We start from the raw sequence: 115,343 nt of genomic DNA, 5'->3' as shown, positions 1-115,343 counted from the left end.
CCTCAGCTTCGGCTTGGGCTTTAGCTGCCATACGCTCATCCACGGCGTCCAGCACCAGGTCGATGATCGCGTCCGCTTCCTTCTGCGGATCTATAAACACGGCCATCGCAAGCTCGGTCCGCGTCTTCCAACCGTTTGCTTCCAGCAGTTCTGGCCAGTAACGGTCGCGGCGCCGCAGAGACCGTTCCGCGACGTACGTGTCGTCATCGGTCAATATCGCAACAAGTAGCTCGTCAGGGAATTCCGGGTGTCCAATCGCCAGCGGAACGCGTAGCGCCCCTTCAACCCCAAGGTTAGGAATGACCGTTAACCCAATCGAGTACAACCGATCCGCGAGGTCAATCAGAAGCTGATCCGGTTTCGCTTCGAATGTTGGCCACTGGGCGCCATTTTGGGTCTGAATCGCGGAAGACGACGAGGCCGTTTGTTCGTCAAGAAAGACCCCAGCTGCCTCACCACCAGCGCCAGACTCCTGGTTTGCCGCCCCCGCGTCCACGGTTTGCCCCATCTGGGTAACGGGTAGAGGATCCGAACCGGCACTGCCAGATTCGGCCGCAGTGTCGTCAGCTTCAGCAGGAATGCCACTGGCAACCTCGGCGCTAGTCATAAGATCCAACAGCAGTTTGGGCCCGTCGTTAGAGAACCGGTCTTTATCAAACTGCGCGGGGTGTACGGCTGTCACAATGTTCATCTCATCGCCGGCACAGCCCAGCACGCGGGCCAGAAGTTCCAAGCCGCCGGCCTGGGAGATCTCCCCAAAATCGTGCAGTACTCGACCATGCGGCGTTTTCGCATACCCGATAGACAAGATCGCGCGATCGCGCATGATGTCCGTGTTCGAGTTCGGTGTGACAATCACGAACGGGTCAGGTCGTTCCTGCTCGAAGAAGGATTCCAGAGCCGGCGAGGTGGAGACCATCGCATCCAGGTTTTCTCGTATCCGCTCGGCATGCACCTCGTTGAGGGTGAGCACGGCGAGCGACTTCTCCGGATACAACAACGCATGCTCGATGATTATTTCAGTGACCGCTTCAACTTCGGCGGCCGAGGATTCAACGGCCGCTTTGTCGGGCGCGGGCATGCCGCGGCCATCTACGTAAGAAATGGTGAGCTTCGATCCGGCCCTCGGAACCGGTACGGGAACGCCGGTATGTGCAACGCGGTATCGGTTGAACAGACGCCCGACGTACTCATTTACTCGCACAGGTTCGGGGTGGATCTGCGCGGTTACGGTCAGCTGTTGCAGCGCGTCCACGGTTGGCGTCGGATCTGTCAGATCGGCACTGATTACCACCTGGCGTGCGCGTGCAAGCAAAGGCACCAGCTCCGCCAGCGGGAGATGGTTGACATCCTCAAGAACCAAGAGGTCGATGGTCTGCTCCAGCGGTAACAGTTGCGGAACCATAACGGGCACGGTCAGCAAAATCGGGAACATTGCGCGCACGAGCGGCGACGACGCGTATAGAGTTGCCGCAGTGTCGGGCGAAAGTGTTCCGTTGCCGAGGGAGGTGCGTAGTTGCGCTTCTTCTTCAAAGTAGCGCGCCATCTGGTCAACCCGTCGGCGACGAATCTTGTCAGAGGCAACCGCAGCAAGCGACTGCACTTGCTGACGGTCAAGCTGTTGCAACTCACCGATCAGGCTTTGCAGGTTCGCAGGGTCGAAACCACCCAGGCTGGGCACCCGGGTCAGCATGACGCCCAGCGCGGACGCCCACCACGCGAGGTCTAGCTCCTTGTCAACCAGCGAGTCCGGCACGTTGCGCTCACGCAAGTCTTTTACGAGGGCATCAAGGCCGAACTTGTGGAGCGTCTTCATAATTTCAAGGCGTTCCGGAAGTTCGCGCGCCCCGTTAGGGTCGGCATGGAGACGGTCGATGAGCAGGGACAGCTCACCGATGTCGAGACGCTGGAGAGGTCCGTGCGCAGTGGCGAGGTGCGTGTCGAGAAGCTTCAGGTCTTCGCGCACGCTTACGGCCTGTTGTTTTAACTCGTCTAGGTTGGCGGGAACTTTTGGCCACCCGTCAACGGCTTGGTGTTTGCGCCACACGTCGCGTTGGCGCTGCACTTTGCGCAGTTCTTCGTTGAGGTCTTCCACGTAGCGGCCAGGCCGTAGCATGTCTTTTGCGGATTTGACCAAATATTTGCGCTGCCTGCGCTTCATTGGGTAGCCGTGGTCGCGCCTCCATTGTTTAGAGGCGGAGGCGATCACCATATCGGCGATGGGACGTTCAAAAATAGCGGGTTGGAACACGTCCAGCGCTTCACGCACGCCCTCTAGCGTAAGGAGCTGATCTTCCCATTCTTTAAACGTGCTGGCGGGGTGCAACCCGGTTTGCCCGGCCGTCGTTGACATTGCTACGCGCAGTTTTGGCAGTGAGTCGGTGGAGAGCCTCGCAACGATTTCGAGGACGGGGCTGACCTGCTCCGGCGAGGAGATGACGGCGCCAAACCACGCGTCGTGCGCATCGCTCTTGGTGAACATGCCCTGGGCAGAGGCTGTGCGCAGAGCATTTTTTGCTTGGTCGTCCGTGTCTTGCGCGAGGGCGGTTAGCGTATCGGCGGGTAGGCGCACTTTGGTGCGCGGGCCGGGCCTCGTGGAGGTGAGGTCGGTGAGCACCTGGAGGGCGTCGTAGGCAGATACGCCCCATTCGGCTACGGGCCGGTGCAGTTCTTCGGTGTGTTCCGCTAATGATTCGCGTACACGCCGCAACTGCGTGCGCATGAGCTCTATGGATTCGCGGTCTATAAAGGGAGATTCGTCGCGGAATATCCTCTCGAGTTCCGTTACAAGGTTGGATTTCTCATCGCCACTGCTGTCGATGCGCGCCACGGCGTGCGAAAGGCCGGATTCGTCCATGTACCGCCAGAAGGTTTCCCCGCTGTGCTTGTTTGCCCCCACAACGAGGACTTTGCGCCCATTTGCGGCGGCATCCGCAGCAATCGAGGCGAGCATCGGCGTGGGGTTGGCCCCACCTCGCGTATCGAACATGACGTTCGAGCCTGATACGACGGATTCAACGAGGTCTAGCGTTTCCGGTAACTGGTCTCCGATGCCGTGTTCTTTCCACGGGTCGCGGTCGTACGGGTTGGGCTCGCTAAGTTCTTTCTTGATCGCGCTGGCGGCCCGTTTGTTGCCTGCAAGCGCGAGGACGAAGTTGGACCGCAAGAGCGCGTCTGCATTTTGAAGTTCTGTTTGCAGGTCTGATGCGGGGTGTAGGAATAGTGATAATTCCATGCGCTCGTCAGACCTGAATCCGGGCAGGAGGCCAGATAGGGCGCTGCGTAGCCGCGTGATTGCGGGTGCGGCGGTGAAACCATGGGTTTGCCGGGCGGCATTCTCGATCGAGGCGGTGTCTAGTTCGAGGCCGCGAAGGGCAGCGGCTTCGATGAGGCCTGGCGCAACGGTTAGACTGTTGGAGATCCGCACAGTGGGTTCGCCGGCGCCATCGAGTTTAACTTCGGCGGGGCACAGCAGCATGGGGCTGGTGCGGGGGCCGGTTTCGGACTGCCAGACGGCGTGGCCGAATGCCATGTGGATGGGCGCTACGCCGTGTGCGGCGGCAACGTCGCGGGATTGGTTCATAAGGGAGCGAACGGTTGCCCGGGCTCGTTCAGCTTCACTGGGTTCGCGGATGAGGAGCGATAGTGGTGTGGTGCGGAGTGCGAAGAGTTGCGCCATGCCACCGGGGTGCGCATATGTGAGGTCGAGGGTTGACCGCTCCGGGTTTTCGAGGAACTCGCGGGTAACTTCGTTGAGTTCGCGCGCCCACTTGGCTACCGCGTGCCGCATGTCTACTTCGCGAGCGCTGGGAGCGACCGCTTCAACGTCCGCTTTGCGCGTTTTGGCGTCGCTTGCCGCGTCTTGCGCGGGGTGTTCCCTGTTTTTGAAGCCATCGTTGGGCTTCTCATTTAGGGCCATTTCGTCAGCCCGGACCTTCTTAGACCGGTCGGGATCTTGCGATTTTGGGCGAGAGAAAAAACTAGATACCACGATTTCAACACTATCTAAGAGGGCGGACGTGAAGATGTAGGCGCGGCGGGGCCGTTTCATTTCTGCATCTGTCGGGTTTTCAAACGTGACTACCACCACCAACATTTCTTGACATCAAGAGACTTAAGAGTGAGATACTTGTTCTAAATACGCAAAATACCGTGGTTTTGTTCGTTATTCTCGTGATGAACCCAATGGAGAGGAAATCCTGATGGCTACCATCATTTACACTCACACTGATGAAGCCCCCATGCTTGCAACGCACTCGCTTCTTCCTATTATTGAGGCGTTTGCGCGGGCTGCTGGAGTCGATGTTGAGACTCGCGATATTTCTCTTGCGGGCCGCATCCTCGCCGCCTTCTCGGACCGTTTGCCGCCGGAGCAGCAGGTTCGGGACGCGCTTGCAGAGCTTGGCGCTTTGGCGAAGAAGCCAGAGGCTAACATCATCAAGCTTCCTAACATTTCCGCATCCATCCCCCAGTTGAAGGCGGCGGTGAAGGAGCTTCAAGGTCTTGGCTTCGCCCTGCCCGATTATCCTGACTCACCCGCAAATGCGGATGAGGAGGAGGTGAAGGCTCGCTACGATTCCGTGAAGGGTTCGGCAGTGAACCCGGTGCTACGTGAGGGGAACTCGGATCGGCGCGCTCCGATCGCTGTGAAGAATTACGCGCGCAAGAATCCTCACCGCATGGGCCAGTGGAGCATAAGTTCGGCCACCGAGGTGACCACGATGGGCGCAAATGACTTCAAATCCAACGAAAAGTCAATCGTGCTTGATAAGGCTGACACGCTCCAGATTCGTCTGCGCAGCCGCGATGGAGAAACGATTGTACTGAAGGAATCCTTGCCAGTTTTGGAGGGCGAGGTTGTTGACGGCACGTTCATGTCGGTTGCGGCACTTGAGGAGTTCATCGCGAACGAGATCGCGCGCGCGAAAGAGAAGGATGTCCTCTTCTCGGTGCATTTGAAAGCGACGATGATGAAGGTGTCGGATCCGATCATTTTCGGCCACGTGGTGCGTGTTTTCTTCCAGGACGTGTTCGACAAGTTTGGCTCGCAGTTGCAGGCAGCTGGCCTGTCCCCCAATGATGGCCTGGGAACGATTTTCAACGCGCTTGACGAGGGGGAGGTAGAGGACGGCGCGCAGATCCGCAAGGCGTTCGACGACGCGATTGCGGCCGGCCCGCGCCTGTCAATGGTTGATTCGGACCGTGGCATCACAAATCTGCACGTGCCTTCCGATGTCATTATTGACGCGTCGATGCCCGCGATGATCCGCAATGGTGGCAAGCTGTGGGGCCCGAGCGGCGAGGAAGATGACACGATTGCCGTTATCCCAGATTCGTCTTACGCGGGCGTCTACCAAGCGGTGATTGAGGATTGCCAGGCAAACGGCGCGCTTGATCCACGCACGATGGGCACGGTTCCGAACGTGGGCCTGATGGCGCAGAAGGCAGAAGAGTACGGATCGCACGACAAGACGTTCGAGATCCCCGCCGATGGCACCGTAGAGGTTGTGAACGAGGCTGGCGAGGTGCTGATGTCGCACGAGGTGCAGGCCGGCGATATTTGGCGCGCGTGCCAGACGAAGGACGAGCCGATCCGCGATTGGGTGAAGCTCGCGGTGACGCGCGCTCGCCTGTCCTCCACCCCGGCCGTGTTCTGGCTTGATCCTGAGCGCGCCCACGACGCCGCTCTCATTGAGAAGGTGGAGAAGTACCTGCCCCAGCACGACACGGAGGGCCTGTCGATTTCGATCCTCGATCCGGTTGAAGCGGCGAAGCTGTCAGTTGCACGCATGCGTGATGGTTTAGACACGATTAGCGTGACGGGCAACGTGCTACGCGACTACAACACGGACCTGTTCCCTATCCTTGAGCTGGGCACGTCCGCGAAGATGCTTTCAGTGGTGCCGCTAATGAATGGTGGCGGCCTGTTCGAAACGGGTGCGGGCGGATCCGCCCCCAAGCACGTGCAGCAGTTGCTGAAGGAGAACTATCTGCGCTGGGATTCGCTCGGCGAGTTCCTTGCCCTGGCTGAGTCACTGCGCCACCTCTCTCGTTTTGACAACAACCCGCGCGCACAGATCCTCGCTTCTGCACTCGATGAGGCTACGGAGATGGTGCTCAGCGAGGGCAAGTCTCCGGCGCGTAAGCTCGGCCAGATCGATAACCGCAGTTCGCACATGTGGCTGGCGGTGTATTGGGCACAGGCTATGGCTAACCAGACTGAGGACGCGGACCTCGCCCGCGCTTTTGCTCCCGTTGCGATTGCGTTGCGCGAGAACGCGGACAAGATTAACGACGAGCTCATCGCCGTGCAAGGACATCCGGCAGACATCGGCGGCTACTACCGTCCGAACCCGGAGAAAACCTCTGCGGTGATGCGTCCGTCATCGACGTTGAACCAGATTATCGATCAGCTACGCAAGTAGCCGACTTTGGCCTCGCAGTACCAGCTAGTCTCACGAGGCTGTAGCTAGCTGACCAGGCGGCGGGGAACTCTAAACTGGGTTCTCCGCCCTTGGCCGCATGCAGGTTTGCCTTTATGCGAGTCGGGTTCACCAGCTTGCCCGCGCCCCGCTCCACGCAAGGTAATCCCCTCGGGATTTGCTGGAGGATGCACCTACGGGGCTGGTACTTCCACCACGGGGCACTTGGAGAGCACGTCGATCATGGCTTGCCGTTCCTTTTCTTTCACGCTCAGCCCCCATACGTGTTTCACGTGGACTTGGCGGGCCACATACGCGCAGTGGTAGTCAGAGTTTTCAGGGAGCCATTTGTCTGCCGTCAGATTCGCTTTTTCTTCGTTGGCTTGCCCATCTACGGCTAACAGGTTTTGCGGGTCGTTAGCGAACTGTTCCCGCTTGGCTAAATCCCACTGCCAGGCGCCCGCGAACCAGGCGTTGGACAGCGGTACAACGTGGTCGATTTGAACCAGCGGTGACGTTGTATCTCCGCGTTCAAAATACAGCGTGTTGCCCGTGTACGGATCGTTCAAGATCCCGGCAGCCACTACACAGGTTGAGTTACGGCGAAAAACCACGCGATCCATGTCGCGCGCCAATATGTCATTTCGCGTATCGCACCCGTTCATGTCCACGTCAGCCCATGGCTCGCCAAACTCCGCGCGATCGTAGGGCGGCGCATCCACCCACCCGCTAACTTCAAGCGCCAAAAGTTCGTCGCGTACTTTCGACACGGGTACGTCTTCAGCCGCCGACCTGTCAAGATGCATCACTCCAGCCCAGATAGCTGCGGTTACGCCGATTGCGAGCAAAACAAATAGTACGAGGGCGTCGCCGGGCTTCATCTTTTTCACATAGATCACCATGCCTGGCTTTGCCTTGAAAAGCTACTTGGAACTGACGAGGTGTGTATGGCCCAGCCTACGAGGATGGTGTGGATAGACGCCTAAAGGGCCTTATCTTCGAATAGCGGGAGCTCTGCGACTGTGGGTTGCGCGTCGGACTGAAGCCGCCCATACGTGTCAACGTCGATCCGCTGCCCATCGATGAGGAACTTCTGACGCTCCGTCCCCTCCTTAACGAAGCCCGCATTTTTAGCTACGGCACCCGAGGCGGGGTTATTCACCCGATGGCCAAGTTCGAGACGCTCCAGGCCGCGCGTTGTCAGCGCCCAGTTGGCAACCGTCGCGGCGGCCCGACTCATCCATCCGCGACCACGGGCGGCGTCTGTCATCCAATACCAAAACCAGCCGCTCAGGTTCTCCTCGTCAGCAGACACGCATACGAGGCCAACCAGGATGTCTGCTTGGACGATGGCCCACGCCTCATGAGGCGAGTCCGGTTTGATCAGCGCATCGGTATAGGCCTGCGCTTGCGCCAGCGTCAAGACATCTCCTTGCCGCGTCATATCGGCATTGGACGTGAAAGCCCGATAAACCTCGGGCGCATCGGATGCGCGGAGTCGGCGCAAACCCACGGCAGGAACTTCGCAGTTTTCTTCCATTAAAGCCTCACCAGGTTTCACCATTTCATTGAAATGAAGCCGTTTAAGTGCCCCCGAGACGATTCGAACGTCCGACACCCGCTTTAGGAGAGCGGTGCTCTATCCCCTGAGCTACGAGGGCTCAACCTGAAAAAGCCTACCACGAGTGAGCGCCGGCACGTGAATGCGCCGGCACCAAGTGATTAACGGCAGGCGTTAGCGCCGCTCCCACGCAGTGGCCGAGTTTGCAGAGTCGTTACCGCGTGCGGACGGCACGGTCATAACCGGGCAGGTGGAGTGAGTTAGTACGATTTGCGAGGTTGATCCGAGCAACAGGCCAGCAAACCCGCCTCGTCCCCTCGTCCCTACAACCACGAGGTCAACAGCGGTTGAAAACTCGGTCAGAAGCTCCGCAGGCGACCCGTCAATGATGTGTCGCTTAACCGTCACATCGCGGTTGCCAACCACCTTGTCGCATGCCGCGGCAAGCTCTTCTTCCATTTCTTCGTAGAGGCGCTCCCTGTCGATGGTTGTAGGCACCCAAGAGAGCATGCCAGCACCCGTGGCGATGGGAACAGCGGCGATGGCATCAACCTGGGCGCCCCACAGCGCGGCCTCATCAACCGCCTTTTCGAGGGCGCTGTGAGCGGTACGTGACCCGTCAACGCCAGCAACGATGCGCTTAATAGGCCAGAAAGGAGAACCAGACGTGTGGCGCGGAACCACAACGACGGGGCATTTCGAATGGGCGGGAAGCGCTGACGATACGGTGCCAAGAAGCCTATCCGCAATACCGCCGCCCCCGCGCGACCCGACGACAATCAGATCTACTTCTTCCGATAGTTGCACGAGGACGCTCGTGGCGTCTCCAGGCTCAGTAGTGCCGGTAACTTCGGTGAGGCCGTGGCCGCGAAGCCGCTCCAACCCGTGATCAACTGCTTTTTGTGCACCCTGTTGGAGGGCGTCATCGTCAAGGGCGGCGTATCCCCCATCTAGGGCGGCTGCCGAATACGAGGCGAGGGCGTAGGTACACACAACGTGAACGAGCGAGCCGTCTTCTTTCGCGCGAGCCGCCGCCCAGTCGAGTGCCATGTTGGCCTCTGCAGACCCGTCTACCCCCACGAGGATTACTTTCTGCCCAGCCATTGTTGCCTCCCTTGTAGCTTTCTCCTCTATTTTGCACACAGTTTGCTAAAAATGTGAGCCGTACTGAACGGGTTTACTTTTTGGGTACAAAAAAATCCCAGCCTATCGCTGGGACTTTTTCGTCAAACCTTAGAGGCGCACGTAGCTCGGAGCTCCGTAAACCGCAGCGTATTCAACGCTTCGGCCAGGTGCGGGCGAGTGAATCATCATGCCGTTACCCGCGTAGATACCGACGTGGCCGCCGTAGTAAACGATGTCACCAGGAGCCGCTTCGGACGCCGGAATGTGCGTGCCAGAAGCACCGATTCCGTAGGAGGAGTGCGGGAGGCTGTAGCCGAGCTGTCCGTATACGTAAGAGACAAGACCGGAGCAGTCGAAACCACTCGGAGAAGCGCCTGCCCAAACGTAAGGAACACCAATGTACTGCGCGGCTACACCAACAGCTGCGGAAGTGCTAGCCGACGGAATAGAAGCCGGAGCGGCCTGAGCCTGCTGGAAAGATTCCCGCTCATATCCACGGTCAGCAGCCTGATCGCGACCGTTAAGAGGGTTTTCTTCAACTACCTCTTCGACAATCTCAACGCTTACCGATAGGTCGTCACCGGATGCCCATGCGAGGTCTGCCGGAGCGGTGAGGACGGGATTTGCTTGCGCAATGCGACCTTCCTGAATGGTGGGAGGCGCTTTGGGAGCGAGGTCTAGAGCCGAGTCAGGAGCTGCAGTTGCGATACCACCACTAAGGACGGTGAGTGCAAGTCCGGTTGCGGAAACCGATGCAACGCCGCGTACGGGGCTGAGCGATTCAGTAATGTCCGTTAGGGGCGTTACGGGACGGCATGCTCGGCGGTGCCGTGCCTCGATCTTCTTAGCCAAAATATTCTCCCTTAGAAGGTGCCTTATTTAGGTTTTTGAATAACAAGTTCACTTTAACCAACTTGCACCCAAAATGTCACGTAACGATAACGAAGTTGTGAACAGTTCCACTTATTGCTTGCTCACCTGAACGAATATGTGCGGCTCAGCCCATTGCGGAACAGCCACGGATCCCTTTCCTTTCGCGGATTTGCCGTGTTGAGACAGCATCAGCTCCCCGTCCTTGAGGGTGATCGAGATCTCATCGCCTGGTCTCATTTTGATATCGTCTAGGGCGCTCAGCGCACCCACTTCCGATTGCACAGGCTCGCCCAGGCGGGCAAGTTCGGCGGTCTTCGATTCGCCTTCTGCGAGGGTGGTGTGAACGTCAGCAAGGCTGATTAGGCCTTCGGGCAACTCCCATTCGCCGGGCACCGGGTTGCCATATGGGTCTTTCTTGGTGCAGTCCAAGATTTCTTTGAGCCGCTGTTCAACCCGGTCTGACATCACGTGCTCCCACCGGCATGCCTCTTCGTGCGCGAGCGACCAGTCAAAGCCGATGACATCCACCAGCAGGCGTTCAGCCAGACGGTGCTTGCGCATGACTTCGACTGCCATGTCCTCGCCCTCATCGGTCAAAGTGAGGGTGCGATCCTCTTCAACTATCACGAGGCCGTCGCGTTCCATCCGCGCGATGGTTTGAGACACGGTGGGGCCAGAATGTCCGAGGCGCTCAACGATGCGTGCCCGCATGGGGGTGATTCCATCTTCTCCAAGCTCGTAGATGGTTTTCAAATACATCTCGGTCGTGTCGATCAAGTCACGCATTCTTTTCCCCGTCTTGTTGTCTGTGCACTGGAACGCGCGCACGCGCCGCGCCCTATTTGGTCCATTTATTGACCTGTTGCCATAAATGAACCATATTCGACTAGATTCTTCAGTATGGCGACCAAAATACAGATTCCATTTGATCTTTTACCTAAAGATGGGCGTTTCGGCTCAGGGCCTTCGCTTGTACGTAGGGAACAAATTGACCGTTTGGCGGACGGGAATACGCCAAGGTCCCCTTACCTAATTATGGGTACGAGTCATCGAAAGCCACCGGTGCGCAACGTTGTTGGGGAGGTGCGCGAGATGATTGCGCGCCTATTCAACATCCCCGACGGGTACGAAGTTGTGTTGGGTAATGGTGGTTCCACAGCGTTTTGGGCGGTAGCTACGACTTCGCTGATTAGAAAGCGCTCCGCGCACGCGACGTTTGGCGAGTTCGGTGCAAAGTTTTACGAGGAGGCCGCCCGCGCCCCGTTCTTGGACGAGCCGGCGCGTTTTGACGCTCCTGCCGGGCAGCTTGCAACAGTTGAACCGGTTGCGGATGCGGACGTGTACGCGTGGCCGCACCACGAGACGTCCACGGGCGTTATTTCTCCCGTGGAGCGCACACCGGGAGGCCTGTGCTTGGTGGATGCAACTTCGGTTGCCGGCGGGGCCAGCGTGGATATTGCGCAAACGGACGCCTACTACTTTGCGCCGCAAAAGTGTTTTGGCTCTGACGGCGGTATTTGGTTTGCGATCCTCTCCCCCGCAGCGATTGAACGCGCCCAGCAGTTGCACACTGATGCGGACAGGTGGATGCCGCAGTTTTTGGATCTTTCTATCGCGATTGATAACTCGCGCAAAGATCAGACGCTGAACACTCCCGCCCTCGCTACGTTGCTAATGATGCACGCGCAACTTGAGTGGATGCTGGCCCTGGGCGGTTTGGACGCTACGGCAAGGCGGTCGAAGGCGTCAACGGATTTGATTTACATGTGGGCTGAGCACAGCAAGTTTGCCTCTCCCTTTGTTATCGATCCTGCGTTGCGTTCTCCGGTTGTGGCCACCATTGATTTCGAGGGCGTGGATGCGTCCGTAGTTTCGCGGGTGTTGCGTGACAACGGGGTGGTTGATGTAGATCCGTACCGCAAGCTGGGTCGCAATCAGCTACGCATTGGCGCGTTCCCGTCGGTGAATCCGCAAGATGTTTCGGCCCTGCTACGCTGTATCGACTTTGTGGTTGAGCGCCTGTAGCAGCCCGCCCGGCGTTTAGCTTTTGATTTATGAGGCTTATTCGCCCCTATCGAGTAATTTGAGTAAGAGGCCCCACCAGCTGACGTTGTCGGGGCCTCTTGACTGCTCTTAAAGGCTTGCTAATCCGCGGGCTGGTCTCCACCAGCTTCGAGGTCGCGGGCTCGCTCGCGCGGACCGTAGGTGGTGATGGGACGGCGAGACCAGCTGGCCTTTATGCGCACGTCCCAGGATTTGATTGCCCAGATGGCGGCGGCAACGGATACAACAACTGCGGCAATGCCACCCACGGCCAGTGACCAGGGCCCGCCCCAGGTGTCGGCAACCCAGCCGATGATGGGCGCGCCGATGGGCGTGGACCCCATGTAGACCATGAGGTAGAGCGACATGACGCGCCCGCGCATTGCGGGGTCGGTGGAGATTTGGATGGTCGCGTTGGCAGACGTGATCATAGTGAGCATTGCCAAGCCCGTGGGGATGGCCATGATCGCAAATATTTCATAGGTTGGCGCAAGCGCGAGGGCGATGTCGCATATCCCAAAGAGGAATGCGGAGATCACCACGAGGCGGACGCGCGGGAACTTTCGCCGTGCGGCAAGGAGCGCGCCCGTTAGCGAACCGATAGCCATGAATGATCCGAGGATCCCGTACTCACCGGCGCCTTTGCCGTATACTTCGGTGGCCATGACAGCGGAGGTGAGCTGGAAGTTCATTGCGAATGCGGACACGGTTCCAGCCACTATCATGATGACCACGATGTCGGTGCGGCCCATCACGTAGCGAATACCCTCTCGTATCTGCCCGCTTTCACGTTTCACGCGACTGGCGGGGGTAAGCAGGTTCTTATTCATCAATGCAACCGCAGTTACGGGCGCAGCAAATAGAAGCAGGTTGACGATGAATACCCAGCCTGGCCCTACCCATTCGATGACGAGGCCAGCAAGGGCAGGCCCGATTAGCCGAGCCACGTTGAATGCTGCTGAGTTGAGGCCAACCGCATTGGGCAGGGAGCTGAGCGGCACGAGTTCAGAAACGAAGGTTTGGCGGGCGGGCGCGTCGATGGTCGAGAGTATGCCAGCAAGGAATGCGAGTACGTACACGTGCCACAATTGCGCCGTGTTGGTAAGAATGAGGATGCCCAGGATTAGCGACATGAGGCCGATCATGCCCTGCGTGAATTGGATGAGGTTCCTGCGATTAACGCGGTCTACGATCACGCCAGCCCACGGGCTGAACAAAAGGATGGGTAAGAATTGCAGGGCCGTGGTGACCCCGATCGCGGTGGCAGAACCTTGGGAGAGGACGGTGAGTACCACCCAGTCTTGCGCGATGCGCTGCATCCACATGCCGGTGGAGGAAATGATGTTGGCGCCGAACCATAGTCTGTAGTTGAAGTACTTCAATGATTCGAACGTTTTGGACACCTCGTATACCTCCTTTTTCAATAATGCCAGCATCGTTTACACGCCGCTACGTCAGAGAGGGAGCCGGGTTACCCGTCTTGTTCTGTGAACGTTTAGGCCTCTCACCCCGTGCAAGAGGCGCCCGGTTCCTCCTTCTTCCGCTTTGCGTTCGCATAATGGAGCGCAAATTCTAATGCGGCTCGCGAAGAGGTTAGCTTCGCGAGCCACGCCGAGTATTGGGCTGTAGCTATGGGCGTTGTCCAGGATCAGTCTGATCCGTTGCCCGTAGCGGGAGTTTACGCTCCGAGCACAGCTTGGATGGGGCCAAGCACGAAGTAAATCGCAAACAGTATGGAAACGATCCACATGAGCGGCTTAACTTCCTTTGCCTTGCCAACTGCCACTGCGGCAACCACGTAGGTGATGAAGCCGGTGCCGATACCCACCGAAATGGAGTATGCGAAAGGCATGAACGCGATCGTGAGGAACGCCGGAATTGCAATCTCTGGCTTCTTCCATTCGATGTCTAGCACCTGCGTCATCATGAGGAATCCCACGAACACGAGGGCGGTTGACGCAGCCTCGGTTGGCACTAGCTCCACGACGGGTGCGAGGAAGATGGACAGCAGGAAGAGGATGCCCGTTACCACGGAGGCGAGGCCAGTGCGCGCGCCTTCCCCAACGCCTGCCGAGGATTCGACGTAGGACGTGTTGGAGGAGGTGCCTGCCAGACCGCCGGCGATAGCGGCGAGCGAGTCGATGACGAGGATCTGACGCGAACGCGGCGGGGTGCCGTTCTCGTCAAGTAGGTCACCTTCAGCGCCAATCGCAACCATGGTGCCCATGGTGTCGAAGAAGTCAGCGAGCATGAGGGAGAAGATCAGAAGTACGACCGCGAGCGGGCCGAGCTTACCAAACGCGCCGAATAGGTCGAATGCGCCGAGCGACGAGAAGTCGGGAAGCGAAACCGGGGAGCCAGAAAGCTCGGGAACGGTGACGCCCCAGCCGGTCGGATTATCTTCCGTCTTTGGTCCGATTGAGGCGATGGCCTGAATGATGACGGCGAGTACGGTGGACGAAATGATACCGATGAGGATCGCGCCGCGAACCTCACGCACATAAAGCACGATGGTTAGCATTAGGCCAACTACGAACACGAGGGCCGGCCAGCCGGCGAGCGAACCGTCAATGCCCAGCTGAACGGGAGTGCCGCCAGGCCGGATAATGCCCGCGTTAATAAGGCCAACGAAGGCGATGAACAGGCCGATACCAACCGAAATTGCAACCTTGAGCTGGTTCGGTACGGCGTTAAAGACGGCCTCGCGGAATCCGGTTAGAACCAGGATGGTGATGAGGATGCCTTCCCAAACGATCAGGCCCATTGCCTCTTGGAAGGTGAGGCCCGAACCGAGAACGAGGGTGAACGCAACCATGGCGTTCAAGCCCATGCCGGCCGCGAGCGCCATCGGGTAGTTAGCAACAAGGCCCATGAGAATTGTCATGACGCCTGCTACGAGTGCCGTGGCCGCCGCGATGGTGGGGATCGTTAGAGATCCGTCTTCAGGGAATGCGGAGGATAGGATGATGGGATTAAGAACGAGGATGTAGGCCATTGCGAAGAAGGTGACAAAGCCACCGCGTACTTCACGACCAATTGTGGAACCGCGTTCAGTGATGTGAAAGAAACTATCTAGCTTTGAGCGCTGTGCAGTATTGGTACTCACAGGTTAATGGTCTCACTGTGCTCGCTTTTTTGATTGGACTCCCACCATGTGGACACCGGGTAGCGGGGGTCACATTTTCCGCGTGTTTTCGGGTTTTAGAGATCAGTGATGACCTCTAGGTCCATTTCGTTCACGCGCGGTGGTACTACGTTCCAATGGCTACCGTTTTCCTGCACGTCGGTTTCGGAGTGGGCGCCGCACGCGTACGTGAGGGGCACGAGGCGGCCGTCATGGCCGGACCACTCGTTAGAGCAGACACCAAAGCTCTCTCCCAGCTCGGAGCGCAGGGCTACGAGGAATCCGCAGGATGCGCACGTGGATTTCGAATCGGTCTTGTTCACCCTGGCGCGGGTGCGCCTGCGCCACCGGGTGCGCGCGGCGTCGATTCCTTCCGGGGAGAGGGTGCGTACGCGCGAGAGCGGTGGTTCGTCTGACCCGTACTTGGAGTCGCGGATCAAGGTGAGGCGCGGATCCTCCTGGCGGTACGGCAGTACGTCTGATGGGGAGACATCGGACGGACGCAAGCGTTCCTCCCACGGCACCCATTCGGGTGCGAGGAGGGCCCCTTGGCCGGGCAAGAGGTCAATTTCGGATACGGTGACGCGCCGCGCTCGCGGAACCCTGGATACGGTTACCGCCCAGTGCCAACCCTGGTAGCCCTCTTTGTTTGCAGCAAAGAAGTGCGTGAGCAGGCGCTCACCTTCGGCGCGGTAACCGAGATGTTCGCCAATTTCGCTTGGTTCAACGACTTCGAGGACGATATCAAGGGTCTCGCTTACCGCGTCTTTTAGGATCTTGTCGGCCGCTACCGCAGGCTCGTTCTTTTCGTTTTCAGGCATCAAAATCATCCGCTACAGCGCGGAGCAGGTCCGCGATCTTGTCAGAGTTATTCGGGTATTTCCCGTGGCGGAGCGAGCCGGATGCGGCGTCGAGTACCTTAATTAGGTCTTCAACTAGCCCAACCATTTGCTGCGGCTTGCGCCGGCTGAGTTTACTTATGGAGGGCGAGGACTGCAGGATCTCTACGAACATTGCCTGCGCCCCTTTGCGGCCGTCAACTACGGAGTATTCAACGCGAGTGCCCCCCTTCGGCGCGCGGACGCCTTCGGGCAGTGCGGATGCATGGAGGAACACGGATTCACCGTCGTCTCCTTCGATAAATCCGAATCCCCGATCCGCGTCGAAGAATTTCACCTTGCCGGTGGGCACTGGGGCCTCCTAAGTCTGCTTTTCTCGCTTCTGTTGTTACGTCTTGCCCCTATGATAGTGCGAGAGACATTATCATCGCCAAGGGGTAGCGCATTTGCGCTGAAAGTTGGTTGGTGTGGCGCATCGCAGTATTGATGAGGGAGGCCACGTGAACACGGTGGTTTGGTTGTTTGGCGCGGGCGCGGCGCTCATGGTCGTTGCGGTTGTCGTTGTAGTTTCTGCGCGACATTCTCGCAATCAGCAGCGCGGCGAGGCCCCCGCCGCAAGCTTTGAAGAGGCACCTACATCTGCACTGTCCCCCTCCAGCAACGCTACGGCCTCGCCCACAGAACCAGCGCGAACCGTTGCCAGCAAATCAGCCGAAGTTCACCCGGCCGCCACCGATTCGGATAAAGAGGGGGAATCCACTTCCTCTGAAATCGAAATCGAAGCCGAGGGCCAAAGCGAAGAAGATGCAAACGAAGTATTAACGCCTGCGGCGGATCCGCTAAGCGCATTTGACCTGGACGGCGCAATCCGACAAATGCGCCGCGAGTACTGGGCTTCGCGGTGGATGTTTGGCGAGGACGCGTGTGCAGATTTGCGGTTCGCGCTGGGCCGGGCTCGCGCGCTTGCGGCGCCTTGTTTGGCCGACGTGACCGTGGTGGAGGGCAAGGCCGAGCTTCCCACAGGTTGCACGCGGATGAATGCTGCGGTGTTAGCTCTTAAAGAGCCGGCCACGCCGCTACGCACCCTGCGGGCAAACAAGTACGCGCACGCCCTTGCGGCCTACCGGACAGACGAGCCCGCTACGGTTAACCCGCATCGCGCCTCGGTTCGTGCGGGCCGCTACGTGAGCCCGGATCCAACGTATGGCCTGGCCCGTCTTGCCAGCGAGATTAAGGAGGGGCTTGCCGTAGCCCGCCTGGAGGTTGCGAAGGTCTCCCCCACTGCGGGTTCTGAGGTTTCTGCGCGCATGCGCGCCGGCTTGGCTCACGCACAAAAGCTCGTGTCTGAATCCGTGCAGGCGCTGTCCGCCCTGCAGAACCCATCTGCTACAGATCTGTTGCAGATTGAGGCTGAACTGCTACAGGCGGTGTGGATCCGCCGCGCGATTGATTTAACGGGCAAGTATTTGCCAGCCAAGGAATGGGCGCGCGTGGCGGGCAATGACGAGGAATGGACCCGCCTGGCGATCCTCTCAACGCGCCTGGCTGAAGTCCTGATTGATTTGCGTGGAAATGTAGAGGTTGAAAACTTGAAGAAGCTCGCGGGATGCCTCGTCTTGCTCGAGGCCGGCCCGCAAAATGAACGCCCCATCTTACCGGCGCGCACGTGCGAGCAGATCACTAAAACGTGTGAACAGATCGCGCTTATAGTGAGCGAAGTTTGAGTTTTGAACTGACAGGGGCGTGCTTTTACGCAAAACTAAGGGTATGAAGAAGCGCTCTGTACTGATAGCTGTCGCAACTGCCCTGCTCATGTTTTTGCCGTCAACGGCAAGCGCTGCGGTGCGCATCGATGATTCTCACGTGATTGATGAGGTTGGGGTTCTGGACGCCGAAACTAAGGCCCAGCTTGAAACCGTGACCACAACTTCGGTGGATTTCCCGTTCTACATGGTCATTACGAAAGACTGGGACGGCTCATCACCCACCTCGTGGTGTTCGCGGTTGGGGGACGACAACCCGTCACTGCCTGCGTCAGCGGTGGTTTACGCGATTGCAACAGAACTTGGCGAGTACAACATTTGTTTGGGACCCGCCGCTCCTGTTGATTCGTCGCGGGCAAACTCTGCGGCGGCCGCGGGATCTTCAAACCTACGTGGGGGTATAACGCCCGAAAACCTGACAGCCGCGTTGTCCGACACCTCCAGACTCCTGTCCACCAGCGAGAACGGCTCAAGTGGTACCTCGGATGATGGTTACGATAGCGATTTTGCGGACAGGGTCTTACTCATCATAGTTTTCATAGGCTTTATCGGCTTCGTTCTCATCGTTGTAGCAGCTCAACGAAACGCGAAGAAGCACCTGCGTCAGACCAGTAAGCACCGCGCAGAGCGCCTGGAAGATCGCATTAAGAAGCTGAATGTTTCAATGATGCAGACCGACGACGCGGTTCGAGCAGCAAGAGAAGACCTGGCATTTGCTCAGGCTCAGTTTGGCGAGCTGGAAACCACGGAGTTTGCGCAGGCATTGGATGAGGCTAGCTCTATAATGACTAAGGCCTTCAAGAAGCAGCCCGAGATGGAGTCGGAAACCAACCCCGACGAGCAGACCAAGCTGGTTGACTCACTAGAACAAGATCTAGCTCGGGTGAACACAATTTTGGACGCGCAGGCTAAGCGTTTTGGCGAGCTACGGGATGTCGAATCTAATATCGATTCGAATATTTCGAGTATTGACCAGCGCATTAGTGAGGCGCACGAACGGGTTGGTCATGCTCAGCTGGAGATCAAGTCGCTTCGCCTCACGTATTCCGATCAGGTTTTGCAATCCATTTTGGACAATCCAGACGAGGCAAACCGTCTGCTCGATGCGGCGAGCCAAGCGCTAGCCGAGGCAAAGGCTAGTAAGGATTCGGATCGTAAGACGAGCGTATTCCACGTGAATCTTGCGCTACGCGCCCTCACGCAGGCACTTTCTCAGATCAATGAGGTCATGAGCGCAGAAGCGAACCTGAACGATGCTAAGAACAAGCTTGCCCAAGCGATTGGCTCAATCTCGTCGGACCTGGAAGACGTTCAGCGTCTTGCCCACAACCAAGCCTCGTTTGGCCCGCTGGTTGAAGATGCTCACCGCGCTATCGAACATGGGAATGCCGCCCGTCGGGGCGGGGCGGATCCATTGAGCGCGCTCACTGAACTTCACGAAGCCGAGGATGCCCTCGACAACGCATTGCTACCACTACGCAACGCAGAAGAAAAGCAAAATCGCACCAATGCTCGCTTGGATCGTAGATTCGCGGAGGTAGACGCCGCGATTGTCCGTGCGGACTCGCACGTTTCCGCCCACCCGTTCAGCGCTAGTTCACAGGCGCGAACTCTCATCGCGCGAGCTAAGGCCAAGCGCGCAGAGGCCGCGAAGGTCGCGCCTTCCTCCCCTATGGAAGCCCTGGATTTGCTCGCTGACTCGCTCGTGCTTGCAAACCGGGCACTCGATTCATCTTCCGGCCCCACGCCTCCGTCCGGTTCGGGTGGTTCCAATGGAGGGATCGACCTCACGTCGCTGATTTTAGGCGGGCTTTTGTTTGGGAACGGATCAAACAACAATTACGGTTCCAGCTCGCGCGGCGGATTCGGGTCGGGCGGATCGAGCAGTTTTGGAGGCGGGTTCAGCTCCGGTGGTTTCGGCGGTTTCAGCGGAGGTTTTAGCTCGGGCGGCTCCGGCAAGTTCTAATTTGACGCGCGGAGAATCGTGCGCCACATATATACTGAAGACGTACGTTTGTGCGCGTATTGGGCGCCAAGCCCCAGCGTTTTCCATGAAAGGACATCAACATGGCAGAGAAGCAGTCGATACTAGGCCGCATTACACAACTTGCTAAGGCGAATATCAACGCCCTTTTGGATCGCGCTGAGGATCCAAAGAAGATGCTTGATCAGCTTGTTCGCGACTACACGAACTCGATCGCAGAGGCCGAGGAGGCCGTCGCGCAGACCATCGGTAACCTCCGTCTTGCGCAGGCCGACTACGACTCCGACGTGGCGGCAGCGAAGGAGTGGGGCGAGAAAGCTGCGGCCGCTTCTGCCCGCGCCGACGCCGCTACCGATCCGGCTGAGGTTGATAAGTGGAACAACCTAGCCAAGGTAGCTCTTGGCAAGCAGCTTAACTACGAGAAGTCGGCGCAGAACGCGGAACCGATGATTGCAAGCCAGACTGAGGTAGTAGACAAGCTAAAGCTTGGCCTGGCCCAATCGAAGGAAAAGCTGGAGGAATTGAAGCGCCGCCGCGACGAGCTGGTGGCCCGCCAAAAGACGGCTGCCGCGCAAACCAAGTTGCAGGATACGGTCAGCTCTATTAACGTGCTTGACCCCACCTCGGAGCTTTCGCGCTTTGAGGATCAGATTCGTCGCGAAGAGGCGCTGGCTCAGGGCCGCGCTGAGGTTGCCGCTGATTCTTTCGCATCCCAGTTCGACGAGCTGGACAACTTGGGTGAGCAGTCCGAAATTGAGGCTCGCTTGGCCGCTCTAAAGAAGAAGCCTTAAACCTTTAGGCACAAGACTTCAACTACATATTTCAACTACATGGGTGGGGCTTTTGCCCCACCCATTGAAAGCATCAAAATGGATCCGCTTACTTATCTAATAATTGACGGTGAAAACATTGACACCACGCTTGGTGTCTCGGTGCTAGATCGCAAACCCGCTTCGGAGGAGCGCCCTCGGTGGGATCGCGTTCTAACTTCGGCTGAGGAGCTGTGGAACCAACCGGTAAAGGGCCTGTTTTTTCTAAATGCTTCTTCGGGTTATATGCCGATGAACTTCGTGCAGGCGCTACTCGCAATGCGTTACCGTCCGATCCCTCTGGCGGGCATACCGGATGATCAAGTGGTTGATCAGGGCATTAAAAGGACGCTGAACGCGATCGGTGAACGCGGCTACGGGGACGTGATTTTAGCCAGTCATGACGGCGATTACGAGCCGGAAATCAAGCACCTGCTTGAAGTTGGCCGCCGCGTAGGGATCCTCGGTTTTCCCGAGTTCATCTCGTCAGGTTTGCACGATCTGACCGACGAGGGCTTGGAGATCATCGATATCGAGCACGGTATCGACGCATTCCAGGTGCGCCTGCCTCGCTTGCGAATTATCGATCTGGAGGACTTCGACCCGTACGAGTTCATCTAGCAGTGCGCACGGAAAAAATCGGTTAGTGAGGGCGGTTTGCAACAGGGGTTGGAGGCCGCCTTTGCTTTACGCATTGCGGCTCGCGCCGGCCCCACTGCGCCGGTGTCCTAAAGATGCAAGATCATGCGAGTGTTGCCTAGGGTGTTGGGTTTAACGGAGGCGAGTTCGAGGAATTCGCGCACACCGTCATCGTGGGTGCGTAACATTTTTTGGTAAACATCTACCCCCACAGCCATGCCTTCAAACGCTTCAAAACCGTGCCGAGCAAAGAAATCCACGGCGAATGTCAGGCAGAAAACACGTTTTAGTTGCAGGTCGCGCGCCCGCGCGATGAGGGCGTTTAATATCAGCGAGCCCACCCCACTTCCACGCACGGTTGGGGCAGTGGCAAGGGTGCGCACTTCCGCAATGTCATCCCAAAGGACGTGGAGGGCGCCGCACGCTATTACTTCGCCGTCTCTTTCGGCGACGATGAACTCTTGGATGTCCTCAAAATAGGCAATGAGCGGCTTGTCTACGAGGATTTTTTGTTGCACATACGGCTTGGTGAGGTTCCAGATCGCGCGGGCGTCAGCCGGGCGGGCAAAGCGCAATTGCACTTTGCCCGCAACGGTCTGGATCGTTTGGTTAAGCATCCCCTCCAGTATGGCTAACGCAGGCCGGTAGTGCGCGCGCGTTCCAGCACTCGGCGGGCGGTGCGGTCATCAACCACCAGGTCGGTGACAACGCCGGCTCGCAGCGCGCCAATGAGGGGAATAGCCTTAGCTTCACCCGCAACCACGCAAAGGCGCGTGGGAATGGTTTTTAGCAGACTCGGGGTGGGGCCGGACGCGCGCCGGTTTATGGCCATATCTTCGTAGGAGCCGTCCTCGCGGATGAGCACGGTACAAATGTCTCCCACAACGCCCTCGTTGCGCGCTTCGGCAATCTCGGACGGGTCGAGGAATCCCGCAGAGTACACGTGGGAGGGCACGTCACCACCGAAGGCACCCACGCCAAACACCGCCACATCAACTTTGGAGATGAGATCCACAACGGTCTTGACGGAGCGTTCGCGCCACATGGCCTCTTTGGTTTCTTCATAGTCAAAGAAGGCAGGCACCGGGAAGTGCACCATGGAGGCGCCCAGGGCGTCCGCTGCCCGCGAGATGGTGGTATCGATGTAGTTAACGCCCGTGCCCGATGCGCTGGCGGCACCGTTCATTTGCACCACCGTGGTGTTATCGATGTTCACCGGAGTGAGGTTGCGGGCAACCTCAGCGGTGGTATTGCCCCACGCAATACCGATCTTGCTACCGGGATGGATAAAATCAAGTAGGCGTTCGGCCGCAACTTTAGCCACGGAGTCGAGGCGGTTCACTCCAGTGTCGTGGTCGCGCACGCGCACAACGGTTGAGCGGACGCCGAAAATCTGGTTGAGTTCGCCAGCTAGCGTGCCGCGTTCGCCGGGGGCTGGCGCCACAGTAATGCGGACGAGGCCGGATTCGCGGGCGTATGCGAGTAGTCGCGACACGGATGACCTGGAAACTCCGAGGTGACGGGCGATCATTTCCATGGTTTCGCCCTGCAGGTAGTACATTGATGCAGCTTCGTGCGCATCGTTATCACGTATGCTCATTCTTCATAGTTTGCCATGCACGGCTGTTCAATTCAGGCGGTTAGGAGTTCATATGTGCAATCTATGCCACATTTTTGGGATACAACTAGCTATTGATGCTGCTTTACTGATGGCCAGATAGTATTTTCCGAAGCCTAACTGCAAACCGGTGACCTGATCGATTTGCGGTGCAAATCTCAAAGATGAACGATAGACTTCGTGATGCATGGCACAAAAGTGCAGCGACACAGGTCAACGCTTGTTGATTCGCCCATTCATTCAACTGTTTACACAAGGAAGTGAAGGTAAACATGAGCGAAAAGAAGTACGTACTTGCCATTGATCAGGGCACTACGTCATCTCGCGCGATTGTATTCGACCACGATGGTGAGATCATTTCGGTAGGACAGCTCGAGCACGAGCAGATCTTCCCGAAGGCCGGCTGGGTAGAGCACAACCCAATCGAGATTCGCGACAACGTCGACCAGGCAATTGGCTCGGCACTTGCAGGTGCCGCTGTCAACCGTCACAGCCTGGCCGCTGTTGGTATCACCAACCAGCGTGAAACCACGATCGTGTGGGACAAGAACACTGGTCAGCCGGTTTACAACGCAATCGTTTGGCAGGATACGCGCACGGCCGACATCGTGCGCGAGCTCGCTGGCGAAGAGGGCAACGACCGCTTCCGCGAGCGCTGTGGCCTCCCGCTTTCCACCTACTTCTCGGGCCCGAAGATCAAGTGGATCCTTGACAACGTAGAGGGCGCTCGTGAGCGCGCCGAGGCTGGCGACCTCCTGTTCGGCAACACGGACACCTGGACGCTGTGGAACCTCACCGGCGGCCCGAATGGCGGTGTTCACGTCACTGACGTAACGAATGCTTCGCGTACGATGCTCATGGACATCAAGACGCTGAAGTGGCGCGAGGATACCTGCGCTGACATGGGTATCCCGATGTCGATGCTCCCCGAGATCCGTTCTTCTGCGGAGATCTACGGCTACGGCTCCAAGAACTCCCTGATCATCGATACCCCGATTGCAGGCATCCTGGGTGACCAGCAGGCCGCAACGTTCGGCCAGGCTTGCTTCGAAAAGGGCATGGCTAAGAACACGTACGGCACCGGCTGCTTCATGCTCATGAACACCGGCGAGGATCCCGTCCAGTCCCAGAACGGCCTTCTGACCACCGTTTGCTACAAGATTGGCGATCAGCCAACCAAGTACGCACTCGAGGGTTCGATTGCTGTTACCGGCTCGCTCGTACAGTGGATCCGCGACAACCTGCACATGATCCACACTGCTCCGGAAATCGAGCCGCTGGCCAAGTCCGTGAAGGACAACGGTGGCGTGTACTTCGTTCCGGCGTTCTCCGGCCTCTTCGCTCCGTACTGGAAGGATGACGCTCGCGGCGCCATCGTTGGCCTCACGCGTTACAACACCGCTGGCCACATCGCCCGCGCTGTCCTTGAGGCTACCGCGTTCCAGACCCGCGAGGTCCTTGACGCTATGAACGCTGACTCGGGTGTTGACCTGACCGAGCTTCGCGTCGACGGCGGCATGGTCGCTAACGAACTGCTCATGCAGTTCCAGGCTGACGTGCTTGGCGTAGACGTTGTGGCTCCGAAGGTCACGGAAACCACTGCTCTTGGTGCTGCATACGCGGCCGGCATTGCAGTTGGCTTCTGGCAGGGCGAGCAGGACGTCATCGACAACTGGTCTGAGGGCAAGCGCTGGGCGCCGAAGATGGCGGCGGAAGAGCGCGAGCGCACCTACCGTCTGTGGAAGAAGGCTGTAACCCGCACCTTCGACTGGGTTGACGAAGATGTTAGCAACGCTTAACTCCTAGTTTCCAAGTAGTTGTGGCCCCGATTTTTCGGGGCCACAACTACTTGCACATTCGTTCGAGCTGGTTTTATTTTGCTCTGTCAAGAGATGGTCATCACCATTTACCTAAGTAGCCTGTTTCTTAAATGCGCATCTTCAAGTGTTCACAAACGTGCAAACGGGAACACCAAAGTAACACTCGCTTGTACTGAACCTTATTCACCCAAGTTAAAAATCCGCGTAAACACAAGGAAAACACTAAAACACATCTGCACATATTTTCAGCGGGCATGCCCAGAATTGGGAATCCGAAAATCTGCAATTCGGGAAAGTTTTTCGTCCTAGCCTGGAGGTGTGATGAGTGGCTGCGGGTGCGGCCACTCCCTGATGACCAGGAGTGATCAATGAAGAAACTCGACACAGAAGTCGTTGTTATCGGTGGTGGAGCAACCGGTGTCGGCGTGCTGAGGGACCTCGTTATGCGTGGTTTCAAAGCGGTTTTAGTAGAACGCGCCGATATTGGTCAGGGCACCACGGGCCGTTACCACGGACTCCTCCACTCCGGTGGCCGATACGTCGTATCAGACCCCATTTCGGCAGCCGAGTGTGCGGAAGAAAACGAGATTATTGCGAACCTGCACCCAGACGCGGTTGAGGACACGGGCGGCCTCTTTATCGTGACGCCCGAGGATGATCCCGAGTTTGGTGACAAGTTCCTTGCCGGCGCTAAAGCTACCGGCGTGTGGGCAGAAGAAATCGAGCCATCCGAAGCACTTGCACAAGAGCCCCGTCTAAACCCGGATATGCTCCGCGCATTCAAGGTGAAGGACAAGACGGTTGATGGATGGGCGATGCTGTGGGGCGCAATCCGTTCCGCAAAGAAATACGGCGGTGAGGTTCTCACCTACCACCGCGTAGAGAAGATTGAGACCGCATACAACCAGGTGATCGCAGTTCACGCACACGGCACCAAGACCGGCGAGGATGTTCGTATCAACTGTAAGTTCGTGATCAACGCTGGTGGCCCCTGGTCTGGTCAGATCGCAGCGATGGCCGGCGCACACGGCGTGGACGTTGTTCCGGGCCGCGGCATCATGATCGCTATGAACCACCGCCTGGTTAACCAGGTTGTGAACCGCTGTATCTACCCCTCCGATGGTGACATTATCGTTCCGGTGCACACGGTTTCGATTATCGGTACGACGGATGTGAAGGTGGAAGATCCGGACCATCTCGAGATTCCTCGCAACGAGGTTCAGCAGATGCTGGATGCTGGCGAAGCTCTTATTCCCGGCTTCCGCGAGGCTCGCGCGGTTCACGCGTGGGCGGGTGCTCGTCCGCTCATTAGGGATAGCCGCGTGGATGCTTCGGATACGCGCCACATGTCGCGCACCATGTCGATCATCGACCACTCCACGCGTGACGGTATTGGCGGCCTGCTCACTATTGCTGGCGGCAAGCTCACCACTTACCGTTTGATGGCGAAGAACGTTGTTGACGTGATGTGCCGCCAGATGGACGATTGGCGCCCCTGCCGCACGGCAGAAGAGATCATGCCGGGAACGGAACGCGGTCACAACTACGAGGTCACTCACCGTCTCGAAGAGCGTGAAGATGACCGCTTTGATGAGCAGATCGTTTGTGAGTGTGAGCTCATGAACCGCAAGATGTTTGAAGCCCTCCTCGAGGCGCAACCGGATGCAACGTTTGACGATTTGCGTCGTCAGCTTCGCCTGGGCATGGGCCCGTGCCAGGGCGGCTTCTGCTCGATGCGCGCTGCGGGCATTACCCAGCAGATGGGGCGTGGTGATGCAGCTCAAGCTACGGAACTCATGCGCTTGTTCCTGAAGAACAGGTGGATTGGTTTGTGGCCGATCCTGTACGGGCGTCAGACTCGTCAAACGGCGCTTGATGACTGGATCTTCCAGGGCATTTACGACATTGAGCACCTTCCCTCGGCGGACGATTCCAACAACAGTAAGGCAGTGCGATGACGACAGTAGTTATTGGTGCGGGTATCGCGGGACTTACCGCAGCGATCCGGCTTCGCGAGGCCGGCGAACCCGTTATTTTGGCCACGAAAGGCATCGGCGGCCTGCAACTTTCCCAGGGCACGATCGACGTTCTTGGCTACGCCCCGGATCGCCTCGAAAAGCCACTAGAAACGATCGCGGAAAACAAGTTCGAAAAGGGCACCCCGGAAGGAGATCACCCGTACTCCATCATTGGCGGGGATGCTGTTCGTGAGGGCGTTAAGTTCATGATGGACCAGGTGGGCGAAGGCCTGCTGGTTGGTGACGTCGAGAAGAACGTCCTGCTCCCCTCAGCTATTGGCGCTATGCGCCCCACCTGCATTGTTCAGCCATCGATGATGGAGGGCGCGATCGAGCCGGGTAAACGCTACCTGGTGGTTGGCTTCAAACAAATGAAGGACTTCTTCCCAGAGTTTGTGGTGGGCAACTTGGAGCGCCAAGAGATTGACGGCCAACCGATCAAGGCACGCACGCTGATACTGGACTTCGAGGTTCGCGAAGGCGAAGTCGATTCGAATGCGCTAGCGTTTGCACGCGCACTTGAAGATCCGGTTTTGCTCCGCAAGCTTGCTGACGCCATCCGCCCACATGTGGAAGATGGTGAGGTCGTAGCCCTTCCCGCCGTCCTCGGCGTAAACGGTGAGGGCGTGTGGAAGCAGTTCCGTGAACTCCTTGGACACCCGGTGTTTGAGATCGCTTTGCAGCCTCCGTCGGTTCCCGGCATGAGGCTGAATCAGAAGCTCACGCAGCGGGTTAAGGATCTGCGCGTTCGCCTGATGCTCGGCGCTGAAGTTACCGGTGTGAAAACGGATGGTAAGCGCGTCACCCACGTGATCACCGACAGTGCTGGCGGCGGCCGCGAGATTGCTTGCGACAACGTCGTCCTCGCGGGCGGCGGTTTCGAGTCCGGTGCCCTCACGCTGGATTCTTACGGCAAGATTTTTGAACGCGCACTTGGGTTGCCTGTGACGGGCGGGGAACTGCCCGACCTCATTCACGGTAATTACTGGGGCGAGGAACAGAACCTGTTCAAGGTGGGTGTTGCGGTTGATGGCGAGATGAAGCCGCTGGACCGCGACGGCAAGGTTGTTTACGACAACGTACGCGTTATTGGTGGAACGATTGCTGGCGCTAAGCGTTGGCGAGAGAAGTCGGGCGAAGGCATCGCTCTTGGTTCGATGATTCGGGCAACCGATTCGATTCTCGGAGGTAAGTAATGAGTGACCCATTGAAGCAGGCACAGAAAAACTTTGCGCGTGCAACCCTTGACAACTGCGTTAAGTGCACGATCTGTGAGACGCAGTGTCCGGTGGCCCGCGTAACTCCTCTGTTCCCTGGACCTAAGTTTGTGGGCCCGCAGGCGGAGCGTTTCCGCCACGGCCACTCCGTAGACCACTCCCTGGACTACTGCTCGGGTTGTGGCATTTGCACGATGGTTTGCCCGCAGGGCGTGAAGATCGCAGAGATCAACGCACAGGCCCGCGCGGTCATGAAGGCACAAAATGGCATGCCGGTTCGCGACCGCTTGATCACGCAGACCGATCTCATGGGCAAGGTAATGACCCCGTTCGCCCCGGTTGCGAACGCCGCGCTCGGCATCAAGCCACTGCGTAAGGTCGTTTCCGCTGTGGTTGGCGTTTCTGAGGGAGCTCCTATGCCAACCGCGCACAACCAGTCCCTCCGTGGATGGTTGAAGAGGCGTAAGGCTCCGGCTGGCCCTGCACCGCGCGGCCCGATCGTGTTCTTCCACGGTTGTGCAGGTGGCTACTTCGAGGTTCAAACCTCAAAGCACACCATTGAGCTACTTGAGCATCTCGGCTATGAGGTCCTAGTGCCGAAGCAGGGATGCTGCGGCCTAGCTGAGCAGTCGAACGGTATTTTCGGCGGTGCAACCAAGAAGGTGCTACGCCTTTGTGACGCCCTTCTTTCTGAAGGCAAAGACCTCACCATCGTGTCCTCCTCCGGTTCCTGCGCAGGCATGTTGAAGCATGAAGCGAAGGAAATCATGGGGGTGGATGATCCGCGCCTAGAAGACGTTTCAGTGCGCACCGTGGAGACGTCGGAGTTCCTGCTTGACCTCTACTACAAGGGTGAGCTTCCGGTGGAGAACCTGCGCCACCTCGATATGACGATTCCTTACCACCAGCCCTGCCAGGTGAAGAGCCAGGCTATGGGCATGCCGGCCGTGGAGCTCATGGAGCTCGTCCCGGGCGTCAAGGTAGTGGAATCGAACCAGCCTTGCTGTGGCATCGCGGGCACGTATGGTATGAAGTCAGAGAAGCGTGAGATTGCTGAAGCTGTTGGCAAGCCCGTGTTCGACTTCATTCGCCGCAACAACCCCGACCTCGCCGCTTGTGACACGGAAACGTGCCGCTGGCAGCTGGCAAAGGGATCCGGTGCAAAGATGATTCACCCGGTTTCGCTTCTGCACTGGGCATACGGCCTATCTGACGATCTGCTGGAAGGCGCGATTGACGCCTCTGCCGCAGCACAGAAGTAGCCAGATCCCACACTAAATTAAATACGCGGCCCCGAGAAATCGGGGCCGCGTCCCATTTCAACTGGACACTAATTGGCAGCGTTTAAGCTTAGTCAGCTAGTCCTTGTCGCGCGCGGGCTGCTTGCCGTAATCCGCCATGCCGACTCCGGCATCGTGCATCTGTTCATCAGAGAGTAGCGCCACGGGCAGGCCCGTTGAGAGTGCTCGCAGTTGAATCTCGCAGATGTATTCCAGTAGTGGCAAACCGTTGACCGCCTTCTTCAAGGTGGGGCCAATGGTGATAGCACCGTGGTTCTTCATAAGCGCCGCAGTGCGCCCCTCCAGCGCCTTAGTTACATTGATTGCCAGATCGTTAGAGCCGAAGCCCGCGTAGGGTGCCACGCGGATAGCGCCGCCAAACATCGCGCTGTAATAGTGCGATGTGGGGATCTCGTCAACCACCAACCCCAGTGCGGTGGAGGCCGGAGCATGGTTGTGGGTAACGGCCAGCGCGTCCGTGGACTTGTAAATGTTTAGGTGCAGGGGCAGTTCCGAAGACGGCTTGAGTTTACCGTCTACGATGTTGCCCTCCATGTCGGTGACTACGACGTCTGCGGCGGTCATTTCTTCATACGGCACACCGGAGGGCGAGATGGCAACGAGGTTACCCACTCGCACGGAAACGTTTCCGGCGGTGCCCACAATTAGTTTCTCGGCCTGCATGAACAGGCAGGTTTCTACGATTTCTTGGCGTACTTCTGCTAGAAGCATGGTTTCCTACTTTCTGAGAACATCCGGGTTAGCAACATGGGCGGGGGTTTCGCCGCGCGCAAATGCGGCGATGTCTGCGGCACCGATCTTGGCGGCAAGGATTGAGGCATTCTTGGACGCGCCCGCAAGGTGCGGGGTGAACGTGATACCGGGCGTCTTAAGCAACCTGTGATCGGCAGGCAGGGGCTCTTCTGGCAAGCAGTCGAGCGCCGCTGCGAACAGGTGGCCAGAATCTAACGCATCCGCAAGGTCGTCGTAATCAACAAGCGTTCCACGGGCAGCGTTGATAAAAATCGAGCTTTCCGGCATGAGCGCAAACTTTTCCGCGTTCATCATGCGCGTGTTTTCCTTTGATTCGCGCACGTGAAGCGTAACGATATTCGCGGCCTTGAGCAGATCCTCAAGATCGTCCACGAACTCGATATTGTCCGCGCCGCTGCGATCCTTAGTCCACGGATCATAAACCAGCACCCTGCCCCCAAATGCGGCAATAATGTTGGCCACTCGCCTACCGACGTTGCCGTAGCCAATCACGCCAACGGTAGAAGATCCGATCTCGGGCCCAACGTTGTCGAAAATGTAGTAGTCCGACCTCCACTGGCCGCCCACAACCTCCATGTGGCGCTGCGCGATCTGACGAGCAGCAGCGAGAATCAGCGCAACCGTGTGCTCCGCGGTTGCTACCGCGTTGCGGCCCGGTGCGTAGCTGACGAGCACCCCGTGTTTAGTTGCGGCGTCAATGTTTACGTTTACCGGCCCGCCTCTACAAATCGTGATCATCTTGAGGTCAGGGCAAGACGAGATCACTTTTTCGGTAAACGGAAACGTGTGTGAAAACGCTACGTCAACGCCCTGCAGAGCTTCGATTAGTTCGTCCTCGTCACCGAGGGCTTCACGAACCTCACCCACGTCATGGAATGGGGGCACGGGCCAGGTGGAGGCAATCGAAGAAACTTCCGCGTCAGGAAGCTCTCTTAGCAACGTCTCCTTCAAAATGTCGTCCCTTAGAAACTGGTCTGATGCGAGTAGAACTTTCACGCCTCGCTCCTTTCCCCACCGCTGCGACGCAGCTCGCGCATTTCCGGCCACACCGGCTGCAAAGCCTGACGCGTCTTAACGAACACTTCATGTGATTTCTTGTACATCTCGTACTTCACCGGGTCCGGCTCGAAGGTCTCTAGCGAGGTGCGTAGAGCCTCCGATGCTTCCTCTACGGTGTCAAAACGACCGGCGGATACCAGCGCCAACACTGCGGCTCCGCGAGCGCCAGCCTCGGGCGCATCCTGACGCACAACGGTCTGCCCGGTGGCATCGGCCAGAATCTCGCAAATGAGGTCGGAGCGGAAGCCGCCGCCAGAGACCACCAGGTCAGAGTGGATCTGGAGCGTGTTAATGCACTCGACGAGAGAGAACGCCACGCCCTCGTACACCGAACGCAAAATGTCTTCGGTACTGGACGTGAGCGACATTCCCGCCCACGAGGCCGACGCGTTCGTGTCAAGGAAGGGGGCACGCTCGCCGCCGGGCGAGGCGTAGGGCAGGTACACCACGCCGGAAGCGCCGGGCTTTGACATGCGGGCACGCTTTTCCAGTTCGGACCAACTATTTTCTTCCAAGCCCAGCACCTTGCGGATCCAGTCGAGGTTGGGCGTGCCCGTCATGGGAGCCATGAACTCCAGCACCTGCTTGTCATTGCCCGTGGCAAGCACCATCGACAGGTCGGATCGACGCTCGCTAACCGACGGCAGTAGCGTTCCCACAAAAGCGGTGGTGCCCAGAATTAGCCACGAGTCACCATTTTCGAGGGCGCCCAGGCCCATGCCGGTTACCGCAACATCGATCATGCCAACACCAACCGGGGTACCCGCAGGAATACCGGTTTCACGCGCTGCCTCTTCACTGAGGGGCATTGCCTTGCCGTCCGCGCGGCGGATCTGCGGTAGCAGCCTTGCGTATTCCTCGAGCCCCAGATCCTTAGCCAGTTGTTCACTGAACCCATCGGTTGTACGCACGTCCAAGAACGAGCGCGAAGCCTCCGTGTAGTCGGTTAAGCGCTCGCCCGTGAGCTTAAACCGGATCCAGTCTTTGCAGTTCAAATGCGTGGCCGCGCGGGCCACAACCTCGGGCTGCGTGGCCGCCAGCTCCTCGATCAATACCGGGAACAGGCCACCAAACGTAGTTGTACCCGTAACCTCCAGTACCTTTGCAGCGCGACCATCCTCGTCCCACTGCTTCACGCGCTTTGCGGCGCGCCCATCCAACCAGTTCGCCGCCGGACGTACCGGCTCGCCGGCCTCATCAATCAGCCATGCACCATCGCCCTGGCCGGTAAGACCGATACCAACGATCTTAGAGTCCTTGACCTCGCCTGCAACCTCGCGCAAACAGGTAGCCACGGCCTCCCAAATCTGATTCATGTCCTGCTCAGCTTCACCGTTGTCCCCGTACTGCACCGGAACTGCTTCGTGATGCGTTGCCAAAATTTTTCCGTGCAGATCAAATGCCACAGCCTTTACTGCTGTAGTGCCGCCATCCACGCCGATAACAACTTCTTGCACAGCTATCCTCCCTAAACCGAGCAACCCCAATGTCGCTCACCACAGCCAGGCTAGAATGAAAGCACCTTTTTATCAATAGACTTGCAGTTTTTCTCAATATATTGAGAATTTAATGCGAAGAAAGCCGTCAGTTTCAGCTATTCTGAAGTTATCTCACATTAATTTCGCAAGGATTCTAATCATGGTCACCAAACCTGAGCCAGCGCCGGTCCCCACCCAAAGCGATTGGTCAGATCCGCCCAGCCGACGCGAATGGATTACCGACACGCTTTTTGAGCTGGGCGAGCTCCACATTGAGCAGATCGCAAACGCCCTCCACGTGTCTACCGCCACCGCCTACCGGGACGCACAAGCGTTAGAAAATCAGGGCATCATCATCCGCTCTAAAGGTTTTTTGCGCGCGGTTGCCCCCTCCACGGCCGAACTTCCCGCCGCCGTGCGAGCTAAACGCCAGCTGGATGAAAAACGCGCCCTCGCTCACGCGGCAGCAAAACTCGTATCTCCCGGCGACGTGATCATCCTGGATGATTCCACAACTAACGTGCCGTTGATACCACTTTTGAAACACGTAAAGTCGCTCACCATCATCACTAACTCGCTTCACGTGGCCCGCGAATTTAGCGAAGTACACTCACACCAGCTAATCCTGCTGGGAGGGCACTACATAAACTGGGCGGACTCCTTCTACGGAACGCACGCTAACGAAATGGTCAAAGACTTCCGCGCCGATATCTCCTTCATGTCAGATGCGGCCGTCTGGTCAGGTGCGATCTACAACCCGAAAGACTTCGTGGTGAACATGAAGCGAGCGATACTGCAGGCATCGCAACGCAAGGTGTTGATGCTAGATCACAACAAGTTCTCGCGCGCCGCCTGGCAGCGCACCGCGTCACTCGATGAGTTCACTACTATCTACACAACCAGCCATACCCGCCCCGGGGACGTTGCGAACCTGCGCAAGTACTGTAGTGACGTGCACGTGATTTAGCCGCTACAGGACGGGCGTTACTCCCCCATCTAGGCGGACAGCAGTGCCCGTGATGTAGGCCGCCTGTTGCGAGGCCAAGAACGCAACTGTGGCGCCCAGCTCAGCCGGATCACCCAGGCGCTTCGCCGGAATGTTTTGCTCAAACCGCTGGCGAATATCTACAGCCTGCACTCCCTCGCGCGCAGCGGCATCCTCATCAAGCTGGTCGATACGCGGCGTCAAAATGCGTCCCGGGTGCACCATATTCACGGTTACGCCGTCACCTCCCACCTCTTGAGACAAGGCTTTCAAATAGCCTGCCAAACCCTGGCGCCCAATCGTGGAGAGCACCAGTTGTTGCGAGGGTGTAACCACCGCAGTAGAGCCAATCGCAATGATCCTGCCCCAGCCGCGCTCCCGCATTCCGGGTAGCACCCGATTCACCATGCGCACGTGCGGTTCAATGAGGCGCGCTACGGCACCAGCAACATCCTCACTCGTGATTGTTGTGGGCGAAGCAGGTTTGGGGCCCGGCCCGTTCAACACCAGGATGTCCACCGGGCCGAGCTCACTCTCGCACATGTCAATGGCTTTCTCAACACAGGCGGCATCCTCAACATCGAGCGGCACCGACAGTGCAACTCCTGCGGCCTCGCGAATCTGACTCACAACTTCCTCACGTGCCTGCTCGTTGCGCCCCGTGATGCAAACGCGGGCGCCTTCCGCTGCAAGCGCGAGGGCGCTTGCCCTACCAAGACCGGAGGTTGAGGCCGCGACAAATGCAACTTTCCCGCCGATTTGAAGATCCATGACAACTCCTAACGGTTTTAATCCCAGCCTAATAGGGCCGGGAACTCACGGCGCGACATGTTCGGTTTGGTTACCCTTATTAGCTGGCGCCTGCCGGCTTTCGTAAGGTGGAAGCCGAGTAAGGAAGGCAGCGCATGGCAGAAGAAAAACCCAACGAAAAGGCAAACGTAAACAGATTTATTGGCGCGAACGCCCTACAAAATATCGGTGACCAGATCATTGCTGCCAAAACTGTGTTGCCGTGGGTACTACAGGCCGGTGGAGCGCCCGGCTTCACAATCGCGATGCTCGTGCCGATTCGCGAGTCCCTCTCCATGCTCCCCCAAGCCGCGTTCACCCCGTGGGTTATTGGCCACAAGCGCCGCAAAGGGATCTGGGTGATTGGAGCGATCGGCCAGGGCGTAGCCGCCCTACTCATGGCAATTTCGGCGATCTTCCTCGAAGGCTTGGCGTTTGGCCTGAATTTCCTCGTGCTACTCGCCGTCTTCGCTATCTTTCGCTCCCTCAGCTCGATCGCCTCAAAAGATGTGCAAGGGCGCATTGTGGATAAGGGGAAACGCGGCCTTATCACCGGACGGTCAGCCGCTATCGGCGGTCTCGTCTCCTTGGTGATCGGCCTGGCGATCTCCCTCACACCAGCATTGCAAGAGCCACGCGCCCTCGTGACGCTCATTGCACTCTCCGGCCTCACCTGGTTCCTAGCTGCCCTAGTGTTCAACAAGATTGATGAGCCCATTGATCCAGATGCTGACGGAGGCGGCCTAGACAAAGCCTGGTGGAAAGACACGTGGGAGTTGTTTCGCGATCAAAGTGACTTCCGCAATTTCGTGATTGTGCGCTCGCTGATGCTCGTTTCTGCGCTGTCAACAGCTTTTGTCGTATTGCTCTCGCAAGAGGTCGGTAGCGACATCACGGGGCTAGGGCTCTTCCTCGTGGCGTCCGGACTGTCGGCTTTGATCGGCGGGCGAATCTCGGGAAGATTTTCCGATAAGTCCTCAAAAAACACCATGTCGATTGGGGCGGGCGTGGCCTCCGTAATCATTCTGCTGACCCTCGCTGCGGTTCACTTTGGGCCCCAAAGCGCCCTAACGTGGATCCTGCCAACCTCGTTCTTCGCACTCAACCTCGCCCACATTGTGGTGCGTGTAGCTCGCAAAACCTACATCGTTGACATGGCTGAATCAGACGTTCGCACGCGATACGTGGGCGCCGCGAACACGCTTATGGGAATCATCTTGCTACTGGTTGGCCTGGTCTCCGGCGTTATCGCTGTGTGGGGTGCTTCGCCCGCACTGATCTTCTTGGCACTGGTTGGCTTTGTAGGAGTATTCGCTGCCTCGCGTCTACCGGAAGTTTCAAAACCCGCGCGGGCCTAAGCAAATGCAATCTCTAGGTTGTTGGACGGCCCCGCAGCCAACACGGTTTGTCCCGCAAGTAGCCTGGTACCCGGCAAGACCTGCTCCCACGTCCCATCCTCTTTCTTGATTCCGATGAGAGTGACCCCATGCGCGGATCGGAAACGCGTTTCGTTAACCAGCTTTCCACTCACCTTTTCCGGTACGGTAGCCGTGGCTAGCGCAAACCCATTTCCCAGGTCAAAAAAGTCTGAAAGCCGGCGCGTAATGAGGTGCGCGGCCCGCTGCCCCATGTTCTTTTCCGGCTCGAACACGTGCTTGATTCCCAACTGCCGGAAAATCTCGGCCTGCTGGGCTGTTGCTGCTTTAGCCCAGATTTCCGGCCCATTGAGTTGTAGCAGGGCGGAGGCAACGAGGATGGAAGATGCCAAATTCTCCCCGATTGCAACCACGGCAGTTTGAAACTCGTCAACGCCTAGTTGTTGTAGCACCTCAACGTTAGATGCGTCAGCTTTCACCACCTGCGTGAAGCGTCCCCTCATTACCTGGACTACGTCCGTGTCCTTGTCTATGCCAAGCACTTGCACTCCGGATGCCACGAGTTCCTCACCCATCGCGCTACCAAAGCGTCCAAGACCGATAATGGCAACATCGCCAGCTTCCCCTGCACGCACTCGCGGAAGAAATGAAAAACTAACCAATGATTGGCCTTTCCTTGGGAAGCTCGTAGAGCTTCGTGTCTGGTCTGATAGTTAAGACTGTTGCAACTGCCACGGGCCCCACGCGTCCAAAGAACATGAGCATACAAATAATCAGTTGCGCTGCAATGGGCAGCTGCGGGGTGATGCCCGTTGTGAGGCCAACCGTACTGAGCGCGGATATGACTTCATACAGTATGGGATCCATGCCCCAGGGAGTCAGTAGCATGATTATGGCGGTGGCACTGACAACAAGGCTGAAGGAAATCATCAGCACCGTGATGGCGGCACGCTGGGTGGACCTGCCAATGCGGGAGCCAAACAGTTGCACGGCTTGGCCCGCCCTAATTTCGGTGAGAACCAAGAAGACAAGCACGAGCACGGTTGTCACTTTCACTCCGCCCGCAGTTCCGGCCGGGCCGGCCCCAATGAACATGAGAATGTCAGTGACCAGCCAGGTGACGTCGCTTTGCGATGCTATATCCATCGAGTTGAAACCCGCTGTGCGCGGCGAGATCGCCGAAAATAGCGTTATGAGGAGTTTATCCGCCCCCGTGTAATGTCCCGCCTGCGAGAGGTTGCCCCACTCGAGCAGCGCGATGAGTAGCCATCCGGTGAGAATGAGGCCGATGGTTCCATGGATTACGAGACGCGCGTTGAGGGACCAGGACCAGGGCCGCTTCTTCCTCGTTTTGAATGCGTGCACAATTTCAGCCAGTACCGGAAATCCAAGGCCACCAATCACGATCAGCATTGAGATTGGCAAGATGATGAACGGATCCGTAGCAAACGGGATCAGGCTGTCCGTTTCTAAAGAGAAACCGGCGTTGTTGAACGCGGAAACTGAGAAGAATACGCCCCATTGTAGGGCCTCACCTAGCGATTTGGAGCGCAAATAGAAGTCGATTACTAGCGGGATCGCGAAGAACGCCTGCACAATGATAGCCATGCGGACGATCCGTCTTACGAAGCCGCGCATATCTGACATTGTGAGGGCGCCCGTAATCTGAGCTACCACGAGGCGCTGACTCAGACTCAGGCGGTGGGCTACGTAAACGGCGAGGAGAGCGGCGAAGGTCATCGCTCCCACCCCACCAATCTCAATCAGTATTGCGATTACAGCGTGGCCGAATGTGCTCCAATACGTGGCTGTATCCACCACGATTAGGCCGGTCACGCAGGTGGCCGAAGTAGCGGTGAATAGTGCTACAGACAGCGGTGCTCCTCCGTAAATGGAGGGGCCGACAACTGCCACCGGCACGTTACCTGGCCACATGGGAGCGCCAGACCTTGCGATGGGGAGCATCAGCAATACGGTTCCCACCGAAATTGCTATGCCGAGCCCAAGCAAGGCCATTCGCGCCGGATAAAATCCTGGACTGCGAACTTCCGCACGTCTTTGCTCGCGAGCGTTCTGCTCGCCTATCATCTTGGCTTTGATACCAAGCATTGTAGTGCTCTGCTGGAAGAAAACGTTACACCGGTTCGCTATGAACTAACTTACAGTTAATTCTCCACTCGTTTTACCAGCGGGAACGTGATGGTTTCACGAATTCCGTAGCCGGTTAGAGCCATCAGCAGGCGATCAAGACCCATTCCCATACCTCCCGTAGGTGGCATGCCCTGTTCCATGGCCTGCAGGAATTCCTCGTCAAGAACCATCGCTTCCGGGTCTCCATTTGCTGCGGCAAGCGCCTGCGCTTCAAAACGCTCACGCTGGATCACTGGGTCAACGAGTTCGGAGTAGGCGGTGGCTAGCTCAAAACCGCGAACGTACAGGTCCCACTTCTCAACGCGGCCCGGCAGGCTACGGTGCTGGCGAACCAGCGGGGATGTATCCACCGGGTAGTCGCGCACAAATGTCGGCGCCCACAGGTGATCGCCAACCTCGTGCTCAAAAATCTCTTCTACAACCTTGCCAGCCACAGCGTGGTCAGGAACAGCAATTCCGCGTTCCTCCGCTAGTTGCACAAGGCGAGAAAGCTCGGTTTCCGGAGTGATTTCTTCCTTGACAGCCTCCGAGACTACCTCGTAAAGCGAAATCTCATCCCACTGTCCAGACAGGTCGTACTCGGAGCCGTCAGCAAGCGTTACCTTCTCGGTACCAAATACGTCACGCGCGGCCTTTTGAATGAAGTCGCGGGTGCGGGTTGCCATGGTGTTGTAGGTGCCGTAAGCCTCGTACGCTTCAAGCATGGTGAACTCTGGCGAGTGCGACGAATCTGCACCCTCATTGCGGAAGTTACGGTTGATTTCAAAAACTTTCTCCACGCCGCCAACCACCGCGCGCTTCAAGAACAGTTCCGGCGCGATACGCAAGTAAAGTTCTGTGTCGTACGCGTTCATGTGGGTTTGGAACGGGCGAGCGGCCGCACCACCGTGAATGTTTTGAAGCATCGGCGTTTCGATCTCCAAGAATCCCTCGCGGTGGAAGTAGTCGCGGAGCGACCACACGACGTCCGCGCGGGTGCGCACCATCTCGCGGGCAGCCGGACGTAAAATCATGTCGAGGTGACGCTGGCGAATGCGAGCTTCTTCCGAAAGGCTCATCTCTTCCCCAGTCTCCGTCGTGAATGTCTTCGGCAAAGGACGCAGCGCCTTCGAGGTGATACGCCAAGGCGGCACGTCCTCACCCGGCTGGGCGAAGATGGACAGCTCGCCGCGGCGCGAACGCATTGCCGGGCCGTGCACGAAAAGGTGATCGCCAAGGTCTACGTTGGCCTTGAACTCCTTTAGCGAGTCGCTACCCACCTCTTTAGCGGAGAGCATCACCTGAATGCGGTTGCCTTCACCATCCTGGATCACAACAAACTGGAGCTTCCCGGAACCACGAATAAACATGACGCGGCCAGCAACGCCCACGGGGGCAGGTGACTGTTCGTCAATTTCGAGGCGGTCAAACTCTTCTCGCACCTTTTTAATGGTGGTGATGATGGGCAGTTCTACCGGGTAAGGATCGGTTCCTTCTGCGAGCATGCGCGCGCGTTTTTCGGCGCGGACACGAAACTGCTCGGGGGCTTCTTGAATTTCAGACGACTCGTTGTTCTTTTCCACGCCCCCATCGTACTAAAGGGGCACTACATGCGGGAAATAGTGGGCTAATATCACGTTTCGAGAGCGCGGGGCCACCCCTTCACGCACCGTTAAACAGATCCTCGAGCGCTACGTATGCGGATGGTCAGCCGTGATTCGGGGAGGTAAGGGGGCCTTCGCCACCGGAAGCGTATTCGAGGCCGGTAGGCACGCCCGCCGGGTCTGAGCCAAGGTCTATGATCCGGTTGGCCGTGTCGACCAGCACAACTTTGCCTTTGAAACCGGGCGCCATGGATTCGGGCACGGACTGGTAGGCGATGATGATGACGATGTCACCCGGATCGGTCAAGTGCGCGGCGGCACCGTTGAGCTGGATGACGCCCGATCCGGCCTCACCGTTGATGGTGTAGGTAGACAGGCGGTTTCCGTTGGTCACATTCACCACGTCAACGCGTTCGCCTTCAAGAATGCCGGCTGCTTCCAGCAGGGTTTTGTCCACGGTGATGGATCCAACGTAGTTGAGGTCCGCGCCGGTCACGGTGGCGCGGTGAATCTTGCTGCTCATTAGCGTGCGGTAGATTTCATTAGGCATTGGTAGCCTCCCCAATGTTTAGGATGGCGTTATCGATCAGGCGCGTGTTGCCAACGTAGGCAGCCAGGGCCAGTACGGCTTCTCCGGCCTGCACGGGCGCGAATGTGGTGGGGTCAACCAGCTCCACATAGTCGATTTTTACGCCCGCATTTTCGAGGACACCGCGTGCTACTTTTTTGATTTGGCTTGCACTCGCCCCGCTGTTGCTCGCTTGCCTTCCGGCTTTGAGGGCACCGCTGAGGGCAAGAGCCTGCTGGTGTTGCGCGGCAGATAGGTACGCGTTGCGTGAAGAGAGGGCAAGGCCATCCTTGCCCCGCACGATGGGCGCGCCCACGATTTCGATGGGCATGTCAAGGTCGCGAACCATCTGGCGGATGATTGCGAGTTGCTGCGCATCCTTTTGGCCAAACACGGCAACGTCGGCACCAGTGAGGTTGAACATCTTGTGCACTACGAGCAGTACGCCCGCGAAGTGTGTGGGCCGCGTTTTACCTTCTAGAACGGTTGCGGTGGGCCCCGGGTTGATAGTGACTGCGGCTTCACCTTGATACATCTCGCTGGCTGCGGGCGCGAATACAAGATCAGCGCCCACTGTCGCCACTGCTTTGAGATCGGCATCGAGGTCGCGCGGATACTTCTCGAAGTCTTCACCCGGTGCGAACTGCGTGGGGTTCACAAATACGGTGACCAGAACGTGGTCGGCGTGTTGCTTAGCCTCTTTAATGAGGCTGAGGTGCCCGTCGTGTAGCGCGCCCATGGTCATGACCAGGCCGAGCCGGCCCGGCAGTTTCGCCAGTGCGGCTCGTAGTTCTTCGCGGGTTTTTACCACTTGTGGTTCCAAGATGCCTCCTTTGCGACTATTGTGCTCCCTTGCGCATGCTAGGCGCGAATCAGGAATGCCACTTGTGGCCAACTTGCCACTTTCTATTCCTCACCCAAAGCACGCAGGACGGCTTGCACCTGGTTTTCGCCCAGTAGCAAGTTATCGCCGGCAAGGTGCGCGGTTGTGCGCGCCATGTTGCGGTAGGTGTGCAAGATAGAGTCCAAGCCGGCCTCAGTTAATGCCTGCTGGTGATCTTTGAGGGTGCCGATGTCCGCGCGTCGGACGGGTCCAGTGAGGCCATGGACGCCTTCGGATAAAGCACGATCGAGCGCGGCGTTTAGGAGCGGACGAATGTAAAGGCCGGGGTTTTCAATGCCGGCGGCCTCCAGGATCGCAACAGCCTCGGTCACGAGGGTGACGAGGTGGTTGGCCCCGTGGGTGAGGCCGGCGTGGTAGAGCGTGCGGTCTTCTTCTTCAACCACGCATGGTTCCATTCCCATTTCCAGCGCGAGGGCGGATGCAATTGGCAGGGCCACCGCAGTTGTGGTGATAGCTGCAGGACACATCTGCAGGCGATCAACGTCCAAGCTGGTGCCGGTAAACGTCATCGCGGGATGCAGGGCAATGGGTAGGGCACCTGCGGCTTGCGCGGATTCAAGTACGTTAATGCCATGCACGCCGCTCGTGTGCATAACTACTTGGCCGGGGCGAAAGCACCCGAGTTTTGCCAGGCCCTGCGTGAGAGGTTCGATCTGGTCATCGGGAATAGCTATGACTACCAGGTCGGCCTGGCACGCCTCGTCAGGTTCGATTACGGCAACGCCCAGGATTGCTTCGGCAGCATCATTGCGTTGCGGGTTGGATGAACGCGTAATACCGATGATTTCATGCCCCACGAGTTGGAGGGCGCGGCCAATCACCGGGCCCACTCGGCCCGCGCCAATGATGCCTACGCGGAAGCGTCCTGCTTTCACTGTTGCTCTCTCCTATTTGGTTCAAAGTGTTTGTCGAGGCCGCCGCCCGCTGCACTACCCGCGTATGCGTCGTGAGTCTGGTTGGCGCCGGGAATGGCGCGCGCGGCCCAGGCTTCTTGGCTCTCTTTTTGGCGGCTGATGGTGGCCCGACGTGTGATTTCGGCGTGGAGGCTGGATGCCTGCGCTGCGTCCAGGTGGTCAATGCGAGAGTTGGATTCAACCAGGTGGAAGTAAATCCCGGCGAGGTCTCGTTTGCGGTCCCACGGGCCTTGAGCGATGCGCGTGGACTGCAGGCGATCGTAGGTGATAATCGAGAAAGAACGGGTTATGAAACCGTCGCGCAGCATGATCGCAACATCGGTTAGTTTGATGGAGCGCCGCCGCCAAACCAGCGGGTCGAACAGGCGGGAGCGCTGCGGGTTCTGGCTGAATCCAAGCATGGTGCCTTCGCCCTCAAGGCCGTACATGATCGTCTCAACCGGGTTGGGAACGCCAAGGTCGGGGTATACCATCCACAGGGCTTGAAGCATTTCTTCGCGCGTACCAACGGGGAGGAGGACGGCGTGATCCACTTTGTCTTGCGCATCCGCCGCAAAGCCAGCCTGTACGATTTTGACACGATACCAGCCAAAGATGCGCCAGAAGAAGGGTTGAGAAACTGTTACCGCGTGAATGCGCTGCACCGGAATGGTTTGGGCACGAGTGGAGAGTAGGCCCGAGCGAATGCGAATACCGTCGCGGGTTACCAACGCGGTAAACCCAAAGTTGTTTGTGAACTGGTTGAACGGGTAGGCAAACAATGCCAGGGCGCCCAGAAGCACGGGAATCATCGCGGCAAAGGAGGCGCCCTGCATCATAGTTCCAACCACGGAACCCACCGCGATGGCCAGCCCCACAAGAATAGAAAAGATAATTCCCATGTTGAGCGCCAACGACGCCGCAAGCCGACCTGCCGGTACCTTGTAGATGACCTGCTCGAATTCTTCCCCCGGCTCATCCAAGCTGAAGGCCGAAACAGTTCCAGCCTGGCCGCCTTCTAACGGGATTGAGGCTGCGCCGGCCTCGCTCGCAGTAACTGCGTCGGTTATATCAGCGTCTAGCCTCCCCGCTTTGAGTAGCTTCGCAGTGCGTGATTGGGAAAGCACTTCGCGGCGAACCTCCTCCAGCTGTTGCGTTTTCAGTAGCCCCAGCTGGAAGTTAGAGTTCGCACCGCCGGCAACCTCAACGTCTATACGTCCAAGTCCAAAAATACGGCCAATCAGCGGATGCGTAATGTTTACAGCTTGAATGCGGTCTAGGCGCGCGTGGCGCTGACTACGAAAGAGGATGCCTTCGCGGTAGTACACGGCGTCATGGGTGATTGCAAATCCCATTTTGCGCCAGGCAATCCACGAGTAAATGCCAGCCACAATGATGATCACCAGGATGCCGGCCGCGATGGCGAGGAACACTACTACCGGCCCGTAAGTTTCGATTAGGCCCAGACTGGTGAGCTCTTTTAACAGGTCGGCGAACTGGTAGAAGATGAAGGCGAAAAAGGCGGCAAAAACGGCCCAGGTTTTCGCTAGAGGCGTGACCGGGTGGAGTGATCTCCACTCAGATTCAGCAATGCCGCTTTCAACGGCGGTTTCTTTGCGTACCTTTTCCATTTAGAGTCCCGCCAGTTCGGATTCGCCGCGCTGGGCAAGACTGGTGCGCAGGCGCGCTGCTTCTTTTGCGGACAGGCCGGCGATGGAGGCGTCCGTGGAGGCCGAGGCCGTGTGTAGTTGCACGGTGGCGATGCCAAAGGCGCGTGCAATGGGCCCTTCGGACACGTCTACATATTGCAGTCGTCCGTAGGGCACAACGGTGAGTTGTTTCCACATGATGCCCGAGCGGATGAGCAGGTCAGATTCGGCTTCTGCGTACCCGATGGCGCGCACTTGGCGCGGGACAAGCCACAGGAGCCAGGCAAAGAGGGCAACGACGGCGAGCACGTAAAGCCAGATCCACTTGGTTACAAAGATGGCCAGGACAATTCCAGGAATCACCATGATGGCAAACGTGATCAGCAGGCTTACAACTCGTACTTTTACGAGGGCGGGCGAAACACCGTAAAACTGTACGTCTGCAGGTAAAAATGGGCTGTCTCCAACTATCTCGCTACGGCCGCTGAGGGTTTTAGGAGGTTGAAAGGGGAACACTCCGTCCGGTAGCTGCCCGGCGTAGCGCACTTCGCTCATTTGTTTCACCTGTCTGTAAGCTCTGACGTTTTCAGCTTCAAGGTTACAGGTTCTGGCATTTTGGTTGCCACAGGTTCTTATCCGGGGGCTTTTTGCATGCGCTGTTCAGATATTCTTAAGCCAATGGGTATGTGATTGAGAGATGGATTTGAAGATGGGTATCGATGATACGAGCGCGGAGGCGCGCCTGCTGGTTGTGGATGACGAGCCAAACATTCTTGACCTGCTGGCGTCATCTCTGCGTTTTGCCGGTTTCGAGGTGTTGACGGCCGCTGATGGGAAGTCTGCGTTCCATTTGGCTACTACGGAGAATCCAGATCTTATCGTGCTTGACGTGATGCTTCCGGATATGAATGGTTTCACGGTCACGAGGCGTCTTCGTGAGGCAGGTTCGCGCACACCGGTGCTGTTCTTGACGGCTCGCGATCAGATGGACGACAAGATTGAGGGCCTCACGGTTGGTGGCGATGATTACGTGACGAAGCCGTTTGGGCTTGAGGAGGTCGTGGCTCGTATCCGCGCGATTTTGCGCCGGACGAAGGCGGGCGGCGGCGATGATAATGTGCTTCGCATCGCGGACCTAGAGTTGGATGACGCCGCGCACGAGGTGCGGCGCGCGGGTCAAGAGATAGACCTGTCTCCCACCGAGTTCAAACTTTTGCGCTACCTAATGATCAATGAGGGCCGCGTGGTGTCTAAGATGCAGATTCTGGATCACGTGTGGGAGTACGACTGGGACGGCGAGGCCGCGATTGTGGAATCTTATATTTCGTATCTGCGCCGCAAGCTTGCTGTGCCGGGAAGTTCGGGCGATTTGATTCACACGCGCCGGGGCGTTGGATACATGTTGAGGCCAGAGAACGCCTAGTTATGAGCTCGGGCAGATCACGTAGGACGCTGCGGGAGGTTTGGTTCTCGGCAACGCTACGAGCAAGACTGGTCATCTTATTTACCTCACTGCTCACAGTTGCGTTGACGATTGCGGGTGCCGTGATGGTTGGCATCGTGCAGGCGCATTTGGTGAATCAGGTTGATCGCGAGTTGGAGAGCACCGGGAAGCAGCTAGCCGTCTCCGCAGTTCGTTCGGTGATTGCCAGTGTGCCGGCTGACGTGCCTTCAAACTATTACATTCGCTTCACATCAATCGATGGCGTAAGCCAAGTTGCGATCGCTACCGATACTGCGCAGCGCTACGGTACGCCAAATCCGGGCACTCTTTTGGCTCTCGATACGGTTTTGCCGCCGAACGCGGTAACAAAGCCGGTGAACGTGCCCTCTTCGAAGCGCGATTCGTATTGGCGGGCGGTTGCCGTTCCCGTGTCGGTTGGCGATAGGCCTTACGGCGTGGTGACGGTTGCGCTTCCTCTTGCAAATACGACGGAAACGATTTTGAACTCCGCACAATACTTCTCTCTGCTCGGCCTGTTGATCGTGGTGGTAGGCGCGATGGCGTCCTACTATCTGATTCGCCGGTCTTTGTTCCCGCTTCGCCGCATTGAGTATGTGGCCGGACAGATCGCTGAGGGTGATTTGGCCCAGCGTATTGACCCCGAGCCGGAATCGACGGAGGTTGGTTCGCTAGCGAAGAGTTTGAACGTTATGCTTGCGCAGATTGAGGATTCGTTTGCCCAGCAGCAGCGTTCGGAGGAGCGCATGCGCCGGTTCGTTTCGGACGCTTCCCACGAGTTGCGAACTCCCCTTTCAGCCTTACGTGGTTACGGTGAGCTTTACCGTATGGGCGGCGTGCCCGATGAGCGCGTGCCGGAGGTTATGCAACGCATCGAGAGCGAGTCGGTACGCATGGGCAAGCTGGTTGAGGACCTTTTGACACTTGCCCGGTTGGATGAGGTGCCGGAGATTCACCCCGAGCCCGTCGACCTCGTAAAACTGGCTCACGATTCTTTGTTTGACGTGAGCGCGTTAGATCCGTCGCGCGTTGTCAGCGTGATTAGCATCGACGAGGGCAAAGACGCACCCGGCAGCCTGGTTATCGAGGCTGACAAGGATCAGATCACGCAGGTGTTTACTAACCTGATTGGCAACATCATCCGCTATACGCCTAAGGGCTCGCCGGTAGAGATTGCGATTGGCCAGCAGGAGGGCAACGGTATCGTTGAGGTTCGCGACCACGGGCCGGGCATTTCTGCTCCTGACCGGGATCGCGTATTCGAACGTTTCTTCCGCACGGACGTGTCCCGCTCGCGCGCTTCGGGTGGCTCTGGCCTTGGCCTCTCCATTATTGCTTCGATTCTGGCTTTGCATTCGGGGCAGGCAACGCTGGATAAGACTTCGGGTGGCGGCCTAACGGTTCGACTTGTGCTTCCCTTAAAGCAGGACAAGTCGGCGTCTGTTAAGAAACCGCAATAGTCCCCTAAGGGGAGCAGATTTTATGAATGAGGCTTCTTTGCCTATGTCTCAGGATGGACTTAGCATAGGGCTGTGGCTGAAATAGGTCAGGAATTATCTGCGAGCGCGCCGGTTCCAGCGTGGCTTCCGCGCACGTTTGTGAGCGCGGTGCATTCGTGCGGGATTGAGCCTGCGCAAGAGTTGATTGACGAAGAGGTGCGCGGCCTACTCTCAGTTTGGCAAGCCAAGGAGCGCCCCTATCACAATGTTGCTTATTTGAGCCGGGTGATTGCCGCTTTTGACCAGCTGGCGCCAGCCGCTCACACCCCGGAATTGTTGCAGATCGCGGCTTGGTACACGGGTTTGGTTCCCCCCGAGGCCGTGAAGTTTGAAGTTTCAGATTCGGTACATTTTCAGGCTTCGTGTTCGCAGGAAATCTCGCACTCTTTGACTAGGCTTGGTTTTTCGCCGGCGGTTTGTGGGCGGGTTTGTGAACTGATCCGCGTGGTAGTTACGCACCGGGCACCCGCTGACGACGTGGATGCAACCGCGCTTCTGGATGCAACGCAGCGCGACTTGTCTGCAACTCCGCAGGAGTACAAGCAGTATCGCAGTCTGCTTCGCCAGGAGTTTCCCCATCTGTCGGATTTGCAGTATTGGACGGCGCGGCGTCGTTTTGTGCGTTCACTGCTTGCTCGCTCACAGATTTATTTGTCTCCGGGAGGGGCTGCATGGGAGGCTTCTGCACGGCAAAATCTTGAGGCCGAGCTGGCGAATCTTGACGCGCTCATCACCGAGGCGGATCCTAGTGCGCGTTTTGAGGATGCGCCCGAGCAGAGTTTCGATCCACTAACTACGACTTCAACGAGAATTATCAAGAAGATCGGGGCAAAGAATGACCCGATCATTGTGCGTAAAGAGGATGACTTCGACTCCGAAAATAACGCCGCACACTCTGAATCAACGCCTGCCTTAGAGCATCCGCCAGCACCTGTGGCAGACGAGGCTTCTTCGTCAGACGATGACAGTGCTTCATCATTGGAAGATGAGCCCGATGTGATCGTTCGTCCCACGCAGCGCAGAGTTCGTAGACTGTCCGCAAAGGAGCTGGCTCGCCTTGCTCGCACGCGTGCCGAACAGGTTCACGAGGATGCCTTTACCGCTGGGGACGCAAGCCGTTTGCGCGAGCGAATCGACGAGCGCACCGCAGATGTGAGCAGGCTTCGTGAGCGGATCGATGAGCGAATTGACGAGCGGGCGGCAGATGCTGGTCGTTTGCGTGAGCGAATCGATGAACGCGCCGCAGATGCGAGCAAACTCCGCGGGCGTATTCAGGAAAAGTCGCGCGAAGATATCAGCCGGCTTCGCCAGCGACTTTCAGAGCGCGACCAATAGCCGCGCCTGCCCTCCTTTCGCCAAACCCGTTTTCCCCGGCGGACGCGTGGTCTCCGTTTTTCACGTATTGGGGGCGCCCAGCTAATTTTGACTGTTTCTGTTGTTCGCCCAGTTCTTTCCACATGCCGGCTTACCCTCCGCCTGCCCACACCTTCCCTGGCATTGCATGCGGCGTTTCACCTCGATAGGTGAGCATGGCGCTACATGACCGGTTGAAAGAAAGGAATGGTGATGACGGTTTTTCATGTAGATCCAACGCAGGTAGCGCAGGCTTCGGCAATGGTGCGCGCAAGTGCAGATAGTATTCGCGCGCAGGTGCAGGCAATGATGGGGCATTTGGACGCGTTGCAGGGGTCTTGGTCTGGCGCAGCATCAGCCCAGTTTTCGGCGGCGGCCGCGAACTGGCGTTCAACACAGGTGATTGTGGAGCAGTCCCTGGATGAAATTGGGATCCAGCTTGCTGCAGCAGCGAGTACCTATTCGGATGCCGAGGCTGGAGCGGCCGCCCTATTCGCAGGGTAGCTCGCCAATAGGTAACCCATCCGAATTCGCAATAGGCGCTACTGGTTGCCTCGTGGCGAAATCCGGGCGGGTATGACTGTGGGCGCGGGAAAACCCGCGCCCACAGTTCGCCTATTGCTGGTTTAGTACATGCCAGCCATTTCGTCGGCACCCGGAGCGGCCGGTGCCGGCGGCTCGGGCTTGTCGGCTACGATTGCCTCGGTGGTGAGGAACATGCCGGCGATGGATGCCGCGTTCTGCAGTGCAGAGCGGGTTACCTTTACCGGGTCGGCGATGCCGGCCTTGAGCATGTCTTCGTATCCACCGGTTGCGGCGTTGAGGCCTTCACCTGCGGGCAGGTGCTTGACCTTGTCAACAACTACGCCGCCTTCTAGGCCTGCGTTTACCGAGATCTGCTTGAGCGGCGCTTCAACCGCTACGCGAACGATGTTCGCGCCGGTGAGCTCATCGCCTTCGAGGTCAAGATCGGCAAGCTTCTGAGCGGCCTGAATGAGGGCCACGCCACCACCGGCGACGATGCCTTCTTCTGCAGCTGCCTTAGCGTTGCGGACGGCGTCCTCAATGCGGTGCTTACGTTCCTTCAGCTCAACTTCAGTTGCAGCACCGGACTTGATGACGGCTACGCCACCAGCAAGCTTGGCAAGGCGCTCGTTGAGCTTCTCCTTGTCGTACTCGGAGTCCGAGTTCTTGATTTCCGCGCGGATCTGCGCCACGCGACCGTCGATAGCCTCCTTAGTGCCGGCACCCTCAACGATCGTGGTTTCGTCCTTGGTGACGACGATCTTGCGGGCCTGGCCGAGCACGTCGAGGTCGGCAGTTTCAAGCGAAAGACCAACGGTTTCAGAGATAACCTGACCACCGGTGAGGATAGCCATATCCTGCAACATGGCCTTGCGACGGTCACCGAAGCCCGGGGCCTTAACAGCAACGGACTTGAACAGGCCGCGGATCTTGTTCACAACGAGGGTTGCGAGAGCCTCGCCCTCAACGTCGTCAGCGATGATCAGCAGCGGCTTGCCGGACTGCATGACCTTCTCCAGTAGCGGGAGCAGGTCCTTAACGTTAGAGATCTTGCCTTCAACGAGGAGCACGTAGGCGTCCTCGAACACGGCTTCCTGACGCTCAGCGTCAGTTACGAAGTACGGGGAGAGGAATCCCTTTTCAAAGCGCATACCCTCAGTGGTTTCGAGGGTGGTTTCGAAAGAGTTGGTCTCTTCAACCGTGATGACGCCTTCGCGACCAACCTTGTCCATGGCCTGCGCAATGAGGCGGCCAATCTCGGTGTCATTTGCCGAGATGGAGGCGGTTGCTGCGATCTGTTCAACGGTTTCGATTTCCTTCGCGTCGGCGTGGAGGTTCTCCACTACCTTCGCAACGGCGGTGTCGATGCCGCGCTTAAGTGCGATCGGGTTTGCACCTGCAGCAACGTTGCGCAGGCCTTCGCTTACGAGCGCCTGAGCCAGAACGGTTGCGGTGGTGGTGCCATCGCCTGCGACGTCGTCGGTCTTCTTTGCAACTTCCTTGACGAGCTCAGCGCCGATCTTCTCGAGCGGATCCTCTAGCTCAACTTCCTTTGCAACAGAAACACCGTCCTTCGTGATCGTGGGAGCACCCCACTTCTTATCGAGGACGACGTTACGGCCCTTGGGGCCTAGCGTTACCTTTACAGTGTCGGCGAGGGTGTTTAACCCGCGCTCCATGGCGCGGCGTGCTTCCTCGTCGAATGCAATCAACTTGGACATGTATTTTTCCTCCGCTGTAGCGGTTGTTGGCTACGAGGTGCCCGCGACGGACGACCAGCCGGGTTTGCGTTTCTGTCTCGCAAATGGTGGCCTCACCTAGTAACCCTTGCTTTATCACTCAATGCTTGTGAGTGCTAATAGTTATTTTGGCACTCTAATGAGCAGAGTGCAAGACGAGTTAGCTAATAGCTCAAAAAGTTGAGGCGACCAGACTCAAGTCTGGCCGCCTTTGCGAGTTTGCATTCTCCAGATCAGCCCCGCCGCACACTCTTGCCGGGACGCGGAGCGGGCGTTTTAGTAGTCGCCCTTTAGGACGACAACGAAGTCAGCGTTGCCCAAATCTGTACTGTTCTCCGAGAAGTTACTAATGCCCAGGATTTCGCCAATCGCTTCAGCTCCTGCCCGGGTTCCGGGCGCGTAGTAAACGGTGGTGAACTCTGTAAGCCAGCCCGAAGCGTTGGAGGCGCTCACGTACTGGTATCCGTCTGCCTGCAGTTTTCCAACAGCCTCGGCGGCAAGCCCGTTAACTCGCGTACCGTTAAGGATCTGGATGGCAACGTCCTTAGAGATGGCAGGTTCGGTCTCGGTTGGCGCTTCCGTTGGCTTTTGTGTGGTCGCTTCTGTAGCAGCCTCGGTCTCGGATGATGCCTGCGTAGTACCCGTAGGTGCCTGCGTGGCAACTGTCGTTGGCTGGGGCGAGGCGTTTTCGTTACTGCCCCGGCCGGTTATCAACGATACTGCGCCCCATGCGAGCACGGGGACGATGATTAACACGAGCAGGAAAGGCAGCACGGTTTTCCAGCGCGATGGCTTCTCGCGAAAGAGGCCAACGGGGCCCTCGGCGCCTGCCTGGTCAAACTCGTCTTCAGGATATTGATGCAAACTCACAGTTTTAGCGTACCGGTTTTCTGCTTTCATCTGCTCATCCACGCCGATATTGGCTGATTGGCACCAGTTTTGCCGCGTAGGATGAGGGCGTGAGTGCTTTGCCTTTAACTGATTTGATTGACGAGGGGTGGGCGCAGGCTTTAGGCCCGCTTGAGCCCCAGATTCACCGTCTTGGCGACATGCTACGCGAGGAAAACCGGCTAGGTAATGGTTACCTACCTGCGGGCACAGACGTGTTGCGCGCGTTCACCTACCCGTTTGCGGATGTGAAGGTGCTCATTATTGGGCAAGATCCCTACCCCACGCCGGGGCATGCGATGGGACTGTCATTTTCGGTGCGACCAGGCGTGGCTCTGCCGCGTTCCCTGGTGAACATTTTTAACGAGTTGCATGAGGATTTGGGCGTGCCGATGCCAACGTCGGGAGATTTGACGCCTTGGGCTCGCGGAGGGGTGTGTTTAATGAACCGCGTGCTCACCGTTCGTCCCGGCGCCCCGGGTTCACACAGAGGCCGGGGTTGGGAGGAGGTGACGGAGGCAGCGATCCGCGCCCTCGTAGATCGAAACCAGCCACTGGTGGCTATTTTGTGGGGGCGTGACGCTAGAGCGGTTAAGCCACTGCTTGGGAACACGTCGGTGATCGAATCTGCCCACCCCTCCCCCCTGTCCGCTCGCCGCGGATTTTTTGGATCAAGACCATTTTCCCGAGCTAACAGGCAACTGATCGAAATGGGGGCAACGCCCGTGAACTGGGATCTATCACGGCCCTGACTTTAGCCAGCCTTCTGCCGCCACCGCCACCCCTTCGACCGAACGTGAACGGCCGCTGGCCCGCTGCACGCACTGTACCAATTGATTGAGGTCGGAAGGGGTTTCCTTCCGACCTCAACCGTTACCTTGTCTGCAAGGTTTTGCCTTGCGGGGCTCTAACTACACGTTGGAGCGCCTGCGAACCAGGACGGTACCTGCAAGGAGCAGGGCGAGCGCCGCGCTTGAAAGGGCGAGGACGTTGCCCGAACCTGTCTTGGCAAGCGGCTTGCTCATGCCTTTCGCTTTGCTCGGCTTTTCAACCTGGCTTGCCTGCCCCGTTGGGGTGGGCTGGGGTTGATTCTGCTCTGCGGTGGGTGCAGTTTCAGTTTCGCTTGGCTGCGGCTCATCTACTTTGGCCGGAGAGGTCGAAACTGACCAGTTATGCACAAAAAACTCGGCGGGGTTGATAGTGCCGTGTTCTTGTGCCCATTCGATCATGAGGTCGCGGATCGCCTTTTGCTCGTCGTAGACAATCGGCGCGGTCTTGACATGCGGGTAGTCGGAGCCACCGGCTTGGCGGTAGTTGTTCAGGGCGAGCACGAACTCGTCGGTCGGCTTGATTGGCGAGCCGTCCGGCATGGTGAGTAGGTCGATTCGCTGTCCAACCGGCTTGGAGATGTCAATGTGATAGTTGACGCCCGAAAGCACGTCGTAGGTATAGTCTCGCAGGCCTCGCGTTGTACCTTCATACCGCGCGTTGAGAACAGAAGGCCAATCCGTAATCTCGGCTCCCTCTTCTTGCTGAACGTAGTAGCGTGCGGACCACTCCAGGTAGTCCTTTAGCTGTTCACCGTTGATCTTGATACCAAAAAGCGTGTTGTCGTACACGTAGATGGATGCCATGTCTGCGATCGTTACGTCGCCCTTTGCAAATACCGCAGTACGAGAGAACGGGGAGACTTCCGCGATTATCGGCAGGTTCTCGTATTCGGTGCCCTTCAGCGCGCGGGTGAGTTCATCGGTTTGAACCTTGTTTATGAAGTCGAGGATTGGCGTGTCTTCCCACGGGGAGGTTTCTGACTTCATCTCTTCAGTGGATTGCGCAACAACCGTTGCAACCCACTGCTTGGTCTGTTCAAACCAGGGGGCGATCACCTGTTCAATCTGGGGATCTGGCTCGTAGTCCGGAGCTTTTAGCGCTTCGGCTGCCGGCTTATTTTCACCCCACTCAACCGTTACTTTGCCGTCTTTGCGAACCAGCGGAATGTTGACAGAGGAGAGGAAGCGCCCATGGTAACCCGGCTGAGTTAGGAGCACTTCGCGCCCATCTGGGTTGGTGTAGTACTTCTGGACAACGTCAGTCACATGTGAGTGGCCAGCCACTACAACATCAACGCCTGAAACGTTCTGCGCGATTGAGCGGGCAGCGTTTTCTTGCAGGTCGTTAGCGTCCCATTTGTAATCCTCGGGGTCTTCACCGGTATGCGCGGTTACTATTACTACGTCTGCACCTTCTGCCTTGACTTTTGGCACTACCTCTTTCACGGCTTGTACAACGTCGCGGAATTCGAGGGAGGCTACTTTCACTCCATCCCATCCGGGAACGCCGGGGGTCACAGCTCCGATGACACCCACCTTCACCTCATGACCATCCTTGGTCTTTTTGTTGATGATGGTGTACTGCTTGTATGCGGGTTTACCAGTTTCGCGCACGTTAACGTTTACCGCGAGGAAGGGCATGTTAAGACTATTAATGTATTGGTCGAGGGATTCAAGACCGTAGTTGAACTCGTGGTTACCGGCAGCTACAGCGTCGTATTGCAGGTAGTTAAACACGCTAGCCATAGGGTCAACGGTACTGGCTGTCTGGTTTGAGTGATACACCGTTTCAATCGAGGAACCCTGGTTCGCGTCGCCATTGTCAAGAAGAAGCACGGCGTCTTTACCTTTTTCTTCCCGAACCTTCTGGACGGCCGTCGAGAGACGATCCATACCGCGAGCATTTTCGGGTTTGGAAGCTCCAAAAGGTTGCCCGGTGAAGTAGTCGTGGTCCACTAGAGTTCCGTGTATGTCGGTGGTAGCTAGAAGGGTGAGGTCATCAATATCGGTGACTCCACTTTCAGCGTATGCAGGCACAGCCATTAGTCCGAAGACCAGTGGCAACGCTGCAAAGGTTGCTATTTTTCTCATTTACTCCCTTTCGTGCTGTGTTCAGATTTCCATCTCGATTTAGAGGGAGTATCAGTATCCATTATTTTTATTTAACAAATTATTGTTTTGGGTTTCTAAAACAATTTCGGCAATTCTCTTTGCACGCTTCGGTATCTGGTCAAATTATTCCGCAACAGGCGCACAATGCGATGCGGGTCGACGCGGTCAAAATGGGCGTTTGCACGCGCTGACGAGCAGCAGTAGGGCGGCTACTAGCGCGCCCTTGATGTAGATACCAGTACGAGCCGATACAGGCCCGCCTGAGTGTCAGACCTAACCAGCCTGTTACTACCTACACTTTGCGCGCTCAACTTCCCGCTTGGCGTCTTGCCTGGCATCTTCTCCCGCAGAATGTCACCCAACTCCACTGGCTCAGCTGGAAGAGCCACGGTAATCGAAGATTCGGACAATGCCGGCGCCCCACACCGCCTGCACAATATCGCAGAGGTGGTGCACGGTTTTTCACGTGTTCTCCATTTCATATCAGAATCAAGAAAACTCTAGACCTTCACTCATGTAGGGATTACCGTATCTTTAAGCCCCCTTTAGTTGAATTGGAGAAAGAGCGATGACGTCAATCTCTGAAACCATTAATCCCCTCGTCGAAAAGGCCCTCAGCGCCCTCAACGAGTTTAAAACCTTCGACCAAGCCAGCGTGGATCTCATCGTCGAAGCCGCTGCCAAAGCTGCGCGCGATGCCCACGCCACCCTCGCCGAAATGGCCGTTGAAGAAACACGCCGCGGCAACTTTGAAGATAAAACAGTGAAAAACATCTTCGCTGCTGAGCATGTCACCGCCTACATGCGCGACCTCAAAACGGTTGGCGTCATTTCGCAAAACCAGTTCACTGGCATCACCGAAATCGCCGAACCTGTTGGTGTGGTAGCCGGTATCACCCCCGTCACTAACCCCACCTCCACCACTATTTTCAAATCGCTCATGTGCCTGAAAACGCGCAACCCGATCGTTTTCGCGTTCCATCCTGGCGCGCAACAGTGCTCCTCTCAAGCCGCTCGGATCGTGTACCAAGCGGCCCTGAGTGCGGGCGCTCCACAAGGTTGCATCCAATGGGTTGAAGCCCCCTCTATGGAGGCGACCAGCGCCCTCATGAATCACGAGGGGGTGTCCGTCATCCTCGCCACCGGCGGTAACGCGATGGTACGCTCCGCTTACTCGTGCGGGAAGCCCGCTCTTGGCGTTGGCGCCGGCAACTCCCCCGCCTACATCCACTCATCGGCAAATCTTAACCGCGCCGTTTATGACGTGGTCTCTTCCAAAGCCTTTGACAACGGAATGATCTGTGCCTCCGAACAGGCCGTTATCCTCGATGAGAAAATCGAACAAGCCGCGCTTGAACAGTTCAAATCGCTCGGTTGCCACATCGCTACCAAAGCGGAAAAGGCCAAGCTGGAAAAACTCATGTTCGGTGCCAAAGCATTCACCAATGCCTGCGCCACCGCACGCCTCAACCCGAGCATTGTTGGCCAATCAGCCCACGAAATCGCGCACCAAGCTGGCTTTGAAGTACCCGAAGGCACGCAAGCGATCCTCGCGCAATGCACCGAAGTTTCCTATTCTGAACCTCTCACGCGCGAAAAACTCAGCCCCGTGCTTGCCGTTCTCACCGCGAAAGATGCGGACGAAGGCATCGAGCTTGCCGCGCAAATGGTAGAACAAGACGGCCTTGGACACACCGCTGCCATCCACTGCCGTGACAACAACATCATTGCAAAGTTCGGAAGCCGCGTGCAGGCCGTGCGCCTGGTAGAAAACGCACCCACCTCACAAGGCGCAATTGGCGGACTGTTCAACAGCTTCATCCCATCGCTCACGCTTGGCTGCGGATCCTACGGACACAACTCCGTATCCAACAACGTCAGCGCAGTGAACCTAATCAATATCAAACGACTCGGGCGGAGGAACTCCGTGATTACACCCTTCCAAGTGCCGTCAAAAATTTTCCAAGGTCCGGGCGCTCTACGCCAACTCGCAACCTTGCAAGATCTTGGCAAAATCACCATCTTTACCGACAAGGCCACCCTCAATTGCGGTGCGGTCAGCGAGCTTCTAGCTCTCCTTCACACCCGTGAAGAAGCGAGTTCCATCCAGATTATCGACGACATTCCGCGTAACCTGACCGTCGATTTCCTCCGCGAGGCCGCCAGTGAAACCGCCGGTTTCGCACCGGACACGCTCCTAGCTTTCGGCGCCACCGCAACGATCAATGCCGCGAAGTTTGTGCGCGTGGGTCTGACAATCCCCGAAGCTGATATGGCTGACATTTGCGCCGGCCGCATCGGTCTTCCCCCGCGTATATCCAACCCCAGACTCATCTGCATCCCCACAACTTCCGGTGGCCAGGCCGCGCTGTCAGCCAAAGCCTCCATCACGGATACCGAGACGGGCCTGGAACGACTCATCCAGTCCGCCTCTTACCTGCCGAGCATCACGTTCATGGATCCTGAGCTGGCTCACTGGAAGCCAGAAGTGCTTGCAGCTCGCGGGTTTGAAACCATCTCGCAGGCAACCGAAGCACTATTCTCCATCCACGCCACCGACTACACAGACGCGCTTGCACTGCACGGCCTCGAACTCGCATTCACAAACCTACCGCGTGCCGTCGATGAGTCTGACCACAGCGCAGAACACGAAAACAGCCGCGAGAAGATCATTTCCGCCGGCTCCCTCACCTCTACCGCGCTTGGCAACACCAGCCTGGGCTTGGCCGATGCGATCGTGCAAGCGTTCGCCCAATTCTCGGGCACACCACGCCAAGATCTGCTGCCCGCAGTTCTGCCAAACGTGGTGCGATTCAACGGTTCCCAGCCGCAAAAACTCGTGGCCTGGCCCAACTACGAGACGTTCCAAGTGCCCGCGCGCTGTGAGGAACTCACCCGGCACCTGGGGATTAAGGTTGGCCCGGAGGGCGCGGTGGAAGCCTACGCTACCGCCCTCGAAAATCTGCGTGACAAGGTTGGACTAACTCCCCTGCTACGCAACATGGGCATGCCGGAATCCACGTTCAATCACAAGCGCGGCGAAATCGCCTCACTGGCATTCGACTACCAGTCACATTCAGGCAACCCCCAAACCGCGCGTCTGGAAGACATTAAGGAGCTACTCACCGCTTGCTTCCGCAGCCAAAAATGGAGCCGCTAAACTAAAGTCCTGTTAGCGCCCAGAGCGAAACAGGAGAACTTTAATGACTGGCCGATCCCCGCGTCCTTACAAACGGGTGCGGCGCGCGCAACCACAGGTTGTGAGCACCGAGACGTTTGCGGTCGCGGGGATTGCCGTGACCGTGGTACGCAAAACCGGCCTTAAGAACACTTACCTGCGGGTCAAGGCGCCCGGCGGCAACGTGGTTATCACGGCACCGAGGGGCGTGCCCATACGAGATCTGCAAAGCTTCGCGCTAACCCATCTGTCCACCATTAAGCGCCAGGCGCGCACTGCTCCCAATTTCACTACCGGAGAGACCCACTTTCTGTGGGGCCAGCCCCTGGTTTTAGAAGTACACGAAGCCGATCAGGCACGAGTGTATGCGCAAGATGAGCGACTAATTCTGGCCTTGCCTGCCGGGTCTACACGCCAGAGGCGGGAGACGGCTTTAACCGAGTGGTATCGCGAACAACTGAAACTGGCCCTGCCCGCAGCCATTAAGCGATGCGAAACAAGCACCGGCCTGGCGGCCAGCGAGTATCGAGTCAAGAAAATGCGAACCCGCTGGGGCACCTGCAACCCGAAAGCGCAGCGAATCTGGCTGAGCATCAACCTTGCAAAGAAACCTAAGCAGTGCTTGGACTACGTGCTCACCCACGAACTCGTGCACCTGGTGGAACGCGGCCACACCCCGCGCTTTCACGCCCTCGTTGCCCGCTACTTTCCAGGCTACGAGGAAGCAGACAGGGCACTAAAATAGCGCCCAGTCGCAAACAACAATTTCGTGCGATCTGTAAGACTACTCTCGCCTCCACAAACCGCCCTAATGTTAATCGGCGAAAAACTTCGTTTCGAATGAGTACCTTGACGCCCTATAAATATGGGTTCCGTAATCAATTACCCTTCCCTGCGCGTCATACGCAATGCGCGTGGCAGTCAGCAAAGCAGCGCCACGCTTTTCCCCCAAAGCGTCCGCCTCCATTAGCGTCGCATTACGCGCCCCGATCACCTGAGTCGCGTAGGAGGGCACCACGCCCTTAGCTCGAAGCTGATCGTAAAGACCGCTTTCTTCCAGCTCTTCACGGGTAGGCGCAATGTCACTCGGGATTAGGTTAGACATGAGCGCGATCGGATCCCCATCAGCTAAGCGCAAACGCTGAATAAATGTAACCGGCGCACCCGATTCAGTTTCCAAACGCTGCGCCTCGTCCTCAGTAGCCCGGTGGGTGTTATAAGACATCACCCGCGTCTCCACCTCAAAACCAGCCTGCTCAAGATCGGTTAACAAACTCGACAACTGCATGGGCCGGCGAACATGGGGTGCAGTAACAACCGTGCCTGCACCCCGACGCCTCTTAACCAGCCCCCTATCAGCCAAAGACTGCAGAGCCTGACGAGCAGTTGGGCGCGAAACATCCAGACGCTTCGCCATCGAAACCTCGTTTTCAAGGCGAGTACCCGGAGCAATCTCACCGCTCAAAATCATCGCCGCTAGGCCGTCAGAGATCTGCGCGTGAAGCGGCACGTCACTGTCATGCACAACCCGAATGTTCGGACTAAAAGGCGCGTGGGCCATCATGAATTCCTAAATGCTAAATCGAAACTGTAAAACCGTTCTGGGATGATTATACAAATCGTACACAGTTTTAAAGACCAATAGTCACGTTATGTAAACACAAGACATCAATTCATCTTTGTCATGACAAATACTTGATGTTGGGTGCCTCTATACACTATCGTTATATGCAAGAGCGAACAAAGAACACCGAAGTTCTTACACCAAATAGCTCTTTTCTAGCTTAGGAGAAAACATTGACACCCACAGCTTCAATCCCCGCGCTAGACGTATTAACAATCGGGCGTTGTGGCATTGACGTCTACCCACTGCAAACCGGAGTTGGGCTAGAAGCCGTTGAGACCTTCGGCAAATTCCTCGGCGGCAGTCCAACGAACGTAGCCGTAGCCGCCGCACGCTACCGCCACCGCTCTGCCGTAATCACGGGCGTCGGCAACGACCCCTTCGGACGCTTCGTCTGCACCGAAATGCGTCGCCTTGGCGTCTACGACAACTATGTAGTGACAAAGTCGGCGTTCAACACTCCTGTTACCTTCTGCGAGATCTTCCCACCAGACGACTTCCCACTCTACTTCTACCGGGAACCGTCCGCACCCGATCTCGAACTAACCCTTCAAGATATCCCCATCGACGCTGTTCAAGAAGCAAAAATCTTCTGGATCACCGCAACCGGCCTATCCAAACAACCCTCACGCGGCGCTCACCACGCAGCACTTGACGCCCGTAAAAAGAGCGGCCCCACTATCATCGACCTTGACTATCGCGCAGACTTCTGGGAATCCGAAGAAGAATCACATGAACACGTAAGTGAAGCCCTGTCCAAGGTCACCGTTGCTATCGGTAACAAGGAAGAATGTCGTGTTGCTGTTGGGGAAACGGAACCTGATCGCGCTGCGGATGCCCTCCTCGATGCCGGCGTTGAACTCGCGATCGTTAAACAAGGCCCCCACGGCACCCTTGCCAAAACCCGAGACGAACGTATCGAAATGCCTGTCACTCCAACACATACTTTCAATGGCCTTGGAGCTGGCGATGCTTTCGGCGGCGCGGTTTGCCACGGCCTCCTGTCGGGTTGGTCGCTGAAGAAAACGATTTACGCGGCCTCGACTGCCGGAGCAATCGTGGCATCGCGCCTCGAATGCTCAACGGCAATGCCAACCGAGCCGGAGCTACTAGCTACCATGCGGCTACACAAGAATAACCTCGTCCCAGATCTAGAAGACTTCTAATCATGTCTAAAACTCCTCTGATCGACAAAATTACAGAAATCCGCACATACGAGCCGGAACGCATCCAACGTGCCCTTGCAAATCGTACGAAGGGGAAACTGCCAACCAATGGCAAACCACTGATGATCATCGCGTGCGATCATGCTGCCCGGGGCGCCCTCGCGGCTGGGAAAAACCCTAATGCGATGGCTTCACGCGAAGAGCTGCTTAGCCGTTGCGTTACAGCACTGTCGCGTCCCGGAGTTGACGGCTTCCTCGGTACCGCAGATCTGATTGAAGATCTCACTCTGCTCGGCGCCCTCGATAATAAGCTCGTCTACGGTTCCATGAACCGAGGCGGCCTGGCCGGCGCATCATTTGAAATGGATGACCGCTTCACCGGTTACACCGCCCACGGCATTAAAGCTGCCGGCCTGGACGGGGGCAAAATGCTGATGCGTATCAATTACGAAGATTCCGGAACTGTACGCACTCTTGAACATTGCGCCCAAGCCGTAGACCAGCTCGCTCAAGAACAGGTCATGGCAATGGTGGAACCCTTCATTTCTGAACGCAAAAATGGGCGCATCGTCAACGACCTCAGCCCAGATGCTGTCATCAAATCGATGGCCATTGCCTCCGGCCTAGCCTCCACCAGCGCTTACACGTGGCTCAAACTTCCCGTAGTGGAAGACATGGAACGAGTCATGGAGGCCTCCACCCTACCCGCCCTCATTCTGGGCGGCGAGGTACGAAAAGACGCGCGGGCCGCAATGGAAAGCTGGGGTAAAGCCCTAGAGTTGCCAAACGTTAAAGGTCTAGTCATTGGCCGCTCCCTACTATTCCCGCCAGATGACGACGTGGCAGGCGCCGTCGACGCCACCGTGCAAATCCTGAACAACACCATTTAGAAGCACTCGCTTCCCCACGAGAGGTATCAAAATGACAACCCAAACCCCACAGATTCCTGAAACCATGCGTGCCGCAGTCCTGCGCGACACCAAAATTGGCCTCCAGGTTGAAACTATCCGCACCCCTCGCCCACGCGCCGGCGAAGTTTTGGTAAAAGTCGCGGCCTGCGGCATGTGTCACTCCGACCTGCACGTCATCGGAGGCGCAATTGCCTTCCCTCTTCCCGCAGTACTTGGCCACGAAATCGCTGGAACAATTGTTGAGCTCGGCCCCGGCGTTGAACACACCGGCCTTAAAGTTGGACAAAACGTTGCCGGCGGTTTCCTAATGCCGTGTGGTCAGTGCGAAGCGTGCTCCAGCGGACATGACGAACTTTGCGGCCCGTTTTTTAAACTAAACCGTTTGAAGGGTGTGCTCTACGACGGTGAAACTCGTCTTTCAACCCTCGACGGAGAACCCGTTTACATGTATTCGATGGGCGGCCTGGCAGAATACGCAGTTGTCCCCGCAACTGCAGTAGCCCCCACTCCTGACAACATCGATCTAGTTCCCGCCTCCATTCTTGGCTGCGCAGCTCTGACCGGATACGGTGCAGTCCGACGCGGCGCCGACCTACACTACGGTGAAACAGTAGCCGTGGTTGCTGTTGGCGGTGTTGGCACCAACATCGTGCAAATTGCGCACGCCTTTGGCGCGAAGCAAGTAATCGCGATTGACGTGTCTGACGAGAAGCTAGCCCCCATGAAAGGCTACGGTGCCACCGCAACAATCAACTCTGCCAAGACGGATGCGCGCGAAGAAGTCCTTCGTCTCACCGGCGGTAAGGGCGTTGACGTATCGTTCGAGGCTCTTGGCATTCCGGCAACGTGGACAACGGCTCTCGACGTTCTTGCAGACGGCGGCCGTATGGTACCGATCGGTCTGGGCGCCGGCGTGCAGACCGCCGGAGTGGAGATCAACCGCACGGTGCGTCGCTCGCAATCCATCCTCGGATCCTACGGTGCACGTACGCGCCAAGATCTACCCGCAGTAGTTGATCTGGCTTCTGAAGGTGTCATCAACTACAAGGAAATCGTTTCGCGCCGCTTCTCACTCGAACAGGCCGCAGAAGGCTACAAGGCGCTACACGATCAAAAGATCCAGGGGCGTGCAGTTGTAGACATGAGCCTGTAACCCCGTCCGCTCACTTAAAACCGGATCCGCTCCCCACTGCTGGGCCACGCCGCCTGGCACTGGGGAGCTTTTCCGTATCTTCACCCAAGACCCGTCGGGTCCGCACGCAAAGAAGGCCCCGCGAACGGCTCGCTGCCAAGCACTACCAAGCTAGGCTAATCCGCTACTGAACACGGCTACGTTTCTGCTGCACTCGACGCGGGTGCCACTACCAGGTCAAGCTCCCAGCCAAGTCCCCCAACCACTGCGCGCAACCGTTCCCACCGGCGCGGCGCACACGTTCTACGCATACGAAAGGGGCTTGTGGAGGATGGTCGGACCTCCACAAGCCCCCTTAAAGCCCACTTCAGGGCCAGAAACTTTCGACGGTGTGCGAGCGCGCCGAAAGCATTAGCATCTACGCGTTGAAGAGGGTCTTCTCAACGTAGTCACGAGCTTTAACAGCGTACTCATGCGGGTTTGCTACCGCCGGATCCTGCTCAGCTTCAACCAAGATCCACTCCTTGTAGCCGTGGTCAACCAGGAAGCGGTACGGTTGCGTGAAGTCAATCATGCCGTCACCAGGAACAGTGAACATGCCGTTTAGGAACGAATCCAGGAACGAACGATTATGCTGCCGCGACTCCTGCAACTTCTCCTCCCGAACGTCTTTGAAATGCACGTGACGCACGCGATCAATAACGGCTTCCAGTAGACCCATTACGTCACCATCACCCACGAATGCGTGACCGGTGTCAAACAGGAGGCTCACCTTTGTCGGATCAGTCATGTCCATTAGGCGAATCGTTTCTTCCTTCGTCTGCACAACCGTGCCCAAGTGGTGGTGATAGACGAGTTCGAGGCCGTACTCGTGTGCAATATCCCCGAGCACGTTCAGCCCTTCAGCCAACTTCACCCACTCTTCATCGTTTAGCACGGGCTTGTTGGTAAAGATGCAAACGTCGCGCACGCCCTGCACCGAACCGGTCTGTTCGGACACCACGATCCGGGTGGCCCCCAGGTACTGCAGGTACTTGCACTTCTCGCGAAACTCTGGGATCACAGCCTCCACGCCATCGCGAACAATGAAGGAAGAGAACCACTGCGCCACGATCTTGATGCCGCGCGCCTGCGCACGCTCCTTCACGATCTCTTGCGCCGGGAAGAAGCCGGCACACTCAGTGCCACGGAACCCAACGTCAGCAAGGTCAAGCAGCATGTCCTCAAGCGTGTTGTATGCCCCCACCTCGGGAATGTCATCGTTACGCCACGTAATCGGGTGCATACCCCACGTTATGCCATTGGGATCAGAAATCGCGGTCTTTGGATCAAGTTTGAAAACCATTTTGTCTCCTTCGACAAATCAAAGTATTAGATCGAAATTTACCGGGGAGGAAGGAAGCCGCGCTCCCTTCCTCCCATCTGGTTTAGGAGTAGCGCTCCTCCATGTCGCGCTCAATCTGCTCAAGGGAGCGACCAGAGGTTTCCGGCATAACCTTGTACAAGATCACCGCGATGACCAAGTTGAGTACGCCGTACAGTGCGTACGTGCGTCCACCACCCAACGATTCCATCATTGGCGGGAACGTCCAGGTGATGAATGCGTTGGTAATCCACATGCAGAAGATTGCGGTACCGTTCATAACGCCGCGTACGTCAGCGGGGAACAACTCGCCCATCATGGTCCAAACCACCGTGCCGTTTGAGGATTGCACAATCAGCATGAACACGCCCATCAAGCCGAGAATCAGGAACGCAGCCCAGCTTGGTGGCGTGGTGCCATTAGCCATGTGGGGAGCAATAGCGAACTGGAATATGCCCGCGATGGCAAGTAGACAAATGCCCACGCCGATCACATCCGCAATCAGGATTTGGCGGCGCCTAAACTTCATGATGAGCCAAATTCCGAGCGCAGAGCCGATCACGCTCATCACACCATTTGCAACCTGCGCCGTAATCGAAGCGGAAGTGGACATACCCGCGTATTCGAGAACCTTTGGAGCGTAGTACATGACGGTATTAACACCCGTAGTTTGGTTCACAATGGCAAGGAAGATACCAACTAGCATGAGCTTTCTTAGCCAGGGGACTGAGAATACGTACTTCAAGCCCTTCTTGGACTGCTCAACTTCAGCTTCATGCTGGCGAGCCTCGATCATTTCCATTAGCTCATCTTCGAGGGAACCATCACGCTCCGGGTCGCGAATACGCTTCAGCGAAGCAATAGCGTCATACATGCGCATCTTCGACACGTACCAGCGCGAAGACTCCGGCATTAGGCGAATACCAATCCAAAGCGCAATAGCTGGGATCGAGCAGAGCACGAGCATGTAACGCCACGCAGCACCGTTGCCAGCTGAAACTACAAGCTGGTCAAGGAACGCTTGATATTGATCTGCGCTCATCGAGCCGCCCTTGGACGTCTGGAACGCGGAGATTGCGTCGTAAGAGTAGACACCCGGATCCAGGTTGCCCGAGGGGTCGCTCTTGATTGTGAGCTGCGGCCCACCGTGCATCGCGTTAATAATCGCGTTCATGGTGAAGGCCAGTAGCTGGCCGGTGACGATCATCAGCTGGTCAATAGCAACGATAGAACCACGGATTCGCTTCGGCGCTGTCTCCGCAAGGTAAACTGGAACCGTTGCCGAGGCGCCACCAACTGCAAAGCCAAGAACCAAACGGAACGGATACATCACCCACACGTTTCCAGCAGCGGCTGTGCCAAGAGCTCCAACCAGGAACAATATGGCTAGAAGCGTAATGTTGTGCCGGCGTCCGTAACGGTCCGAAAGCCTGGATCCAATCAGAGCGCCCAGGGCAGCACCAACCAAAAGAGTGCCTCCGATTGCGCCTTCCTGGAATGCGGTGAGCTGCAAGCCATCTGCACCAAACGGCATGTGCATGTAGGGCAATGCGCCAGAAATTACACCGGTATCGTACCCAAACAGCAACGAGCCGAGCGTAGCTACGGCAGCAATAGCAAAAATGCCGCGGTGCTTACCCGAAGGTGGGGTATCTTTAACAGCCTTTGCCAACTCGTCGCGAGTTATCCCTTGCATCGGGATTTCACGAGCATCTTCGCCCATGCGACTTCCTTTCTTAAACCCAACAATGAGGGTGCATTTGTACTGAGATGATGATTTGGCACCTATCTATGTGCCGTTACAAATCAAAAGTGGTGTTGCCTTCAACCACGGGAACGTCGTGCCACTGACCATCCGCAGCGGAAGCGACAACGGCTTCATCAACTTCTGCGGCGCACCAAGCATCCGCAGCTGATGGAGCGTGCTGTTCTCCTGTGAGAACTGACTTCAAGAACTGTGCGGCCTCAACGCACTTCATATCGTCAAAGCCCATCGAAGTACCGATAGCCGGCTGGAAACGACTCCAGTTATCCCACTCCGGTCCGGCCATCGCGCGCGTGTAGCCATGCGTAGCGCCATTGTCTACGCCCAGGCATACCTCTAGCTCGTTGAGACGCTCAAAATTCCAGCGTGCCGAGCCCTTGGTGCCGTACACTTCAACGACATACTCGGCGCGGGGGCCAACGCTAACTCGTGACGATTCCATTGTGGCGACTACGCCATTGTCGAAACGCGCGAGCAGAGCAACGTAGTCCTCATTCTCCACCGGGCCCATTTCGTCTCCAACCTCAAAGCCGGAGTGGCCAAAGCCCATCTTCGTTGGAATCGGACGTTCCTTAATGAATGTGTCAGTCAGGGCAAAAACGGAACTGATACGACCAATAATGTACTGTGCCAGGTCTGCGCCGTGGCTCATCAAATCAGGAACCACACCCGCGCCAGCCTTTTCTCGCGAAGCGCGCCACGTGAGCGGCCCCATTGGCGACGAGTTGTAATCGGCAATAAACCAAACGCGGGCGTTTGTTACCTTGCCAAGCTCGCCGCTACGCACGAGGTGACGCATGTACTCAATAGCTGGAGTGTGGCGGTAGTTAAAGCCAACTGCAGTGGGCAAATTCGCCTGGGCGGCTGCCTGCGCGACGGCCTTGGCCTGCTGCGCACTCACGCCCATCGGCTTTTCAATCCAGAACGGCTTGCCTGCCTCCACTGCCGCCAGCGCGATCTCTTCGTGCAAGAAGTTCGGGGAACAGATCGAAACAACATCAACATCCGGATCTGCAAGCAGCTCGCGGTAATCACCGTAAGCGCGCTCGAAACCTAGATCTTCAACGGCTGCCCGCTGAGCTTCTTCAACTGGATCTGCAGCGGCAACTAGCTTTACCTGAACTCCAAGTTCAGGAAAACGTTCACTCACTGCTTTATAGCTACGCGCGTGTAGACGGCCCATCCACCCCAGGGAAATAACGCCAACACCGATGGTCTTTTTGGTGGTCATAGGTTCCTCCGAACTTCTTTGTCCGTTTATTCCGCCGCTGTATTTGACAACGCCTTTAGAAACTTTGTACTGACAAATGTACCAGGGCGATTCGGTGCGGTCAAGGCCTCTTGAGCAGAAAAGAGGACGGAAATTTTCTCAATCAACGCTTGCTAAATCAACAAATATGCAGCCGAAATTACTGTCAAAACAGTAACCACTGGTTCGAAAACCTTCTGTGACATGTGTGTAGCTAACAACCTGCCCAGCAAAGCCCCCACCAAAACTAGAGGCAAAAAAGGAGCGGCCACCCGTAGCGACTCTCCACTCACACTACCCAAAGCCACAGCAAACGGGAGTTTTGTCAGGTTAACCAGGAAATAGAACCAGGCTGTGGTCCCCAAGAAAGTTTTCACCGGAAACTTCGCTGCCAAAAAATACATCGTGGTTACCGGCCCGCCCGCATTCGCAGCCATCGTTGTCATACCCGCAAGAGACCCAAAGAACGCCCTGGCCCACGGCCCTTCCACGTTCGGATTGTCGTTTCTCTTCAGAACAAAAGTTGTCACGGCAATTAGAACAAGAAGAATAATGCCAATACTCACGCGGATAACACGGTCAGATGCAACGTGTAGAAACACCGCGCCGATAACAAGTCCAAGGAGAACCCCGGGAACGAGGCGCACCAGGGTTGGCCAATCAGCTTTTTTGCGATACATCACTATCGCCACCACATCGCCCACTAAAAGCATCAGCAGCATCACTCCGGTGGACTGAAGCGCCGGCATCACCGCCGCAAGCAGGGCAACCGCGAGCGTGGCGGCACCCGGAAGAGCAGTTTTAGAAATGCCCACTATAAATGCGCACAACCCCAACACAATGAGCGCCCCTGTTGTGAACCCTGCCATTTTGCCCTCACAAATAAAAAGCACCGTTCCCCCCATTGGGACCGGCGCATACTCGTTGGCGGTAGACTTACAGCCTCACCCAGAGCCTAGCTGCGTTTTAGTTGCAGATAGAGGGCAACGAAAACTCCAGCGATAGCTCCAAATACGGTTAGCATTCCTGCAAACACAACCATTGCGGTCAGTTCAGTTGCAATGCCAACGACCACCACGGATGCCACAAGCGCGGCGAACACCGCGGCAACCAGCTTAAACAGAGGACGTGCCTCTACGTTAATCCTGTGCGGAGCAGCAACAGTAAGTGCGTAAGTACCCAATGTGTACCTTCCTTTACGGTTCCTTGTGCGGAACCGTTTGGGAAAACGTCCCGCACGGCTATGTGCTCGGCTTGCGCCGACATCGACCACCTCTGTGATCGACGATTTCAGGCTACTAAAGCACTCGCAGTTTGTAAAGACAAAGGTTTTGCGTGGAGGCTGCCCCTCAGCGTTTTGCGCACACTAGTTATTCACCAATTTTGCCCGTCAATACACACAAAACTCTGCCTAGCAACAACTTTGCGTGCCGAATATTAATGCCATATCCGACACGCAAAGTGTTGTAACTAACAGCTAAAGATGAACTACTACGCCTTCCTTAGCAGCCTTCTCGGCTGCTTCAGCCAAACGCAACGCCTGAGCGCCGTCCTCAAGCCCCGGAGAAGGCACCCTACCCGCGTCAATAGCATCAATGAACGCGCTCAGTTCGCGCGCATACGCAGCCTCGTAACGCTCCAAGAAAAAGTCCAAATACGGCTCTTGCGCGTCCGTCACGTGCTTGTTAGAGCGACGAACCGTGGTAGGACGAATATTCTCGGCAAAGAGCGCGCCTTCAGATCCGAAAGCCTCAAGCCTCTGGTCGTAACCAGAAGCGCAGTGGCGCGAGTTCGTAATCGTTGCGGAATGTCCCGCCTCGTTCTGCAAAGTCACAACAACGCCATCGAAGTCGCCGGTGTCCGCAAGCTCGGGATCAAGGTTTTGGCCTACCGCAGTAACCGTCTTGATGTCGCCAAGGAAGTGGCGAACCATGTCGAAATCATGGATCGTCATATCCTTAAAGATGCCCCCCGAAACCGCAATGTACTCCTTTGGCGGAGCAGCCGGATCACGGGAGATGATCGTCAGCTGCTCAAGCTGACCAATCTCGCCAGACTCTACCGCCTCATGAATCGCACTGAATGAAGGATCAAAACGGCGGTTAAATCCCAGCATCACCAGCGGGTTAGGCGTACCCTGAGCCTCTAGACGCTCGCGAATCTGCGCAACAGATTCACTATCCATAGCCAGCGGTTTCTCACACAAAGCCGGCTTGCCGGCAGCGGCAGCCGCAATAATATGATCACCGTGTAGCGGTGTTGGCGAACAAATGATGATTGCATCAACATTGTCAGATGCGAAAACATCGTTAGCTTCACTCGTGACTTCCGCCCCGTAAGCCTGCGCAACCTCCTTTGCAGAATCCAACATCGGATCTGCAATCAAAGTGAGCTTAGCGCGCGGGTGAGCCGCAACGGAGCGAGCGTGCACGCGACCAATCCGGCCCGCGCCAATGATTCCAATTCGAAGCATAGTTAACCTTTCAAGCGACAAGAGGAAACGGATTACGGAGCCGGAACAATGATGTCTCGAACAAGAGCATCAAGATCCGCATCAGCTTGAAGGAACTGACGCAAGGTCTTACGAGTGGCCCCGAAGTCTTCGAATTCCTCCACCGTCATGCCATCTTCGTCATAAGCGCGGTGGAACTCCGGAATCAAGCGAAGCTGCTCAAGGTAGTACTCGTCAACTGGAACATCAATGCGCGAAACCGGCTCGTAGTCGGAAGCATTAATGATTTCCTGCCACTTAAACGGTGGCGAAACCACCATGTCAGCGCCTTGGAACTCGCTCCACTGCAACACGTTCCTAAATGCTGCAACCAGCGGACGTGCACGCAGGCCGCGCTCCTGGAAGATCTTGTACACTTTCTTCATGGCCGCGATACCAGCCCACTCGAGCGCAGACGGATCAATGAAGATACCATCACGTGCCACAACCTGCTTTAGCCAGTCATCCAGACGACCAACCATGAGGGTGACAACTGGGCCCATCTGCGAAACATCATGGCCTTCGGCCTCGCGACGCTTCAAGCCACGCTCGATGGCCTCGCCTGCTTGCACGCATTGAGCAACCGTGAAGGAAACCGTCACGTTCATCGACACGCCGCGGTACGTGGCCTCTTCAATCGCCTCAAGACCAACCTTGGTTGCAGGAATTTTCACCACAATGTTCGGCGCCAGGTTGTGGAACTCTTCCGCCTGGTCAGCCAGCGCCTTCGCGTCGCGATGGAAACGCGGATCGGTCTGCACCGAAAGACGGCCATTACGACCGTTATGCTCCTTAAACGCAGGCTCAAGAAGTTTCGCAGCCTCAACAGACATATCCTTAACCGCACGCCAACCGATCTCAGACTCGCCCCACGTCGGGTTCGCATCCGCAATAGCCTTGATGCGATCGTTCCAAATCTCCGGATGCTTCGAAATAGTGGTGTACGCAATCACCGGGTTACAGGTAGCTCCAACGCCGCCAAACGAAATTGACTGGCGTAGCTCTTCCAAATCCGACGAGTCATTCCAAAGGACCGTAGGGAATTGCTTGGTCGCAGTGAGCAAAGGCCCGGGGGTAAAATCAGCCACAGTTCCTCCTGTGAAAATCTTGGGGATGCCCGCCGTTGGACATCCAACTTTCCATAGCCCTAAGTGAACTCCAAATCAGAACACATGTCAAGCGTTTGTAACGACAAAGATTTGTTATTTTTCATCATTTTAGCGAGATCAAGCGTGCAGACCCTCAATCTTTCTGTTCTTAAACGCGTTGTTGCGAACGAATAAGCCGGGGCGATAGGGGTAAATTAACCAAAACCCGTGAGCGCTATCGCCCACCGCAAACCGTTTTCTCAAATTGTCTTTACAATACTTGACGCGGGGGACAAAAAGACCGACAATTACGAACAAGTGCTTTCTGGCGCGAATGACGAAGACGTCAGCATCTGCGCGCCATAAGCTTTAAACAGTGGAACCAATCCGTAAATCCCAAGGAGTACCAATGACGGACAACAGCAAATACATCGTTCGCGCCGGCTCAACGTCGCATGGCTCGTACGAAACCGACCTGGATCCTAAGCGGGCTGGCTGGGAATGGTCCTCGCTACGCGTATTAAACCTTTCTGACAGTGAAACCATCACCGTTGAAGGCGACCAAACAGAATACCTTGTCCTACCACTATCCGGCGGCTGCACAGTCAAGGTAGAAGGCGAAGAATACGAGATTAAGGGACGTGAATCCGTATTTACCGACATCACGGACTACGCCTACATTCCCCGACACAAAGACGTTGTAATCACCGCACGCGGACAGGCGCGCATCGCTCTGCCCGGAGCCAAAGCCACCAAGGATCTCTCGCCGCGCTACTGCCCCCGCGAAGAAGTTGGCACCGGCCTTCGCGGCGCAGGCCCCTCCTCCCGGCAGGTCAATAACTACGCCTTAGGGAACACGGTTGAAACCTCGCACCTACTGGCCTGCGAAGTTCTCACTCCCGGCGGCAACTGGTCTTCTTACCCCCCTCACAAGCACGACGAACACAACGAAGTCGAACGCGAACTTGAAGAGATCTACTACTACGAGATTCGCCGTGGCGAAGGAAACCGCGAAGGCTTTGCAATCCAAAGGATCTACCCTTCCCCCGGACACGACATTGACGTGTGTACCGAGGTGCGCGATCGCGACATCGTGGTAATGCCATACGGATACCATGGCCCCTCAATCGCGGCGCCCGGATACGACCTCTACTACCTAAACGTAATGGCAGGGCCGGCGGAGGACTCCGTTTGGCTAATGACCGACGACCCTCACCACACATGGGTGCGTCAAACTTGGGAAACCCAAGAGATTGACCCACGCCTACCAATGACTCCCATGAACCCCTCCGACTCTGAGTAACTACAGAAAGAACGCACCATGACCCACCAAGTCCAAACGATTAGACTCACGGTTGCGCAAGCCACCATTCGTTTTCTGGTCAACCAATACAGTGAAAGAGACGGCGTTGAACAACGCTTCATAACCGGAGCCTTCGGTATTTTCGGGCACGGCAACGTGGCCGGCATTGGCCAAGCACTGCTCCAAAACGAAATTGACCCCGAGCCGGACGGCGGCGAAATGCCGTACTACATGCCGCGCAACGAGCAGGGGCAAGTCAATGCCGCAGCCGCGTACGCCAAAGCATCTGAACGCATGCAGGCGATGATGTGTACAGCATCCATTGGCCCCGGCTCTTTGAACATGGTTACCGGCGCCGCACTGGCCACCACTAACCGTCTGCCCGTCCTCCTGTTCCCCTCGGACCAGTTCGCAACTAGGACGCCAGACCCAGTGCTACAGCAGGTTGAAAACCCGCAGACGCTAGACACGTCGGTAAACGACGCGTTCCGCCCGGTTTGCACATTCTTTGACCGCATTAACCGGCCCGAACAGCTCTTCCCCTCGCTCATGCAAGCTATGCGCACGCTCACCGACCCGGCCGATACGGGCGCCGTAGCCCTCGCGATGCCGCAGGACGTACAGGCAGAGGCCTACGACTTCCCCGTTGAGATGTTCGAAAAGCGCGTTTGGCACATTCGCCGCACGCCAGCCGACCAGGCCTCCCTCGAGCGTGCGGCGCAAATGATTCGGGGCGCCAAGCGCCCCCTCCTGGTGGCAGGTGGCGGAGTTATCTACTCTCACGCCAGCGAAGAACTGCGCGAGTTCGCGAAAGTCACAGGCATTCCGGTATCTGACACGCAGGCCGGCAAGGGCGCCATCAACTTTGACCACCCGCAGTCCGTAGGCGGCGTTGGCTCCACCGGTTGCGACGCCGCAAACCACTTGGCCGACAAAGCGGATTTGGTGATCGGCGTAGGAACGCGCTACTCGGACTTCACCACCGCCTCGCGCACCCAATTCAAAAACCCGGATGTGAAGTTCTTGAACATAAACGTGAAGGCATTCGACGCGGTTAAGAACAGCGGTGAAATGGTTATTGCTGACGCGCGCGAAGCGCTCGCGGCCCTCACCAAAATGCTTGCCGACCACCAGGTAGACGCGGATTACGCTGCAGAAATCGCGGCAGAAAAGGCTGCGTGGGACAAGGTAGTTGACCATTTGACCAACCTTGGCCACGCCCCACTACCATCCCAGGTAGAAGTGTTTGGCGCGCTGAACGAAATGATGGGCGACAATGATGTAGTGATCAACGCCGCTGGCTCTATGCCCGGAGACCTACAGGCCATGTGGCGCGCACGCACCCCCGTGCAGTACCACGTGGAATACGCGTTCTCTACCATGGGCTACGAGATTCCAGCGGCCCTCGGCGTGAAAATGGCGCTACCTAACTCACAGGTAGTCTCGATCGTTGGTGACGGCACCTACCAGATGCTTCCCATGGAGCTCGCCACTATCGCGCAAGAAGGCGTGAAGGTCATCTTCGTCCTGCTACAAAACTACGGTTTCGCGTCCATTGGCGCACTGTCCGAATCGCGCGGTTCGCAACGATTTGGCACCCGCTACCGCGCCGGCGGGGGCGCAAGCCACACTGAAGACGGACGCAAACTTGACGTGGACCTGGCTGCGAACGCCCGCTCTTGGGGCATTGACGTGATTGAGGTGCGCACCATTGAGGAGTTCAAGGAAGCGTACCGCGTAGCCGAAAAGGCTGAACGCACCACCATGATTTACATTGAGACCGACCTTTACGGACCAAACCCGCCATCCAGCTCTTGGTGGGACGTCCCCGTATCGCAAGTCTCTCGCATCGAATCCACGCAGAAGGCGTACGAGGATTATCTGCGCGACCAGCAGCCTCAGCGCCAATACACTAAGCCCGCTAAGTAAGGGCTAATAGAACCCGGATCGGGTGGGTCACGCTCTCTTCTCGGCGCGGCCCACCCGATCTGTATTTGCGCTCGCCGCATCGCGATTAAATCCTGTACGATCTTTGTCATGACAAATCGTTCATCTAGTTGTAGACTGTAACTGCTGACGGGATGATCTTCCCGCTATTCATATCGTGTACAAAGAGGTTCGCAGATGAAAACTATTAAGCATTGGGTAGACGGAAAATACTACGAAGGCAACCCCATTGCGACGCTTGGCGTAGAAAACCCCGCAACAGGTGAAGTTGAAGGCACGCTTTTGGAAGCATCCGGCGCAGACCTTGACCACGCCGTAGAAATCGCTAAGAAAGCGCAAAAAGAGTGGGCAAAAGTTCCCCTATCTAAGCGCACTGAAATCATGTTCCGCATGCGCCAGCTAGTACTTGATCACCAAGACGAAATGGCTCGCTTGATCGTTGCAGAACACGGCAAGAACTACTCGGACGCAATCGGGGAGATCCAGCGTGGACGCGAAACCCTTGATTTTGCCACCTCGATAAACGTGGCTCTTAAGGGCGAATACTCCTTTGATGTGTCAACCGGTGTTGACATTCACAGCATTAGGCAACCCGTTGGTGTTGTTGCCGGCATTTGTCCGTTCAATTTCCCGGCAATGGTTCCGATGTGGATGCACCCCCTGGCAATTGCCACGGGCAACGCATTCATTTTGAAGCCGTCCTCAGCCACCCCCTCGGCAGCACTGCTTACTGCAGAGCTCTACAAGGAAGCTGGCCTACCCGACGGCGTCTTCCAAGTACTGTCCGGTGACCGCACGCTCGTGACGAACATTTTGGAACACCCCGGCATTAACGCGGTCTCATTTGTTGGCTCGACCCCGGTTGCACACATTGTGCAAGACACCGCAACCAAGCATGGCAAGCGCGTTCAGGCACTTGGCGGGGCTAACAACCACGCTATTGTCATGCCGGACGCAGACCTCGATTTTGCCGCACAGCACATCTCCGCAGCTGCTTTCGGTGCCGCCGGCGAGCGCTGCATGGCCCTGCCCGTAGTGGTAGCCGTTGGCGGGATTGGCGAGAAGCTTGCCGACCTCGTTAAGAAACATGCCGAGAAGATTCACGTGGGTGAAGGCATGGGCGAAGGCGTAGAGATGGGCCCGGTCATCTCCGCTAAAGCCAAACAGCGCATCACCGGCCTCATTGACGACGCGGAACAGCGCGGCGCCAAGGTTGTACTCGACGGCCGCAAGCTAGTTGTTGAGGGCTACGAAAACGGCCACTTCCTTGGCCCAACCATCCTTGACGACGTGCCGCTTGATTCGCCGGCATACTACGAAGAAATCTTTGGCCCCGTTCTTGTAATCGTGCATGCAGACACGTATGACGAAGCCATCAAGATCGTAAACGCTGTAGAGTTCGGCAACGGTTCCGCAATCTTCACGAACGATGGTGGCGTTGCCCGCCGCTTCAGCCTGGACGTAGAGGCAGGCATGGTTGGCATCAACGTGCCGATCCCGACCCCGGTGGCCTACTACTCGTTTGGCGGATGGAAACAGTCCCTACTTGGCGACATGCACATCCACGGCCCAGAGGGCGTGAAGTTCTACACCAGGGCAAAAGCAATCACCTCGCGTTGGCCATCTGAACGCACCTACCAAGCAACCATGTCTTTCCAGCGCGAAAGCTAAAACGCTCCCTCGCAAATCGCAGGAAAGCTGAGATAACCAAATACTGACACTTCCCTCGCCACCTGTACCGTGGCGGGGGCAGTTCATGTTGCGGCACGATTCCCGAGCCGCTCGATTGGAGCCTCGACGAGTTCAAACTACTGAACTTGAACGAATAGAAGCTTTTATTCGTTCAGTTTCGCAAGCGATCCTCGATCAATAAACTTCGGCTCGAACACCACGCTATTTGGAAGGTCTTCAACGGACTTCGCTTGCGAGGCGCCGACCAGTAAATCCACGCACTGACGCCCCATCAGCTCGCGGTCCGTTGAGACTTCCGATAAATCAAACGCCGTATCAGCCGTATAACCAATCTGGCCGCCCAAAGTCACAATCGAGTAGTCCCGCGCAAGTTCAAGCCCATAGTCGGTAGCGAACCCGATCACGCCCTCGGCAACCGGCATGTTGTCAGTAATAATCACCGGGTGCGAGTCCGAATTACTACGCATCAAAGGCATCACCTGCTGAGCGGCCAGAAAGTTAACGGGCAACCGTGTCTCCTCTATGTGGAAACCACGTTCACGCGCGCGCTTTCTCGTAGCTCTATGAATCGACTTGCCAACACGATCAGCCTGACGTGTTTCACACGGTTTTCTGCCGATCAGTAAGGCGCGGCCATGCCCACGGGCAATACACTCGTCGATTGCGATCCGTCCCACGGCGTCAAAGTCGGTCTCGACGTAAGGAACTCCGCCTTGCCTGCCCGAGAATCCCAGGGCAACGGCAGGCACTTTTTCAGATAGTAGAACGTCCTCGCGCCAATCGTCTTGTTCGACCTCCATGTAGATCACGCCGTCAAGCAAACGCGACCGCAAGAACCTGCGAAACGTGCCCTCATCATTGCCTACAGTAGTTGGCACCAACAGGGTGAGTCCCAGTTCAGTGCAGCGTTGCATCATGCCCGTCACGTATTCAGCCGAGCTGCGATCCAGGCCCGAATTCGTAAGATTCAGGTGGATGCCGATAGTGCGCAAGTTTCGCGCCGCAAGATTTGCCGCATACGCGTTCGGCACGTAACCAAGCTGCTTCGCAACGCTCAGTACCTTCTCGCGCGTTTCGTCGCCAATCGGGCGCTCCCCTGAAAACACGTAGGAGACTGTGGACGGCGACACCCCAGCACGCCTCGCAACGTCAGCGCGCGTAACCCCCATACAACCTCCCAAAACAATAATGCATGTGCACGGGGAACCGCCCCATGCACATGCATTATGTACTTATCGTAGCCACACTCCGCAATTAGCGGGTACCACAGCTTCGCCCTGATCGATGACAACATCGCAGGACGACGCCACCACGCTGGTCACGTTCGAAATTTTCACCGGCCGCGAACCCATATTCAGCACCAGGAGCACGTCCTTGTTGCGAATGACGAGGACGTTCTCATCGCCCACATCAACCCACTGGACCTCCCCCTTCGCAAGCTCAAGCTCGCGGCGGAGCTTCAACACGCGACGGTACAGATTCAGCGTCGAGGCCGGATCATTTTCTTGGATATCCGCCGCGAACTCGCGGAAATACTCCGGCTGCGGTAGCCACGTATCCCCCGTGCCAAAACCGAAGTGAGGCGCATCCGCCTCCCACGGAATCGGCACGCGACACCCATCTCGGCCACGAACCTGATGTCCCGTGCGTAGCCAAGTGGGATCCTGGCGGCTCTCATCTGGCAAGTCAGTGACCTCGGGAAGCCCGAGTTCCTCCCCCTGATAAATGTACATGGAGCCCGGCAGGCCCATGGTGAACACAGCCATGCCTTTCGCGCGCGCCAGGCCCAGCTCGCGATCCGGCTGCGGATCATCTACGCCAATGCCCCGGTCATAATCGATCTGCGGATCATAGCCGTAGCGCGTGGTTGCGCGCACAACGTCATGGTTACTCATAACCCACGTGACCGGCGCACCCACAGCCGCGTTTGCCGCAATCGGATCATTGATTGCGGCGCGCACGCGCTTCGCATCCCAGTTCGCCTTCAAGTAGTTGAAGTTGAACTGCTGGCTCATCTCGTCCTCACGTACGTAAAGAGCCTCGCGCTCGGGCGTCAACCAGGCTTCCGCAACCAGAACGCGGTCGCGTCCATACTCGTCGAGCACGCGCCGCCACTCGCGGTAAATATCGTGCACACCGGGCCGATCCCAGAACGGTCCCCCGGTCTGATCGAAGTCTTGAACCTCTTCCGCCCAGCGATCCGGTCCAACCTCATCATCAGGCAGACCGGGTTCCTTCACGAGGCCGTGCGCCACGTCAACACGGAAACCGTCCACACCTCGATCACACCAGAAACGCAGATAGGAGTCGAAGAACTCGTGCACCTGCGGGTTCTCCCAGTTGAAGTCCGGTTGCTCGGGGGCAAAGAGGTGCAGGTACCACCAGTTGCGATCCTCCTCATTGTTCGTGAGGGACTCGACCGCAGTCCACGCGGGGCCGCCAAACATGGACCCCCAATTGTTGGGGCGCTTGCCCTCGCTGTAACGGAACATGTACATGTCTCGCTCCGGCGAGTTTGGGCCGGCTTTCAACGCGTCTTGGAACAGCTTTATCTGGTCCGAAGAGTGGTTAGGAACAATATCGATGATGATCTTAATGTCGCGCTTGTGCGCCTCGTCGATCAACTCATCGAACTCTTCCAAAGTGCCATACTCGGGATTGACGTCGAAATAGTCCGCAACGTCATAACCCGCATCAGCCTGTGGCGAAGGGTAGTGCGGGGACATCCAAATCGCCTCAACACCAAGCTTCTTCAAGTAATCCAACCGGTTGATTATGCCCCGCACATCGCCCAAACCGTCATTGTTCGAGTCGCTGAAACTACGCGGATACACCTGGTAAATCACAGCGGTGCGCCACCACTGATCCCAGTCGCTTCTTTGAACGTTGGTCAAGGAAATCTCCTCCTCTTTTTACAAAATGCGGAACGTTATTGTTTGATACTTCCGGCAGCCAGACCGGCGACGATTCTTCTTTGGAAAACCAAAACTAGGATTAAAAGCGGAATCGTCACTACAACACCTGCAGCCATTTGTGAACCGTACGGAGTTTGGAACTGGCTAACCCCACCAAACTTCGAGATTGCAACAGGCGCGGTCTGCATCGCCGTGTCGTTCACCATCGTCACAGCAATTAGGAACTCATTCCAAGCGTTAATAAACACGATGATTGCCGTGGTGAACATGCCGGGAGCTGCGATAGGCAAAATAACTTTCCTAAACGCCTGACCGGGCGTGCAACCGTCCACCATGGCCGCCTGTTCTAGATCCACCGGTATCTGCTTGAAGAAGCTCGTCAGATTCCATACTGCCAAAGGCAAGGCGAACGAAAGGCTAGGCAGGATCATCGATTGGTAAGTGTTGATCCAACCCCAAGAGGTAAACAGCTTTAGGAGTGGCACGATGATAGCTACCAACGGGAACATTGACGTAGCAATGATGACCGTGAGCAGAAGCGTCTTACCCCTAAACTCCAAACGAGCCAGCGCGTACGCCGCCACAGTTGCTATAAGTAGCGCCAAAATCGTGGTTGTTCCAGCTACGATCAGCGAATTGAATAGAGATGCTCCAAAGCCACGTTCCGGATCGAACACGGCGATGTAGTTCTCCCAACTCACCTCTTTTGGCCACAGCGAAATGTCAAAAATATCTCGCGCGGGGCGCAGTGAGGAAACAATCATCCAGTAAAACGGGGCCAGGCAGAAAACTATGATTACCGCGATTCCCAGCCACGAGAACGTAGAGGTTAACGAGCTTTTCAGCTTCGGGTTCATCGTTCCTGCCCTCCTGTTATCAACTGTTCGCTGCTCCCATCCGCATAAGCCTCCGCTGTAGCGTCGGCGTCCGTAAGCGAGGAATCTCTCTTGTAACCCCTACGAATGAGAGAGATCGGGACGCCTCGACGTTTCTCACCTTCACCCGAAATAATCTCTGCACCCATCACTTTCACGAACGCGAAAGCCAGTAGGAACACGTAGAGGAACAGCACCAACGCGTACGCTGCCGCACTACCGTACCTAAGGTTAGAAGCCTCGTCCTGTACGAGCATCGAAAGCGTCTCTACCGAACTCTTCCTCGCTCCAATCAAGATGTAAGGGAGATCAAACATCCTCAACGCGTCAAGCATCCTGAACAACACGGCAATAATCAGTGCAGGCTTCACGAGCGGCATAGTTATGTGAGTGAAACGCTTCCAAGCATTCGCACCATCAATCTTTGCGGCCTCGTACACCTCTTCGGGGATCATCTGCAAACCTGCTAGAGTAAGCAGTCCGATAAAAGGCGCCGTCTTCCAACTGTCCGCGATGATAACGGTGAGCTTGGCAGACCAGTCACCAATCGCCCAAATGACCTGGGTACCGATGAGTGCGTTCGCTATACCGTTCGTATCGAAAATCCAACGCCAAAGGATTGCCGACACGGCTGTTGGTATTGCCCAAGGAATCAGAATCGCAGCGCGCACCAGGCCTCTGCCCTTCATCGCCTTGTGCATGATCAGAGCCATTGTTACGCCCAAGAGCGTTTCAACAGCAACTGTGGTTTCGGTGAAAATCGTGGTGTTCCAAAAGGCTGTTTGGAAGCGAGTACCGCTATCGCCCTGGAACATGTTTATGTAGTTTTGGAACCCCACAAAAGGCTCTGTCTGGTTAACAAATCCAGTTGCCGGGTCAATTCCCTTAGCCCCGAAGAAAGACTGATAAACCGAGGTTAGGGTGGGAAAGATAACAACGATTGAAATCACAAGAATTGTTGGGGTGACCAGCCACCATGCCAATCGCGCCTGTTGCTTCGCCCTGGATGATTTGCGATTTCGCGGAGGCTTTACCACTGTGCTTGCAGACATTTGTTCCTCTTCCCCTATTGGGCTGTCGCATCCTGAATCCAGAACGCAACAGCCCAATAGGTTCTAAGCGTTTTCTTACTGTCCGGTCAGCTCAGCGAGTTTAGCGGCAAGCTCCGAAATCGCAACGTCAACAGGCTTCTCACCCTTTAAAACAGGGAACGAAGCATCCTGAATCGCAGCGGTTACGTCACCGTAGTTTGGGACTTGAGGACGCGGGTAAGCGGCCTCGATCGACTGCTTCAACGTGGGTAGGTATGGGTACTGCTCAATGTTGGCAGGATCGTCGTATACGGAGGTGTAAACCGGGGCGAGCGAGGCTTCCTTCAGCATGTAAGCCTGAGCCTCGGCACTCGTGTAGAACTTCACGAAATCCAAAGCAGTTGCCTTGTTCTCACAGTAGCTGGATATCGCAATGTTGTGACCACCCAGTGAGGAGGCACCAATCTGGCCATCTTCAAAACCCGGTAGCGGAGCAATTCCGAACTCTAGGTCAGGAACATCGTTTTGAACCAGAGAATAGACATACGGCCAGTTACGCAGGAAGATCACCTTACCGGACTGGAAGGCATTACGACCATCCTCTTCCTTGTAGTTCAGTGATTCCTGAGCGATCTTGCCATCCTCAATCCATTCGCTCAGCTTCTGCAGACCAGCTTTTGCCTCTGGGGAATCAACTGCGACCCGGCCCGTGGAAGGATCAATGATCTGACCACCAGCGGTGTGGATAATCTCGTCAATGTTTACGGTCAACCCCTCATACTTGGCGAACTGGCCCGCGTAGCAGCTAATACCTTCGTTACCCGGCTTGGCCTGCACGGCCTCACACATCCGGGCCATTTCATCCCAAGTGCTCGGAGCGTGATCAAAACCGGCTTCGCGTAGTAGATCAGCACGGTAGTAAAGGAGCGCCCCATCCGAGCCATGCGGAACAGCGTAGAGCTGGTCGCGGTACAGGCCCGTGTTCCAAACCGGCTCAAGGAATTCATCCTTGTTCATCTCGTCTTCCGGCAGAGGCAAAATCCACTGGTTAGCAGCGAACTCACCCACCCAAACATTGTCAACGCTCTCCGTACAGTACGCGTCCGACTTGGTCTCCGCGTTCTGGATCATCGATTGGCGCTGCTGATCAGGCTCGGTAGAAAGCTCGATCATCGTCACCTTCTCGTCCGGGTGATCCGCATTCCACATGTCCAGCAATCCCTGGAGCTTACCAGAGTTGTCCTTACCCTGAACGTACGTAATAGGGCCGCGGCCCTCGAACTGTACATCATCCGCAGACGGAGCACCGGACTGCGGTCCCGTGCCACACGCTGTAAGGCCGGCCAAAGCCAAGCCTGCCACTGCTACTAACGCGACTTTTGTTTTCATGAAGACTCCCTCGTCTTAACAATCAATGTGTTGAATCGGTACACGTTATTAAATCGTCGACGCGCGTCGACATATTCAGAATTTAGACACGCCCAGGCGTAATGTCAAGGGTCTTTACAAACCTGTTAAGCAAATCAGTGAAGGCCCCTCCAGATCAGATCGTGAGCAGACGCCTGTAGTAGTCGATAGCCTCGAACACTCAAACACATAGATAATTCCCTCGTTCGCGGTACAGCGCTAACACCTGGTGCGCTACCGCTTCTCGCGCGACCGCTCCGTTACAAGAGTTAACGTAGCCGTAATGTAGAATTAACTTTTATGATTATTGCGTTGCAGATACTCACCTGCCTTTTGGGCGGAGCCGGAGCCCTATATTTGTTTGGGGCCTCTGTAGGATCCTTCATTCGTGGCACCCTCATAGGCGTGTCCATGAATGCCCTGGCGTTTTTCGCATTAATTTTTACTGGCCGCACCAGTGTCTACGGCACCGCGCATTCACCCAAGTTCTACGTTGGGTACCCTGCTATTGTTCTTGGCCTATGCGTGGTTATTCTTCTTTTTCTGAAAGCCCTCGCAACGCAGGGGATTCTAGTAAAAAAGAGTGAGCCATGGAATTGGCGCGGCCTATTCCCTACCGTTATAGGCGCCATCGCTGGGTTGCTTGCAGGTCTTTTCTTTTTCATCCCCAAATGGCTTCAAAACAGCGTTGGGGAGATCCCTCAAGACCCGAACTTCATCTTTATCCTGACAGCCGCAGGAGATACCTCCACCGACGCGCAAGACCTAGCGCTACTAAATGAAATCGTGGCCCCCTCCATATTCCTTGCAATCCTCGGCGCAATCATCGGATTCATCCGCTCTGACCTGCACATCAGACTTCCATCCGCTCGAACCTGGCGAATCACACACCTGCGCGGCGCCGCCCTCGTGAGTATTTTTGTGCTCCTCGCCGGCTCATTTAGCTACGCGTACGCCAGGCTTCCCATCAAAGAAGCGGCGCAGCTGTTCTTCACTACCTCCAGTTATTTGGAGGAAAACTACGTTGCCCCCACGTCTGACAATGTGAAGCTGCCAGCCAAAAAGCGCAACCTGGTGCACATTTACATGGAGTCTGTTGAAAATTCCTACTACTCCAAGGACCTGGGCGGTTACATGGAGCAAAACCTCATGCCCGAGCTTGCAGCTCTGACCGAAACGGGAATCTCCTGGTCCGATACCGATAAATTCGGAGGCCCTGACCAGCTCTACGCTACCGGCCACTCAGTGGCCGGCATGATCTCAATGCAGGCTGGCGTGCCCATGCTCGCTGCAGGCGCACCGGATATCGAAATTGGTTACTCCTACCCTGACTTCATTAGTATTGGGGACATTCTCAAAGCGGCTGGCTACAACACCGCGTTCATGCAGGCTTCAACAGCCTCGTGGGGCGGTCTGGACAGGTACTATCAACGGCACGGAGGCTTTGATATTCACGACCGCGCCCGCTTTGTTGCCGACGGCAAAATTGAGCACGACTACTTTGTGTGGTGGGGCGTGGAGGACGACAAACTCTACGAATACACGAAGGAAGAACTGACCAAACTGGGAGGCCAGGACAAACCGTTCTACATGATCGTTGAGAACGGAGACACCCACTTCCCCGACGGTTACGTGTCGGAAAACATGAAGGAAACCCCATTCGACTCACAGTACGCGAATGTAATCCACTACTCACAAGCTGAAACCGTGAAGCTAATTAAGTGGATCCAAGAACAGCCCTGGGGCGATGACACCACGATTGTGGTGACCGGTGACCACCGGTCGATGGACAAAGAGTTCTTCAAGGGGTGGGATCCGAGCTACCACCGCACCATTGTGAATCTGATTTTGAATCCCGTGCCCGGCACAGACTTTCCTGATTCCGTAACGAAGAACCGCAAGTTCTCAACGTTCGACCTGTTCCCAACGATCCTCACCGCAATTGGTGCCGAAGTTCAGGGCGACCGGCTCGGGCTGGGCATGAACATGTTTTCTGGGAAGCAAACGCTCGTGGAGCGTGACGGCTCGCAACTAATGAATGAAGAGTTCGCAAAACGCTCCCCCTTCTACGACTCTCACCGCGAGACGAGGGCGGGTCAACCAGCCCGCTGGCAAGACGACAAGTTCTGAATAAGCCTTGAGTGTCGGCGCAGCAGATGCTACAGGTAACACGGGCGAGCCTAGCTACCACTTTTCTGAAGGCTATCGTCCTGCGCCATAGTGCCGGTTTCCGCTGGCATCGCACTTGCATTCGCATGCAAAAACTCCGCTACGGTGTTGCATAGCGGAGCTTTTTCTTGGAGCCACCTATCGGACTCGAACCGATGACCGTCCGCTTACAAGGCGGGTGCTCTACCAACTGAGCTAAGGTGGCGCGGCCACTAGTTTGCCATGAAGTGGCCCATATTGTCACATACGCTTACTCGCCCTTAGCGGCAGACAGAATACTGTTCAACAGTTCATCAACCGTTTCGCCGTTCAAATGAACGGCCTTGCCGCCGGTAACGAACTCGGGCGTACCCAGACTCTCACGCCCCTCCACTTCGGATTCCTTCCACTCGGTGGTGTTCGCCTCCAGCACGCCCTTCGCACCCTCGAGACTAATCCGATCCACTACGGCCTTGCTCACCCCAGCCTGCGTGGCCAGCTCCTTAACTTTTGTCAACGAGGCGGCCTCATCCTGAATAACTGAGCCGTCGCCGCTATCAAACTGGCTCTTAAAGAACTCAGACGAAGCGTGGTGGAGCTGCTCAAACTTCTCCGGCTCCTCCTGCGAAACCAGGTAGGCAGCACTGGTCATCGCGTAATGCCACGGCATGCGAACAACGTCAACCGGCACAAGCTCAAGCGAAATCTCGCCAGCCTTAACCGACTCCCACAACTTCGCCCCGAGTGCCACATCCATATTTGCGCAAGCGTGGCAAGAATAATCGAAGTACTCGCGAACAACCGGAGCATTCGCATCTGCAACTCCAACACCCTTTGACGAAACCACAATCGGCGTGAACTCGCCCGACGCAACCTGGTTACTGTCATTCGACCTTGTGGAGTTCACCACCCAAATAACCGCAATAATCGCCAGCGCCAACAAAGTGCCTACTACCGCGATAATGATCGCGCGAGTCTTGCGTTCCTTCTTTGCCTGCCGCTCGCGCAATTCTTGCGCTTTGATCCGAGCCGCGTCCTTAGATGACGGAGTTTTTGCCATTTTCCCTCGATTCAACGTTTGCTAAAAGAGTAGCGGGAAGCGCGCAAATACGCACACCCGTCTCTCCATTCGCGCGCATGATGGCGCGCACACTTTCTGAACTTACACAACCACTCCAATAAGGAACAACGCCGCCAGCACCGCAAGTACAGCCAGGATCAACCGTCCCACGCGTGGAATCGCGCCGGCGCTCGCATACGAACCCTCGCGCAGGTAGTTTCCGCCCGCCCCCACGCGGGAAAGCAAAATCGCGAACATGTTCGACGCCCACAGCAACGCTCCCGAAACGGGATCTGCCCCGCTTGGCACGCCCGCAAGCATCGTCATGTAAGCATTTTCAAATGGCGGCAGGTCATTATTCACGCTGTAAAGCGCCCACGCCGCCCCAGCGATAAGCACCGCAAATGCCAAGTTGAACGCAAGGGCGCCAGCCGCAGGAACCCACTGCAACCCTCCGTTCAAGGCTGCCAACCAGTTATCACCACTACGTTTTTCGCCCGCCCTAACGCGCCGCTTTTCACGCCACACCCGCGAGCGACCCACCGTTTCCATTGTGAGGAGCACGCCAACTGCAAGCACGCCCCCAACTACGCCGAGGGCGACGGGCAGGGCGGCCAGCAGGCTCGCCACGCATAGGGAGAACACGAACGCGTTTGCGGGCGCGGTGTAGTTATATCCCCGCTCTGCATTCGGATAGTCCGGAATGGGCGGGTAGCCCGGGTAGTGCGACGAGGAGGGCGGGGACGCGCCGTATTCGGGAGGTTGCGTCCCGGGGTAGCCCGGCTGGTACGGCACTGGCCGTGCACTGGGTTGCAAATCCTCAGAGGCGCCCGCTGGCTCACTGGTAGCGGTGGGATATAAGGCGGTTGGGGCCGTATCATCCTCAGGTGCGGTAGCGAGAACGCTTGTTCGCTCTGCGGGCGGCGCGTACAGCACGCTAGTGGACTCATCTAAGTCATCGCCCTGCGCTTCGGGGGAAAGAAATTCCGTGGGCGCGGGGGCAGCCATGCCACCTGCACCGGGCGCGTCCGGCAACGCGGTTTCATCGCCTCCCTCACCGGATTCGCCCGTCCAAGATTGCACAATATCGGGGTCGAGGTCATCTAGGCGCTGCATGATTTCAGCCGGGCTCGGACGGTTTGCCCGCTCGCCGAGGGCCGCCTGCAAAATCTGGGCAAGGGGCGGGTAGAGGCCGGCAAGATCGAGCTGACCAGCCATTTGGCGTGCCAACACCACGTCTTGGCTACCCGTACCGTACGGGGCGCGACCGGTAAGCATGTTTAACAAGATGGCCGCCCACGCCCACCAGTCCGAGCCCTCGTCAGGCTCGTGTCCGCGTATCACTTCCGGGGCCACCCAGCCCACCGTGCCGGATACTAAACCCGTGGAAGTAAGCCGCTCGTCCTCGTCTGCTTGGGCGATACCAAAATCGATCAGAACCGGCTGCACCGCTCCCAAAATTATGTTCGACGGCTTCAAATCTCTGTGAATGACGCCCGCCGCGTGCACGGCGCTAAGCGTTTGCCTGAGCGATCTGGCGATCTGGAGCGCATCCGAAAAGACGAGCGGCCCTCCAGTTCTGATCTCCTCGCGCAGATCAAGACCGTCCACAAGCTCGGTCACCACAAAGGGCTGGGACGCTTCCGTCTCTAAATCAACAACGTTTGCAACCCCATCGGTGCGGATGCGGTTCAAAACTGCTGCCTCGCGCGCCAGACGCACCCTGCTGGAGGGGTCAGCGGCAATCGCGGGGTGAAGAAGCTTCAACGCAAACCTCGCGCCCTCACCATCTTCAACCTCCCACACGATTCCAGCGCCCCCCTTGCCCAGGGGGCGCACCAGTCGGTATCCACCGAGTTCTTCGCCAGCCTTTGGAATTGCACCATCCATCACCGGCAACTTTACCCGTATTCAAACGGAATATACGAGGCGCACTGAGCCCACGAAACACGGCACCTGGAACGCGGTTCCCAATAACGTAAAATCATGACGAAGTGTCCCTATTTATTTGCTTCTAGCTGTGCTAGTGTCAAGTTAGTTCTGGCTCAATAGGAGAGACGGAACCGTGTTAGCAATGGTGTTAGCACCTCTTCACTACGGATCGTTCGGCACGTACCTGCCGATGGAGGAAATAAATATGGCAACCGTAACTTTTGATAAGGCAACTCGCATTTATCCGGGCATGGATCGCCCCGCAGTTGATGCGTTTGACCTCAAGATTGAAGACGGAGAGTTTCTGGTCCTGGTAGGACCTTCTGGTTGCGGAAAGTCAACCACGCTACGCATGCTCGCGGGCCTGGAAGACGTTAATTCCGGCCGCATTTTCATTGGAGACCGCGACGTCACCGACATGCAGCCTAAGAACCGCGACATTGCTATGGTGTTCCAGAACTACGCTCTGTACCCGCACATGTCGGTTCGCGACAACATGGGCTTTGCCCTAAAGATTGCTGGCACCCCGAAGGAAGAAATCAACAAGCGCGTTGAAGAAGCTGCTGAGATTCTTGACCTCACTCCCTACCTAGACCGTAAGCCGAAGGCACTGTCTGGTGGCCAGCGTCAGCGTGTGGCAATGGGCCGTGCAATCGTCCGTAAACCGCAGGTGTTCCTCATGGACGAGCCGCTGTCGAACCTTGACGCGAAGCTACGCGTGCAGACGCGTACCCAGATCGCTTCGCTCCAGCGCTCCCTTGGTGTCACCACCGTTTACGTTACGCACGACCAAACTGAGGCCCTCACGATGGGGGACCGCATCGCAGTGCTAAAGGACGGCGTCCTCCAGCAGGTTGGCACCCCACAGGAAATGTACGAGCAGCCCGCAAACGAGTTCGTTGCCGGCTTCATCGGCTCCCCCGCTATGAACCTCGGCACCTTCACCGTTAACCGCGAAGGTGGCTACGCGGAGCTGGGCAAGGCTCACGTGAAGCTATCCGAAGCAACGATCGCGGCCCTAACGCCGGAAGACAACAACCAGGTTGTCATTGGCTTCCGTCCCGAGGCTCTGGAAATCGTTGCGGAGGGCGAACACACCATCCCAGTTGAAATCGACCTTGTTGAAGAGCTCGGTTCCGACTCGTACATGTACGGCAAGCTCGTTGGTGGCGGCGGACTCGGCTCCGGCACCGACGCCAACCCGGACGACGAAGCATCGGATCAAATCATTATCCGCACCGCTCCGCGCACGGCGCCCCCGAAGGGCTCCGTCATCCACGTCCGTATTCGCGAAGGCCAGCAACACAACTTCTCCAAGTCCACTGGCATGCGCCTTCCCTCATAATCGGGACAACAATAAGTGAACATAACTGAGGGAGCTTCCCACGTGGGAGCTCCCTCAGTTTCGTATTTCTTTTTAATCTGGCGTGCTTTTTGAAAAGATATAACCATGCGACAATCCCTACAGATCACCGCTGCAAACCTAGACCCCGAGCTACTGGACCTACCGTGGGAAACCCCGCTAGAAGAGTGGCCCGAATCCGTACTCGCCGCCCTCCCGCGCGGTATCTCCCGCCACGTCGTGAGATTCGTCAACCTGGGCGGACGGGTCATTGCAGTTAAAGAGATCGGAGAAACCGTCGCCTACCACGAATATCAACTCCTGCGCGACCTCAACCGGCTTGGCGCGCCCTCCGTAATCCCCACGGCAGTAATCACCGGACGTAAATCTCCCGACGGCGAGGAACTCACCCCGGCCCTCGTCACTGAACACCTACAGTTTTCCCTGCCCTACCGCGCGGTAGTCTCCCAATCCATGCGGCCCGAAACCGCTGAACGCCTCATCGACTCCATCGCCGTACTATTAGTGCGCCTGCACCTACTGGGCTTCTACTGGGGCGACGTCTCGCTCTCCAACACGCTGTTCCGGCGCGACGCGGACGCCTTTTCCGGGTACCTCGTAGACGCCGAAACCGGCGAACTGCATCCCAGCCTCACTTCCGGGCAACGCAACTACGACGTGGACCTCGCCCGCACTAACATTATTGGTGAACTCATGGACCTGCAGGCTGGCGGCATGCTTGCCGAAGATTCCGACGCCATCGAAATTGGGGATCGCATTCACGAGCGCTACCACGAACTATGGGATCAGCTCACCGCAGAAGAGGTCTACTCTGACGACGAACGCTGGCGCATCACCAACCGGATCCGCAAACTAAACGACCTCGGATTCGACGTGGGCGAAGTGTCCCTGAAACAAACCCCAGACGGCACCAAAATCATCCTGCAACCCAAAGTGGTGGACGCCGGACACCACCACCGCCAGATCATGCGCCTAACCGGCCTCGACGTACAAGAACAGCAGGCCCGCAGGATGCTGAACGACCTCGCAACCTACCGCGCCGTCACCGGGCAGGAAAACCAACCCATCGAACTCGTTGCCCACCAGTGGCTCACCGAAGTATTTGAACCCACCGTGCGCTCTGTTCCTCCCGAGTACAGCGCGAAGCTCCAGCCCGCGCAGATCTTCCACGAGATCCAAGAACACCGCTGGTTCCTTGCCGAGCAGCGCGGCGCGGACGTACCCCTCGAAGAAGCCACGCAATCCTACATTGACAACATTCTTGCCACCAGACGGGATGAGGCGCTACTGCTTGACCTCGACCCAAATGACGAACACACACTAGAAGACTGAAAGAGGCAACGTGACGTACCCATCAGTAATCGCACACCGCGGAATGAGCTCACTGGCACCCGAGAACACGATGGCCGCATTTGTAAAATGCATCGACTACGGAGTGTCCTCATTTGAATTTGACGTGGATGTAATCGCAGACGGCTCCGTCATCGTTATCCACGACAACCGCCTAGATCGCACCACCGACGGCAAAGGTGGCTACTACAACCTGCAGTTTAAAGACATCCGCAAGCTGGACGCCGGCAACTGGTTCTCCCCCACCTACAAGTTTGAACGCATTCCCGAACTTGTTAGCGTGGTTGAACTGTTGAACAGCACGGGATTGGAAGCAAACCTCGAAATCAAGCCTTCCAAGGCTGGCTTCGAACTTCGCAATGCCCTCGTCGACGGGATTGTCGCTTCCTTAGCCAAGCTGGAAAACCCCGACTCGATCCTCGTATCCAGCTTCGACATGGATCTGCTCACTTCCCTCAAGGCACGTGCCCCACAGTATCGCCGCGCCTGCCTGTTCGAGCCGTCCATCGCTCCCATCATGGAGCAGGTGGACGAGTGGATTAAGCAGGCTTCCAAAGTTGAAGCCGTTGCTATCCACCCGTGCTACTACGGTCTTACCGAAGAAGCTATTCACGCCATGACCGAGGCTGGTTTCCAAGTGAACGTGTGGACGGTGAACGACCTTGAGCGAGCCGCCCAACTTGGCTCTTGGGGCGCGCACTCTGTGATTACCGACAGAGCGCAAGACTTCCCACAAGAAGCTCGCTCTGCCCGGCCTATCTCAAACCGGTAACCCGGTTACCGTTCACGCTGGGCACGCCCGAATTCTGTGGTGCGGCTGGAACTAACTTGATACGACTTTGGGGGCGAACCGTCTGGCTCGCCCCCAACGTTTTGTTTGCGTTACTCGCCCCTGTGCTTCTTAGTGCGCTCAATCAGGTACTTCGAAAGCATTACCTCAGCAACCGAATCGACGAGCATCATCGAACCCACAACACCGCCTAGTTTCACCCAACCCGAGCGAGGCTTCGCGCTACGGAAAGCAGTCACCACCAGTGTGGCACCAATCGCGGCCTCGACACTGGCAATCACGCGCACAATGCTGGGTTGTTCAACCGCGACCTTATGGTAGGTTTCCCAAACCGGGTTGCTTGCAGATTCCGGCTCCAACAAGATCTTGTCCACGCTACGGCCAATCGCGTTCGAGATACCCCGCGCGTAGTGCATCTCCAGGCCCGGAATGTCCTCAGGTGACTCGTCCTCCAACAGATACGTAGCGATCTGTGATGGCACTCCTAGTGCCCGCACAAAGCTTTCAACCGCACGCGAACCGCGCAACTGAGAGGTTTCCTCCGCAGCAGCCACGTCCGCGCCCGGCACCGCCCCGGCAATCCGGCGCAAGTCAGAGGTGGCCCCAACGAGCTCCTCTGCCTCAGCCGCAATCTTGTCACCGCTGTGACCGGCCGCGAGCGTCCTCGTGGACATCGACCAGTTGTAAATCGTTTCCGTCTCGTCGTCATCATCAACAGCGAGGCTAACGAAGAACTCATCGCCAGACGCCATTAGTGTTACGCGCGGGAACTGCCCGAAATCACCAATATTTTGCGCATACTGTGCGTCATACGCGAGGGCCTGCCACCCATTTTCAAGCTCAATAGAAGCAACATCGATGCCAAGGAGGGCGGCCGCAAGCGGGATGGAAGATTCGGGAATCTGAACCAGCTCTACGATTCTCATTGGCTCTTCGGCCGGGGCGGGCGTGTCCGAACCAACTTCTGCGTCCTCCGGCAGAGCGTCCGCGCTGATTTCATCGATCATCACTTCGGCGTTGAACTCGTTGGCAAGGTCAAGCGCGAAATCTTCAATCTCAACGACCGCAGCGATCTCGTTCGCATCGTTAACGGTTGCCAGGCGGCCATCTTCTTGCGCGAGGGTCAGACCCATCAGGTTTGGTGTGCGATCATACCAGTCGATTGTCGCAACCACTTTAGTTTTTGTAATAAAGTCGGCAACCACCTTCGGATCCAGGTGTTCGGCAATAATGATGCCTTCGATTCGTGTCCAGTTGGGCTGTGCGTGTTCCAAAGTGGCCTCCTAATATCTACTACCTACCATCACACCACGAACGCGCGCGTTTTAATAGGGATACGGCAAGTTTACTCGCGCCTTTACGCGAAAATGGTAAGTAGCGTGGCGCTCAGGCTCGCTACGCAAACCACTGCCAGTAGCGCTCCAAAAATTAGAGTCAGCTGATACGGCTTGGCCCGGTTCGACAGCGGTCCGCCAACCACGGCGCCGCTCATCGACCCCAGCATGAACGCCACCACCACGCCCCAGTCGACCGGGGGCGTGTTCCCCACCCTTGCCACCAGCCCGCCGATTGCCGCCATCGACATGACGATGAGGGAGGTTCCCGCAGCCTCTTTCATCCCAAAAGCAAGGACGATAGTGAGCACCGGCACCACAATGAAGCCACCACCCACGCCAAAAAACCCCGTCAAAAACCCGGTTCCAAGCCCTGCCAAGATGATCGCCACGAGGCCTCGCGGCTTGCCCGCGGGTGCCTCTCCGCCCGGAAGATTGCGTTCGCGCAGCCCCCTCCGGATCATGACAGTGGCCATCACTGCCAACATTGCGCTAAACAACAGCATCAACACATTACCGTCCACCAGAGCCGACAAACGCCCTCCCGCCACGGAACCAATAATCGAGATCGCCCCAAAAATCAGACCTTGCTTCACCCGAATAGTTTTGGTGCGAAGCCGCTGCGGCAAAGCAGACAGGGCGGTTGCCAGCACGATTACCAGCGAACCGAGGGCAGCCGCATGGGGTGTCTGGCCCAGCAGGTAGGTCAGCGCCGGAACCGCCAGGATGCCACCTCCCGCACCAAGCGCCCCAACCACAACGCCCACGCCAACACCGATTACCACCGCGAACGCAACCGCTTCCAAACCGCGCCCTTCCCGACAGAACTAGCCCGCCTCGCAAATAAAAACCTACGTCAGCCACACTACCGCGCATAGCGAAGGGCGCGCCCAATTGGACGCGCCCTTCAAATGGAAGTCTCAGATGGTTACTTCATCTTGGTGCCAACGGAGCCGAGGCGCTCACAAGCCTCAACAACGCGAGCAGCCATGCCAGCCTCAGCAGCCTTGCCCCACGAACGCGGGTCGTAAGACTTCTTAACGCCAACTTCGCCGTCAATCTTCAGAACTTCGTCGTACTTGCGCAACATCCACTCGGCAACCGGGCGGGTGAAAGCGTACTGGGTGTCGGTGTCAACGTTCATCTTGATAACACCGTTCTCAACAGCCGTGCGGATCTCCTCAGCAGACGAGCCCGAACCACCGTGCATGACCAGGTCGAACGGACGGTCGCCAGCGTTGTACTTCGCACCAACCTCTTCCTGAATAGTGCCCAGAATCTCCGGACGAAGCTTCACATGGCCAGGCTTGTAAACACCGTGGACGTTACCGAACGTAAGAGCAGTCAAGTAACGGCCCTTCTCGCCAAGGCCTAGAGCCTCAACCGTTGCAATACCGTCCTCAGTGGTGGTGTAGAGCTTCTCGTTGATCTCGCCAACGACGCCGTCTTCCTCGCCACCAACGACACCAATCTCAACCTCAAGAATGGTGTGTGACTTCTGAGCAAGATCAAGCATCTTCTGCGCGATCTCCAAGTTCTCCTTCAACGGCACAGCCGAGCCGTCCCACATGTGGGACTGGAAGAACGGAAGGCGGCCGGCCTTAACCTCTTCAACTTCGAGCTCCATGATCGGAATAATCCAAGAATCAAGGTTCTGCTTTGCGCAGTGGTCAGTGTGAAGCGCCACCGTCACATCGTAGTTCTTCGCAATCTCACGAGCGTACGCAGCCATTGCAAGCGAACCAGCTACGCGATCCTTAACCGTGGAGCCCGACCAGTACTCGGCGCCACCAACCGAAACCTGGATAATACCGTCAGACTCGGCCTCGGCGAAACCTTGAATAGCAGCTGTCAAGGTCTGCGAAGAAGTAACGTTGATCGCCGGGTAAGCGAACTTGCCTTCCTTCGCACGGTCCAGCATCTCGTTGTAAACTTCAGGGGTTGCGATAGGCATTAATTGCCTCCTTGCCTAGACATTTTTACACATTCATTATCCCACATTTAGTGCCGCGATGCGCAGAGTCTAAAGTCCTGACAAACTAACTTGATTTTCCGATCCGCTACGCACGTTCCGGATCGCCCCCGTGCTGGATAACCCAGGCCCACATAGCGATGGCAGCGGCATGACCAACATTCATCGACCGGCTGGAACCATACTGCGTGATATGCAAGACAGACTCACAATCCCTCGCCATGTCTTCGCTCAGCCCCGTGGACTCCTCCCCCATCACCAGCACACACTTATCTGGAAGCACCTGCCCCTCCAACGGTCTGGACCCCTCGATATTGTCAATACCAATAACGCGCAAACCGCGCGATCTTACATGGTCTAAGAAACCATCGATTTCCGGGTGGTGCACAACCTCCAAGTACCTGTCCGTCACCATCGCCCCGCGCCTATTCCACCGGCGTCTGCCCACAATATGCACGCGACGCACCCCCAAGCAGTTTGCCGTGCGCACAATCGACCCAATGTTGAAGTCATGCCCCAAATTCTGCACGGCAACTTCAAGCCAATCCGGCCTGCCCACGCTGTCCAGGAAGCTCTTAATCGCCTCGTTCGACCAGTAGCGGAAGCGATCCTCCACGTTGCGTGTATCACCCTCGCGAAGTAACACCGGATCATACTGATCGCCCTGCGGCCAATTCTCTTCCCCACCCGGCCACGGCCCCACGCCGCTACCCGGAACCGACCGCACCTCATTTTCGTGTATTTTTGCCACGTCCTCGAACATACAAACAACGCGAGAAACCGTCAAAGCCAGCCGCTTGCCATGCACGAGCGTGCATAAAACCTGCGATTCTCTACCCCACGTTCGCCGTGGACGATAGGCTAAAAGCAGTTATAGAAGGAGAGAAGTATGCAAGATACAACAAACTTTTCGCTAGACGAAATGCCCCCAATCACCTCGTGGCTATCCGACATGGACGGCGTTCTTGTGCGTGAGGAGCGCGCAATCGACGGGGCACAAGAGTTCATTGACACCCTGCACGAGCTGAACATCCCGTTCCTCGTCTTTACAAACAACTCGATCTACACGCCGCGCGACCTGTCTGCGCGCCTCGACAACTCGGGCCTGCATGTTCCCGAAGAGCACATTTGGACCTCCGCACTTGCGACCGCGGCGTTCCTCTCCCACCAGTCCCCGAACTCGTCCGCGTTTGTCATCGGCGAAGCGGGTCTTACCACCGCGCTGCACAGCGCCGGCTACGTGATGACCGAAACCAACCCCGAATACGTTGTGCTTGGTGAAACTCGTAGCTACGACTTCAACGCCATCACCAGGGCCATTCGCTTCATCGAGGCAGGCGCCAAGTTCGTCGCCACCAACCCGGACGTTACCGGACCTTCCGACGAGGGCGTGTTACCCGCAACCGGATCCGTTGCCGCGATGATCACCAAAGCAACCGGGCGCAGACCATACTTTTTGGGCAAGCCCAACTCGATGATGCTACGCGCCGGCCTCAACAAGATTGGCGTTCACTCTGAAGTCACCGCCCTGATTGGTGACCGCATGGACACCGACGTGCAAGCAGGTATCGAAGCGGGCCTGCGCACCTACCTCGTTCTCAGTGGCTCCACAAGCGAGAGCGAGATCCGTAACTTCCCGTTCCGCCCCTACCGCACCAAGAACTCGATTGCCGACATGATCGAGGTTGTGCGCGAAAACCACCGGCTAGCTCAAGAAGCCGGAGTTCTAGAAGAATCCGCACAGTAGAGCGAGGCTAGATCTCGCGATGTGTTAAAGATTTGTACACGTTTGCGCGACGTGTACAAAATTCGCGAAATTTTTAACACGTTATCGGGACGTGTACAAAACTTGTACACGTCCCGATTTTGGCGATATCAAAAGTGCTTAAACTCAGGCGAGGCCGAGGTCTTCCAACCCCAACGCGTTCAAATACTTATAACCTGCACCCTCGATGACCTCGCGAGCACCCGTGTCGCGGTCAACGATTACCGCAACAGCTAAAACCTGTGCGCCGCCGGCCTCAAGCGCGCGAGCCGCCTGCATCGGAGAGCCACCCGTAGTAGAGGTATCCTCCAACACGATCACGCGCTTGCCCTCAACGGAAGGCCCCTCAACCTGACGCTTCATGCCATGGTCCTTGGCCTCCTTGCGCACCACGAACGCATCAACAGCCAGGCCGCGTGAAGCTGCCGCATGTAAAATCGCTGTCGCAACCGGATCCGCGCCCATCGTGAGACCACCCACGGCATCAAAATCATCCGGCGCGAAACCATTATCCTCAAGCATGTCGAGCATCACGTGCCCCACCAGAGGCGCCGCCTCGTGATGCAACGTTGCCCTGCGCATATCAACGTAAAAGTCAGACTCCTTACCCGAAGCCAAAGTCACCTTCTGGTGGATAACAGCAAGCTCTTTAACAAGTTCGGCCAGGCGGGCCTTGCGCGGATCGTTAGTCATACCCCTATCGTAAGCGAAAGCCAGCGCCGCCTCGACAATCAAATCACCGTCACAAATCATGCTCCGCCAGTTTCGTCACATTAGCAACGAAAACCCCAAACCCGAAAAACTCGATAAAGTAAAACCACTGAGGCGTACCAGCCGCCATATCTACACAGCTGGCAATAACATGAACCGGCAAATAATAACCGTTGCTATGGCCTTCGTTGGTCTAGTCGTAGGCGCGGGATTCGCATCAGGGAAAGAACTCATCCAATACTTCGTAGGATTTGGCACCCAAGGAATATGGGGCGTTGCCCTCGCGCTCATAATCCTCGCATTAGCCGGATATGTGATCCTCCAACTCGGCTCCTTCTTTCTGGCCAGCGACCACAACCGCGTGCTCACAGAAGTTTCCCCGCCCATCACATCCCGCATCTTTGACATCCTCATAACACTCACGCTATTCAGCATGGGATTTGTGATGATCGCCGGAGGAGGTACCAGCCTCAACCAACAATTCGGACTACCCGTCTGGGTAGGATCAGTCATCATCACCGTCCTCGTCATCCTGGTTGGAATGTTGGACGTAGACCGCGTGACTGCAATTATTGGAGCGATCACGCCGCTCATCATCGTGCTGATCGTTGGCGCGGCAATTTGGTCCCACACCCACGTGGACTACTCGATAACGCAACTGGACGCCATGGCCACCGAAATCGGGTCAACCCTGCCAAACTGGTGGGTTTCTGCGGCAAACTACGTGGCACTATCACTAGCCATGGCCGTGTCCATGTCAATCGTGATGGGAGGCCAGATTCGCGACCCGCGCGTGGCCGGACGCGGCGGTATGCTGGGCGGCATTATCTACGGCCTGCTGATCCTCATCTCCTCCACCGCCCTATTTGCGCAAATCGACAAAGTGGGCCACTCCGATATGCCTACGCTCATGTTGCTAACCAGCATCCATCCCGCGTTTGGCACCGTCATGGCATTCGTAGTTTTCGGCATGATCTTCAACACCGCGATAGGCATGTACTATGCCCTCGCCTCTAGGTTCTCCAAGGGCGACCCAAAACGCTTCCGCATCTGGCTGATTTCAATGGCGCTGGTTGGCTTCGCCGTATCGTTCGTTGGGTTCAAAACGTTTGTGAACTACTTGTATCCCGTAATCGGTTACGCGGGCATGCTTCTGATTCTGCTACTCGTAGTGCACTGGGTGCGTAGCCGTGAGGACATTCGCCAAGAGATTGCACGGCGCGTGGCTATCCGCAAACTTTTGCGCCGCCTCCTTCGTAAAGACAAGAGTTTCCACCAAGGGCATGCCGACCAGCTTGCCGAAGCGATTGAACAATCGCCGGTAGACAATTCGGACCTGCAAACCAGCTCCGTGCTCCAAGTCGTAGACGAACTAGAGGACGAGGGCCTGGCTTACGACCATCCGGCAACAATAGACTTCGAAGAGATCACCAACGTGGAACTTGAAGAAAGCGCCCTCGAAAACCACTGTGAAGGGGCGGAAGCCGGGAATGTCGTTGAAGATGACCCCGGAACGAAAGCGGCGGCCTCGGCCTTAACGGACGAGGCCGGCCCGGAGAAGTCCGTTTAGCCCGAAGCGCAGCTCTCGCGCGTGGAGCGGAGCGGGGCCCTTCTAATCTGGCTTTCGGGCCGCGAACCAGACCATGATAGAGCCCAACAGGCCAACGCCGAGGAAAGTTGCGGACACCCACAGGGAAGAACGGGTGGCCTGCGCAAAACCATTGACGAGGTGGTTCAAAAGCTCAGAATCGCCGCTCATCTGCTCGCGCATTTGCAACAGGTTTGAACCCGCCGAAGCCTTCGTAGCGCGGATCAGGTCGCTAAGCTGGCCATCCGGTAAATCTAGCGAGACAAGTGTGCTTGGTAGGGAACTGCTCAGCCCAACCGTGAGCGCCCCGCCCGAAAATGCGGTGCCAAGAGCCGAACCTACTTGGCGCACGGTGGACTGGGTTGCCGATCCTTGTCCAGATTGCGTGACGGGGACGTCCCGCAAGATTGTGCCGGTCAGCTGTGCAGAAGCAAGACCCAGGCCAAGTCCGTACCCGAGGAGCGGGGCAACGAGGTACACCAAAGATTTAGCCGGATCCATAAAATAGGCAAGAGCGGCAACTCCTGCGAGTTCTAAGCCAAGACCCAAAATGACTGTGCCCGCAGGGCCGAGCTTGGCCGCGATGTGGCGGGCAAGGCCTCCAGATATGAAGGCACCCAAGGCCATCGCTGCGAGGATCAGGCCGGCATCAACCACACTGGTTCCGTACGCGTTGATGAGGTAGAGCGGGAGTACGAACAAGAGGGCGAACTCGCCGATTGCGACCGTTGCGGCCGTCAGGTTTCCCCACGAGAACGTGCCGATGGCGAACATTGATAGATCCAACAAAGGGTTGCTACCACGTTTAGCCAGGCGTAGTTCCCACCAGATGAACAGCGCCAGAGCGACCAGCGCGATTGCCAGCGAAACGGGCACTACGGAAATCGCAGACGCCTCCGTCCACGTGAGGCCGAGGAAGTTGAACCCTGCCGTGGGTTTCCACCACCCCACGTGCGGACCCTCAATAATGGAAAACACGAGACTGCCGAGCGCCAAGCTGGAAAGTAAGAATCCCAACACATCGAAATGTCCACCGGCCTCGCCCCTAGTTTGGGGAACAACTTTTAGGGCAAGGAGCACTAGTAGCACGCCTAGGGGGAGATTCACGTAAAAAATCCACCGCCAAGAAACCCACTCGGTTAGCACGCCGCCCAGCAGGGGGCCGATTGCCGCAGCGCCGGAGATTACCGCGCCCCAAATGCCGAACGCGGCCGCGCGATATTTGCCGCGAAATATGGCGTTCACAGTTGAAAGCGTTGCCGGCATTATGCCCGCTGCGCCAATTGCCTGCACCGCGCGACCCGCCAAGAGCGCACCGGCCGATCCGGCAACACCCGCGATTGCAGATCCCGCTACAAAAATGATCATGCCTATCACCAGTAGCCTGCGCCGTCCCAGCCGGTCTGACGCCGAGCCGCTTGCAAGAAGGAGCGCGCCCACAATCACCGCGTAAAGACTATTCACCCACTGTGCGTCTGCAAGCGTCAGCTCTAGATCTCCAATTATTTTTGGTAGCGCCACGCCCACAATCGTGCCGTCCAGCACGATCACGCCCAGCGAAGCTGCCAGCACCGCCAGCGCACCCCAATCGCGTTTTGAGGGCGCCTGCGCTACCTCCGTTTTGCCGCTTAACTCCAGCGTTTGTGCGTCCTGCACTTTTCCTCCAACACTACGAAGTTTCTACTTCCATAGTGCTGAGGCAAAGCGCGGGTCACATCAACCGAAAGGATGAATTTGCCTTACTCCTCTAGCAGACCCACAGACCTTGCTTTTGCCACGGCTGCGGTGCGTGAGTTAACAGCCAGCTTTTCAAACACGCGGTTCAGGTGAGTTTTAACGGTGGCCTCAGAAAGAAACAGGGCCTTTGCCACGGCCGCATTGGTCTTTCCTTGCGCCACAAGGCGAAGCACGTCCATTTCCCGGCCCGTAAGCTCCGGCATTCCACGGTGTTTGATCTGCGCTTCCACACCGGAGCCAAGGAACTGTTCGCCGTGCGCGGCCGCAACAACCGCGCGTTGAAGTTCCCCAGTGTCGGCATCTTTGAGGACGTAGCCGGCTGCCCCCGCAGCTAGAGCGCCCAAGATTTCCGGTTCAGACCCGTATGTAGTGACCACCAGGACGGGCGGCCCGCCCATCTGTTTGATCGCGCGCACGGCACTGGTGCCGTCCATCGCGCCGGTTTGTTTGAACCGCAGGTCCATAATCACGAGGTCTACCGGATGGGCGCGCAACCAGTTGATCGCGTCCTCAGCTCGCGCAAAATCAGCAGCCACGCTCATGCCGCCCGCGTTTTCTAAAACGGCGCGTAGTCCCATCCGCACAACCGCGTGGTCATCGACAATTATGACCTTCACTCGGCCCCGTCCTCACTTATCGGAACCGTGGCGCGCACAAGTGTTCCCGCCTCGCTACGGATTTCGAGAGCGCCGCCCACTTCACTCATGCGCGCCCGCATAGCGGGAATACCAAAACCGCGCCCCTCTTGCGGCATGCCTGCGTCAAAGCCGCGGCCACTATCTTCAACCTCAAGCCGCACACCATCGGGATCCTCTTTCAGGCGCACGGCGGCAGCCATGGTTCCCGAATGTTCTTTCACGTTCACGAGGGCGGATTTGGCCACGCGAAGAAGCGCCGCCTCCTGCCCCAGGCTGAGCGCAGCCACGCCCTCGTCAATGTCAAAAGTGATGTTCAAGTCCCGGAGGACAGGTTCGGTGGCGAGATTGCGGAGGGCGACTTCGAGCCGCCCAGCGGAAAGCTCGCGTGGAGCCAGCGCCTTCGTTACTCGCCGGGCATCCGCGAGCGCCGCCTGCGTAGCCTGCAAAGACTGATTGATGAGCCGGGCAACCTCCTGCGGATCTCGGCTTGTCTGCGCAACCTGCAAAAGCATTGCCACCCCGGACAGATCTTGCGAAACCGTGTCGTGGATTTCGCCCGCCATGCGAGCTCGTTCGCGCTGCAAAATGCGTTCTTCTTCCGCCCGGTCTAGGAGAGTGCGCGCCTGGCTGAGTTCACGAAGCGCTTTGCGTAGCGAGGCGGCCTCGGTTATCACGGTTACTGCCGCCCACGTGATTACCAGGGCAATGCCAATCCCTAGTAAAGGGCCCAAAATTGCGCCGCCAACGGGATGATCTGGCGGCAGATGCGAAATCGAAAAACCCACCGCGATAAGGCCAGTAACGCCTGCAACAGCCGATCCCCACGCCGGCCCGAGCACACCCACCTGGATGATTACTAGCGCGAGCGCAAGCCAAATGGCCGTATCTGACACGGCAAGTAGGCCCACCCAAATCAGAGTGAGCACCAGCATCCACACGATCGTGTACCGCCCGTGTGAAACACCCTGCCCTAAATCGTCAGAGCCGGCGTGCGCGCGGTGTCCGAGCATGATTCCCGCCGCGTACGCGCCCATGAATGCGACGCCTAAAATGACGCCCAGAACCGGGTGCCCACCCGTGAATGCTCCCGCTACGCCTACAACGGTTGTTACAACCAGCAGAAGCGAGGCGGCGACAGTTAAAGCCCGCGAGTTCAAAGCACTCACATGTGGGGCAGACGCGAAGTGACCGCGCGAACCACCCAACGTGGCGACATCTTGGTAGCAAACATCGCTACCTTGTAGCGCACCGAAGGGGTGACCAACACCTGGCGGCGTCGAACCGCCGTAAGAGCCTGCTCCACCACCTGGGCCTCGCTGGTCCAAGAGATCTTTGGAACCTCCTCGGGAACCGTTTGCACCCTGTCATGGAACGCCGTATTCACCATGCCCGGCATGACTGCCGTGACACTCACGCCCGTCCCGCGCAGTTCCTCCGCAACACCCTCAGAAAACGCCTTCACCCACGCCTTGTGCGCAGAATACGTACCCATACCGGTGTCCGCCGCAACGGAAGAAACATTCAGAACCGCGCCGTGGCCGCGCTCAAACATGGCATTCACCGCAGCGTGCGTAAGCTCCATAACGGCCCGCACCATCACGTCCAACGCCTTCGTTTCAGCGGTCATACTGTTCTCGCGAAACGGCACGCCCAAACCAAAACCGGCATTGTTGACCAGCAGGCCAACGGGACGCTCATCTTGGCGGAGCCGCTCCACAACCGCCTTGCGCCCCCGCGCGGTGCTGAGGTCCGCCACGAGAACCTCGGTGTGCACGCCTGAGGCTGCCTCGATCTTCGCCGCGATCTCACGCAACTTATCCTCCCGGCGCGCAACCAGCACCAGATTGTGCCGCGCCGCCGCCAGCTGCCAACAAAACTCTTCCCCGAGGCCCGAAGAAGCCCCGGTAACCAAAGCAGTACCCATATAAATAGGTTAGGCGGCGCCCCCTCCCTTATGCCACATTTCGCACCGGAAGGTAGGGTTAAAGCATGCGACTAGCCACTTGGAATGTGAACTCCATCCGCGCGCGCCACGAGCGCGTGATTGATTTTTTGAACCGCGCCGACATTGACGTGCTTGCAATGCAAGAACTCAAATGCAAGCCCGACCAGTTCCCTCTGGACGCGTTCAAAGAGACCGGCTACGAGATGGAAATGGTGGGCTACAACCAGTGGAATGGTGTGGCAATCGCTTCTCGCGTTGGGATAGATGAGGTTGAAACCAGCTTCCCCGGCCAGCCCACATTCCGCGACAAGATTGAGGCGCGCGCAATCGGTGCCACGTGCGGCCCTCTGCGCGTGTGGAGCACATATATTCCTCACGGACGCTCGCTTACTGACCCGCACTACCAGTACAAGCTCGAGTTCATGCGCGGCCTGGCCGACCACGCCGCCACGCAAATGGAAGGGCGCCAACTAGCAGTTGTGGGCGACTTCAACGTTGCTCCATTCGATGAGGACGTGTGGGACATTTCCGTTTTTGAGGGCGCAACCCACGTGTCAGAGCCCGAACGAGACGCTTTCAACTACTTTGCGAAGCTCGGAATGGAAGAGGTCACGCGCGAGCGAGTCACCAACTACACGTACTGGGACTACCAAAAACTTCGCTTCCCCAAGAATGAGGGCATGCGGATAGATTTCATTTACGCCTCCCCGGCCCTCGCCCGTGCGGTTACCGGCGCGCAGATTGACCGCGACGAGCGTAAAGGCAAGGGCGCTTCTGACCACGTGCCCGTCATCATCGACTTTTAGGAGGTCGAAATGCCTGACGGACTACCGGAAGATCTACGGCCACCATTCGAATATTCCATGGCTTTCATGGAGCCTGGCCGCGTCCTCGAATACGGCGATTCCATGCTAGTTTACCCCCTCATGTCGGTCACCAAGCTACTTTCCGCAATGGGGGTTCTTGTTGCCGTGCAGCGGGCCATGATCAGCCTCGATGATGAGGTAACTATTGCCGATGGCCAGCGGGTTGTGACGCTACGCCACCTGCTTGCCCACACCTCCGGCCTCGCATTCAACGAGCCTGTGCTAGAGGCCGATATTGAGGAAAAGCGGATCTATTCGAACCGCGGTATTGAAGAAGCGTCGTGGGCGGTCGAGGCAGCCACGGGATTCACTTTCGAGGACTGGGTTGAGGCAACCGTTTTGGAGCCGCTCGGTCTGATAGAGACGCACATCGACGGATCCGCAGCATACGCTGGGGCCGGATCCATCCGCGACCTCGTGGCCCTTGCCCGTGAGTTTCAAAACCCCACACTCATATCGCCTGAGTTGGCGCGAGAGGCAACCTCTGTTGCTTTCCCGGGTTTGAAAGGCGTCACGCCCGGTTACGGCGGATATTCGGACAACACGTGGGGTTTAGGTTTTGAAATCAAAGGAGCGAAAGTGCGCACCTGGTTCCCGCGCGCGGCCTCGGCTTCCACGTTTGGCCACTTCGGCCAGTCCGGCTCGTTCCTTTGGGTAGACCCAGAATCTGGGCGCTCCATGGCATTCCTCGGAACGCAGCCCTTTGGCGCGTGGCACCGCAAGAACTGGCAAGCCCTGGGCGACCACTTCCTCGAAATGGTCTGACGCGGTGTTTACTTTGGTGCTTAATTTAGAATATTATTAAGCACCAAAGTACAGCAAAGGAGGGGAAGTGAATGAGCACTGTTCTCGACATAGCAAAACAATGCAACGGGTATGTCACCTCTAGCCAAGCAACGAAAGCAGGCATCCCCCGGCGAAAGCTCACGGAAGCAGTCAGCACTCGAGATCTAATACGGGTAGAGCGCGGCCTTTACGCGCTTCCCGATATTTGGGAAGACCAGTTTCTTGCCACACAACATCGATTCTCACGTGGCATTTTCTCTGACGATACCGCACTCTTTCTGCACAATATGACTGACCGCGCTCCATTTTCATTAACGATGACATTTCCGCGCAGTTACAATGCCTCCCCTGCCAGAGATGCAGGCGTCACCTGTCGTACATGCGCGGACGAAGTGCTCGAACTCGGCCTATGCGAGGTAATAACATCGCACGGAAATACCGTTAAAGCGTATGACTTGGAAAGAACGCTATGCGACCTTGTCCGAGGCCAGCAGATCCTTGACGTCCAAATAGTCACCCCGGCTATGCAGACATATGTGCGCCGAAGCGACCGAGACGTTGCAAAGCTTCTGCAGTACGCACGCCACCTAGGCGTAGAGAACAAAATCAAAGCCTATTTGCAGGCTCTGCTATGAGAACAAGCAATGCGATGCAACTAAAATCGCACATCAAACAAGCTGCGAAAACCGCCGGCATTCCTCCACAGGCAATGATGCAGAATTACGTCCTGGAGAGACTACTGGAACGCCTTGCTCTTTCCTCCTGGAGAAATCACGTGATTGTCAAAGGAGGGATGCTCATTTCATCTCTTATGGGCGTCGCATCAAGAACCACTCTTGATCTAGACACCACGGTCACCGGGATTACACTCACCCATGATTCCGCAAAAAGAATCTTTAACGATATTGCGTCTATTGACACGAAAGATAACTGGTCCTTTCATTTTGATCGCACAGAAGAGATCAGGGAAACCGACGATTACCCAGGCATCCGCGTCCACCTAAGAGCTCGGTATGCGCCCATGTCAGTGCCACTTACCATTGATGTCACCACCGGCGACCAGATAACCCCCAGAGCAATCGAGTACGAGTATCAACTTCTGTTCGATGACCGTAGCATTCACCTCATGGCCTATCCTCTCGAAACGATACTGGCGGAGAAGCTTGAAACCATTATTGCGCGAGGGATTGCCAACACTCGACCACGCGACTTCTACGATGTCCACGTCCTATGGAAACTCAACAGAAATAAATGCGACCTTGCCTTGCTCCACAGCGCCATCGAAGCGACCTGCAAACATAGAGGTAGCGCCACGGACCCATCTCACTGGCTTTCCATCATCGACGAGATCGAAGAAGACACGCTTCTGTTTTCAATATGGACAAGATATGTAAAGAAAAATCCCTACGCCTCAGGAATCGATCTACTTGAGTGTTGCCAAACGGTTCGGGAGATTATTTCCACTCTAGAAAAACACGGCTGATATTCCGCACCTCGGCAAGACGACGCCGAAGTCATTTGAACTCAGTACGCCGCAAAAGCAATGCCACGGCGACCACCTAATTCTTGAAAGAACACGACCACGGCACAAACAGAAACGCATAGAGGTGCTAGCTCATTGAGCTAGCCCCTTGGGCTCAGATTAGGCGCTGGCCTCCAACTTCAGCTCATCACCGCTTACCTTTACGGTTACCGAGCCGCCGTCCTGGACCTCGCCTCCAATAATCATGCGGGCCAAGCGGTCTCCAATCTCGCGCTGAATCAACCTGCGCAGCGGGCGTGCACCAAACGCGGGATCATACCCGTGCTCGGCCAGCCACGTCCTCGCATCATCATCAACATGCAGGGCAATGCGACGGCTGCGCAAACGCTGTGCCATCTGATCAACCTGAATGTCAACGATCTTCGACAATTCATCTTCAGTTTGCAGTCACTGATTTATGTATTGTTATAAAAATCATAGCGTGTTACATTGACTAGCAAGACAGATACACAAGCTCAAGGAGGAAATATGAATCTCCTGACACGTTCAATAACTCTACCTTTAGCCCTTACATTAATCTCTACATATTTCCCCTCATTTTCAGATATCACTGACGATTTCATCATTGGTAACGATCTGCAAAGCATGTCAGTTCACATTGACGAAGACGTAGAACTTACAAATGTTGAGGTTTACTCAACCGATCCGTTCACCCCCGATACAACACTTCGAGCGACAAGAGGAGGCGGATTTTGCACAGCTCCGGCAGGCGTGCAGATAACCTGTCAAGATGGAACTGGGTACGTCGTTAAAAAAGCTCCTGTTAGCCAAATGACACTGGGATACTCGTGGAACACTGCATGGTTTTCCAACTCTAATGCAAACGTAATCGGCAGAGGATATCTAAATAATAGAGAAGTGTGGAGAGGCGGAGGCATTGCCACATCAGGAAGCTTTACGGTGCCCTGGTATGGCCCCAATGGCTCCGAAATCATGTCCGTAAAGAAAGTTAAAGTTCGATCCATGAATCCACCGGCCGGTGTAACAGTAGCCTGGCGATAAACTATGCATAGACATCGCGTAGCATTCTTATTGTGTCTATCGTTAGTTGTCCTATCCCTTGCATTAGCAGAATCCGGCATTCTTGACCTTGAAAGAATTGCAAAAAACGTCGCCTGCACCAACAGGATAGACGTGCGTTCCGATCTGGGAGTGCCCGGAAAAATTACCGGGTACGACTGTTACAACGATGCGGAACAGTTGGAATATATTTATAGGACTTCTAATGACGCAACCATACTCTCCATTTCCATGGATTCATGGATTTCATCCACAGACTTCCCACTTTACATTTCGCAAAGCAACGATTCATACATCATAGCGAATGAAGATAAGAAAAATGAGCTGATAGATTCTGGCCTCATTCGTTCAAAGTCCTTCGCGGCAGTTCCTTCGCGCTCCTCCGAAGCCTGGGACACGTACGGGCCACTCGTTTGCGCACAATACGCCGAAGCACTCGTCTACACATTTATATTTCACCGGGAGGAGCTACCACAAAACTTATCTTCAGAGTTCTTACGGCTCCTCACTGAAAACTACGGAGACGTCGAACCCGGAACAAATCCGTCATTACGTGAGACTTCTCTTGCTACAAGAGCCCTGCTCGGCAATAAATCAGAATCACTCAACACATTTTGTCAGAATGGTGGGGAGATCTTCGATAATGCGACAGAAAATTGACCCTACGCGCCTATCAAATTTCTTGTTTCAAATCGCAGCGGTTATTTACGCGATTTCACTATTCACAAGGTCTGCCCTCACCCACCTGGCATTTGCTCCCAGCCTAAAGACTTTCAGCAGACCACTAGCGGCGACACTCCAGTTCATTACCAACGAGCTTCAAGGACTCACGCTACTGCCGGTTGTATCCATCTGCATCATTGCGGGCATTGTCATGCGTTCACTACCCAAATTCAGCGAAACTCCACAGAAGGAGCCAAACCAGCAACAAGGCTAGCCGGCAAGCCAGAAGACACAGTGAAGGGCTAGGAGGTTTTCCTCCTAGCCCTTCACTTGTCCAGGTTAGGCGCTGGCCTCCAACTTCAGCTCATCACCGCTTACCTTCACGGTTACCGAACCTCCGTCCGGGACCTCGCCTCCAATAATCATGCGCGCCAAGCGGTCTCCAATCTCACGCTGAATCAACCTACGCAACGGGCGTGCACCAAACGCGGGATCATACCCGTGCTCGGCCAGCCACGTCCTCGCGTCATCATCAACGTGCAGGGCAATCCGACGGCTGCGCAAACGCCCAGCCATCTGATCAACCTGAATGTCAACGATCTTCGACAGCTCTTCTTTAGTTAGCGCCTTGAACACCAAGATCTCATCCAGACGGTTCAAGAACTCCGGTTTGAACGCCGCGCGAACCGTGTTCAACACGGCCTCGCGCTGCTCGTCCTCACTCATCGAAGAGTCCACCATGAACTGCGAGCCGAGGTTGGAGGTAAGCACCAAGATCGTGTTCCGGAAATCAACCGTACGACCCTGACCATCCGTCAACCTGCCATCGTCAAGCACCTGCAACAAGATGTTGAAAATCTCCGGATGAGCTTTCTCCACCTCGTCCAACAGCACCACCGAGTAGGGGCGGCGACGCACGGCCTCAGTCAACTGGCCGCCCTCGTCGTAACCCACGTATCCCGGAGGCGCGCCAACCAGGCGCGACACCGAATGCTTCTCCGAATACTCCGACATGTCGATGCGAACCATCGCGTGCTCGTCATCGAAGAGGAAGTCCGCGAGCGCCCGCGCAAGCTCCGTCTTACCCACGCCCGTGGGGCCCAGGAACATGAACGAGCCGGTCGGGCGATTGGGGTCGGAAACACCAGCGCGCGAACGACGCACCGCGTCAGACACGGCGCGAACCGCGTCCACCTGCCCAATCAGGCGCTTACCGATGTAAGACTCCATGGAAAGCAACTTCTCCATTTCGCCCTGCAGCAACCTGCCCGTGGGGATTCCCGTCCACGCCTCAACCACGGCCGCGATCTCGGCAGGACCAACCCGCTCTGGGATCATCGGATCGCCCTCATCAGCGCGATCCTCAGCTTCCTCTGCCTTCGCAATCTGGGCCTCAACCTGCGGAATGTCACCGTTTTGCAGGCGTCCTGCTTCTTCCCAGCGGCCCTCACGCATCGCGAGTTCCAACTCGGTGCGAAGCTCATCGAGCTTCACGCGCAGATCGCCAACCTTGTTGCGGCCGGCCTTCTCGGCCTCCCACCTGGCGGTGAGTGCCGCAAGCTCCTCCCCAAGATCGGCAAGCTCCTCACGAACCTTCTCAAGCTGCGTAGCGGTCTGCTCATCCTCACCCTCAGGATCGGATTCGGTTAGGTAGGACTCCTCCATGCGAAGCCGGTCCACCTGGCGGCGAAGCTGGTCGATCTCCGTGGGAGATGAGTCAAGTTCCATGCGCAGGCGAGACGCCGCCTCGTCCACAAGGTCGATTGCCTTATCCGGCAACTGCCGGCCCGTGATATAGCGGTTGGACAGCTCCGCGGCTGCCAAGAGCGCGCCATCAGAGATGGTCACCTTGTGGTGGGCCTCGTACTTCGGCGCAATACCGCGCAAAATCGCAACCGTGTCATCCACGGAAGGTTCACCTACAAACACCTGCTGGAAACGCCGCTCAAGCGCCGGATCCTTCTCGATGTTCTCCCGGTATTCGTCGAGGGTGGTTGCGCCAACCATGCGAAGCTCTCCACGCGCAAGCATTGGCTTGAGCATATTGCCCGCATCCATCGCGCCTTCGGAGCCACCGCCCGCACCAACCATGGTGTGGAGCTCGTCAATGAACGTGATGATCTCACCGTTCGCCGACTTGATCTCGTTCAAAACGGCCTTCAAGCGTTCCTCGAACTCACCGCGATACTTCGCGCCCGCAACCATAGCGGACAGGTCAAGGGCGATCAGCCTCTTGTTACGAAGCGATTCGGGCACGTCACCGGCCACAATCCGCTGCGCCAGACCTTCTACAACTGCGGTCTTACCAACGCCCGGCTCACCAATCAGAACCGGATTGTTTTTTGTACGGCGAGAAAGCACCTGCACGACGCGGCGAATCTCCTCATCGCGCCCAATCACAGGGTCGAGTTTGCCTTCGCGCGCAACCTCCGTTAGGTCGCGCCCATACTTCTTGAGAGCTTCAAATGAGCCCTCCGGGTCAGCAGTCGTGATCGGCTCCTTCCTAAGTGCAGATAGTGTTGACTGCAAAGCGCTTGCACTAGCGTCCTCTTCGTTCAAAATACGGCCCGCATCCGTGTCGGATTTTGCGAGCGCGATGAGCAGGTGCTCCGTGGAGGTGTACTCGTCCCCCATGGCGCGCGCATCCGACTCCGCCTCCACCAAAATATTGCCGAACGCACGCGAGGCAGCCGGTTGCGAAACCGAGGCACCCTGGGTTGACGGCATTTGGGTTAGCGCGGCGCGGACCTTCTGTCCCACACCCTTGCGAGAAGCCCCTGCGGCCTCCAAAACTGAAATCGCGATGCCTTCAGGCTGATCGAGCAACGCATGTAGCAAGTGCATGGGCTCAACTGAAGGATTGCCCGCAGCGCCAGCGGTTTGCACGGCTGCGCTGATCGCCTCTTGGGCCTTGGTTGTAAATTTATTGTCCACTTCAAATCATCCTTTCGCCCACTGGGCAAATGTCATCTATGAAGTACAACGCTTCCAAACTTGAGTCTATTCCACTCAACTTCATAATTTTTGAGAACCAGCTCATAGCTAGCGGCGAATTCTCGTGTTTCGAGGTAGTCGCAAGCCGCCCAGTGCCCGATACTTAAAACATGAATGAAAAGATCAACATCGAACTACTTGACGAGATTCAGGGCGAAGAAGCCCTTGCCTGGGTAAACTCCCACAACAGCCGCACACTTAGCGCGCTGGGGACGAAGCGTTTTTTAAACATCGAAGAACAGATTAAGAACGTTTTAGACGATCCAGACCGCATCCCCTACGCCAGCATCAGAGGCGACTTTGCGTACAACTTCTGGGTTGATGAGAAGAACCCGCGCGGCCTGTGGCGCCGCCAACCGGCCTCGGCATACCTGCAAGGAGCGGACGACTGGTCGGTTCTGCTCGACATCGACGAGCTGGCCAAGCGCGAAGGTAAAGCGTGGGTGTTCCACGGAGCCTCCCTCCTCTTCCCCGAATATTCGCGGGCGCTCATCGCGCTCTCCGATGGCGGCTGCGATGCGGACGTAATTCGCGAATTCGACGTTGACACGTGCACGTTCGTTGAAGACGGCTTCAACCTGCCCGAGTCAAAAGGCGAATGCAGCTGGATAACAGCGGACCAAATCCTGGTAAGCCGCGACTTTGGCGCAGGCACCATGACCGATTCGGGCTATCCGCGTCAGGTTCGACTATGGAAGCGCGGACAAGACCTCGAGGACGCGCAGATCATTTTTGAGGGTGAGAAAAGCGACGTTGGCGTATTCCCCCACTTCGATTCGATGCCCGGCTGGCAACGCGTAATGATTAGCAGACTCATCACGTTCTACGAATCAGAAACGTTCATTGCAGACCCCACGGCACAGTACGTTCTCAAGAAAGTTGAGGTCCCAACACACGTAGAGGCCGGACCCTGGCGCGACTGGATGCTCATGCGCCCAAAGCAAGACTGGACCGTAGGCGAAAAAACCTTCAAAGCAGGATCCCTGGTTGCAACCCAGTTCGACAACGCCTTCGACGCGGACTTCGAAGCACACAGCCTGTTTACACCGACGGACGCCTCCGCCCTCGAATACGTCGCAACCACCAGGCATCACGTTGTGGTGAACGTGCTCCACCACGTTTCCAACCGCCTCGGCATCCTCACCCCTCCCACTACCGAACACACGGGGTGGGACAGGCGCGACCTCAAACTAGCAACCGGCAACGAGCAAGTTCCCGCGCACGCAACCATCCAAGTAAGCGCGGTTGATGGCCGCACCAGCGACCAGCTGTGGCTGCACACCACGGGATTCACCACGCCCATGACGCTCTCACTGCTCGAACTATCCAAATCCGGAGAAACCCTGAGCGCCACCACGGTTCGCAAAGCCCCCTCAACTTTCAACGCCCAAAACGTGGAAGTGAGCCAACACTTCGCCACCTCCGCAGATGGCACCAAAGTTCCCTACTTCCAGATCAGCACGCCAGGACACGAACCAGCACCAACCCTCCTGTACGGGTACGGTGGCTTTGAAGTTTCGCTCACCCCCTCCTACCTCGGCATGGCCGGCCCGGCCTGGATTGAGCGCGGCGGCACATATGTGGTTGCCAACATTCGTGGAGGCGGTGAGTACGGCCCCAAGTGGCACCAAGCCGCACTACAAGCCAACCGTCACCGCGCCTACGAGGATTTCGTAGCGGTTGCCGACGACCTCGTCGCTCGCGGTGTAACCACAAAAGAACAGCTCGGCGCGCGAGGCGGATCCAACGGTGGCCTCCTAATGGGCATGATGCTCACCAAGTACCCCGAACACTTTGGCGCCATCGTTTGTGAGGTTCCCCTGCTAGACATGAGCCGCTTCCACACACTTCTGGCCGGCGCCTCATGGATGGCAGAATACGGCGACCCATCCGACCCGAAGCAGTGGGAATTCATAAAAACGTTCAGCCCCTACCACCTGTTCCAGGCGGGCAGGCAATACCCGCCGGTCCTCTTCACCACCTCCACGCGCGACGACCGCGTGCATCCCGCACACGCGCGCACCATGGTTGCGAAAATGGATGAGGCGGGTGCCGATGTGCTCTTCTACGAAAACATTGAAGGAGGCCACGCCGGCGCGGCCGACAACAAGCAGCGGGCAAAAATGAGTGCACTGGCCTGGGAATTCCTCTGGCAGCACCTCGGCGGCGAATAGCCGCATCGGGCAGGTAGCCGCACCAGCGCCAAGCGCTCACGCAACTCCGCGTCAGGGACGCAAGCCAAGCACGGTTAGGGCATAAAAAATGATCGGAGCATTTTTCGCTCCGATCATTTTTACTTAGCTATGCGGCTTACCAGCCCTGCATTCGCAGCTCAATAGCTCTACGCTCGCGGTTCACACCCGCAAGTTTCACAATGCCCCAAATCAGCAGAGCCAAACCAGCAAATCCGACGATCGCCGAAATAATCATGCTTGGCCCGAACGAAGAGATCACGTCGTCAAAGAACTCGCCACCAAAAACGAGGATGCCCTGGCCATCTGCATTCTCGCACTTAAGTGTGTAAGTTCCAGCAGGCACATCGGATGCCATCGCGCCTTCCCCATCGCCTACTGGCACCAGCGGATAGGTGTCATTTTGCCCAACCAAAGTACAAGATGGGGTCACCGTACCAACCTGCCCGTCTAGCCCACTAGACGCTCCATCAGATCCGGACATGTCGTTGGAATAAACAACCGTGACCACGCCTGTGCTTCCAACTTCTACGCTCCCGCCATTTTGAACCGGCTCAAAAGAAGACGTGTCCAAGGACTGGAGCGCACCTACTGCGACGCTCATAAAGAACGCTACGGGAGCAATCACGAGCATCATGACCACGCCAATCACGATCATCGCGATCGAGCCACCCCTACCCGGAAGCTGCATTGGCGCTCGGCCACCACCATGGTAACCATTCTGGCCGTACGCCGGGCCATAACCGGGCTGACCGTAACCAGGTTGGCCATATCCCGGCTGACCATTAGAAGGCTGTCCATAAGCCGGGCCATAACCCGGCTGATTGTAACCGGTTTGACCATAACCGTCCGCGCCCTGCTGACTGCGGTTATCTGTTGCTCCATACCCGTAGTTGCCGTAGGTGGACTGGCTGTAGTCGGGTTGGCCGTAGCCGGGCTGACCGGCCTGATTATGACCGGCCTGCTCCCCGTTCAAACCACCGTAGCCCTGGCCATCACCTTGGCCGGACTGGCCGTAACCCGGCTGACCGTAGCCAGGTTCGTCCTCAATCCTGCGGCCAAACTGCGGCTGTTCGGGCAGCTGCCCGCCATCTTGCGGTTCGTTGCGGTCAAAGTCTTGATTGTCGCTCATGGTAAATCCTTACGCTCGCAGCCTACATGTTCATACTACTTGGGCCCGTTATTTTCCTAAATGGATAATGCGTAAAATCAGGGTTATTTGAGGGTAATTCCGGAGGCCTCTAGCCGCTGTTTACGTAGCAAAGCAGTTGCGGCAGTGTCGATTGGGTTCAGATCTTTTTGGCCGGTTGCAAGACGGATCAGGTAATCGGCCAGTTGCGGGTTTCGCGCAAGCACGGGCCCGTGCATGTAGGTTGCAAACACGCTTCCCTGCACCGCTCCGTCTACCCGCTGCCCCTCACCGCTTAAATCTAGGGCATTTCCGTGTCCATGCAAGACGGCTCCAAGTGGTTGCGCATCAGCCCCTAGCTCAGTAACTCCGAGGTGGTTCTCAAACCCGGTCAACGGCTCGCCAACGCTCTGGAGCAAAGCCGTGGTTACAAGTTCACCCACACTACGCTCTGTTCCCCGCCGGGTTTGCACATCGAGTAGCCCCAAGCCATCCACCTGGCGCCCATCCTCGTCCTCATAAGAAGCGCCAAGCACCTGCAAACCTGCACAAACCGCAAAAACTATCGCTCCGCGATCCGCGGCTCGGCGTAGCGCTCCGGACTCTTCAAGGCGCTGCACCGCAACCTGCTGCGCGGCGTCCTCACTTCCTCCAAGAAGATAAAAATCGAGGCTATCCGGCACCTCATCCCCCACGTGCACGGTCACGATTTCAGCGTCAAAACCGCGTTTTTGCAGGCGCTTTTCAAGCACGATGGCGTTGCCGCTATCACCGTACGCGCCCATCGTTTCGGGCATGATCAAACCGATTTGTAGGGCACTCATTTGGCCTCCTCATATTCGCGGGAAATCCAATTGTTAAGCCCGTGCGCAGCCGTGTAGTTCGCCACCACGTCCACGTTGCCTTCGGGCGCGCGTTTGAGGCCATCTTGCGGAGTTTCGACAAGCTCAAACTCGAAATCTGCATACTCGAGCCGCACGGCAAGATCCGCGCGGCGCTCCCCGCACACGATGATCTTCCGGCCTTGCAGGGGTGCGAAATCCACGTCCCACAGCCAAGAAAGATCCTCACCGTCCCCAACCCGACCATTCACCGCGAGGATGATGCAAGCATCCTCCTCAACCATGGAAAGCGATTCTTGCCATCCAGCCGGATTCTTTGCGAGGACAATGCGGGTTAGACGGCCATCCAAGTTGCGCCGGGCGTAGCGCCCAGACACCTGCGTGACCTTATTGATCTGCGCGATGGCCTGATCGATACTGACCCCGAGGGCGTGGGCAGCCGCAACCGCCTGCGCGGCGTTGCCCTGGTTTGCCCGCCCGGGCAGGGCAAGAGCGAGGGGGTGCGCAGCGCCTGCAAACACAACCGCACCATCTTCCACTGTCCACGCGGGTTCTGGCCGCGCGAATGAAGATCCGGGCACATGCCAAGAATCGCCGGAACGGACCACCGGAGTGTTAGTGCGGGGGAATGTCACCGAGTCAGCCGTCCTCGTCACGCCCGCAGACACCCAGATCGGGTTCTTCGCATCCCACGCGGCCGACACAATCAGTGGATCATCACAGTTTGCCACCACAAACGCCTGCGGGTTCTCATCAACAGCTTGGCGAATCCGCGCCTCCACCGCGCCGGCCTCGCCCACGCGGTCCAACTGATCGCGCGACAGGTTAAGTAGCACAAAACCAGCGGGCTTCACCGCCCGAGCAACTGCGGGCACGTAAAGCTCATCAACCTCAAGGGCAGCAAACTCGGCCTCGCCCTGCTCAATCAACGCGGCAGTAACGCCACCCGTCATGTTGTCGCCAAGCACGTTGGAGGCCACGCGTCCCTTAGATTTCAAGGCTTCGCGCACCATCGAGGTGGTGGTCGATTTGCCGTTCGTGCCCGTCACGATAACGATTTTCTTGCCCAGGCTAACCTTTTCTAAAACCTTCGGGTCAAGCGCTAACGCCACGCGACCACCAATCACGCCGCCCGAGCCACGGCCACTTTTTTGCGACGCCCAGGACGCAAAACGACCCGCATTTTTTGCCAGGGAACCTCGCAATTCAACCTGCATTGTCCGCACCTCTCGTTAAGATGAACAAAACTCAGTTTACAAATACTTAAGAGTTACCGAAATAATTTAACCCTCAGTTCGGGCTGTTAGGAGATAGCAATGAAGCGCCGCGCCGCACTGGTTTTACTCGCATGTTCCGCGATGATTTTAGGAGCATGCTCGTCTAATGATGTGCTTCCGGGCCCTCCACCCACGCCGATTCCCCTCACCGCCCCTTCCGAAACTAGCGTTGGGACCCCCACCTCGTCCGAAGATACCTCCACGCAGGTTGATCCATCAGCGTACGAGCTTGGCACTAACACGGAACTAGCGAGGGCCGGTAATACCGGCTACTGGTTTGCAAACAGCGACCATTCGGTTCTTTGCGCCATCATCGTTGCGGGAGCGGCGTCCGCCCCTTACGTTCGCTGCGAAGTGTTCCCGCCTTTCCCCGTGGAAGACGCTCCGTGCGACCAGGGTATTTTCAGTGGAACTGCTGCTACGCTCTCCGCAGAAGGAGCCGAGTACGGCAGGTGCCAGTCCGATGTGCCACTGCAGCAAATGTGTCTGACCGATCCGGCCTCGTTAGACGATTATTCTGCCGAATTCTGCGAAAATAACCTGTTATCTGCTCCTGTCCTGAATGATGGGGAGACCATCTCAGCGGGCGGGTTCACGTGCACGATAGACGAGAACGTAACTACGTGCACGCACGAAGGCGGCCAAACAATGAGTTTCAAACCCGGCGACGCGCTGAGGTAGCCGGCGCCAACTCTCGGCGCAGGTGGCCGCCCGCGACACAAACAACTAGCTTCTGCAGAAATGACAAAGCTGGGGCGAGAAAACTCGCCCCAGCTTCAATACTGCATTTGGTTTAGCGCCGGAAAAGT

Annotated in this window: 96 protein-coding genes, 2 tRNA genes and 1 pseudogene (2 of these 99 running past the window's edge); 40 read left to right on the top strand and 59 right to left on the bottom strand. The window is 56.9% G+C overall.

Features of this window, described 5'->3' with window-relative positions; all coding sequences use genetic code 11:
* A protein-coding gene (locus HMPREF9238_RS07010; RefSeq protein ID WP_156824412.1) for a prevent-host-death family protein crosses the window boundary here: on the bottom strand, positions 1-4,051 show its 5' portion. It extends 476 nt beyond the left edge of the window; the window shows 4,051 of its 4,527 coding nt (coding positions 1-4,051); it begins with the start codon at positions 4,049-4,051; its stop codon lies beyond the left edge, outside the window.
* Between the two features lie 151 nt (positions 4,052-4,202).
* Between HMPREF9238_RS07010 and HMPREF9238_RS07005 the strand changes: the two genes are divergently transcribed.
* Positions 4,203-6,425 (top strand): NADP-dependent isocitrate dehydrogenase, encoded by a 2,223-nt coding sequence (locus tag HMPREF9238_RS07005; protein ID WP_016444762.1) that lies wholly within the window; start codon positions 4,203-4,205, stop codon positions 6,423-6,425.
* A gap of 191 nt (positions 6,426-6,616) precedes the next feature.
* Here the strand turns inward: HMPREF9238_RS07005 and HMPREF9238_RS07000 are convergent, their stop codons facing one another.
* The 6 genes from HMPREF9238_RS07000 to HMPREF9238_RS06975 all read right to left on the bottom strand — a co-directional run bounded on the left by HMPREF9238_RS07000 (position 6,617) and on the right by HMPREF9238_RS06975 (position 10,767).
* Positions 6,617-7,303 (bottom strand): HNH endonuclease family protein, encoded by a 687-nt coding sequence (locus HMPREF9238_RS07000; protein WP_232217637.1) that lies wholly within the window; start codon positions 7,301-7,303, stop codon positions 6,617-6,619.
* A gap of 101 nt (positions 7,304-7,404) precedes the next feature.
* Positions 7,405-7,962 carry a GNAT family N-acetyltransferase gene (locus HMPREF9238_RS06995; RefSeq protein WP_016444760.1) on the bottom strand — a complete coding sequence of 186 codons (558 nt, stop codon included), beginning with the start codon at positions 7,960-7,962 and terminating at the stop codon, positions 7,405-7,407.
* Between the two features lie 48 nt (positions 7,963-8,010).
* A tRNA-Arg gene (locus tag HMPREF9238_RS06990) sits at positions 8,011-8,083 on the bottom strand.
* 74 nt (positions 8,084-8,157) lie between these two features.
* Positions 8,158-9,087 carry a universal stress protein gene (locus HMPREF9238_RS06985; RefSeq protein WP_016444759.1) on the bottom strand — a complete coding sequence of 310 codons (930 nt, stop codon included), beginning with the start codon at positions 9,085-9,087 and terminating at the stop codon, positions 8,158-8,160.
* Between the two features lie 129 nt (positions 9,088-9,216).
* The gene (locus HMPREF9238_RS09150; RefSeq protein WP_016444758.1) at positions 9,217-9,960 is read right to left on the bottom strand and encodes a C40 family peptidase; all 744 of its coding nucleotides are present in this window, start codon (positions 9,958-9,960) and stop codon (positions 9,217-9,219) included.
* 111 nt (positions 9,961-10,071) lie between these two features.
* Complete coding sequence (locus HMPREF9238_RS06975; RefSeq protein ID WP_016444757.1) at positions 10,072-10,767, bottom strand: metal-dependent transcriptional regulator; 696 nt, start codon at positions 10,765-10,767, stop codon at positions 10,072-10,074.
* A gap of 114 nt (positions 10,768-10,881) precedes the next feature.
* On the opposite strand from HMPREF9238_RS06975, the gene serC reads away from it, so the two are divergent.
* Positions 10,882-12,006, top strand: a complete 1,125-nt coding sequence (gene serC, locus HMPREF9238_RS06970; RefSeq protein ID WP_016444756.1) for a phosphoserine transaminase — start codon at positions 10,882-10,884, stop codon at positions 12,004-12,006.
* Positions 12,007-12,125: 119 nt separating this feature from the next.
* Here the strand turns inward: serC and HMPREF9238_RS06965 are convergent, their stop codons facing one another.
* The 4 genes from HMPREF9238_RS06965 to HMPREF9238_RS06950 all read right to left on the bottom strand — a co-directional run bounded on the left by HMPREF9238_RS06965 (position 12,126) and on the right by HMPREF9238_RS06950 (position 16,339).
* Complete coding sequence (locus tag HMPREF9238_RS06965) at positions 12,126-13,448, bottom strand: MFS transporter (protein ID WP_232217614.1); 1,323 nt, start codon at positions 13,446-13,448, stop codon at positions 12,126-12,128.
* A gap of 254 nt (positions 13,449-13,702) precedes the next feature.
* Complete coding sequence (locus HMPREF9238_RS06960; RefSeq protein WP_016444754.1) at positions 13,703-15,130, bottom strand: NCS2 family permease; 1,428 nt, start codon at positions 15,128-15,130, stop codon at positions 13,703-13,705.
* 95 nt (positions 15,131-15,225) lie between these two features.
* The gene (locus HMPREF9238_RS06955; RefSeq protein WP_016444753.1) at positions 15,226-15,969 is read right to left on the bottom strand and encodes a DUF3027 domain-containing protein; all 744 of its coding nucleotides are present in this window, start codon (positions 15,967-15,969) and stop codon (positions 15,226-15,228) included.
* Positions 15,962-16,339: a cold-shock protein gene (locus HMPREF9238_RS06950; protein ID WP_016444752.1), complete on the bottom strand. Its 378-nt coding sequence runs from the start codon at positions 16,337-16,339 to the stop codon at positions 15,962-15,964. Before HMPREF9238_RS06950 ends, HMPREF9238_RS06955 begins: the two co-directional genes overlap by 8 nt.
* 115 nt (positions 16,340-16,454) lie before the next feature.
* On the opposite strand from HMPREF9238_RS06950, the gene HMPREF9238_RS06945 reads away from it, so the two are divergent.
* The 4 genes from HMPREF9238_RS06945 (at position 16,455) to HMPREF9238_RS06930 (ending at position 21,164) form a co-directional block, all read left to right on the top strand.
* Complete coding sequence (locus HMPREF9238_RS06945; RefSeq protein ID WP_156824411.1) at positions 16,455-17,711, top strand: hypothetical protein; 1,257 nt, start codon at positions 16,455-16,457, stop codon at positions 17,709-17,711.
* A 43-nt stretch (positions 17,712-17,754) separates the two neighbouring features.
* Positions 17,755-19,716: a coiled-coil domain-containing protein gene (locus tag HMPREF9238_RS06940; protein WP_156824410.1), complete on the top strand. Its 1,962-nt coding sequence runs from the start codon at positions 17,755-17,757 to the stop codon at positions 19,714-19,716.
* Positions 19,717-19,817: 101 nt separating this feature from the next.
* Complete coding sequence (locus HMPREF9238_RS06935) at positions 19,818-20,525, top strand: PspA/IM30 family protein (protein WP_016444749.1); 708 nt, start codon at positions 19,818-19,820, stop codon at positions 20,523-20,525.
* Between the two features lie 78 nt (positions 20,526-20,603).
* Positions 20,604-21,164 (top strand): PIN domain-containing protein, encoded by a 561-nt coding sequence (locus HMPREF9238_RS06930; RefSeq protein ID WP_040316829.1) that lies wholly within the window; start codon positions 20,604-20,606, stop codon positions 21,162-21,164.
* 107 nt (positions 21,165-21,271) lie between these two features.
* Here the strand turns inward: HMPREF9238_RS06930 and HMPREF9238_RS06925 are convergent, their stop codons facing one another.
* A complete protein-coding gene (locus HMPREF9238_RS06925) occupies positions 21,272-21,799 on the bottom strand; it encodes an amino-acid N-acetyltransferase (RefSeq protein WP_016444747.1) in 528 nt (175 codons plus the stop codon).
* A gap of 14 nt (positions 21,800-21,813) precedes the next feature.
* A complete protein-coding gene (locus tag HMPREF9238_RS06920; protein WP_016444746.1) occupies positions 21,814-22,782 on the bottom strand; it encodes a sugar-binding transcriptional regulator in 969 nt (322 codons plus the stop codon).
* Positions 22,783-23,072: 290 nt separating this feature from the next.
* On the opposite strand from HMPREF9238_RS06920, the gene glpK reads away from it, so the two are divergent.
* The 4 genes from glpK to HMPREF9238_RS06900 all read left to right on the top strand — a co-directional run bounded on the left by glpK (position 23,073) and on the right by HMPREF9238_RS06900 (position 29,117).
* On the top strand, positions 23,073-24,599 hold the full coding sequence (glpK, locus tag HMPREF9238_RS06915) for a glycerol kinase GlpK (protein WP_016444745.1): 1,527 nt from the start codon (positions 23,073-23,075) through the stop codon (positions 24,597-24,599).
* A 389-nt stretch (positions 24,600-24,988) separates the two neighbouring features.
* Entirely contained in the window at positions 24,989-26,578 is a 1,590-nt protein-coding gene (glpA, locus tag HMPREF9238_RS06910; RefSeq protein WP_016444744.1) for an anaerobic glycerol-3-phosphate dehydrogenase subunit GlpA, read from the top strand.
* The gene (gene glpB, locus HMPREF9238_RS06905; protein ID WP_016444743.1) at positions 26,575-27,834 is read left to right on the top strand and encodes a glycerol-3-phosphate dehydrogenase subunit GlpB; all 1,260 of its coding nucleotides are present in this window, start codon (positions 26,575-26,577) and stop codon (positions 27,832-27,834) included. Before glpA ends, glpB begins: the two co-directional genes overlap by 4 nt.
* Entirely contained in the window at positions 27,834-29,117 is a 1,284-nt protein-coding gene (locus HMPREF9238_RS06900; protein ID WP_016444742.1) for an anaerobic glycerol-3-phosphate dehydrogenase subunit C, read from the top strand. The genes glpB and HMPREF9238_RS06900 overlap by 1 nt, the downstream gene beginning before the upstream one ends.
* Before the next feature lie 96 nt (positions 29,118-29,213).
* On the opposite strand, the gene HMPREF9238_RS06895 is transcribed toward HMPREF9238_RS06900, so the two are convergent.
* The 3 genes from HMPREF9238_RS06895 to HMPREF9238_RS06885 are packed head-to-tail and all read right to left on the bottom strand — an operon-like array spanning position 29,214 to position 32,425.
* Entirely contained in the window at positions 29,214-29,867 is a 654-nt protein-coding gene (locus HMPREF9238_RS06895) for a class II aldolase/adducin family protein (RefSeq protein WP_016444741.1), read from the bottom strand.
* 6 nt (positions 29,868-29,873) lie between these two features.
* Positions 29,874-30,905 carry a 2-hydroxyacid dehydrogenase gene (locus HMPREF9238_RS06890; protein ID WP_016444740.1) on the bottom strand — a complete coding sequence of 344 codons (1,032 nt, stop codon included), beginning with the start codon at positions 30,903-30,905 and terminating at the stop codon, positions 29,874-29,876.
* Entirely contained in the window at positions 30,902-32,425 is a 1,524-nt protein-coding gene (locus HMPREF9238_RS06885; protein WP_016444739.1) for an FGGY-family carbohydrate kinase, read from the bottom strand. Before HMPREF9238_RS06885 ends, HMPREF9238_RS06890 begins: the two co-directional genes overlap by 4 nt.
* A 181-nt stretch (positions 32,426-32,606) precedes the next feature.
* Here HMPREF9238_RS06885 and HMPREF9238_RS06880 point away from each other — a divergent pair, with 181 nt between their 5' ends.
* Entirely contained in the window at positions 32,607-33,413 is an 807-nt protein-coding gene (locus tag HMPREF9238_RS06880; RefSeq protein ID WP_016444738.1) for a DeoR/GlpR family DNA-binding transcription regulator, read from the top strand.
* Between the two features lie 3 nt (positions 33,414-33,416).
* On the opposite strand, the gene HMPREF9238_RS06875 is transcribed toward HMPREF9238_RS06880, so the two are convergent.
* Positions 33,417-34,202, bottom strand: coding sequence for an SDR family oxidoreductase (locus tag HMPREF9238_RS06875; RefSeq protein ID WP_016444737.1), 786 nt, complete (start codon positions 34,200-34,202; stop codon positions 33,417-33,419).
* 134 nt (positions 34,203-34,336) lie between these two features.
* On the opposite strand from HMPREF9238_RS06875, the gene HMPREF9238_RS06870 reads away from it, so the two are divergent.
* Entirely contained in the window at positions 34,337-35,578 is a 1,242-nt protein-coding gene (locus HMPREF9238_RS06870) for an MFS transporter (RefSeq protein ID WP_016444736.1), read from the top strand.
* Here the strand turns inward: HMPREF9238_RS06870 and HMPREF9238_RS06865 are convergent.
* The 8 genes from HMPREF9238_RS06865 to HMPREF9238_RS06830 all read right to left on the bottom strand — a co-directional run bounded on the left by HMPREF9238_RS06865 (position 35,575) and on the right by HMPREF9238_RS06830 (position 43,899).
* Positions 35,575-36,258: a potassium channel family protein gene (locus HMPREF9238_RS06865; RefSeq protein ID WP_083938928.1), complete on the bottom strand. Its 684-nt coding sequence runs from the start codon at positions 36,256-36,258 to the stop codon at positions 35,575-35,577. The genes HMPREF9238_RS06870 and HMPREF9238_RS06865 overlap by 4 nt on opposite strands.
* Positions 36,251-37,705: a TrkH family potassium uptake protein gene (locus HMPREF9238_RS06860; protein ID WP_016444734.1), complete on the bottom strand. Its 1,455-nt coding sequence runs from the start codon at positions 37,703-37,705 to the stop codon at positions 36,251-36,253. The genes HMPREF9238_RS06865 and HMPREF9238_RS06860 overlap by 8 nt, the downstream gene beginning before the upstream one ends.
* A gap of 56 nt (positions 37,706-37,761) precedes the next feature.
* Positions 37,762-39,309: a lysine--tRNA ligase gene (gene lysS / locus HMPREF9238_RS06855; RefSeq protein WP_016444733.1), complete on the bottom strand. Its 1,548-nt coding sequence runs from the start codon at positions 39,307-39,309 to the stop codon at positions 37,762-37,764.
* Between the two features lie 124 nt (positions 39,310-39,433).
* Positions 39,434-39,880: an aspartate 1-decarboxylase gene (gene panD, locus HMPREF9238_RS06850; RefSeq protein ID WP_016444732.1), complete on the bottom strand. Its 447-nt coding sequence runs from the start codon at positions 39,878-39,880 to the stop codon at positions 39,434-39,436.
* Complete coding sequence (panC, locus tag HMPREF9238_RS06845; protein WP_016444731.1) at positions 39,873-40,721, bottom strand: pantoate--beta-alanine ligase; 849 nt, start codon at positions 40,719-40,721, stop codon at positions 39,873-39,875. The genes panD and panC overlap by 8 nt, the downstream gene beginning before the upstream one ends.
* Positions 40,722-40,804: 83 nt before the next feature.
* The gene (locus HMPREF9238_RS06840; RefSeq protein ID WP_016444730.1) at positions 40,805-41,677 is read right to left on the bottom strand and encodes a Rossmann-like and DUF2520 domain-containing protein; all 873 of its coding nucleotides are present in this window, start codon (positions 41,675-41,677) and stop codon (positions 40,805-40,807) included.
* Positions 41,674-43,326, bottom strand: coding sequence for a PH domain-containing protein (locus tag HMPREF9238_RS06835; RefSeq protein ID WP_016444729.1), 1,653 nt, complete (start codon positions 43,324-43,326; stop codon positions 41,674-41,676). The genes HMPREF9238_RS06840 and HMPREF9238_RS06835 overlap by 4 nt, the downstream gene beginning before the upstream one ends.
* Positions 43,327-43,899: a PH domain-containing protein gene (locus tag HMPREF9238_RS06830; RefSeq protein ID WP_016444728.1), complete on the bottom strand. Its 573-nt coding sequence runs from the start codon at positions 43,897-43,899 to the stop codon at positions 43,327-43,329.
* Positions 43,900-44,041: 142 nt separating this feature from the next.
* Between HMPREF9238_RS06830 and HMPREF9238_RS06825 the strand changes: the two genes are divergently transcribed.
* From HMPREF9238_RS06825 to HMPREF9238_RS06810, 4 genes are all read left to right on the top strand, one after another.
* On the top strand, positions 44,042-44,767 hold the full coding sequence (locus HMPREF9238_RS06825; protein WP_040316520.1) for a response regulator transcription factor: 726 nt from the start codon (positions 44,042-44,044) through the stop codon (positions 44,765-44,767).
* Between the two features lie 2 nt (positions 44,768-44,769).
* Complete coding sequence (locus tag HMPREF9238_RS06820; protein WP_016444726.1) at positions 44,770-46,266, top strand: sensor histidine kinase; 1,497 nt, start codon at positions 44,770-44,772, stop codon at positions 46,264-46,266.
* 72 nt (positions 46,267-46,338) lie between these two features.
* Entirely contained in the window at positions 46,339-47,640 is a 1,302-nt protein-coding gene (locus HMPREF9238_RS08665; RefSeq protein WP_016444725.1) for an HD domain-containing protein, read from the top strand.
* A gap of 231 nt (positions 47,641-47,871) precedes the next feature.
* Positions 47,872-48,162, top strand: coding sequence for a WXG100 family type VII secretion target (locus HMPREF9238_RS06810; protein ID WP_016444723.1), 291 nt, complete (start codon positions 47,872-47,874; stop codon positions 48,160-48,162).
* A 122-nt stretch (positions 48,163-48,284) separates the two neighbouring features.
* Here HMPREF9238_RS06810 and groL read toward each other — a convergent pair whose 3' ends face one another.
* Together groL and HMPREF9238_RS06800 are read right to left on the bottom strand one after the other, a co-directional pair.
* The gene (gene groL / locus HMPREF9238_RS06805; protein WP_016444722.1) at positions 48,285-49,904 is read right to left on the bottom strand and encodes a chaperonin GroEL; all 1,620 of its coding nucleotides are present in this window, start codon (positions 49,902-49,904) and stop codon (positions 48,285-48,287) included.
* Between the two features lie 294 nt (positions 49,905-50,198).
* A complete protein-coding gene (locus tag HMPREF9238_RS06800) occupies positions 50,199-50,792 on the bottom strand; it encodes a LytR C-terminal domain-containing protein (protein WP_232217613.1) in 594 nt (197 codons plus the stop codon).
* An 89-nt stretch (positions 50,793-50,881) separates the two neighbouring features.
* Here HMPREF9238_RS06800 and HMPREF9238_RS06795 point away from each other — a divergent pair, with 89 nt between their 5' ends.
* On the top strand, positions 50,882-51,562 hold the full coding sequence (locus HMPREF9238_RS06795; protein WP_016444720.1) for a uracil-DNA glycosylase: 681 nt from the start codon (positions 50,882-50,884) through the stop codon (positions 51,560-51,562).
* A gap of 159 nt (positions 51,563-51,721) precedes the next feature.
* On the opposite strand, the gene HMPREF9238_RS06790 is transcribed toward HMPREF9238_RS06795, so the two are convergent.
* Positions 51,722-53,683, bottom strand: coding sequence for a bifunctional metallophosphatase/5'-nucleotidase (locus HMPREF9238_RS06790; protein WP_232217612.1), 1,962 nt, complete (start codon positions 53,681-53,683; stop codon positions 51,722-51,724).
* A gap of 637 nt (positions 53,684-54,320) precedes the next feature.
* On the opposite strand from HMPREF9238_RS06790, the gene HMPREF9238_RS06785 reads away from it, so the two are divergent.
* Together HMPREF9238_RS06785 and HMPREF9238_RS06780 are read left to right on the top strand one after the other, a co-directional pair.
* Positions 54,321-56,912, top strand: coding sequence for an aldehyde dehydrogenase family protein (locus HMPREF9238_RS06785; RefSeq protein ID WP_016444718.1), 2,592 nt, complete (start codon positions 54,321-54,323; stop codon positions 56,910-56,912).
* Positions 56,913-56,955: 43 nt separating this feature from the next.
* Positions 56,956-57,675 (top strand): M48 family metallopeptidase, encoded by a 720-nt coding sequence (locus tag HMPREF9238_RS06780; RefSeq protein ID WP_016444717.1) that lies wholly within the window; start codon positions 56,956-56,958, stop codon positions 57,673-57,675.
* A gap of 69 nt (positions 57,676-57,744) precedes the next feature.
* Here HMPREF9238_RS06780 and HMPREF9238_RS06775 read toward each other — a convergent pair whose 3' ends face one another.
* Positions 57,745-58,491, bottom strand: a complete 747-nt coding sequence (locus HMPREF9238_RS06775) for a GntR family transcriptional regulator (protein WP_016444716.1) — start codon at positions 58,489-58,491, stop codon at positions 57,745-57,747.
* A 236-nt stretch (positions 58,492-58,727) separates the two neighbouring features.
* On the opposite strand from HMPREF9238_RS06775, the gene iolC reads away from it, so the two are divergent.
* The 3 genes from iolC to HMPREF9238_RS06760 are packed head-to-tail and all read left to right on the top strand — an operon-like array spanning position 58,728 to position 61,784.
* The gene (iolC, locus tag HMPREF9238_RS06770; RefSeq protein WP_016444715.1) at positions 58,728-59,720 is read left to right on the top strand and encodes a 5-dehydro-2-deoxygluconokinase; all 993 of its coding nucleotides are present in this window, start codon (positions 58,728-58,730) and stop codon (positions 59,718-59,720) included.
* 2 nt (positions 59,721-59,722) lie between these two features.
* Positions 59,723-60,610 (top strand): Cgl0159 family (beta/alpha)8-fold protein, encoded by an 888-nt coding sequence (locus HMPREF9238_RS06765; protein WP_016444714.1) that lies wholly within the window; start codon positions 59,723-59,725, stop codon positions 60,608-60,610.
* A 31-nt stretch (positions 60,611-60,641) separates the two neighbouring features.
* Positions 60,642-61,784, top strand: coding sequence for a zinc-binding dehydrogenase (locus HMPREF9238_RS06760; protein WP_016444713.1), 1,143 nt, complete (start codon positions 60,642-60,644; stop codon positions 61,782-61,784).
* A gap of 397 nt (positions 61,785-62,181) precedes the next feature.
* On the opposite strand, the gene iolE is transcribed toward HMPREF9238_RS06760, so the two are convergent.
* The 7 genes from iolE to HMPREF9238_RS06725 all read right to left on the bottom strand — a co-directional run bounded on the left by iolE (position 62,182) and on the right by HMPREF9238_RS06725 (position 69,719).
* Positions 62,182-63,108 carry a myo-inosose-2 dehydratase gene (gene iolE / locus HMPREF9238_RS06755; protein ID WP_016444712.1) on the bottom strand — a complete coding sequence of 309 codons (927 nt, stop codon included), beginning with the start codon at positions 63,106-63,108 and terminating at the stop codon, positions 62,182-62,184.
* 82 nt (positions 63,109-63,190) lie between these two features.
* Positions 63,191-64,849: an MFS transporter gene (locus tag HMPREF9238_RS06750; RefSeq protein ID WP_016444711.1), complete on the bottom strand. Its 1,659-nt coding sequence runs from the start codon at positions 64,847-64,849 to the stop codon at positions 63,191-63,193.
* 76 nt (positions 64,850-64,925) lie between these two features.
* Positions 64,926-66,122, bottom strand: coding sequence for a Gfo/Idh/MocA family protein (locus HMPREF9238_RS06745; protein WP_016444710.1), 1,197 nt, complete (start codon positions 66,120-66,122; stop codon positions 64,926-64,928).
* A 152-nt stretch (positions 66,123-66,274) separates the two neighbouring features.
* Positions 66,275-67,009 carry a sulfite exporter TauE/SafE family protein gene (locus HMPREF9238_RS06740; RefSeq protein WP_016444709.1) on the bottom strand — a complete coding sequence of 245 codons (735 nt, stop codon included), beginning with the start codon at positions 67,007-67,009 and terminating at the stop codon, positions 66,275-66,277.
* A gap of 86 nt (positions 67,010-67,095) precedes the next feature.
* Entirely contained in the window at positions 67,096-67,323 is a 228-nt protein-coding gene (locus HMPREF9238_RS06735; protein WP_016444708.1) for a hypothetical protein, read from the bottom strand.
* Positions 67,324-67,617: 294 nt separating this feature from the next.
* A complete protein-coding gene (iolG, locus tag HMPREF9238_RS06730; protein ID WP_016444707.1) occupies positions 67,618-68,613 on the bottom strand; it encodes an inositol 2-dehydrogenase in 996 nt (331 codons plus the stop codon).
* 32 nt (positions 68,614-68,645) lie between these two features.
* Positions 68,646-69,719 carry a transaldolase family protein gene (locus HMPREF9238_RS06725; protein ID WP_016444706.1) on the bottom strand — a complete coding sequence of 358 codons (1,074 nt, stop codon included), beginning with the start codon at positions 69,717-69,719 and terminating at the stop codon, positions 68,646-68,648.
* A 409-nt stretch (positions 69,720-70,128) separates the two neighbouring features.
* Between HMPREF9238_RS06725 and iolB the strand changes: the two genes are divergently transcribed.
* The 3 genes from iolB to HMPREF9238_RS06710 all read left to right on the top strand — a co-directional run bounded on the left by iolB (position 70,129) and on the right by HMPREF9238_RS06710 (position 74,640).
* Positions 70,129-71,022 (top strand): 5-deoxy-glucuronate isomerase, encoded by an 894-nt coding sequence (gene iolB / locus HMPREF9238_RS06720; RefSeq protein WP_016444705.1) that lies wholly within the window; start codon positions 70,129-70,131, stop codon positions 71,020-71,022.
* Between the two features lie 18 nt (positions 71,023-71,040).
* The gene (gene iolD, locus HMPREF9238_RS06715) at positions 71,041-72,951 is read left to right on the top strand and encodes a 3D-(3,5/4)-trihydroxycyclohexane-1,2-dione acylhydrolase (decyclizing) (protein WP_016444704.1); all 1,911 of its coding nucleotides are present in this window, start codon (positions 71,041-71,043) and stop codon (positions 72,949-72,951) included.
* Between the two features lie 195 nt (positions 72,952-73,146).
* On the top strand, positions 73,147-74,640 hold the full coding sequence (locus tag HMPREF9238_RS06710) for a CoA-acylating methylmalonate-semialdehyde dehydrogenase (RefSeq protein ID WP_016444703.1): 1,494 nt from the start codon (positions 73,147-73,149) through the stop codon (positions 74,638-74,640).
* A 164-nt stretch (positions 74,641-74,804) separates the two neighbouring features.
* Here HMPREF9238_RS06710 and HMPREF9238_RS08660 read toward each other — a convergent pair whose 3' ends face one another.
* From HMPREF9238_RS08660 to HMPREF9238_RS06685, 5 genes are all read right to left on the bottom strand, one after another.
* Positions 74,805-75,830 carry a LacI family DNA-binding transcriptional regulator gene (locus HMPREF9238_RS08660; protein ID WP_016444702.1) on the bottom strand — a complete coding sequence of 342 codons (1,026 nt, stop codon included), beginning with the start codon at positions 75,828-75,830 and terminating at the stop codon, positions 74,805-74,807.
* Positions 75,831-75,893: 63 nt separating this feature from the next.
* Positions 75,894-77,555 carry a glycoside hydrolase family 13 protein gene (locus HMPREF9238_RS06700; RefSeq protein ID WP_016444701.1) on the bottom strand — a complete coding sequence of 554 codons (1,662 nt, stop codon included), beginning with the start codon at positions 77,553-77,555 and terminating at the stop codon, positions 75,894-75,896.
* Positions 77,556-77,590: 35 nt separating this feature from the next.
* Positions 77,591-78,433 carry a carbohydrate ABC transporter permease gene (locus HMPREF9238_RS06695; protein WP_016444700.1) on the bottom strand — a complete coding sequence of 281 codons (843 nt, stop codon included), beginning with the start codon at positions 78,431-78,433 and terminating at the stop codon, positions 77,591-77,593.
* Positions 78,430-79,503, bottom strand: coding sequence for a carbohydrate ABC transporter permease (locus HMPREF9238_RS06690; RefSeq protein ID WP_016444699.1), 1,074 nt, complete (start codon positions 79,501-79,503; stop codon positions 78,430-78,432). The genes HMPREF9238_RS06695 and HMPREF9238_RS06690 overlap by 4 nt, the downstream gene beginning before the upstream one ends.
* Positions 79,504-79,578: 75 nt before the next feature.
* Positions 79,579-80,871 carry an ABC transporter substrate-binding protein gene (locus tag HMPREF9238_RS06685; RefSeq protein WP_016444698.1) on the bottom strand — a complete coding sequence of 431 codons (1,293 nt, stop codon included), beginning with the start codon at positions 80,869-80,871 and terminating at the stop codon, positions 79,579-79,581.
* 429 nt (positions 80,872-81,300) lie between these two features.
* Here HMPREF9238_RS06685 and HMPREF9238_RS06680 point away from each other — a divergent pair, with 429 nt between their 5' ends.
* Positions 81,301-83,019 carry a sulfatase-like hydrolase/transferase gene (locus tag HMPREF9238_RS06680; protein ID WP_232217611.1) on the top strand — a complete coding sequence of 573 codons (1,719 nt, stop codon included), beginning with the start codon at positions 81,301-81,303 and terminating at the stop codon, positions 83,017-83,019.
* A 168-nt stretch (positions 83,020-83,187) separates the two neighbouring features.
* Here the strand turns inward: HMPREF9238_RS06680 and HMPREF9238_RS06675 are convergent.
* The 3 genes from HMPREF9238_RS06675 to HMPREF9238_RS08655 form a co-directional block, all read right to left on the bottom strand.
* Positions 83,188-83,263 (bottom strand) — tRNA-Thr (locus tag HMPREF9238_RS06675).
* 45 nt (positions 83,264-83,308) lie between these two features.
* Positions 83,309-84,097: a DsbA family protein gene (locus HMPREF9238_RS06670; protein ID WP_016444696.1), complete on the bottom strand. Its 789-nt coding sequence runs from the start codon at positions 84,095-84,097 to the stop codon at positions 83,309-83,311.
* A 102-nt stretch (positions 84,098-84,199) separates the two neighbouring features.
* Complete coding sequence (locus HMPREF9238_RS08655) at positions 84,200-85,987, bottom strand: serine/threonine-protein kinase (RefSeq protein WP_016444695.1); 1,788 nt, start codon at positions 85,985-85,987, stop codon at positions 84,200-84,202.
* 247 nt (positions 85,988-86,234) lie between these two features.
* On the opposite strand from HMPREF9238_RS08655, the gene HMPREF9238_RS06660 reads away from it, so the two are divergent.
* The 3 genes from HMPREF9238_RS06660 to HMPREF9238_RS06650 all read left to right on the top strand — a co-directional run bounded on the left by HMPREF9238_RS06660 (position 86,235) and on the right by HMPREF9238_RS06650 (position 89,514).
* The gene (locus HMPREF9238_RS06660) at positions 86,235-87,374 is read left to right on the top strand and encodes an ABC transporter ATP-binding protein (RefSeq protein ID WP_040316818.1); all 1,140 of its coding nucleotides are present in this window, start codon (positions 86,235-86,237) and stop codon (positions 87,372-87,374) included.
* Between the two features lie 105 nt (positions 87,375-87,479).
* Complete coding sequence (locus tag HMPREF9238_RS06655; protein ID WP_016444693.1) at positions 87,480-88,724, top strand: DUF4032 domain-containing protein; 1,245 nt, start codon at positions 87,480-87,482, stop codon at positions 88,722-88,724.
* A 10-nt stretch (positions 88,725-88,734) separates the two neighbouring features.
* A complete protein-coding gene (locus HMPREF9238_RS06650; RefSeq protein ID WP_016444692.1) occupies positions 88,735-89,514 on the top strand; it encodes a glycerophosphodiester phosphodiesterase family protein in 780 nt (259 codons plus the stop codon).
* Between the two features lie 110 nt (positions 89,515-89,624).
* Here HMPREF9238_RS06650 and HMPREF9238_RS06645 read toward each other — a convergent pair whose 3' ends face one another.
* The 4 genes from HMPREF9238_RS06645 to HMPREF9238_RS06630 all read right to left on the bottom strand — a co-directional run bounded on the left by HMPREF9238_RS06645 (position 89,625) and on the right by HMPREF9238_RS06630 (position 93,601).
* On the bottom strand, positions 89,625-90,806 hold the full coding sequence (locus HMPREF9238_RS06645; protein ID WP_016444691.1) for a hypothetical protein: 1,182 nt from the start codon (positions 90,804-90,806) through the stop codon (positions 89,625-89,627).
* A gap of 83 nt (positions 90,807-90,889) precedes the next feature.
* The gene (locus HMPREF9238_RS06640) at positions 90,890-91,672 is read right to left on the bottom strand and encodes a sulfite exporter TauE/SafE family protein (protein WP_016444690.1); all 783 of its coding nucleotides are present in this window, start codon (positions 91,670-91,672) and stop codon (positions 90,890-90,892) included.
* Positions 91,673-91,794: 122 nt separating this feature from the next.
* Positions 91,795-92,820, bottom strand: coding sequence for a class II fructose-bisphosphate aldolase (gene fbaA / locus HMPREF9238_RS06635; protein ID WP_016444689.1), 1,026 nt, complete (start codon positions 92,818-92,820; stop codon positions 91,795-91,797).
* A gap of 106 nt (positions 92,821-92,926) precedes the next feature.
* The gene (locus HMPREF9238_RS06630) at positions 92,927-93,601 is read right to left on the bottom strand and encodes a TrmH family RNA methyltransferase (RefSeq protein WP_040316817.1); all 675 of its coding nucleotides are present in this window, start codon (positions 93,599-93,601) and stop codon (positions 92,927-92,929) included.
* Between the two features lie 126 nt (positions 93,602-93,727).
* Between HMPREF9238_RS06630 and HMPREF9238_RS06625 the strand changes: the two genes are divergently transcribed.
* Entirely contained in the window at positions 93,728-94,585 is an 858-nt protein-coding gene (locus HMPREF9238_RS06625; RefSeq protein ID WP_016444687.1) for an HAD-IIA family hydrolase, read from the top strand.
* A gap of 144 nt (positions 94,586-94,729) precedes the next feature.
* Here the strand turns inward: HMPREF9238_RS06625 and pyrE are convergent, their stop codons facing one another.
* A complete protein-coding gene (gene pyrE, locus HMPREF9238_RS06620) occupies positions 94,730-95,296 on the bottom strand; it encodes an orotate phosphoribosyltransferase (protein WP_040316816.1) in 567 nt (188 codons plus the stop codon).
* A gap of 169 nt (positions 95,297-95,465) precedes the next feature.
* On the opposite strand from pyrE, the gene HMPREF9238_RS06615 reads away from it, so the two are divergent.
* The gene (locus HMPREF9238_RS06615; protein WP_016444685.1) at positions 95,466-96,884 is read left to right on the top strand and encodes a YkvI family membrane protein; all 1,419 of its coding nucleotides are present in this window, start codon (positions 95,466-95,468) and stop codon (positions 96,882-96,884) included.
* A gap of 42 nt (positions 96,885-96,926) precedes the next feature.
* Here the strand turns inward: HMPREF9238_RS06615 and HMPREF9238_RS06610 are convergent, their stop codons facing one another.
* The 4 genes from HMPREF9238_RS06610 to HMPREF9238_RS06595 all read right to left on the bottom strand — a co-directional run bounded on the left by HMPREF9238_RS06610 (position 96,927) and on the right by HMPREF9238_RS06595 (position 101,201).
* Positions 96,927-98,558: an MFS transporter gene (locus HMPREF9238_RS06610; RefSeq protein WP_016444684.1), complete on the bottom strand. Its 1,632-nt coding sequence runs from the start codon at positions 98,556-98,558 to the stop codon at positions 96,927-96,929.
* 83 nt (positions 98,559-98,641) lie between these two features.
* Entirely contained in the window at positions 98,642-99,256 is a 615-nt protein-coding gene (locus HMPREF9238_RS06605) for a response regulator transcription factor (protein WP_016444683.1), read from the bottom strand.
* Positions 99,253-100,443, bottom strand: a complete 1,191-nt coding sequence (locus HMPREF9238_RS06600) for a sensor histidine kinase (protein ID WP_016444682.1) — start codon at positions 100,441-100,443, stop codon at positions 99,253-99,255. The genes HMPREF9238_RS06605 and HMPREF9238_RS06600 overlap by 4 nt, the downstream gene beginning before the upstream one ends.
* Complete coding sequence (locus tag HMPREF9238_RS06595; RefSeq protein WP_016444681.1) at positions 100,440-101,201, bottom strand: SDR family NAD(P)-dependent oxidoreductase; 762 nt, start codon at positions 101,199-101,201, stop codon at positions 100,440-100,442. The genes HMPREF9238_RS06600 and HMPREF9238_RS06595 overlap by 4 nt, the downstream gene beginning before the upstream one ends.
* Positions 101,202-101,266: 65 nt before the next feature.
* Between HMPREF9238_RS06595 and HMPREF9238_RS06590 the strand changes: the two genes are divergently transcribed.
* From HMPREF9238_RS06590 to HMPREF9238_RS06575, 4 genes are all read left to right on the top strand, one after another.
* Positions 101,267-102,028, top strand: coding sequence for an exodeoxyribonuclease III (locus HMPREF9238_RS06590; RefSeq protein WP_016444680.1), 762 nt, complete (start codon positions 101,267-101,269; stop codon positions 102,026-102,028).
* A 9-nt stretch (positions 102,029-102,037) separates the two neighbouring features.
* The gene (locus HMPREF9238_RS06585) at positions 102,038-102,853 is read left to right on the top strand and encodes a serine hydrolase domain-containing protein (protein WP_016444679.1); all 816 of its coding nucleotides are present in this window, start codon (positions 102,038-102,040) and stop codon (positions 102,851-102,853) included.
* Positions 102,854-102,924: 71 nt separating this feature from the next.
* A complete protein-coding gene (locus HMPREF9238_RS06580; RefSeq protein WP_016444678.1) occupies positions 102,925-103,509 on the top strand; it encodes a type IV toxin-antitoxin system AbiEi family antitoxin domain-containing protein in 585 nt (194 codons plus the stop codon).
* Positions 103,506-104,357 (top strand): nucleotidyl transferase AbiEii/AbiGii toxin family protein, encoded by an 852-nt coding sequence (locus tag HMPREF9238_RS06575; protein WP_016444677.1) that lies wholly within the window; start codon positions 103,506-103,508, stop codon positions 104,355-104,357. The genes HMPREF9238_RS06580 and HMPREF9238_RS06575 overlap by 4 nt, the downstream gene beginning before the upstream one ends.
* Positions 104,358-104,516: 159 nt before the next feature.
* Here the strand turns inward: HMPREF9238_RS06575 and HMPREF9238_RS06570 are convergent.
* A pseudogene (locus HMPREF9238_RS06570) lies at positions 104,517-104,798 on the bottom strand (ClpB D2-like domain containing protein); the annotation flags it as partial.
* A gap of 87 nt (positions 104,799-104,885) precedes the next feature.
* On the opposite strand from HMPREF9238_RS06570, the gene HMPREF9238_RS08905 reads away from it, so the two are divergent.
* The 3 genes from HMPREF9238_RS08905 to HMPREF9238_RS06560 are packed head-to-tail and all read left to right on the top strand — an operon-like array spanning position 104,886 to position 106,374.
* A complete protein-coding gene (locus HMPREF9238_RS08905) occupies positions 104,886-105,419 on the top strand; it encodes a hypothetical protein (RefSeq protein ID WP_016444675.1) in 534 nt (177 codons plus the stop codon).
* A 3-nt stretch (positions 105,420-105,422) separates the two neighbouring features.
* Entirely contained in the window at positions 105,423-106,097 is a 675-nt protein-coding gene (locus tag HMPREF9238_RS06565; protein WP_040316518.1) for a hypothetical protein, read from the top strand.
* Complete coding sequence (locus tag HMPREF9238_RS06560) at positions 106,081-106,374, top strand: hypothetical protein (RefSeq protein ID WP_016444673.1); 294 nt, start codon at positions 106,081-106,083, stop codon at positions 106,372-106,374. Before HMPREF9238_RS06565 ends, HMPREF9238_RS06560 begins: the two co-directional genes overlap by 17 nt.
* A 65-nt stretch (positions 106,375-106,439) precedes the next feature.
* On the opposite strand, the gene clpB is transcribed toward HMPREF9238_RS06560, so the two are convergent.
* Positions 106,440-109,034, bottom strand: coding sequence for an ATP-dependent chaperone ClpB (gene clpB / locus HMPREF9238_RS06555; RefSeq protein ID WP_016444672.1), 2,595 nt, complete (start codon positions 109,032-109,034; stop codon positions 106,440-106,442).
* A gap of 170 nt (positions 109,035-109,204) precedes the next feature.
* On the opposite strand from clpB, the gene HMPREF9238_RS06550 reads away from it, so the two are divergent.
* The gene (locus HMPREF9238_RS06550; protein ID WP_016444671.1) at positions 109,205-111,268 is read left to right on the top strand and encodes a prolyl oligopeptidase family serine peptidase; all 2,064 of its coding nucleotides are present in this window, start codon (positions 109,205-109,207) and stop codon (positions 111,266-111,268) included.
* Between the two features lie 136 nt (positions 111,269-111,404).
* Here HMPREF9238_RS06550 and HMPREF9238_RS09145 read toward each other — a convergent pair whose 3' ends face one another.
* The 3 genes from HMPREF9238_RS09145 to HMPREF9238_RS06535 all read right to left on the bottom strand — a co-directional run bounded on the left by HMPREF9238_RS09145 (position 111,405) and on the right by HMPREF9238_RS06535 (position 114,474).
* Positions 111,405-112,418 (bottom strand): hypothetical protein, encoded by a 1,014-nt coding sequence (locus HMPREF9238_RS09145; RefSeq protein ID WP_016444670.1) that lies wholly within the window; start codon positions 112,416-112,418, stop codon positions 111,405-111,407.
* An 83-nt stretch (positions 112,419-112,501) separates the two neighbouring features.
* Entirely contained in the window at positions 112,502-113,239 is a 738-nt protein-coding gene (locus HMPREF9238_RS06540; protein ID WP_016444669.1) for a type 1 glutamine amidotransferase, read from the bottom strand.
* Entirely contained in the window at positions 113,236-114,474 is a 1,239-nt protein-coding gene (locus HMPREF9238_RS06535; protein WP_016444668.1) for a MurT ligase domain-containing protein, read from the bottom strand. The genes HMPREF9238_RS06540 and HMPREF9238_RS06535 overlap by 4 nt, the downstream gene beginning before the upstream one ends.
* Positions 114,475-114,573: 99 nt before the next feature.
* On the opposite strand from HMPREF9238_RS06535, the gene HMPREF9238_RS06530 reads away from it, so the two are divergent.
* Complete coding sequence (locus tag HMPREF9238_RS06530) at positions 114,574-115,215, top strand: hypothetical protein (protein ID WP_016444667.1); 642 nt, start codon at positions 114,574-114,576, stop codon at positions 115,213-115,215.
* Positions 115,216-115,327: 112 nt separating this feature from the next.
* On the opposite strand, the gene HMPREF9238_RS06525 is transcribed toward HMPREF9238_RS06530, so the two are convergent.
* Positions 115,328-115,343 carry the end of a heat shock protein transcriptional repressor HspR gene (locus tag HMPREF9238_RS06525; RefSeq protein WP_016444666.1) on the bottom strand. The gene runs 440 nt beyond the window's last position, so the window shows 16 of its 456 coding nt (coding positions 441-456); the start codon falls outside the window, past its right edge; the stop codon is at positions 115,328-115,330.

The sequence above is a fragment of the Gleimia europaea ACS-120-V-Col10b genome (genome assembly GCF_000411155.1).
Taxonomy (GTDB): domain Bacteria; phylum Actinomycetota; class Actinomycetes; order Actinomycetales; family Actinomycetaceae; genus Gleimia; species Gleimia europaea_B.
This window is presented reverse-complemented; position numbering and strand designations above follow the sequence as displayed.

Excerpts from the sequence above, each read along its gene's own strand:
- HMPREF9238_RS06575 (WP_016444677.1), top strand. The coding sequence starts at position 103,506 with ATGAGAACAAGCAATGCGATGCAACTAAAATCGCACATCAAACAAGCT.
- HMPREF9238_RS08660 (WP_016444702.1), bottom strand. The coding sequence starts at position 75,830 with ATGGGGGTTACGCGCGCTGACGTTGCGAGGCGTGCTGGGGTGTCGCCG.
- HMPREF9238_RS06875 (WP_016444737.1), bottom strand. The coding sequence starts at position 34,202 with ATGGATCTTCAAATCGGCGGGAAAGTTGCATTTGTCGCGGCCTCAACC.
- HMPREF9238_RS06975 (WP_016444757.1), bottom strand. The coding sequence starts at position 10,767 with ATGCGTGACTTGATCGACACGACCGAGATGTATTTGAAAACCATCTAC.
- pyrE (WP_040316816.1), bottom strand. The coding sequence starts at position 95,296 with ATGACTAACGATCCGCGCAAGGCCCGCCTGGCCGAACTTGTTAAAGAG.
- HMPREF9238_RS06535 (WP_016444668.1), bottom strand. The coding sequence starts at position 114,474 with ATGCAGGTTGAATTGCGAGGTTCCCTGGCAAAAAATGCGGGTCGTTTT.
- HMPREF9238_RS06835 (WP_016444729.1), bottom strand. The coding sequence starts at position 43,326 with ATGGAAAAGGTACGCAAAGAAACCGCCGTTGAAAGCGGCATTGCTGAA.
- HMPREF9238_RS06995 (WP_016444760.1), bottom strand. The coding sequence starts at position 7,962 with ATGGAAGAAAACTGCGAAGTTCCTGCCGTGGGTTTGCGCCGACTCCGC.
- HMPREF9238_RS06740 (WP_016444709.1), bottom strand. The coding sequence starts at position 67,009 with ATGGCAGGGTTCACAACAGGGGCGCTCATTGTGTTGGGGTTGTGCGCA.
- HMPREF9238_RS06985 (WP_016444759.1), bottom strand. The coding sequence starts at position 9,087 with ATGGCTGGGCAGAAAGTAATCCTCGTGGGGGTAGACGGGTCTGCAGAG.
- HMPREF9238_RS06585 (WP_016444679.1), top strand. The coding sequence starts at position 102,038 with ATGCCTGACGGACTACCGGAAGATCTACGGCCACCATTCGAATATTCC.
- HMPREF9238_RS06925 (WP_016444747.1), bottom strand. The coding sequence starts at position 21,799 with ATGCTTAACCAAACGATCCAGACCGTTGCGGGCAAAGTGCAATTGCGC.
- HMPREF9238_RS06785 (WP_016444718.1), top strand. The coding sequence starts at position 54,321 with ATGACGTCAATCTCTGAAACCATTAATCCCCTCGTCGAAAAGGCCCTC.
- HMPREF9238_RS06775 (WP_016444716.1), bottom strand. The coding sequence starts at position 58,491 with ATGGCCCACGCGCCTTTTAGTCCGAACATTCGGGTTGTGCATGACAGT.
- HMPREF9238_RS06930 (WP_040316829.1), top strand. The coding sequence starts at position 20,604 with ATGGATCCGCTTACTTATCTAATAATTGACGGTGAAAACATTGACACC.
- HMPREF9238_RS06870 (WP_016444736.1), top strand. The coding sequence starts at position 34,337 with ATGGCAGAAGAAAAACCCAACGAAAAGGCAAACGTAAACAGATTTATT.
- HMPREF9238_RS06745 (WP_016444710.1), bottom strand. The coding sequence starts at position 66,122 with ATGACCACCAAAAAGACCATCGGTGTTGGCGTTATTTCCCTGGGGTGG.
- glpA (WP_016444744.1), top strand. The coding sequence starts at position 24,989 with ATGAAGAAACTCGACACAGAAGTCGTTGTTATCGGTGGTGGAGCAACC.
- serC (WP_016444756.1), top strand. The coding sequence starts at position 10,882 with ATGGCGACCAAAATACAGATTCCATTTGATCTTTTACCTAAAGATGGG.
- HMPREF9238_RS06695 (WP_016444700.1), bottom strand. The coding sequence starts at position 78,433 with ATGAACCCGAAGCTGAAAAGCTCGTTAACCTCTACGTTCTCGTGGCTG.
- iolB (WP_016444705.1), top strand. The coding sequence starts at position 70,129 with ATGACGGACAACAGCAAATACATCGTTCGCGCCGGCTCAACGTCGCAT.
- HMPREF9238_RS06820 (WP_016444726.1), top strand. The coding sequence starts at position 44,770 with ATGAGCTCGGGCAGATCACGTAGGACGCTGCGGGAGGTTTGGTTCTCG.
- HMPREF9238_RS06765 (WP_016444714.1), top strand. The coding sequence starts at position 59,723 with ATGTCTAAAACTCCTCTGATCGACAAAATTACAGAAATCCGCACATAC.
- HMPREF9238_RS06560 (WP_016444673.1), top strand. The coding sequence starts at position 106,081 with ATGCGACAGAAAATTGACCCTACGCGCCTATCAAATTTCTTGTTTCAA.
- HMPREF9238_RS06895 (WP_016444741.1), bottom strand. The coding sequence starts at position 29,867 with ATGCTTCTAGCAGAAGTACGCCAAGAAATCGTAGAAACCTGCCTGTTC.
- HMPREF9238_RS06590 (WP_016444680.1), top strand. The coding sequence starts at position 101,267 with ATGCGACTAGCCACTTGGAATGTGAACTCCATCCGCGCGCGCCACGAG.
- HMPREF9238_RS06690 (WP_016444699.1), bottom strand. The coding sequence starts at position 79,503 with ATGTCTGCAAGCACAGTGGTAAAGCCTCCGCGAAATCGCAAATCATCC.
- HMPREF9238_RS08905 (WP_016444675.1), top strand. The coding sequence starts at position 104,886 with ATGAATCTCCTGACACGTTCAATAACTCTACCTTTAGCCCTTACATTA.
- HMPREF9238_RS06880 (WP_016444738.1), top strand. The coding sequence starts at position 32,607 with ATGGTCACCAAACCTGAGCCAGCGCCGGTCCCCACCCAAAGCGATTGG.
- HMPREF9238_RS06955 (WP_016444753.1), bottom strand. The coding sequence starts at position 15,969 with ATGCCTGAAAACGAAAAGAACGAGCCTGCGGTAGCGGCCGACAAGATC.
- HMPREF9238_RS06940 (WP_156824410.1), top strand. The coding sequence starts at position 17,755 with ATGAAGAAGCGCTCTGTACTGATAGCTGTCGCAACTGCCCTGCTCATG.
- HMPREF9238_RS06810 (WP_016444723.1), top strand. The coding sequence starts at position 47,872 with ATGACGGTTTTTCATGTAGATCCAACGCAGGTAGCGCAGGCTTCGGCA.
- HMPREF9238_RS06670 (WP_016444696.1), bottom strand. The coding sequence starts at position 84,097 with ATGGCAAAAACTCCGTCATCTAAGGACGCGGCTCGGATCAAAGCGCAA.
- HMPREF9238_RS07005 (WP_016444762.1), top strand. The coding sequence starts at position 4,203 with ATGGCTACCATCATTTACACTCACACTGATGAAGCCCCCATGCTTGCA.
- HMPREF9238_RS06530 (WP_016444667.1), top strand. The coding sequence starts at position 114,574 with ATGAAGCGCCGCGCCGCACTGGTTTTACTCGCATGTTCCGCGATGATT.
- HMPREF9238_RS06680 (WP_232217611.1), top strand. The coding sequence starts at position 81,301 with ATGAATGCCCTGGCGTTTTTCGCATTAATTTTTACTGGCCGCACCAGT.
- HMPREF9238_RS06595 (WP_016444681.1), bottom strand. The coding sequence starts at position 101,201 with ATGGGTACTGCTTTGGTTACCGGGGCTTCTTCGGGCCTCGGGGAAGAG.
- HMPREF9238_RS06710 (WP_016444703.1), top strand. The coding sequence starts at position 73,147 with ATGAAAACTATTAAGCATTGGGTAGACGGAAAATACTACGAAGGCAAC.
- HMPREF9238_RS06685 (WP_016444698.1), bottom strand. The coding sequence starts at position 80,871 with ATGAAAACAAAAGTCGCGTTAGTAGCAGTGGCAGGCTTGGCTTTGGCC.
- fbaA (WP_016444689.1), bottom strand. The coding sequence starts at position 92,820 with ATGCCTATCGCAACCCCTGAAGTTTACAACGAGATGCTGGACCGTGCG.
- panD (WP_016444732.1), bottom strand. The coding sequence starts at position 39,880 with ATGCCTAATGAAATCTACCGCACGCTAATGAGCAGCAAGATTCACCGC.
- HMPREF9238_RS06565 (WP_040316518.1), top strand. The coding sequence starts at position 105,423 with ATGCATAGACATCGCGTAGCATTCTTATTGTGTCTATCGTTAGTTGTC.
- HMPREF9238_RS06550 (WP_016444671.1), top strand. The coding sequence starts at position 109,205 with ATGAATGAAAAGATCAACATCGAACTACTTGACGAGATTCAGGGCGAA.
- HMPREF9238_RS06935 (WP_016444749.1), top strand. The coding sequence starts at position 19,818 with ATGGCAGAGAAGCAGTCGATACTAGGCCGCATTACACAACTTGCTAAG.
- HMPREF9238_RS06920 (WP_016444746.1), bottom strand. The coding sequence starts at position 22,782 with ATGAGCATACGTGATAACGATGCGCACGAAGCTGCATCAATGTACTAC.
- HMPREF9238_RS08655 (WP_016444695.1), bottom strand. The coding sequence starts at position 85,987 with ATGGATGGTGCAATTCCAAAGGCTGGCGAAGAACTCGGTGGATACCGA.
- HMPREF9238_RS06655 (WP_016444693.1), top strand. The coding sequence starts at position 87,480 with ATGCGACAATCCCTACAGATCACCGCTGCAAACCTAGACCCCGAGCTA.
- HMPREF9238_RS06625 (WP_016444687.1), top strand. The coding sequence starts at position 93,728 with ATGCAAGATACAACAAACTTTTCGCTAGACGAAATGCCCCCAATCACC.
- iolD (WP_016444704.1), top strand. The coding sequence starts at position 71,041 with ATGACCCACCAAGTCCAAACGATTAGACTCACGGTTGCGCAAGCCACC.
- HMPREF9238_RS06630 (WP_040316817.1), bottom strand. The coding sequence starts at position 93,601 with ATGTTCGAGGACGTGGCAAAAATACACGAAAATGAGGTGCGGTCGGTT.
- HMPREF9238_RS06580 (WP_016444678.1), top strand. The coding sequence starts at position 102,925 with ATGAGCACTGTTCTCGACATAGCAAAACAATGCAACGGGTATGTCACC.
- glpK (WP_016444745.1), top strand. The coding sequence starts at position 23,073 with ATGAGCGAAAAGAAGTACGTACTTGCCATTGATCAGGGCACTACGTCA.
- iolE (WP_016444712.1), bottom strand. The coding sequence starts at position 63,108 with ATGGTTTTCAAACTTGATCCAAAGACCGCGATTTCTGATCCCAATGGC.
- HMPREF9238_RS06825 (WP_040316520.1), top strand. The coding sequence starts at position 44,042 with ATGGATTTGAAGATGGGTATCGATGATACGAGCGCGGAGGCGCGCCTG.
- HMPREF9238_RS06830 (WP_016444728.1), bottom strand. The coding sequence starts at position 43,899 with ATGAGCGAAGTGCGCTACGCCGGGCAGCTACCGGACGGAGTGTTCCCC.
- HMPREF9238_RS07000 (WP_232217637.1), bottom strand. The coding sequence starts at position 7,303 with ATGAAGCCCGGCGACGCCCTCGTACTATTTGTTTTGCTCGCAATCGGC.
- HMPREF9238_RS09145 (WP_016444670.1), bottom strand. The coding sequence starts at position 112,418 with ATGAGCGACAATCAAGACTTTGACCGCAACGAACCGCAAGATGGCGGG.
- groL (WP_016444722.1), bottom strand. The coding sequence starts at position 49,904 with ATGTCCAAGTTGATTGCATTCGACGAGGAAGCACGCCGCGCCATGGAG.
- HMPREF9238_RS06750 (WP_016444711.1), bottom strand. The coding sequence starts at position 64,849 with ATGGGCGAAGATGCTCGTGAAATCCCGATGCAAGGGATAACTCGCGAC.
- HMPREF9238_RS06760 (WP_016444713.1), top strand. The coding sequence starts at position 60,642 with ATGACAACCCAAACCCCACAGATTCCTGAAACCATGCGTGCCGCAGTC.
- glpB (WP_016444743.1), top strand. The coding sequence starts at position 26,575 with ATGACGACAGTAGTTATTGGTGCGGGTATCGCGGGACTTACCGCAGCG.
- HMPREF9238_RS06540 (WP_016444669.1), bottom strand. The coding sequence starts at position 113,239 with ATGAGTGCCCTACAAATCGGTTTGATCATGCCCGAAACGATGGGCGCG.
- HMPREF9238_RS06860 (WP_016444734.1), bottom strand. The coding sequence starts at position 37,705 with ATGCTTGGTATCAAAGCCAAGATGATAGGCGAGCAGAACGCTCGCGAG.
- HMPREF9238_RS06660 (WP_040316818.1), top strand. The coding sequence starts at position 86,235 with ATGGCAACCGTAACTTTTGATAAGGCAACTCGCATTTATCCGGGCATG.
- iolG (WP_016444707.1), bottom strand. The coding sequence starts at position 68,613 with ATGCTTCGAATTGGAATCATTGGCGCGGGCCGGATTGGTCGCGTGCAC.
- HMPREF9238_RS06615 (WP_016444685.1), top strand. The coding sequence starts at position 95,466 with ATGAACCGGCAAATAATAACCGTTGCTATGGCCTTCGTTGGTCTAGTC.
- HMPREF9238_RS06790 (WP_232217612.1), bottom strand. The coding sequence starts at position 53,683 with ATGGCTGTGCCTGCATACGCTGAAAGTGGAGTCACCGATATTGATGAC.
- HMPREF9238_RS06780 (WP_016444717.1), top strand. The coding sequence starts at position 56,956 with ATGACTGGCCGATCCCCGCGTCCTTACAAACGGGTGCGGCGCGCGCAA.
- HMPREF9238_RS06900 (WP_016444742.1), top strand. The coding sequence starts at position 27,834 with ATGAGTGACCCATTGAAGCAGGCACAGAAAAACTTTGCGCGTGCAACC.